Source organism: Lysobacter sp. yr284 (genome assembly GCF_900107375.1).
Taxonomy (GTDB): Bacteria; Pseudomonadota; Gammaproteobacteria; order Xanthomonadales; family Xanthomonadaceae; genus Lysobacter.
In genome coordinates this window covers 1-112354 of sequence record NZ_FNPT01000002.1, presented here as the reverse complement: position 1 = coordinate 112354, position 112354 = coordinate 1, and the positions used below count along the sequence as shown (strand labels likewise).

Sequence of the window (112354 nt, the reverse complement as noted above, 5' to 3'; positions counted from 1 at the left end):
GGCTCGCCAGCGCCTCGCCCTCGAAGCGCAACGCCAACACCCGCCGCGACTGCGGCGCGCGCCGCAGCACCGCGCGCCGGCGCGGACGCGATTGCCTCGCCCGCGGGTCGGCGCCGTGTTCGGCGAGACGGATGTTTTCCGGGTCGAACACCACCAGGCAGCGGCGCTCGTCGACCCGCAGCAGGTGGATCAGCGCGTCGCTCTCGCCGTCGCGCACGTGGGCGGCTTCGAGGAATTCGTAATGTTCCTCCTCGACCACGCCGGCTTCGGCGTCGCGCCAGCACGGTCCGAACACGCGCCCGCGCCAGTCGCGCTGGGCGCGCGCGCCCTGCCCGGCGCGCGCGCTGGCCCAGGCGATGCCGAGCACGGGAGCGGCCAGCAAGATCCACGCCAGTTCCGGCCCGGCCTGGCCGCTGCGGCCGGTCGCGTGCAGCCACGCCGCGACGCCGACGGCCAAGGCGCACAGGTACAGCAACGTCGCCAGCGACGCCGTGCCGAGCCAGTCGAGGACGCCGGCCAGCCGCGAGGGCGCCACCTCGCTGGCCCTGCCGACGGCGCGCAGCAGGTCGCGCTCGCGCGCCTGCATCGCGACCCGTTCGATCCGCACCGGCACGTCAGTGCCCGGCGAGCGGCCGCAGCCGGTCTCGCATCCGCGCGGGGTTCGTCTTCGGCCTGCGCCGTGCCAGGGTTGCGTGCATGCGCGGCATTATGCCGGCGCGCGCGCGAGGCGTCGCGCGAATGGCGCGCCCGCACGCAGCGAGCCGGCCGCGGACTGCGCAGGCGGCGGGCGCGCGGCGCTAGGCCTTGCCTTCTTCTTCCAGACCCACGTTGCTCGACGCCGCTTCGTAGACCTCGCGGTCGAGCATCCCGGTTTCCTTCGCCACCAGCACCGGCACCAGCATCTGCCCGGTCACGTTGGTCATCGTCCGCATCATGTCGAGCACGCGGTCGATGGCGTAGAGATAACCGATGGTCTCCAGCGGCAGGCCGGCGGCGCTGAGCACCACGGTGGCCATGATCACCGCCGTGCCGGGGACGCCGGCGGTGCCGAAGCTGCCCAGCACCGAGGCGATCAGGACGATGAAATACTGGTCGGCGGTCAGCGGCGTGCCGGTGTACTGCGCGATGAACACCGCGCACAGCGCCGGGTAGATCGCGCCGCAGCCGTCCATCTTGATGCTCGCGCCCAGCGGCGAGGCGAACGCCGCGTAGTCCTTGTTGACGCCCAGGTTGTGCACGATCGAGCGCATCGCCACCGGCATCGCGGCGAAGCTGGACGAACTCACGAACGCCACCTGCATGCCCGGCGCCGCGCCGCGGAAGAACTTCAGCGGGTTGAGCCCGTGCGCCAGCAGCAACGCGCTGTAGACCACCACGATGTGCAACGCGCAGGCCAGGTACAGCGCCAGCACGAAGTTGCCCAGCGGCAGCAGCTTCTCGAAGCCGTAGGCGCCGACCAGCGCGGCGATGAGGCCGAAGGTGCCGATCGGGGTCACTTCCAGGACGAAGCGGGTGACCTGGATCATCAGCTCGCTGGCCTCGCCGACCAGCTTGCGCACCCCGGCGACCTTCTCGCCGAGCTTGACCATGGCGAAGCCGAGCAGGCCGGCGAAGAAGATCACCGGCAGGATCGAACCCTTGCCCGCGGCCAGCACGGTCTCGCCGGCGGCGTTCTTGGTCGCGCCGATGCCGGTCAGGGCGTAGAACGGATTGCTCGGCACCACGTCCAGCAGCACCTTGGTCACGCTGGGCACGTCGCGCGGCTTGTAGGCCGAGTCCGTCGCCAGCCCGATCACGCCGCTGCCGGGCTGCAGGATCGTGCCCACCGCCAGGCCCACCGCCACCGCCAGCACCGCGGTGATCGCGAACCACAAGAACGTGCGGCCGCCGAGCGCGGCGATCGACTTCTGCCCGTGCAGCGAGGCCACCGCGTTGATCACCGCGAAGAACACCAGCGGCACCGCGATCATCTTGATCAGGGTGACGTAGAGATCGCCCAGCGGCCCGAACCAGGTCTCCGCCGCCGGGCCCATCGCCCAGCCGGCCAGCGCGCCGAGCGCGAAGCCGGCGACCACGCGTTGCCAGAACGGGATGCGGAACCAGGCGGAGAACAAAGCGGTCATCGCGGGCTATCCGGGGCTGAGGGCGGGCAAGGACGGAACGGCGAACGCCCGGGCGGACCCGGGGGACGACACGATAAACAGCTTGGCCGCCGCGGCGCCGAATCCAAGTGCATAAGCGCGCAACCAAACGTCATGACTGTGAGCCGCATCGGCAAATCGGCCCCGCCGCGCGCGCTTCGCGGCGCTCACGGGCGCGTGCGGCCCGCGCGCGGCGCCGCGGCCGCGCGCTTGGTCGCGGCGGGCCTGGGCGTGCCCGGGGATGCGGCCCGCGCCGCGCCGGCGGCCGTGCGCGGCGCGGCCCCGGCGGCGGCGGCCGGGTCGGTTTCGGCGAACAGGATCGCGCGCAGCAGGCCCGGGAAGCGCTGCTCCAGGTCGTCGCAGCGCAGGGTGTTGAGATACTGCGTTCCGGATTTGACCGTGTGCACCAGCCCGGCCGAACGCAGCACGTCGAAGTGGCGCGACAGCGTCGCCCGCGGCAGGCCCAGCGCCTTTTCCTCGCTGACCCGGATGCACGACACCGGCTTGTCGCGGCTCAGGCCGCGCACCAGGCTCAGCCGCATCGGGTCGGCCAGCGCGTACAGCACGGCGGTGAGTTCGATGTCGGCGACGGCGGGGTGATGCAGGGGTCTCATGCTCTCAGCTTGCTACAAGCCCGCGGCGGTCGCCACGGCTTCGGTAGTTCCAAATATTGGAACTAGCCTAGCACGCGGCGGCCGTCCGGCCCGTCCACCCGGCCGCGGTGGCCGCCGCGCCGCGCAGCGCCCGCCCGCCGCGCACGCGGTGCCGGCGAGGGTCGCGCCATCGCGCGCGCCGCTTTGCCGATCGCGTCGCCGCGCTCAACCGGTGAGAAGCCGGTTTCCTACACTGATCGCGGTCCTCGCCCCGCGCCCTGCCCGGCCCGCCGTTCGCGGCTCGCCCCTGCGGCCCCGGCCGACGACCCCATACCGACAGCGGCCAGCGGACCGGCCCGCGTTGCGGATATTCCGAAACGTTTTCCATGAGGGAAGCACGATGAAATCACTGTGTATCGCAGGCTTGCTCCTGCTGACGGCGATGCCTGCCTGGGCCACGGCCGCGACCGCGGCGGTGAGCTTCACCGGCGGGCTGGACGGATCGCGCGCGCCGGCCAGCGCGCTCGCCGGCCACGCCAGCCGCACCGGCCGGGTCGAGACCCGGCTGCAGGCGCTGCGCGATTCGCGCCAGTCCGACGCCGCCCCGCTGGAACTGGCGCTGTTCGCCGACGCCAGGTTCGACGCGTCCTTCGTTCGCTGGATCGACCACGGCGGCGGCCGCGCGACCTGGGTCGGCCGCATCGCCGACAGCCAAGGCGGCGGGCAGGCGTTGCTGACCCTGAGCGCGGACGGCGTCTACGGCCGCATCGACGCCGGCGGCGCGCAATACGTGCTGGAAGGCGCGCTGTCGGGCAGCGCGGTGGTCCGCCAAATCGACCCCGCCTCGTTCGCCTCGCGCAACCTCGCCGAAGGCCTCCACCAGCCGCACCCGGGCCTGGTGCCGGCGAAGCTGGCGGCGCCGGCGCAGGCGCCGGTGCGCAGCGGCGGCAGCGCCAGCGCTAAGAGCGACGCCGAGGACGTGCTGTATCCGGTCGACGTGCTGGTGCTCTACACCGGCCGCGTCAACCAACTCCATGGCGGCGTCGCCGGCGGCCCGCCGGCCTCGGCGCTGGACAGCTACGTGCAGAACCTGTTCGCCGACGCCAACCTGTCGTTCGCCAACAGCGCCGTGCACCTGGGCGGGCTCAAGCGGGTCGCGCTGCTGCCTTCGAGCTTCAACGAACCCGCCGACGCCGGCTTCGACATCTGGAACACCACCCACGACCAGATGCGCGACAGCCTCGCCAGCTTCAGCAACCTCGACGCCTTGCGCATCCAGTACAACGCCGACGTGGTGGTGCTGCTGGTCGACGGCCGCCGCATGACCGCCACCTGCGGCCGCGCCAGCGTGCCCGCGCACCAGAGCGCCTTCAGCCAGTGGCGCGAATCGGTGGCCGTGGTCAGCGCCGGCTGCGCCGCCGGCGATCGCACCTTCACCCATGAGATCGGCCACATCCTCGGCGGCCTGCACGAGGGCGAAGGCGGCCCGCATCCGCCGTCCAAGTACGCCCAGGGCTTCGTCAGCGCCGCCGGCGGCTTCCGCACCATCATGGCGATCGGCGCCGGCCTGCCCGGCGGCTGCACCACCGCCGGCTGCGCCCGCATCAACCGCTGGTCCTCGCCGTACCAGAGCTACAACGGCCATCCGCTGGGCAACGCCACCGCCGACATGGTCGAGGCGCTGCACTGGATGCTTCCGACCGTGTCGTACTACAGCAAGCGCGGCAACATCGCCGCGCCCGGCGTGCCGCAGTCGGCGACCATCCAGACCTGCGAGAACATCGGCCACGGCCCCGGCGGCGAGGTGGTGATCACCTCCACCACCTACGCCAACTGGTCGCCGGCGCCGGGCTTGAACGAGTTCTACTGGCTGCAGAGCTCCGACGATCCGAACTTCAGCCAGGTGATCGGCCAGCCGCCGGTGTACGAGCTGTATCGCGGCGCGCGCACCGCCACCCGCATCGCCAACCCGAGCCTGATCAAGACCTACACCCGCCTGCGCGCCTGCAACAACGGCGTGGGTTGCACGGCCAAGACGGTGACGCGGCTGCCGACCTCGAACAGCTGCGATTGAGGCCCGCACCGGTGCGCTCGGCGCGGGCGCGCCGGCCGCACCGGTTTCGCGACGAACGAGGCGGCCGCGGCCGCCCCGTTCGACCGGCGCCGCGCGCGCCGCCGCCAGCCACGATCCGCAAAGCCCGCGCCGGGCGCGGTCCTTTCGCCGTCACGCACCCAGGGCATAATCGCCGGCTTGTCCGTTCATCGCCCGGCCCGCCCATGTCCAAGCTGCGTTCCGCCTCCGTCCTCCTCGTTCCCGCGCTGCTGACCGCCTGCGCGGCCGCCGCGCCGGCCACCCGCGCCGACGCGCCTTCGGCCGGCGTCGTCATCGACGTGCCGACGATCAAGCATCCGCAGGAAGAGACCCCGGCCTGGTGGTACCGCGACGGCGCCGCCCAGGCCGCGCAGCGCGGCGCGCCGGCGGCCAAGGCCCGCAACGTGATCCTGTTCGTCGGCGACGGCATGAGCCTGACCACGGTCGCCGCCGCACGCATCCTCGCCGGCCAGCTCAAGGGCGCGCCGGGCGAAGAGAACCGCCTGAGCTGGGAGCGCTTCCCCTCGACCGCGCTGAGCAAGACCTACAACACCGATTCGCAGACCCCCGACTCGGCCGGCACCATGAGCGCCATGGCCACCGGCGTCAAAACCCGCGCCGGCGTGCTCAGCATCGGCCAGAAGGGCGCGCGCGGCGACTGCGCCGAAGCGCTCAAGGCGCCGATGCTGACCTTGTGGGAACTCGCCGCCGGCAGCGGCCTGGCCACCGGCGTGGTCACCACCACCCGCGTCACCCACGCCACCCCCGGCGCGACCTTCAGCCATTCGGCCGACCGCAACTGGGAAAACGACATGGACCTGCCGGAGAAGGCCAAGGCCGACGGCTGCCTCGACATCGCCCGGCAGATGATCGAAAGCCCGTACGGCGCCGGCCCCGACGTGCTGATGGGCGGCGGCCGCGCCAACTTCATGACCGTCGAGCAGCGCGACCCCGAGTACGACGACAAGGTCGGCCAGCGCCTGGACGGCCACGACCTGATCGCGACCTGGAAGCAGCGCCACCCCGGCGGCAGCTACGTGTGGAACGCCAAGCAGCTCGCCGCGGCGCCGAAGGACCAGCCGCTGTTCGGCCTGTTCGAGCCCGACCACATGCAGTTCGAGCACGACCGCCCGCGCGACGGCGCCGGCGAGCCTTCGCTGAAAGAAATGACCCTGGCGGCGATCGAGCGGCTCAAGCGCAACCCCAACGGCTACGTGCTGCTGGTCGAGGGCGGCCGCATCGACCACGCCCACCACATGGGCAACGCCTACCGCGCGCTGACCGACACCATCGCCCTGAGCGAAGCGGTCGACGCCGCCAACCAGGCGACCTCGGCCGACGACACCCTGATCCTGGTCACCGCCGACCACTCCCACACCCTGAGCTTCGTCGGCTACCCGACCCGCGGCAACCCGATGCTGGGCAAGGTGCGCGGCACCAGCGGCGAAGACGGCGACCCCAACGACTACGCCCGCGACGCGCTCGGCAAGCCCTACACCACGCTCAACTACAGCAACGGCCCGGGCTACACCGGCGCCAGCGCGCAGCAGCCCGAAGGCCCGCACACCTTCCCGCACACCGTCAGCGGCACGCTGGAGATCGAGAAGGGCCGCCCGGACCTGACCCGGGTCGACACCGAAGCCCCGGACTACATGCAGGAAGCGCTGGTGCCGACCAGCAGCGAGACCCACGGCGGCGACGACGTCGGCATCTGGGCGCGCGGCCCCGGCAGCGCGGCGGTGCGCGGCAGCGTCGAGCAGAACACCATCTACCACTTCCTGCTGCAGTCCATGCCCAAGCTGCGCGCCTCGCTGTGCGCCAAGGGCGATTGCGACGCCCGGCAGATTCCGGTGACCCTGCCCAAGCCCGACGACTTCAAGAGCGCGCGCTGAGGCGCGCAGGCGCCGGCCGGTCGGTCGGCGCCGACGCAGAACCGACGGCGGCCCGTGCGCGGGCCGCCGTTTTTTTTGCGCCGATGGCCGGCCCGCCCTGGCGGCGATGCGCCCGCATCCATCGCCGGCGCGAACGAGGGCGCCCCGGACGGGGCGCTGCGATCATGCGCAGACCGATCAGAAATAGAGCCGGACCAACCTGATCGCCACGCCGATCGACTGCAGCACCGTGGGCAGCAGGAACGCCAGTACGAACACCAGCGGCCCCAGGCGCTTGGCGATGTTGCGATAGCCGGCTTGGTAGGTGAAGACCATCGACACCGCCAACATCCACCCCGCCTCGAAATCCCCGCTCCGGCCCGAAGGCTCGAACAGCGAGCGCCACGCCGCGATGTACAGGGCGAGGGCCACCAATACGAGCACCACCCCCAACAGCGCTTTCTCTTGCTTGGGATCGAAGGTGAACATCCTGTGTCCCATGGGCCTTTCTCCTGCTTGCCTTGGTTGCGTACGCCTGGACCCGGCGCGAACGGCGAAGCGGCATTGTAAGGGCGGCCGGCGCCTCGCCGAGGGCGGCCGACGGGCGTGCGCGAGCGCGGCCGGGGCCAGGGCGCGTGGCGTTCGCGCCACCCGGCGGCGACGCCACGCGAAGGGTTTGGACAAGCCAGTGCCGATCCCGCGCAGGCCTCGCCGCAGCGGGCGTGGAACCCGACCTGCTCGCGCGGGTCCGCAGCCTGCGTGGGTAGCCGCGTGCCCGCGGCCGCGCGGGCGCCGGCAGATTCCGGCCGGCGGCGGGCCAAGGTCGCGCCTCGCGCGCATGGCCAAAATTTGACCAATCCTTGCGAACCCTTGCGGCACAAGGCGTGGAACCCGATTCACGGCAAGTGTCCGCAAGCTTGTCCACAGCCTGTGTGGACAGCCGCGCGGCTCATGCGCCGCGCGCGGCGCGTCGGCTAGGCGATGCGCGAGGATCCGTCAAGCCGCCGCGATTTTCGCCGCTTCCGGCCGCTGGACAAAATTTAGCCAAACTTGCGCAGGCCTTGTCGCATAAGGCGTGAAACCCGATTCCACGGACAGTGTCCGCAAGTTTGTCCACAGGCAATGTGGATAGCGTCGCGCGGGAAATCCCCGCGCGCCGCGCGCATCCGGCCGACGGCGCCGCGGTTCGTGCCGGATTTCCAGGCATTTCCCCACCTGGACAAAAACTGTCCAAAGTCGCGAAAGCCCCGTCGCACAAGGCGTGAAACCCGATTCCAAGGCAACTGTCCGCAAGTTTGTCCACAGCGTGTGTGGATAGCGCAGCGGCGTCGCTCAGGCTGCGAAACGCAGGAACGCGCCGGCGTGGAACCCGTGAAACTGCCGTGCAAAGCCAAGTCGGCGTGCGTGGGCACGCGCTGGCCAAAAAATGGTCAATCTTGCGCAGGCCTTGCGGCGTAAGGCGTGGAACCCGATTCCACGGCGTCTGTCCGCATGCTTGTCCACAGGCGCTGTGGAAATCGCGGGCGCGGGCGAAGCGACCGCAAACGCAAAATCGCGGCGGTGGCGCGGCGCGGCGGCGGTGGGAGCCGCGCGAGTCGCGATCGCGGCCTCGCGGTTGCGTCGCAGGCGCGGTGGCGCGGTCGCGGCTTGCGCCGCTCCTGCAGGGGGCTTGGGGCTGAAAGCAAAACCCGGCGGGGAGGGCCGGGTTTCGGGGATGTGGCGGCGGGGCTGCGTGGCGTCGGTTGCTCAGAACGGCTTGGCCAGCACCAGCCACACGATCGCGATCAAGGCCAGCAACGGCAGCTCGTTGAACAGCCGTAGCGTGCGCGAGGACGGCAGCGCGCGGCCCCGGTCCACGCCCTTGATCCAGCGGCCGGTGAAGCTGTAGTAGACCAGCAGCGCCACGACCAGGGTCAGCTTGGCGTGCAGCCAGCCGCCGACGGCGAACATCTGCGGCAGGCCGTCGCCGAACACGCGGTAGCCCTGCCACATCAGCAGGCCGCACACGAACGCCAGGCCGAACATGATGTGGCCGAAGCGGTAGAGCTTGCGGCCCATCAGCGCCAGCCGCGCGCGCACCGCCGGCTCGCCCGGGCTCTCGGCGATGTTGACCAGGATCCGCGGCAGGTAGAAGACCGCGGCCATCCACGCGATCACGAACACGATATGGAAGGTCTTGGTCCACAGATAGGCGTTCATCGCTGGCTTCCCGATACAAGGCAGGTGGCGGTGCTGAGGGGCGGGCCGGATCGCTGCGGGCGGCGGCGGCGGCGCGATACGCAAGCCCGGACGCTGCGCGCGGGCTCGCGGATTGCCGACGCTGCAAGCCCGCGCCGCGGCCTGGGCGCGTCCTGGCGCGTTAGGATGCCACGTTCCACGCAGCCCCCGCGCCCGGCCGCCGTCTGCGCAGGCGCCTCAACCAACGCCCGACACCGCATGAGCAAACAATACGACCGCGACTACTTCCAGCGCTGGTACCGCGATCCCGCGCTCAAACAGGAGGCCATCGGCGGCGCCGCGCGGCTGGCGCGCAAGGTCGCCCTGGCCGTGGCCGCCGCCGAATACCACCTCGAACGCCCGATCCGCAGCGTGCTCGACATCGGCTGCGGCGAAGGCCCGTGGCGCGCGCCGCTGCTGAAGCTGCGTCCGCGCGTGCAGTATCTGGGATTCGACTCCAGCCAGTACGCGGTTGCGCGCTTCGGTCGCACCCGCAACCTGCACCTGGCCCGCTTCGGCGACTTCGAGTTCCTGCGCCCCTGCGCGCCGGCCGACCTGCTGATCTGCAGCGACGTCATGCACTACCTGGACACGCGCGAACTCGAGCGCGGCCTGGCCGGCGTGGCCGAACTGTGCGGCGGGGTGGCGTTCCTGGAGACCTTCGCCCGCGAGGACGGCATCGAAGGCGACACCGACGGCTTCAAGCGCCGGCCGGCGAAGTTCTATCGCGAGCGTTTCGCGGCGCAGGGGTTCGCGGCGCTGGGTTCGCACCTGTGGCTGGGCCCGGCCCTGGCCGGCGGCACGGCGGCGTTGGAGACCTCGTCCTGAGCCGGCGACGCGTCGCCGGCGGGTTGGTGGCGTCGTAAGCGCGGTAGCGCGGTCGCGGCTCGCGCCGCTCCTACAGCGGGCGGCCGTAGCCCCGTTTGCGACGGTAGGAGCTGCGCAAGCTGCGACCGCGGGACGGCAGGTCTCGTCGTAAGCGCGGTGGCGCGGTCGCGGCTCTCGCCGCTCCTACAGCGGGCAGCCGTAGCCCCGTTTGCGACGGTAGGAGCTGCGCTAGCTGCGACCGCGGGACAGCAGGTTGCGTCGTAAGCGCGGAAGCGCGGTCGCGGCTCGCGCAGCTCCTACAGGGGGGCGGCCGTAGCCTCGTTTGCGACGGTAGGAGCTGCGCAAGCTGCAACCGCGGGGCAGCCGGTCGCGCCGAAACCGTGCCGAAACCGCCTCATCTCAACCCTGCCAGCGACAGCAACCGCGCTTTCACGCGACGGCCATCCCAATCCGTTATGCTGCGCCGCAGCAAATCGTTGGCGCCGGTTGCGTTTACCCTCTCCCGCCAGCCCTGCCCGCCACTGAGAGTCCGACCCGAATGCTGCTCTATCAGATGCACGAACTCGGCCGCGCCTGGATGGCCCCGATGACCTACTGGGCCGATGCCGGCTCCAAGATGTTCGCCGCGCCCGGCAGTTGGCTGTCCACCCTGCCCGGCGCTTCGCGCGTGGCGGCCGGGTGCGAACTGCTCTACCGCATCGGCAAGGATTACGAGAAGCCCGAGTTCGGCATCCACTCGATCCAGATCGACGGCGACACCTATCCGGTGATCGAGCGCGAGATGGCGCGCAAGCCGTTCTGCCGGCTGCTGCGCTTCAAGCGCTACGCCGACGACGCCGGCAACATCGCCGAGCTCAAGGACGATCCGCCGGTGCTGGTGGTCGCGCCGCTGTCGGGCCACCACGCCACCTTGCTGCGCGACACCGTGCGTACCCTGCTGCGCGACCACAAGGTCTACATCACCGACTGGATCGACGCGCGCATGGTCCCGACCGAGGACGGCGCCTTCACCCTCGACGACTACGTCGGCTACATCCAGGACTTCATCCGCCAGATCGGCGCCGACACCCTGCACGTGATCAGCGTCTGCCAGCCGACCGTGCCGGTGCTGGCGGCGGTGTCGCTGATGGCCGCGCGCGGCGAGCCGACCCCGCGTTCGCTGGTGATGATGGGCGGCCCGATCGACACCCGCGAAAGCCCGACCAAGGTCAACGACCTGGCCGAGCACAAGCCGCTGTGGTGGTTCGAGAGCAACCTGATCCACCACGTCCCGGCCAACTTCCCCGGCCGCGGCCGCCGCGTGTACCCGGGCTTCCTGCAGCACAGCGGTTTCGTGGCGATGAACCCGGAGCGGCATTTCCAGTCGCATTGGGATTTCTACCAGGACCTGCTCAAGGGCGACCTGGAAGACGCCGAATCGCACCGCCGCTTCTACGACGAATACAACGCCGTGCTCGACATGCCGGCCGAGTATTACCTGGACACCATCGAAGTCGTGTTCCAGCAGCACCTGCTGCCGCGCGGCCTGTGGGACGTGGCCGGCGAGCGGGTCGACCCCGGCGCGATCAAGAACACCGCGCTGCTGACCATCGAAGGCGAGCTCGACGACATCTCCGGACAGGGCCAGACCCGCGCCGCGCACACCCTGTGCACCGGCGTGGCCGAATCCCAGCGCCAGCACATCACCGTCGACGGCGCCGGCCACTACGGCATCTTCAGCGGCCGCCGCTGGCGCGAGCAGGTGTATCCGCAGGTGCGCGAGTTCATCGCCCGCTACGCGGCGTAAGCCGAACGCGAACGCAACGAAAAAGCCCGGCTGCGCGCCGGGCTTTTTCGTTGCGGCTTCCAGTTCCGCGAACTCGCACCCACTGCCTGCAGGAGCGGCGCGAGCCGCGACCGCGATACCTCGCTTGCGTCGCAGGTGCGGTATCGCGCCCGCGGCTCGCGCCGCTCCTACAGGCAGGCGATCGCTACGTCGCGATCAGCCCCAGCGCACCAGCAGCGCCTTGGCCAACTGCGCGTGCAGGTAGCCGATGCCGCGCGCCAGGTGCATGGTCGCGAACAGCAACACGATCCCGGTCAGCAGGCACAGCGGCCACAGCATCGCCTCGGGCACCGCGCCCCACGGGCCGGCGTTGGTGCAGGCGTAGTCCAGGCAGATGTTGCCGTGGAACAGGCCCGTCCACTGCGCGATCGGGGCGAAGATCAGCGACAGCGACAAGGCCAGCGCGGTCACCGCGACGCTGAAATAGGCGGTGCCCAGCGGCATCATCAGCAGCAGGTACAGCAGCGTGCCCCAGGTGCGCGGATCGGTGAACATCTCCTTGATCCGCTCCAGCCACGGCCGCTCGCGGTCGCTGTACAGCGGCCGCCGCGGCATGCGCTCGCCGAGCATGGTCTCCACCAGCCGGCCCTCGACCAGCGCCAGCACCCGCACCGAGCCCAGGAACAGGATCAGCAGCGGCACGCCGATGATCAGGATCAGCAGGCCGGCCGAGAGCGAGGCGCCGGTGACGACCCAGGTGAAGTAGAACGTGCCGGTGGCCAGCGACAGCAGCATGTAGAACAGCGCGCCGTAGGTGCGCGGTTCCAGCGCCACGCCGAAGAAGCGGCCGAACCAGGAACGGCGCGGCGCCGGCTTCGGCGGGCGCAGCGCGGTCTGCACTTTGACTTCGGTGTCGCGGTAGATCTCCGCGACTTCGTCCGGTGCGCCGTAACTGCCGGCGACGCTGGCGATCACCTCGGCCTCGCTGCGGCCCGGGTTCTCGGCCATTTCCGCGCGCAGGTACTCCTCGGCGTCGTAGAGCGCGTCCTGGATCAGCGCCGGGTCGGCGCCGCGCAGGGCGGCGCGCAGGCGTTGCAGGTAGTCGGGGATCGAGCGCGGCAGGCCGGCGGCGGCGCTGGCGGCCGCGGCCGGGTCGGAAGGTTGCGCGCCGGCCGGCGCGGAGTCGGCTTCGGGCGGGTAATGGGCGGTGCCGGCTATGGCGGTCATGGTTCGAGCCCCTGCAGGACGGAATCGACGGAATCGCGGGTCGCGCGCCAGGCCTGCGTCCATTCGCGCAGAACCTCCCGGCCGCTGTCGGTGATGCGGTAGTAGCGCCGCGGCGGCCCGGTCACCGACGGCTCGACGTGGCTGTCGAGCAGGCCGGCCGCACCGAGGTTGCGCAGCACCGGGTACAGCGCGCTCTGCTTGCCGCTGAGCACGCCCTCGCCTTCGCGCTCCAGGCGCTTGGCGATCTGGTAGCCGTACATCGGCTCGCGCGCCGCGCCCAGCACCGCCAGCAGCGCCAGCGACACCGTGCCGGTGCTGAGCTCCTTCTGGAACTTGCGCAAATGGCTGTCGAGATCGGTCACGGGCGGGGCCCCTGGGCTAGTCTGGTGTCCAGGCTATTACGAAGTTCGCTATAGCGAATGTGCCGGTAGTCATCGGCCGCTCCGGCACGGGGGAAGGCCGCGCCGCCGCCCTCCCCGGCCGGCCCGCCCCCGGCTACGCTTCGCCGACCGCCCAACCGACCGCCGGAGCCGCCATGCAATTGCCCCGCCCCGATCCCGCCCAGCTCGCGCGCCTGCACCGCCTCGCCGGCGACTGGGCCGGGGCCGAGCTGGCGCAGCCCTCGCCCTGGGGCACCGGCGGCCCGGCCCACGGGCGCAGCCGCTTCCGGGTCGGGCTGGACGGCATCGCCCTGCTGCAGGACTACGAGCAGGACAAGGACGGCCAGGTGGTGTTCCGCGGCCACGGCGTGTTCCTGGTCGAGCCCGACAGCGGCGACGTGCTGTGGTGGTGGTTCGACTCGCTGGGCTTCCCGCCCGAGCCCGCGCGCGGACGCTGGGACGGCGAGGTCCTGCGTTTCGAAAAGCGCACGCCGCGCGGCGAGGCGCGCTATCGCTACGAACTGGACGGCGACAACTACCGCTTCGTGATCGAGAATCGGTTTCCCGGACAGGACGACTTCGCCGAATTCATCCGCGGCGACTACGCGCGCCAGGCCTGAGCCACGCCCTTACACACACGGACACGACCACGCCCATGACTTTCATTCCGCGCACCGCCCTGCTCGCCGCATCGCTGCTCGCCGCCGCCGCGGCGTCGGCCGCGACCCCGCCCAAGGGCCGCACCCTGCAGCAGATCCTCGACGCCAGCCAGCCCTCCGACTGGCGCGCGCTCGACCCGCGCAACACGATCTACCTGGAACTCGAACGCGGCCGCGCGGTGATCGAGTTGGCGCCGCAGTTCGCGCCCGAGCACGTCGCCAACATCCGCGCGCTGGCCCACAACGGCTATTGGAACGGGCTGAGCGTCAACCGCTCGCAAGACAACTACGTGGTCCAGTGGGGCGATCCGCAAGAAGACGCGGCCAAGCGCAAGCCGCTCGGCCCCGGCGCCAAGGACAAGCTGCCGGCCGAGTTCGCGCGCAAGAGCGCCGGGCTGAAGATGACCGTGCTGCCCGACAACGACGGCTGGGCGAAACAGGCCGGTTTCGTCGACGGCTTCCCGGCCGCGCGCGATTCCGCCACCGGTTCGAGCTGGCTGGCGCACTGCTACGGCACCGTCGGCGCCGGCCGCGACATGGCCGCCGATTCCAGCAACGGCAGCGAGCTGTACGTGGTGATCGGCCAGTCGCCGCGTCATCTCGACCGCAACATCACCACCGTCGGCCGGGTCGTGCAGGGCATGGAGCTGCTGTCGGTACTGCCGCGCGGCACCGGCGCGCTGGGCTTCTACGAGAAACCCGCCGAGCGCGCGCCGATCGTCTCGATCGCGCTCGCCGCCGACGTGCCCGAGGCGCAGCGCGCCAGGCTCGAAGTGCTGCGCACCGATACGCCGCTGTTCGCCGAGCTGGTCGAATCGCGGCGCAACCGCCGCGACGACTGGTACCTGCAGCCGGCCGGGCACATCAACATCTGCAACATGCCGCTGCCGGTACGCGAACAGAAGGGCTGAGCGCATGGTGGGAGGGTCTTGCCGGCCAAGGCTTTCGCTTTTGTGGCAAGGCCCTTAAGACCAAGGCTTTCGCTTTTGCGGGAAAGCCCCTCAGAGCGAAGCTTTCGCTGTTGTGGGAGGGCCTTCAGGCCCGATGCTTTTGTTTCAGATCGTCGCGATCGGAGCGGAAAGCCTCGGGCCTGAAGGCCCTCCCACACAAGCACAGGCGTCGGGCCGCAAGGCTCTTGCACAGAAGCACGCGCATCCCAGGCCCGAAGGCCCGCCCACCGCCGCCGGCTACTTGCCTACGCGCCCCAGCACCTGATGCTGGAACAGGCACATGCGCACCACGTCGTGGTAGCGCCCGTCGCTGAAGAACTCGTCGACCAGCAGGCCTTCGCGCTGGAACCCGGCGTCCTCGTAGATGCGGATCGCGCGGGTGTTGTCCACGTCGACCAGCAGGTACAGCTTGTACAGGTTCAACACCCGGAACGCGTAGTTGATCGCCAGCCGCGTCGCCAGCCGCGCATGGCCGCGGCGCTGGTGCTCGGGCGAGATCATGATGAGGAACTCGGCGCGGCGATGCAGGTGGTCGATCTCCACCAGCTCGACCAGCCCGATCCGCTCCGTCGCGCTGTCCTGGATGATGAAGCGGCGCTCGGACTGGTCGTGGATGTGCTTGCGGTAGAGCTCTTCGAGTTCGACGAAGGACTCGTACGGCTCCTCGAACCAATAGCCCATCACGCTGCGGTTGTTGTTGAGCACGTGGATGAAGTGCAGGTCGCCGCGTTCGAGCGGGCGCAGGGCGAGGCCGCCGGGGGCGGTCGCGGTGCCGGTGGCGGAGGCGTCGTCGATCGGCATGCTGGTCATGCCCGCTACCCTACTCCGTCCCGATGCAGCCGGTGTGACTTCGCGTGCGGCTTCGCGCGACGCGCCGTGACGCGGCGCGACGCGCTGCGCGAGGCCGGGCAACGGCCGCCGGGCACGCCGCCATCGCGCTGCATTCACGCGGATTTAGCCGCCCGCTGCCTAGCCTCCAGACATCCCCGCGACCCAGGTGTCCGCCATGCCTCTGCTTCGATTGCGTATCACCGGCAACGACGACGACGCGCGCGCGATCGGCAACCTGCTCGGCAGCCTCGACGGCATCGAGCACGTCGAGGAAGTCGCCGACTTGATGCCGCACATGGACGATGCCGATTCCAGTTCCGCCGGCCTGCCCGACGACACCGGCCCCGGCGTGCACGAGTTGGAGATCGACGCGCCCAACGCCTCCACCGCGAACAAGGTGCGCGAGGCGGTGGAAGCGCTGGCCTTCGACCTGGACGTGCTGGTCGAGTTCGAGACCGACGAAGAACGCTGAGCGCGCGCCGCGGCCGGACGCACCCGGCGCCCGGCCCGCGCGCGGCCGCGCTCAGCCGCCGGCCGCCTTGCGCCGCGCCCGCCGCGCGCGCAGGAACTTCAGCAGCAGCCACACGAACGCGCCGCCGACGATGCCCAGCGGCAGCAGCACCGCCAGCGCGCGGATCAGGAACGCGATCACCGCCGCGACGATGCCGCCGAAGTCGCGCACCGCCTCGCCGATCTCGCTGCTGCTCTCCTGGCCCAGGGTGGTGCCGAACTCGAAGTTGATCAGCTGGGTCGAGATCCGCCGCTGTTGCTGCGCGGCTTCCTGCTCGGCCGCCTGCAACTGCGATTCGATCTCGGCGATGCGCTCGGACAGGGTCAGCACATCGGCCATCTTCAGGTCGCGCCGCTCCTGGAATTCGAGCAGGCGCGCGTGCTCGCGGCGCAGACGGTCGCGGCGCATCGCGTTGTCGCGCACGGCCACCGCCAGGTCTTCGGCCTGGATGCCGCGCTCGGCGATCTGCTCGCCCTGCCCGGCCAGCGCGATCAGCGGCTCCACGGCCTGCGGCACCAACCGCACCTGCAACCGGGCCGAGGGCGAATCGCCGCCGCTCTGATCCATGCCCAGCACCGCGCACGGGCCGAACTTGCCGCCGGTGCAGGCGTCCTGCACCGCCTTGGCGCGGGCGGCGATCTTGTCGCCGGGCAGGCGCACGCGCACGCGGTGCTCGTAGGCCAGCATCACGCCCAGGTCGGCCTTGGCCTGCTCGCCCGCATCGGCGCTGCGCGGCGCCGATCCGCCGGCCGGCGCCTCGCTGGCCGCCGCGGACTCGTTCGCGGCGCCGGTGGCGGGGCCGTGTTGCGCGCAGCCCAGCGCCGCGGCGGCCAGCGTCGCCAGCAGCAGCCAGCGCATCGTCGCGGCGCGTTGGGGCGAGGCGGGCTTGTTGGTGTGCTCCATGTTCGATCTCCGTTGCCGTCTTGGCTGGCGGCACTATGCCATCGCGACGCGGTCGGACGCATCCGCCGGTCGTCGTGCCGGCAACGCGGCGCGCGCGTCCGCCATGCGGCGGCAACGCCGCGCCGCAGCCCGACGCGCGCGACCGCGGCGCACCAAGAAAAACGGGCGGGAGCCGCAGCCCCCGCCCGTGCGTCCATCGCCGCCGCGGCGCGGCTCAGAACGTGTACTTCACCCCGACGGTGACGAAGCGGCCGAGCGCGTCGTACTGGGTGATGTCGTAGGGCAGCGCGCCGCCGGCGGGATCGAACGGCGGCGCCTTGTCGCCGAGGTTCTGCACCGAGGCGTACAGCGTGGTGTCGCGCAGGCCCTCGTAACCGACGTACAGATCGAACTGGTGGTAATCCTCGACCTTGCCGCGCAGGCCCGGATTGCTGCGCGCATCGACCACCTTCTGGCCGTAGCCGCCGATGTAGCGCCACGACAGCTGCGTCTTCCAGTCGCCGCGGTTCCAGGCCAGCGAGGTGATGCCGCGCCACTTCGGCAGCGCGCCGAACAGGTTGTTGCCGGCGCCGTCGCGCTTGGCCTGCCCGGCCACCAGCGGCTGCTCGAAGCTCAACAAGCGGGTCCAGGTGCCGTCCAGGGTCCAGGTGTCGTCGCCGGCATGCCAAACCTTGCGCCCTTCCACGTCGAAACCGGTCGTCGTCAAGGTGCCCTGGTTGGCGTAGCGGTTCTCGACCAGTTGCAGGCGGCCCTGCGCGTCGCGGGTGATCCGGCCCGGATTGGCGGCCGGGTTGGAGACCACGAACTGCACGTTGTCCGGCGCGATCAGGTCGTCCTGGCGGATGCGGTACAGGTCGACGCCCAGGCTGGTGTCGGCGTCCGGCGCCCACAGCAGGCCGAGGTTGACGTTGCTGGAACGCTCGGCCTTCAGGTCCGGATTGCCGGCGCGCAGCACGGTCACGCCGCGCGAGGCGCCCGGCTGCACCGGGTCGAACGGATCGATCACCGAGCCGTAGCTGATCGTGGTGCTCTGCGCGATCTCCGGCAGCGACGGCGCGCGGAAGCCGCGCGAGGCGTTGAAGCGCAGCAGGAAATCGTCGTTGAGCTGCCAGCGCACGCCCAATTTCGGCGAGAACGCGCTGCCGAAATCGCTGTAATGGTCGCCGCGGCCGGCCAACTGTACTTCCACCGCGTCCCATGGCTTGAGGCTGAGCTCGAAGAACGCGGCGGCGACGCGGCGGTCGCCGTCGATCAGGTTGATCGCCGGGCGCAGTTCGGTGCCCGACAGCACCTGCGGGCTGGTGCGCGCGTCCTGGGCCTCGTCGCGGAACTCCACGCCCGCGGCCACGCCGACGTCGCCGGCGCGCCACTGGAACGGAAAGCCGGAGATCTTGCCGCTGAGCGTGCTCAGGCGGTACGTGCCCGGCCGGCGCGTGGACAGGCGCAGCGCGTCGAGCGCGCCGGGCGTGCGCGAGGGGTTCACGAAGTCGTAGCTGCCGTCGGCCAGCACCTGCTCGAACGCGTAGCGGTCGAGGAAGTTGCGCACGTACTCGCGCTGGCGGCTTTCCGAGTGGCTGGCGGCGACTTCCCAGTCCCACACCTGGCCCTGCCCGCGCAGGCCGAACAAGGTGCGGTAGAACTGCGACTTGTTGATCTTGTAGCGCGCGCCCAGGTCGAGGAAGGAATACTCGAACGGGGTCGGCACCGCGTTGGGATTGTTCGGATGGCCGACCGGCAGCACCGCCGGGATGTCGACCAGGCGGCCGGTGCCGCGGTCGTAGGCGCGCAGGCCGGCGCCGACCGTCATCGGCGCGCTGAAGTAGGCGCCGTTGTGGCTGGTGCTGTAGAGGATCTCGCCGAAGCCCTGCAGCGTGTCGCTGAAGCGCACGTCGCCGGCGACCAGCGCCTGGTAGCGCTCCACGTCCGGGATCAGGGTGCGGAACGGCTGGGTGTTGAACGCGCAGGCGTTGCCCGGCAGCGGGCTGCCGAAGTCGCTGTAGGGACGCGACTGCGTGCCCGGCTGGCAGGCGAAGGCGACCGGCGCGCGCGGGTTGCCCAGGTACGCGCCGCCCTGGGTGGACCAACCGGCCAGGCGGCCGCCGGGCTGGTCGCGGTAATCGCCGTCGCGGGTCAGGTCGCGCTCGTCGGCGTTGAGCTGGCCGCGCTGGAACACGTCCAGGCTGAAACGCAGGCTGTAGCCGTCCTTGGCCGGGTCGCCGCGGCCGGCGCGCAAGCCGAGGCTGCGCTGGTCGATGCCGCCCTCGGTGGCCGCACCAAACGACGCGTCGAGTTCCACGCCCTCGATCTTCCTGCGCAGGATCAGGTTGACCACGCCGGCGATCGCATCGGAGCCGTACAGCGCCGAGGCGCCGTCCTTGAGGATCTCCACGCGCTCGATCGCGCCCAGCGGCAGCGCGTTGAGGTCGACGAAATTGTCCTGGGTGCCCTGGGCGAAACCGTAGGACGCCACGCGGTAGCCGTTGACCAGCACCAGGGTGTTCTTCTGGCTCAGCCCGCGCAGCGAGACGCCGGCCGAACCGTTGGCGAAGCTGCCGGTGTACTGCTCGTTGAAGCTGTTGCCGCTGTTGACGGTGAGGCTGCGCAGCAGGTCCGACACGGTGACCTTGCCGCTCTTCTCGATCTGCGCGCGATCGAGCACCAGCACCGGGTTGACCCCGGCTTCGTCGCTGCGCTTGAGGTTGCTGCCGGTGACCTGCACCGCATCGAGGGTGACGCCGGGGCCGGCCGCGGCGTCGGCCGGGTCGGCGGCCTGCGCCAACGGCGCGGCCAACGCCAGGGCCAGCGCCAGCGGCAGGCGTCGGTAACGCGCCTGGGGATTGCGGAGGTACGGGAAGGACATGGGGGTTTCCTGCAAGACGTGGGAGAGGGAGGCGAAACGAAGGCGAAAACGCGAAGAAAAATCCGGCCCGCGACGGCGCGCGGCCGCCGGCGCTGCGTTTGGCGCAGCGCGGTCGTTGGGAGGGGAGAGAGACGAATGCGGCGCAAGCCGCAGGTCGCCCGCCGCGCGGGTCGGTAAAAAGAGTCGGCAGGCTCGGCCGGCGGTCGCTCGTCTAGAGCGTCGGCGTCGCCCGCCCGCTACAGGCCGCGCGCATTCGTGCGGGCGGTGCGCGGAAGCGGCGATGGCGTGCGGGCGTGCGGGAATGCATGAGCGGCAACCTGGACGATCTGCGGAGCGAACGGAACGAAGGAGCGGCGTGCGCGGGGCGCGGCGGTCTCAGCGCCGACACATCGCCATGCGACACCCGCCGCGAACGCGGCAGCTGGCGGATGGCAGGAAGGTCGGGCGGTATGCGTTCACGGCGGCGGAGTCGGTTGCGGAGGAAGGTCGCGGCCGGGGCCGGCGACGGGGCTTATGTTGCATCGCGATAAAGCGATGTCAATCGAAGCGGCGGCGGGAATTGGCGAAAAAATCGCCAGCGCCGCGGCCGCGCACAGACAGCGCCGGCCGCCCTGTTCAGCCGCGAAGCCCGCCGCGCAAGGCGATCGCGGCCGCAGCGCCGGCCGGCACCGCATCCAGCGCGCACCGAGCGCGCATGAAGGCATTACCGATGGTTATGAAACCCACCCCCGCGACGCCCCCGAAATCAGACCCCCGGCACGACAAATGCGCAAAACCCCACCCTGGCCTCCTGTAGGAGCGGCGCAAGCCGCGACCGCGCCAACCCAAAGCCCGCGCCCCCCGCAAAACCGACAATCGCCCCACCCGAACGCCCCCGCGCTCAGACAACGCCCCGGGAGCGCTCACACGCGCAACCCCACGCCCGCCTCCGCCCCCGCCCCCACCCGGCGCCGGCGCATCGTCGCCGCAACCGCGGCCCGCACCGCCCCGGCACCGCCCAGGCGGCTTTGCCCGGCCTGCCGGTTGCCTTGACCGCGAAAACGCCGTCCCGGCAAACCCACCCCGGCGCGCCCGCGCCAGCGCGAACGCCGCCGCGATCGGCCGCCGCGACGCCGCCGGTCCGCCCCGACCAATGACCCATGCAGCCGGTCACGGCCATGCCCTATCCTGCGCGCCAACCGGCCCCGCGCCGTCCTACTGCCCCGAGATGCCCATGCGTCCGCTGCGCCCTTCGCCGCTCGTCCTCGCCCTCTCCGCCGCCCTGCTCGCCCTGGCCATGACCGCCTGCAAGCCGCACGACACCGCCGCCCCGGCCGCGCCGGCCGCCGCCGCGCCCGCGGCCGCGTCAGCCGCCGACCCGGCCGTGGACGCCGCCTTCGCCGCGCTGTCCAAGCGCTGGCTCGACGGCTTCCTGAAGCTCAACCCGGTCGGCGCGACCCAGATCGGCGACCACCGCTTCGATGGCGAGATCGACGACCTCAGCGCCGCCGGCCGCCAGGCCCAGCTCGACTTCAACCAGAAGCTGCTCGGCGAACTCGACGCCATCGACGCGGCCAAGCTCTCGCGCGAGAACCAGGTCGACGCGCTGATCCTGCGCAACCGCCTGCAGGCCGACGTGTGGAACCTGCAGACCCTGCAGAGCTGGGCCTGGGACCCGCAGGTCTACAGCGGCCTGGCCGGCGATGCGATCTACAACCTGATGGCGCGCGATTTCGCGCCGATGCCGCAACGGCTGGTCTCGGCGACCGCGCGCATGGAGAAGATCCCGCAGGTGTTCGCCCAGGCCCGCGCCAACCTGGACCCGGCGCGGGTGCCGAAGATCCACGCCGAGACCGTGGCCAAGCAGAACGCCGGCGTGCTGAGCCTGATCGACACCTTCATCGCGCCCAACGCCGGCCAGCTCAGCGGCGAGCAGCGCAAGCGCCTGGACGCCGCCGTCGCCGGCCTGCGCAAGGCCGTGGCCGAGCAGCAGGCCTGGCTGGACAAGACCCTGGTGCCCAACGCCCGCGGCAACTTCCGCATCGGCCAGACCCTGTACGACGAGAAGCTCAAGTTCTCGCTGAACTCCTCGCTGTCGCGCGCGCAGATCATGCAGCGCGCGCAGGCCGAGCTGGCGCGCGTGCGCGGCGAGATGTACGCCATCGCGGTCAAGCAGCTCAAGGACAAGCCCGGCGCGCCGGCGCTGCCGGACAAGCCCACGCCCGAGCAGCAGCAGGCGGCGATCGAGGCGGCGCTGGAGCTGGCCTACGCCGACAAGGCGCCGCGCGACAAGGTCGTCGACTTCGCCAAGCAGACCCTCGCCCAGGCCACCGAATTCACCCGCGCCAAGAACCTGGTGACCGTGCCCGACGCGCCGGTCAAGGTGATCTTGATGCCGGAATTCCAGCGCGGCGTGGCGCTGGCCTACTGCGACTCGCCCGGCCCGCTCGACAAGGGCCTGGACACCTACTACGCGATCTCGCCGATCCCGGGCGACTGGAACGACCAGCAGGTGGACTCGTTCCTGCGCGAGTACAACACCCGCATGATCCACCTGCTGTCGATCCACGAAGCCATGCCCGGCCATTACCTGGAAGGCGCGCACTCGGCCAAGGCGCCCTCGACCCTGCGCGCGGTGCTGCGCTCGGGCGTGTTCGCCGAAGGCTGGGCGGTGGACACCGAAGACCTGATGGCCGACTCGGGCTATCTCGACAACGACCCGCTGTTCCGCCTGGTCCAGCTCAAGTTCTACCTGCGCAGCATCGGCAACGCGATCCTCGACCAGGGCGTGCAGGTCGAGGACTGGAGCCGCGAGCAGGCGATGGACTTCATGGTCAAGCAGACCTTCCAGCAGGAGCGCGAAGCCGCCGGCAAGTGGGTGCGCGCGCAGCTGACCTCGGCGCAGCTGCCGACCTACTTCGTCGGCGCGCAAGAGCATTTCGACATGCGCCGCGCGGTCGAGGAAAAGCTCGGCCCGAAGTTCGAGATCAAGGCCTACCACGACCAGGTGCTGTCTTACGGCGCGCCGCCGGTGCGGTTCGTGCGCGAGCTGATGCTGGACGAACCGATCCGCTGAGGCGGCGGCGCGGGTCGGACGCACGCACAAGGCGCGGGGTTTCCCGCGCCTTGTGCGTTTCGGGCCGTGGTTGCGGTCGATGCGACGACAGCGACGGTTGGGTTCGCGGATGTTGCGTTGTCGCGGTCGCGACTTGCGTCGCTCCTACAGGGGGTTCGGGCGGGAACGAAAGCCCTGTAGGAGCGACGCAAGTCGCGACCACGCAAAAAAAGCTTCCGCGAACCCCGTGAGCCTCCATCGATCCGGACTCAGGCATCCGCAGGAACCACCGGCGCCGCAGCGTCGATATGCGCTCACGCAAACACCTGCCGCGCCGAAGCGAAGGCGTCGGGCAGGGTCTGCACTTCGCCGCAGCGCCCGGCGTCGTAGCCGGGCAGCTTGCCCAGCTCGGCGCGAAAACGCTCGCTGCGCAGGATCGCCAGCACCTCGGCCAGCGCCGGCGATTCCAGCGTGCTGGCGCGGGCCAGAAAGAAGTAGTGCTCGCTCGCCACCGGCACGAATTCCAGGCCGTAGCGCCGCGCCGGGGTCTCCAGGCCGAAGCCGGCGTCGGCCATGCCGCTGGCGACGTAGGCCGCGACCGCGGCGTGGGTCAGTTCGTCGATGCCGCAGCCGCGCACCTCGCGGATCGACAGGCCCTGCCGCGCCAGCATCCGTTCCAGCAGCAGGCGCGCGCCGGAGCCGGGCTGGCGGTGGATGAAGCGCACGTCGCTGCGCAGCAGGTCGGCCAGCGCGCCGATGCGCTTGGGGTTGCCCGGCGCCAGGATCAGGCCGATGCGGCGCGTGGCCAGGTGCAGCACGCGGTCGCCGTGCGGGTCGATGCGCTCGGCGTAGTGGGCGAGGATGTCGCGCTCGAATTCGCCGATCGGCAGGTGCACGCCGGCCAGGTCGCAGGCGCCGGCGCGCAGCGCGTCCAGCGCTTCGCCGGGGCTGCGGTACTTCAGGTCGACCGCGGCGTCGGCCTCGTCGAGAAAGCGGCGCAGCGTCTCCACCGCGAAGCCGTGCGCGGCGTGCACGCGCGGCGGCGCGGCCTGCGCGCTGAGCGCGCGGCCGAGTTCGACTTCCACCTCCGAGGCCAGGCTGTCCAGGGTCGGCGCCAGCCGCGCGGCGATGCGCTGCTCGGCCCACACCAGCCGTTCGCCGAGCGCGGTCAGGCGCGCGCCGCGGCCGCGCGCCATGCGCAGCAGCGGCGCGCCGAACAGCGCCTGCGACTGCTGCAACAGGCCCCAGGCGTAGCGATACGACAGGCCGGCGCGGCGACAGGCCGCGGCCAGCGAGCCGGTTTCGTGCACGCCCTGCAGCAGCTCGATCAGCTTGGCCGGCAGCGGCTGCCCGTCGGCGGCGTGCAGCGTCCATCGGGGTTGGATCTGGACCTTGAACATGAGCGGCCTCGCACAGCTTCGATGCTGGGGCGCACGCCCGTTCCATTCAGGCGCGACCCGGGCGACATCAATCGGCTTTTTACAGCCGATTATTAGACTACTCAGCGATATACGGCCATGTCCGGGCTGGGTTAGCCTGCGTCCGCGTCCTGGGCCTTACCCCCACTTTATGCCCTGGACAGCCTATTTGCAGTGGCCATCCCAGAGGGGTCCGCATGTCCAGCCAAAGCGCGGCGATCGCCGCATCGCAACCGGCCAGGGAAGGCTTGCTGTCCAAAGAACGCATCGTCGCCCGACCCGGATTCAACCGCTGGCTGGTCCCGCCGGCGGCGCTGGCGATCCACCTGTGCATCGGCATGGCCTACGGCTTCAGCGTGTTCTGGCTGCCGCTGTCGAAAGCCGTCGGCATCGAACAACCGCTGGACTGCCCGGCCGACATGGGCTTCTTCGCGCGCATGGTCGCCACCGGCTGCGACTGGAAAGTCAGCGCACTGGGCTGGATGTACACCCTGTTCTTCGTCCTGCTGGGCTGCTCGGCGGCGCTGTGGGGCGGCTGGCTGGAGCGCGCCGGGCCGCGCAAAGCCGGCGTGGTCTCGGCGCTGTGCTGGTGCGGCGGGCTGGTGATCTCGGCCGTCGGCATCAAGACCCACCAGATCTGGCTGCTGTGGCTGGGCTCGGGCGTGATCGGCGGCATCGGCCTGGGCCTGGGCTACATCTCGCCGGTGTCGACGTTGATCAAATGGTTCCCCGACCGCCGCGGCATGGCCACCGGCATGGCGATCATGGGCTTCGGCGGCGGCGCGATGATCGGCAGCCCGCTCGCCGACGCGCTGATGAAGCACTTCGCCAGCGCCGATTCGGTCGGCGTGTTCGAGACCTTCCTGGTCATGGCCGCGGGCTATTTCGTGTTCATGATGGCCGGCGCGTTCGGCTACCGGGTGCCGCCCAGCGGCTGGCAGCCGGCCGGCTGGACGCCGCCGCCGGCCAAGGACAACGCGATGATCACCCGCCAGCACGTGCACGCCGGCAAGGTCTGGGGCATTCCCCAGTTCTGGCTGCTGTGGGGCGTGCTGTGCCTCAACGTCTCCGCCGGCATCGGCGTGATCGGCATGGCCTCGCCGATGCTGCAGGAAGTGTTCGGCGGCAAGCTGATCGGCGTGGACGGCGGGATCAAGTCGCTCGGCGAGGACCAGCTCAAGGCGATCGCGGCGATCGCCGCCGGTTTCACCGGCCTGCTGAGCCTGTTCAACATCGGCGGGCGGTTCTTCTGGGCCTCGGCCTCGGACTACCTCGGCCGCAAGCTGACCTACGTGGTGTTCTTCGTGCTCGGCTTCGTGCTGTACGCATCGGCGCCGTCGGCCGGCAGCGCCGGCAGCATCGCCGCGTTCGTGGCGATCTGCTGCGTGATCGTGTCGATGTACGGCGGCGGCTTCGCCACCGTGCCGGCCTACCTGGCCGACCTGTTCGGCACCCAGATGGTCGGCGCCATCCACGGCCGCCTGCTGACCGCCTGGGCCACCGCCGGCATCCTCGGGCCGGTGGTGGTGAACTACATGCGCGACTACCAGCTCGGCCTGGGCCTGCCGCCTTCGCAGGTGTACAACACCACGATGTATATCCTGGCGGCGATGCTGGTGCTGGGGCTGCTGTGCAACCTGGCGGTGCGCCCGATCGCGCAGAAGCACTTCATGACGCCGGAGGAACTGGCGCGCGAAAAGGCCCTCGCCCACGAGAAGACCGGCCGCAACGGCGAGGCCGCCTACAGCGCCGAGCAGATGGCGCTGATCGGCCGCGGCGGCAACCCGGCGCTGGTGCTGGCGGCCTGGGCCGCGGTCGGCGTCCCGCTGGCCTGGGGCATGTGGGTGACCTTGCAAAAAGCGTTCGTGCTGTTCCACTGACGGGCCGAACCAGTGAGCGATCGATGAGCGCGAAACCGTCGTTGCCCGACCTCCCCGCCGCGCCCGGCGACGGCGCGGTGCGCCGGCGCGTGCGCCGCCTGCGCGACGGCGAGCTGCGCGAGGGCATGGACGCGGTCGCCGCCGAAGTGCCCGTGGCGCTGGCCTACAACGGCGAGCCGTTCGCGGTGATGATGGCCACGCCGCAGGACATCGCCGACTTCGCCCTGGGGTTCTCGCTCAGCGAAGGCATCGTCGCCGCGCCCGGCGAACTCGCCATCGAGGACATCGCGACCTCGCTGGAAGGCATCAGCGTGAGCCTGCGGGTGCCGCCCGCGCGCGCCGCCGCGCTGCAGTCGCGCCGGCGCAACCTGCAGGGCCGCAGCGGCTGCGGCGTGTGCGGCACCGAAAGCATCGAAGCGGTGCTGCGGCCGCCGCCGCGGGTCGGCGACGGCGAACGCATCGCCGCCGCCGCGCTGCAGCGCGCGCTGCAGCAACTGCGCCGCAGCCAGCCGCTCAACGCGCTGACCGGCGCCACCCACGCCGCCGGCTGGGCCGACCCCGACGGCGCCTTGCGCCTGGTGCGCGAAGACGTCGGCCGCCACAACGCGCTGGACAAGCTGATCGGCGCGATGGCCGCCGCCGGCCTGGACCCGCAACGCGGCGTGTGCGTGGTCACCAGCCGCGCCAGCTACGAGATGGCGATGAAGGCCGCGCAGGCCGGCATCGCCGCGCTCGCCGCGATCTCGGCGCCGACCGCGCTGGCGATCGCCCTGGCCGACAGCGCCGGCCTGACCCTGATCGGCTTCGCCCGCGACGACGGCCACGCCGTCTACACCCACCCGCAGCGGTTGCTGGAGGACGGCGACGACGCCGTCGCCGCGCCGCGCGCCACGGACCTTTCCCGATGAGCGAGAAGAACCCGATCCGCCGCTACGACGGCCCCGCCGGCGGCTGGGGCGCGCTGCGCAGCGTCGCCACCCACCTGCTGGAGCAGGACGTGCCGGTCAGCGGCGCGCGCACCCTGCTCTCGGCCAACCAGCCCGACGGCTTCGACTGCCCCGGCTGCGCCTGGCCCGACCGCGACCACACCTCGACCTTCGAGTTCTGCGAGAACGGCGCCAAGGCCGTCGCCGCCGAAGCGACCAAGCACCGCGCCACCCCGGAACTGTTCGCCGAGCACACCGTCGCCGAGCTGGCGCGCTACAGCGACTACTGGCTGGAGAACCAGGGCCGGCTGACCCACCCGATGCGCTGGGACGCGGCCAGCGACAAATACCTGCCGATCGCCTGGGACGAGGCCTTCGCCCGCATCGGCGAACACCTGCGCGCGCTGGCCTCGCCCGACGAGGCGCTGTTCTACACCTCCGGCCGCTGCAGCAACGAGGCCGCGTTCCTGTACCAGCTGTTCGTGCGCGAGTTCGGCACCAACAACTTCCCCGACTGCTCGAACATGTGCCACGAACCTTCCGGCACGGCGATGAAGGCGCAGATCGGCGTCGGCAAGGGCACGGTGCTGCTGCAAGATTTCGAAGTCGCCAAGGCGATCTTCATTTTCGGACAGAACCCCGGCACCAACCACCCGCGCATGCTCGGCGAGCTGCGCCAGGCGGCCAAGCGCGGCGCCGCCATCGTCTCGTTCAATCCGCTGCGCGAGCGCGGGCTGGAGCGCTTCGCCGACCCGCAGGACAAGCTGGAGATGCTGCACAACGGCTCCACCCGCATCTCCTCTGATTATTTCCAGCTGCGCATCGGCGGCGACCTGGCCGCGGTCAAGGGCATCATCAAGCGGGTGCTGGAACTGGACGCGCAAGCGCAGCGCGACGGCGCCGCGCGGGCGATCGACACCGCCTTCATCGCCGAGCACACGCAGGGGTTCGACGCGTTCGCCGCCGACGTCGCGGCCGAATCCTGGGACACCATCGTCGCCGAATCGGGCCTGAGCCGCGCCGAGATCGAACGCGCCGGCGACATCTACGCGCAGTCCGACAGCACGATCTGCTGCTGGGGCATGGGCATCACCCAGCACAAGCACTCGGTGGCGACGATCCACATGATCGTCAACCTGTTGCTGCTGCGCGGCAACCTCGGCCGTCCCGGCGCCGGCGCCTGCCCGGTGCGCGGCCACAGCAACGTGCAGGGCGACCGCACCATGGGCATCTACGAGAAGCCCTCGCCGGACTTCCTCGACCGCCTGCGCGACGTGTTCGGCTTCGAGCCGCCGCGCCACCACGGCCACGACACCGTCGGCGCGATCCAGGCCATGCTCGACGGGCGCTGCAAGACCTTCTTCGGCCTCGGCGGCAACTTCGCCACCGCCACGCCCGACACCGAGGCCACCCACCGCGCGCTGCGCCGTTGCGAGCTCACCGTGCACGTCGCCACCAAGCTCAACCGCAGCCACTTGGTGCACGGGCGCGACGCCTACATCCTGCCGTGCCTGGGCCGCACCGAGATCGACATCCAGGCGGCCGGGCCGCAAGGGGTGACGGTCGAGGATTCGATGAGCATGGTGCACCTGTCGGCCGGCATCAACGCGCCGGCCTCGCCGGAGCTGCTGTCGGAGCCTGCGATCGTCGCGCGCCTGGCCCACGCCACGCTCGGCGAACGCAGCCGGATCGATTGGCTCGATCTGATCGGCGACTACGACCGCATCCGCGACGCGATCGCCGCGGTGTTCGACGATTTCCACGACTTCAACGCGCGCGTGCGCGTGCCCGGCGGGTTCCACCTGCCCAACGCCGCGGCCGAACGGCGTTGGATCAACCCTGAGGGCAAGGCCCAGTTCAAGGCCCACGCGGTGCCGACCGACCTGCCCGTGCACCGCGCCCGCGCCAGCCGCGAGCAGCCGGTGTTCACCCTCGCCACCACCCGGTCGCACGACCAGTACAACACCACCATCTACGGCATGAACGACCGCTACCGCGGCGTGTTCGGCGAGCGCCGGGTGCTCTTCATCAACGTCGCAGACATCGCCGAACTGGGCATGAAGGCCGGCGACTGGGTCGACCTGGAAAGCCTGTGCGACGACGGCGTCAAACGCACCGCCCAGCGTTTCCTGCTGGTCGAGTACAACATCCCGCGCGGCTGCCTGGCCGCGTACTACCCCGAGACCAATTCGCTGGTGCCGCTGTCGAGCTTCGCCGACGAAGCGCGCACGCCGACCTCCAAGTCGATCCCGGTGGTCGTGCACGCGCACGCGCCGGCGCCCGCGAACGAACTGCGCTCGGCCAAAGACATCGGCCTTGTCCGGGTTGACTGAGCCGCTGCTGGCGCTGCTCGCCGACGCGCCGCAGGGCTTGTCGCTGCCGCGCGTGTGCAAGCGCTTGGGCGTGCGCATGAGCGTGCTGCTGCGCGAGCTGGCGTGGATCGGCGAGGACGCCATCGGCGACGCGCCCGGGCCGGGCTGGGTGCGGGTGGAGGCGCGCGGCGAGACCCAGGTGGCGGTCCTCACCGAACCGGGACGGGCGCGGTTGGCCTCGCACTCGACCTCGCCGTGAACGACACGCGCCCGCGCATCCTCATCTCATCGCAACGGGTCCGCTGAAAAAGCGAAACCCCGGCGTCGCCACCGGGGTTTCGCGAGCCTGTCGCCGGCTCGGGTCCGCTTACAGCGCCTTGGCGGCATTCACCGCCGCGTTGGCGTCGACGATGCCCGCGCCGATCGGCTTGGCGCCCGGCGAGACCGGGAACGCGCGCGCGGTGTTCTTCAACAGCGTGCGCATCTGCGCCTGGGTCAGCGGGGTCTTGGCCACCGACTGCACCAGCGCGGCGACGCCGGCGACGTGCGGGGCCGCCATCGAGGTGCCGTCGTAAGCCTTGTAGCCCTCGCCCGCGGGCGTGCGGCTGCCGGTGTTGATCGTCGAGACGATGCCGCTGCCCGGCGCGGCCACGTCGACCGATGCGCCGAAGTTGGAGAAGCCCGAACGCGCGCCTCGGCTGTCGGTCGCGCCGACCACGATCAGGTTGCCGCAGTTGGCCAGGTTGTAGCCGACCACGACGCCCTTGGCGTCCTTGGCGGTATCGACGTCGGCGTTGCTGTTGCCGGCGGCCGCGACCACGACGGTGCCGCGCGCCACCGCTCCGGCGATCGCGTCCTTGTAGGCCTGCGGACACGCCACCGGCGCCGCCGAGCCCAGGCTCAGGTTGATGACGTCCGCCACGTTGGGATTGGCCGGCACGCCCGAGACGGCGCCGCCGGAGGCCCAGGTGATCGCATCGGCGATGTCGGAGGCGAAACCGCCGCAACGGCCGAGCACGCGCACCGGCACGACCTTCGCCGACGGCGCGGTGCCCGCCACGCCCTTGCCGTTGTTGGTCGCCGCCGCCACCGTGCCGGTGACGTGGGTGCCGTGCCAGGTGGAGTTGCCGTAGATCGGGCAACCGAAATCGATGTACGCGTTGAAGTTGTCGTTCCAGTCGCCCGTGTCGGCCGGGTTGGCGTCGCGTCCGTCGCCGTCGACCGCGACCAGGTTGGCGCCGTAACGCTGCGCATCGGTCCCGGTGAGCAGGCTGATGAAATCGTAGCCGCCGACGATGTTGGCGTTGAGATCGCTGTGCGCGGTGATGCCGGTGTCGATCACCGCCACGACCGCGCCCGCGCCCTGGGTCGCATCCCAGGCCGAGGTGGCGCGAATGCCGCCCGCGCCGCTGCCGTAGCCGAACTGTTCGCCGAAGCGGGTGTCGTTGGGCGTCATCAGCGGCACCATGCGCACGTCGTTGTCCACCGACAGCACGTTCGGATCGGCGGCGAGCTTGCGCATCAGCGCCGCGGCCTCGGCGTAGTTCAGCGCGCGGCTGCTGACGACTACGTCGGCGCCGGAGGCGGTACGGCGCAGGCGGCCGAGTTCGGCCTGGCCGAGCACCGTCGCGGCCTTGTCGAGCGAGCGCGCCAGCGCGGCGGCGTCCGTGCGCGGCGCGGTGCCGGGACGGTAGGTGACGACGAAGCGGCCGAACGCGCGGCTGCCGTCGTCGAGGGAACTCAGGTTGGCCTTGCCGCCGGCGTAGGCCGGCGCGAAGGCGCAGGCGCCGAAGGCCAGGAGGGTGGCGAAGGAAAGCGCGTTGAGGCGATTGGAGCGGTTACCCATGAGCGATCGACCCTTGTGGATGACGAACCGGATGGAAGCGGGCGCCGCCGCCAGCCCCGTATCGGGAGGATCGCGATCGATCCGTCCGACCGGAGCGCTGCAGCCGCCCCCGCCATTGGCGCGGCGCCGATGCGAGCGGGGCGATCCCGGTCGCGTCTTGCGCCTGCGTCCAATCTCCAAACGCGCTCGTCGCGAGCCCTCCCCACTAGGACTCGTCCCAAATCGCCTTCACACCGCATCGTCTTCCCGAAGCCGCACCCGCGCGGTCGCGCGCGGCCTCGATTCGCTCAGAACGAACGCCCGTCGATCGCGACGATCTTCACTTCGTTCAAATCCAGGTCCTGCAAACAGCGCGCATTGATCGCCACCATCGGCGAGCCGTCGGGCATCTTGCCCTCGCTGAACGGCGCGATGCCGCACTGGGTGCAGAAGTGGTGATCGATGGCGTGCTTGTTGAAGCGGTAGGTGGCGACGTCGGCGCGGTCGGTCTTCAACTCGAACGCGTCGCTGGGCACGAACCACAGCAGGCCGCCGCGGCGGCTGCACATCGAGCAATTGCAGTCGTAGGCTTCCTTGAGCTCGCCCTGGACTTCGTAGGCGATCGCGCCGCAATGGCAACTGCCGGAATAACTGGCCATCCGATTCCCTCCCGCCGCGCCGCGGCACCGTGAAGATGCCAGGATAGTCGCCCCGCGCTATGCTCGTCGCCTGCGTTTTGTCACGTCCCCGGCGCCTTCCGCGCGCCCCGCCGCACAGGAGTTGCGATGAACGCTTTGGCCGGCAGCACCATCATCCCCTGCTTGCGCTACCGCGATGCGCATGCCGCGATCGACTGGCTGTGCCGCGCGTTCGGGTTCGAGAAGCACGCGGTCTACGCCGACGGCGAGGTGGTCCACCACGCCCAGCTGACCTACGGCCCGGGCATGATCATGCTCGGCTCGGTCGACCCGAACGACGAAAGCGAGTGGTCGCGGCGCATCGTCCAACCCGATGAGATCGGCGGGCGCGAAACTCAGGCCTGTTGCGTGCTGGTCGGCGACGCCGACGAACACGCCGCGCGCGCCCGCGCCGCCGGCGCGCAGGTCGTGGTCGAGGTCGCCGACCAGGACTACGGCGGCCGCGCCTACACCTGCCGCGACCTGGAAGGCCGGCTGTGGTGGTTCGGCACCTACAACCCCTGGAACGTATGAACAAGCGCAAAGACGAGACTCCCGCCGGCGGCGACCTGTTCGGCGCGCCCGCGCCCGCACCGGCGAAGCGGCCGCCGGCCAAGGCCGCCGCGCCCGCCGCCGACGATCCGCTGGCCGGCGCGACCGGCGTCGGGGCGATCGACGGCATCCGCTGCGGCATCGGCGGCTGGACCTACGCGCCGTGGCGCGACAATTTCTACCCGCCCAAGCTGGTGCAGCGGCGCGAGCTGGAATACGCCAGCCGCCAGCTCAGCAGCATCGAGATCAACGGCACCTTCTACAGCGCGCAGAAGCCGGCCACCTACGCCAAGTGGGCGGCGCAGACGCCGGACACGTTCGTGTTCTCGCTCAAGGCGCCGGGCCGGGTCACCCAGGCCGGCGCCCTGGCCAAGGCGACCGCGCAGGCGCGCGCCTTCATCGACGGCGGCCTGGCCGAATTCGGCGAACGGCTCGGGCCGATCCTGTGGCAACTGGCGCCGGGCCGCCGCTTCGATGCCGACGACCTCGCGCCGTTCCTCGACGCGCTGCCGCGCACGCTCGACGGCCGCGCGCTCAAGCACGTGCTGGAAGTGCGCCATCCCAGCTTCCTCGCGCCGCAGTACCTGCAGTTCGCGCGCGAGCGGCGCATCGCCACGGTGTTCACCGACTCCGACGAATACCCGTCGCTGGCCGACATCACCGGCGATTTCGTCTACGCGCGGCTGATGCGCTCGCGCGCGCAGGTCGCCACGGGCTATCCCGACGACGAACTCGACGCCTGGGCGCGGCGCGCGCAGGCGTGGGCGCGCGGCGAGGACAACCCCGACCTGCCGCACGTCGCCGAACCGACGTCGGCGGGCGCGGCGCGCGAGGTGTTCGTGTACTTCATCAGCGCCGCCAAGCACCGCAACCCGGCCGCGGCGACGCGGCTGATCGGGAAGCTGCGCGGCGACTGAAACGGGGGCGCAGGGACGGGCATGCCGCGACCCGAGCGAACAACGTCGGGGCTGAAGCCCTCCCACGGTTCCCGCCCGCTGCAGTTGTGGGAGGGCCTTCAGGCCCGACGCTTCCCGGTCCGCTGCGACGAACCCGCCGCATCGGCGCCGAAAGCCCTCCCGACCCGCCGGCTCAGTACGCCAGCGTGAACCGCTTGCGCGAATGCGCCGGCTGCTCGAGTTCGTCGATCAGCGCCACCGCGTAGTCCTGCACCGAGATCGTGCTCTCGCCCGCGGCATCGACCAGCAGTTGGTCGCCGCCGAGGCGGAAGCGGCCGGTGCGTTCGCCCGGCACCAGGTGCGCGGCCGGCGACAGGAAGGTCCAGTCCAGTTCGCGCTCCTCGCGCAGGGTCTTGAGCACGCTGCGCATGGCCTCGGCGCCGGCGCGGTATTCGTCGGGGAAGCCGGGCTGGTCGAGCACCTGCTGGCCCGGCGCCACCTCCAGGCTGCCGGCGCCGCCGACCACCAGCAGGCGCGGCACGCCGGCCTGCTTGGCCGCAGCGACGATCTGCGCGTAGCCAGCGACGGTGTCGGCGCCGAGGTTCGGGTTCTGCCAGCCGCCGGCGTTGAACGAGGCGATCGCCGCGTCGGCGCCGCGCAGCGTCGCGGCCAGCGCGGCCAGCGCGGCCGGGTCGTCGCCGCCGATGGTCGCGGCGCGGGCGGTCAGGCCGGCGTGGGCCGGCAGCGAGTCGGTATTGCGGGCCACGGCGGTGACCCGGTGGCCGCGGTTCAGGGCTTCTTCGAGGACGGCGCGGCCAACGTAGCCGGTGGCGCCGATAAGGACGATGTTCATGGGGAACTCCCGTTGGTTTGAGGACGGGATATAGTCTGTGCGCTAACAGGTCCGGCGATAATCCGGCCTTGGAGACTAGGACCATGAAGCTGGACTTCACGATAGACCGGCTCAAGCGCATGGCCGTGTTCGCCCGCGTGGTCGAGCTGGGCTCGATGAGCGCGGCCGCGCGCGAGCTGGACATGACCCCCTCGGCGGTCAGCCAGCAGTTGCGCCAGCTCGAGGCCGAGACCGGCGCCGCCCTGCTCCACCGCTCGACCCGCAAGCTCAGCACCACCGAGATCGGGCAGGCCTACTACGAGGACTGCGCGGCCATGCTGCACGCCGCGCGCGCGGCCGAACGGCACCTGGGCGACCTGCGCGAGGCGCCGCGCGGCGAGTTGCGCATCGCCGTGCCGGTCGGCTTCGCCCAGCACCTGGCGCCGGCGCTGGCGCCGCTGCTGCGCGCGCACCCGGCGCTGGCGCTGCGGATCTTCGCCGACGACCGCCAGATCGACCTGATCGGCGAGCGCATCGACCTGGCGATCCGGGTCGGCCGGCTGCTGGATTCGAACCTGGTCGCGCGGCGCCTGGCCGAATGGCGGCACCTGCTGGTGGCCTCGGCCGAGTACGCGCGCGCGCACGGCCTGCCGCGCGCGCCGGAGGAACTGGCCGAACATCCGATGCTGATCCTGAGCGTGATCAACCAGCCCGAGTACGTCGAGCTGTTCCGCGACGGCGAACCGTCGCGGCGGGTGCGGGTGAGCGGGCGCATCGTCGCCAACAACTCGCGCGTGGTCGGGCAGATGATGCTGCAGGGGCTCGGCATCGTGCGCCTGCCCGAGCCCGACGCGATGCCGCTGGTGGCGGACGGCCGCGCGGTGCTGGTGCTGCCGCAGTGGCGGATGCCGGCGCTGGGCGTGTTCGCGGTGACCGCGCAGCGCGAGCCGCAACCGGCGAAGGTGCGGCTGGCGATCGCGGCGTTGCAGGAGTATCTGCAGCAGTAAGGGGCGGCCTGTTCTGAGAGGAAAGCATCGGGCCTGAAGGCCCTCCCACAACAGCGGGCTTGTCGCGATCGCTGTTGTGGGAGGGCCTTCGGGCCCGATGCTTTCCTGTCAGCCGCGACTCACTAACCCCGCAGCTTCGCCAACGCCCGCACCGGGAAGGTCCCCATCCCCTTCACCTTCGGCGGCACCGCGCTGAAGCTGAAACCGCTGTCGGGCAACGCCGCCAGGTTGCGCAGGTGCTCGACAATCAGGATGCCCGCGCCGAGCAGGGTCGAATGCACCGGCCGCGATTTGCCCGAGGTGTCGTCGATGTTGACCGAGTCGATCCCGACCAGACGCACGCCGCAATCGCGCAGCCACTGCGCCGCGGCTTCGGTCAGGAACGGATGGCCGACGCCGTAGGCCTGCGTTGCGAAATGCCGGTCCCAGCCGGTGTGCACCAGCACCGCGCGGCCGCGCAGTTCCAGGCCGCGGAAATGCGAGTCGTCGATCGCCCGCAGCGACTCGGGCACGCGCACCACCAGCGCGTCGAGATCGGCGCAATCCTCCGCGCCGATCTGCGACAGGTCCTTGCCGTCGGCATAACGGTGCGACGGGCAATCGATGTAGGTGCCGGTGTTGGCGACCATGTCGATCCGGCCGATCTGGAACTGCGTGCCTTCGGCATAGACCCCGCGCGAATCCTCGCGGCTGAGGTAGTCGCAGATGTGCGCCGGCGGCATGCCCGGATAGGTGACCAGGCCGTCTTCGATGGTGTGGCTCAGGTCGACGTAGCGCACCGCGCCGCTTTCCAGCGCGCCGGCGGCGCGCTTGTGCGGTTCGACCAGGATGGTCTTGTTGAGGATGCGGATCGGCCCGGCCATCAGCAGGCGCAGGTCTTGCACGATGTAGGCCGCCAGTTCGGCATCGGCGATGTCCTCGCCGTCGATGTCGAGGCGGAAGCCCTGGCCTTGCAGGCCGCCGCCGTTGGTGAATTCCACTTCGAAGTCGAACTGCACGCGGTGCTGGATCGGGGTCACGCGGGGCTCCGTTGGGAATCGGGTGGGAGGGTGTGGCGAGTTCGCTGGCGCTTCCGCTTTCGCCCGTCAATCCCGCGAACGCGGGAATCCAGGGCTTCATCGATGCATGCCCCCGACGTCCGTGGATTTCCCCGTTCGCGAGAGCGAAGCCGCGCTGCGGCCGAACCTGCGCCTTTACTTCCCCGCGCGCTGGCTCATCGCCACGCTGCCCAGGATCAGCGCGCCGGCGACCAGCATCGTCAGGGTCAGCGGTTCGTCCAGCAGCATCCAGCCCCAGGCCACGCCGAACAGCGGCACCAGGTAGGTCACCGCGACCGCGCGGCCGGCGCCGATGCGCTGGATCAACCGGTAGTACATGACGAAGGCCACGCCGGTGCACAGCACGCCGAGCATCGTCGCCGACAGCCACGACTTGGCCGGGATCGCGTGCGCGGGCCAGCTGGCGATCGCGAACGGCAGGGTCAGCAGGGCCGAGGTGCCCAGCGTCGCCGCCGCCACCGCCGCGGCCGGCAGGCCGGTGAGCTGGCGCCGCACCAGGTTGGCGCCGATGCCGTACAGGAACGCGGCCGCGCAGCCGGCCGCCACCGCCCAGCCGATGCTGGCGCCGGCGGTCTTGCCGCTGGCCAGCACCACCACGCCGGCGAAACCGGCCAGCAGCGCGATCGCGCGCTGCGCGCCGATCTTCTCGCCGAAGAACAGGAAGCCGACCAACGCGGTGAACAGCACCGCCATCGAATTGGTGATCGCGCCGACGCCGGCCGGCGCGCGCTGCGCGGCCCAGGCGAACAGCGCGAACGGCACCGCCGAGTTGATCACGCCGATCAGCGCCAGCTTGGCCCAGATCCTGGCGCCGCGGAACGACTCGCGCGCCTTCCACAGGAACGGCAGCAGGATCAGCGCGCCCAGACCCAGGCGCATCTCCACCAGCGGCAGCGCGCCGAAGTCCTTGGCGGCCACGCGCATGAACAGGAACGAGCCGCCCCAGATCGCGCCGAGCACGGTCAGCTCCAGCGGCGTGCGCCAGCCGGCGCGGGCGGAGGCTTCGACGGCGGCGGCGGGCGCGGGCGTGGAGCCGGTGGGCGTCACGGTGGCGGCGAGTTCGGGGGAACGCATGCGCAATATCCTCGGAAACGGCGGCCGCGCGATGCGGACGCTTGCGGGGGAACACGGCCGCGCCGGCCTCGCGGCGACGCGGCTGGCGCAACGGCGGCGGACGCCGTTGCGCGCGATGGGGCGACCGGATCGGCGACGCGCCGCGCCGCGCCCGTCGCTACGGTCGTAGCGCGGCGCGCCTGCGGCTATCCGGATTCGCACCGATCCGCGCCGGCGTCGCGCGCCGGCCCGGCGGCGCATCCGCCGGCGCCGCGCTCAGGCGTCCAGGATCGCCAAGGTGCCGCGGCTGCCCGACGCGACCGCGTGGGCCACCCCGGCGGGCACCACGTACAACTGCCCCGCGCCGACCTCGACCACTACGCCGCCGACGCTCAGGCGCATGTTTCCGTCGAGCACCAGCAGGCCCTCGGCGAAATCGTGCGTCTCTTCCTCGTAGGCGCCGGCGTCCATGCGCAGCAGCTTGAAGTTGGCGCCGCCGAAGCGGCCGACCACGCGCGAACGCCAGGCCTCGGGCAGTTCGGCGGCGGTCGCGAGCAGGTCGATGAGGCTCATGTGCGGGCGTCGGAAGGCGGGGGCGCGACGGGCTGCGGGCAGCTGCGACGATAATCTGGCTTTTCCCTGGCGCTTATTCTGACTGGCCGCTAATCCAACGCAAGCGCATACTTTCGCACCCAGGCACAAATTTGACTTGAGGCTCCGATGGCCCTGCGAGCGGACTGGCTTCCGGCCCTGGCGGCGTTCGAGGCGGCGGCGCGCCACCAGAACTTCGCCCACGCCGCCGAGGAACTGCACCTCACCGCCAGCGCGGTCAGCCACCACGTGCGCAAGCTGGAAAGCCGGCTCGGGGTGAGCCTGTTCCAGCGCCATGCGCGCGGGGTCGCGCTGACCCCGCAGGGCCGGCAACTGGCCGATGCCGCCGGCACCGCGCTGGCCGACGTCGACGGCGTGCTGCGCAGCCTGCGCCTGGCGCGCGAGGAGCGCGACCGGGTCCGCATCACCACCCTGCACTCGCTGGCCTACACCTGGCTGCTGCCGCGCCTGCCCGAGTTCGCCCGCGCCCACCCGCACATCCAGCTCAGCGTGGATACCGAGATCGCCCTGGCCCGTTTCGACGACAGCGGCCCGGACCTGGGCATCCGCCACGGCGCCGGCCACTGGCCGGGGCTGACCTCGCATTTCCTGATGGCCGACGCGCTGTTCCCGGTGACCTCGCCGCGTACGCCCGGGGTCGAGGCGATCGACGAGCCGGCGCAGATCGCCGAGCTGCCGTTGATCGCCGACCACGCCCGCCAGGGCTGGCACGACTGGTTCCGCGCCGCCGGCGTGCACGGGCGCAAGCTCGAGGAGCGCTACACCTTCAGCGACACCACCGACGCGCTGATGGCCGCCGCGCACGGCCTGGGCGCGGCGTTGGCGCGCGAGCAGATCGTGGTGCCCTACCTGCGTTCGGGCCAGTTGATCCAGCTGCCGGGGCCGAAGATGACCGCACGCTGGTCGTACTACGCGATCTATCCCGCGCACCGGCGGCTGCGGCCGGCGGCGCGGGCGTTCCTGGATTGGTTGCTGGCGGTGGAAAAGGATTGAGCCGCCGCGCTGCTTCGGCTCGCTACCTGTAGGAGCGGCGCAAGCCGCGACCGCGACAACACAACTACGGCGAAGGTTGCGGCGTAGTTGTGTTGTCGCGGTCGCGGCTTGCGCCGCTCCTACAGTCGGGTACCCGCATCCGGATCAAGGCCGCGGTTTTTTCTTCGCCGCGCGCTTCTTGGCCGGACGCTTCTTCGCCGCCTTGCGCACCGCCGCCTCCCACGCCAGCGCCAGCCACGGCCGCATCTGCTGCGGCGACTCCATCGCCTCGTCCGGCACCGTCCAGTAGCTGGTCGGCACGGTCTCGCCGCGCCGGGCGTACAGGAAAGGCGAACACCCCGCCGCCTGGAAGCGCGGCAGGGTCTGTTCGTCGGTCTTCAGATACACGGTCTCGTCCGACAGCAATCCGATCATGGTGCCGTCGCGGTACACGCCGTGCCCGCCGAACATCCGCCGCGCATCGAGCGCGCCGAAGCCGGCGGACAGGTCGTGCAGGTGGGCGATCAGGTCCTCGTGCATGACCCGATCCTACCCGCAGCCGCGATCAGAACTTATGCCAAAGACGGGCGAAATACGCGGTGCCGTTCAGGCCGAACTGGACGCTGTCGAAGATATGGCCGTTGTCGGTCTCGTTCGGGTCCTGCCGGGTCGGCTTGACGTTGAACAGGTTGGTGCCGCCGACGGTCAGCTTGGTGTTGTCGCTGAAGGCGTAGGTGACGCTGAGGTCGGCCGAGGCCTTGGCCTTGTAGCGCGCGTTGGGCACGCCGCCGGCGGTGCCGGTGAAGGTGCCCAGCGTCTGCGGGCCGAAGTAGATCGCCTTGAGGTTGCCCTCCCACGCGCCGCGGCTGAGGTCGAAGCCGAGCACCGCCTTGGACTTGGGCGCGCCCTGCTCGATGAACAGGCGCTCGCGTTCGGACAGCAGCACGTCCTCGCGCCCGACCAGCGCCGGCGGCGCGTGGATCGCGCGCACCTTGGTGCGGTTGAGGTTAACGGCGAAGAAGGTGCCGAGCTTGAAGTCGTTGCCGAGTTCGCGCTCGTTGTTGAAGGTGAAGTCCACGCCCTCGGTGCGGGTATCGACCGAGTTGACGAAGAACTGCGCCTGGCCGACCTGCAGCGCGCGCAACGCGTCGCCGATGACCGGATCGTCGTCGCCGAAGCGGCCGCTGAGCACGATGCGGTCGTCGATGTCGATGCGGTAGGCGTCCAGCGTCAGCGAGGTGTCGGCGCTCGGCGACCAGGTCAGGCCGAGGGTGTAGTTGCGCGACTTTTCCTTGGTCAGCGCCGGCAGCCCGGCCTGGTTGGCCAGGGCGCCGCCGTTGGGCGCGATCACCACGTCCACCGGCTGGCCGTTGACGAAGTCGGTGATGGTCGAGGAGAAGTACTTCTGCTGCAGCGACGGCGCGCGGAAGCCGGTGCTGGCCGAGGCGCGGAACATCAGCGTGTCGGTGGCGCGAAAGCCCGCGGCGAGCTTGCCGGTGGTGGTGTTGCCGAAGTCGCTGTAGTCCTCGTAGCGCACCGCCACGCCGGCGGTGAAGCGCTCGGTGAAATCGGCTTCGACGTCGGCGTAGGCGGCCCAGCTGTCGCGGCTGTGGCCGCCGGCATCGCCGGGACGGAAGCCTGGGAAGCCCTGGCTGCCGGCGTTGCCGCCGTCGGAGTCGCCGTCGTAGTCGAGGTAGGAACCCGGCTCGCCGGCGAAGATCTTGTAGCGCTCGTCGCGGCGCTCCAGGCCGAAGGCGACGTTGAGGCCGCGGAAGATGTGGTCGTAGAACCGGTTGACGTCGAAGTTGATCGTGTTCTGTTCGAACGAGAACCCGCCGGCGTCGAAGCTGCGCGGGCTGACGCCCTTGCCGCCGTTGAGGAGGTCGAGGTTCGCCAGCGAGGCGTTGAGGGTGTTGTTGATGGTGTAGCGCAGCTTGCTGTAGCCGTAGGTGTAGGACAGGTCGGCGTTCCACTCGCCCATCGCCCAGCGCGCGCCGAGGATGCCGAAGCGGTCGTCGATGTCGCCGTCGATGAACGGCACGAAGCCGTCGGGGTACATCGCCGCGGAGTTGCGCGAGGGGATGTCTTCCGAGCCGATGCCGTCGCGCGCGAACGCCGCCGAGGACGCGTCGCGCCGCTGCACGCCGAGGGTGAAGTACAGATCGACGTTCTCGTTCAGCGGCTTGTCGCCGTTGAGGAACAGCGTTTGGTTCTCGACCTTGGAGTCGCCGATGATGCGCGGGCTGCCGGCCGGCTCGGAGCGGTCGGAACGGCCGCGGTCCTGCCATTCGCCGGTGATGCCGATGGTGCCGTCGCTGCCCAGGCCGAAGCCGCAGTACGCGGTGGCCAGCCAGTTCTCGCCGTCGCCCTTGGAATACTGGCCGTAGCCGGCCACGGCCTCGCAGCCCTTGCGCTTCTTCAGCGAGATGTTCATGACCCCGGCGATGGCGTCGGAGCCGTACTGCGCGGCGGCGCCGTCGCGCAGGATCTCGACGCTGTCGATCGCCATCAGCGGGATGGTGTTGAGGTCGGTGCCGGTGTTGCCGCGGTTGCGCGCGCCGAACAGGTTCAGCAGCGCGGTGGTGTGGTGGCGCTTGCCGTTGACCAGCACCAGGGTCTGGTCCGAGCCCAGGCCGCGCAGCGCGGCCGAGTCGACCAGGTCGGCGCCGTCGGCGCCGCTCTGGCGGGTCGAGTTGAACGAGGGCGCGGCGTACTGCAGCGATTGGGCGAGGTCGAACTGCGCGCCCTCCTCGGTGTTCTTGGCCATCGGCAGCACGTCGACCGGCGAGATCGAGGTGGTGTCGGACGAACGCTGGGCGCGGCGCGAGCCGAGCACCGACACGGTTCCCAGGGTCCGCGTTTCGCTGGCCTCCTGCGCCGCGGGCTGCTCCGCCTGCTGGGCGAACGCGCTGCCGGCGAACAGGCTGCCGCCGAGCCACAGGGCGCAGCCGAGCGCACGGTACAGCGGTGCGCGGCGCGGACGGGCGTGGCGGGGAGCGAAGCGGGGCTGGGTCATGGCGGGGTCCTTGCGGTGGCGGGGCGGGGCGATCCCCTAGCCTAAAGCCAAGACGACCGTTCGCGCACAGCGTGAGGACCGGAAATGTGAAGCCGGAAGCGTGACGGATGGCGGGTTGACGCAGGGCGGCCGGCAGTGCGCGCAGACACAGCCGGAAGGGCCGGCCGCGGCGGCTGCATCGCCGGGAACGCAGCGACGGCGCGACCGGACGATTCGCGGTCTCGGCGTGCGCCGATCCTGCCAGGGGCTTCGGCTTACTTCGCGGCGTCGGGCTTGGATGGCATCGCCGGCGCGGGTTCGGCGCCATCGACCCAGCGGGCGAAGAACGCCGACAGGTCGCGGCCGCTGGCGCGCTCCATGACCTGGCGCAGGTCGGCGCTGGTCACCGAGTGGCCGTAGTAGGCGCGGGTGTAAGTGCGCACGCCGCGCCAGAACGCGCGTTCGCCGAGTTCCTCGCGCAGCAGGTGCAGGACGTAGGCGCCCTTCTGGTAGACCACGGCGCGGTCGTCGGCGCTGGGCTTGTTCCAATTGGCGTAGACCAGCGGGTGGTCCTTGCCGGTCTCGCGCAGCTTGTCCAGGCGCCGCTTCCAGCCGTCCACGCGCTCGCGGTAGGCGGCCTCGCCGAAGCGGTGCTCCAGGTAGGCCGCGGCCATGAAGTTGGCGAAGCCTTCGTTGAGCCAGAACTGGCCCCAGTCGCGGTTGGTGACCATGTTGCCCCACCACTGGTGGGCCAGCTCGTGCGCGATCAGGCCCTGCGCCTCGGGTTTCTCCAGCACCTCGCGGCCGTAGGCTTCCGACAGCAGGGCGAAACCGTCGAGCTCCTGGCCGACGGTCTTGGCCACCAGCACCTGACTGTAGGTGCCGCGGTAGCGGATGCCGGCGCGGCGGCCGAAGAAGCGCAGCATGTCGGCGCTGTCGGCGAACAGCTTGCGCAGCTGCGGGCCTTGCAGTTCCGCCGACAGGAACCGCAGCTCGCCGTTCTCGCCGGTGCCGCCGGCCTCGAAGTAGCGGCCGGCGGCGAAGCCGTACACATAGCTCGGCATCGGCTGGTCCTGGCGCCAGCGGTAGGAATCGCGGCGGCCGCCGAGCGCGGACTTCGACACCAGCCGGCCGTTGCCGACCGCCTTGAGGCCGCTGGGCACGGTCAGGGTCAGGTCCAGGCTGGCGCGCTCGGACGGCGCGTCGATGCACACCAGCCACTGGCTGGTCGAGAAGATGGTGTAGACCTCGGCGCGCTCGGGGTGGAATTCCAGGCCGTAGCGCGGCGCGCCGCGGTAGACCACGTCGATCTCGTGGCGCTCGCCGGCCCGGCCGGGCTGCGGCAGGCGCACGCGCAGGCGCTGCTCGTCCTTCTCGAAGCCCAGCGCGCGGCCGCGTTCGGAGACCTTCTCGATCTCCAGCTCGCCGGCGTCGAACTCCAGCTGTTGGGCGCCTTCGCTGCGCAGGGCCAGGCGGATCGAGACCTGCCCGCGCAGGGTCTTGCCGGCGATGTCCGGCTCGATCCGCGCGGTGTAGTGCAGCACGTCGAGGTTGGCGCCGGCGCGCGCGGGCGCCGCGCCCTGCGCCGCGGCCGCGAGCGGCGCGGCCAGCGCCGCCGCCGCGAGCGCGGCGGCCAGGCGCGCGCGCAGGCGCGAGGGGCGGTGGGGAATCGTGGCGGCTGGCATATCGGCGGTTCGTCCTGCGCTGCGCGGCCGGGGGAAGCCGCGATCCTGAAGTGCTGGTGCTGTCCTGCCCGGGCCGGCGCGGACAAGGCGACGGCCACAGGGTCGCCGATGATCGCGCAACCGCGCGCCGCGCTGAACCCTCTTTTGGCGGAGGCCGCGCCGCGCGCCGGCCAAGCCGGCAGATGCGGTAAACCCGGCGGCGCGCATTCAGCTTCGACGGTAATCGCTTTCTTCCGCATCCGCGCCGGCGCGCGCGGCCCGGCATGGGCGATCTGCGGCGCCGATCACTGACAGCGCTGTCAACCACAGGACAAGGTGCGGCCCGTGGGCGCGCTTCCCGCGCCCGCGTCCGTCCACGCAAGCCACCGGCTTGGTCGTGCGCCGCGCTCCGCCGGCGCCTGCTCGCGCCGCCGCGCTTGCCCAGCCCAGGAGCCGCACCCGATGGTCACCCGCCGCACCTTCCTCGGCGCCAGCGCCGCCGCGCTCGCCGTCCCGCTGTTGCCGCGCGGCGCGCTCGCCGCCACCCCGGCGCGCTTCAACCTCGCCTTGCTCAACGCCTCCGGCCAGAACACGGCCTATGCCTACGTCACCGGCTTCGACAACGGCCGGCCGGTGTTCGTGCGCGCCGACGGCAGCGCCTACTACCCGCCCTCGCCGTCCGCGCCGGTGACGCCGCTGGGCGCCGACTGCGCGATCCCGCTCGGCGCCAACGGCAGCACCGTGCGCGTGGCGGTGCCGCGCATGTACGGCGCGCGCATCTACCTGGTCACCGGCAGCAAGCTGAACTTCTACGTCAACCCGGGCCCGGCGGTGGTGCATCCCAGCTTCCTCAACACCAGCGACACCAACTTCAACAAGAACTGGACCTTCGCCGAGTTCACCTTCAACGAGTACGAGCTGTTCTCCAACATCAGCTATGTCGACTTCGTCGCAGCGCCGTTGGGGCTGTCGCTGCGCTCGCTGTCGGGCCGGGTCGAAACCATTCCGGGCCTGCCGGCGGCCTCGCTGGACCCGATCTGCTATTCGCTGCAGCAGCAGGCCACGCAGGAAGGTTCGGCCTGGAACTCGCTGATCCAGCGCGGGCCGGACGGGCGCAACCTGCGCGCGATGAGCGCGCACTACCAGGCCGCACGCTTCCAGAACTACCTGACCGGCTATATCGACGCCTGCTGGAACAAGTACCGCGGCACCACCCTCACCGTCGACACCCAGTCCGGCTTCGGCGTGCTGACCGCACGCGTGGGCGGCGACAACCTGCTGCGCTTCAACAACGGCGAAGCCTTCGCCAAGCCCAGCACCGCCGACGTGCTCAGCTGCGACAGCGGCCCCTTCAGCCTCGGTGGCGCCAGCGAGGTGCGCAAGGCGATCATCCCGCGCCTGGCCGCGGCGTTGAACCGCACCACCCTGCTCGACAACCCCAACCAGCCCAACGGCGAAGTCGCCAGCCGCTTCTACCGCAACGCCCAGACCAACCACTACGCGCGGCTGGTGCACGAACGCCTGCCCGACAACCGCGGCTACGCCTTCCCCTACGACGACGTGACCGCCAGCGGCGGCCCCGACTTCAGCGGCGCGGCGCGCTCGGGCGATCCGGACACGCTGACGGTGACGCTGCGGGCGCTGCGCTGAGGCGGGATGGCCGCCGATTCGCGGCGGCCTGATGCAAAAGCCTCGGGGCTGAAAGCCTCTCCCACAACGGCGCCGGCAAGGCCCGGTTTTTGTGGGAGGGACTTCAGTCCCGTCGCTTTCCGCCCGGGTCGCCGCGATCTGGAACGAACGCGGCGGGACTGAAGTCCCTCCCACGGTCAAACGCCCGGCACGGGGCCGGGGCCCGAACTCGTTCGCGGCTTCACGGCGCCTGCGCCCGCCCGGCGCGATCCTGGCGGCCTCTTCCGCCGATGCGAGCCGCCATGGCCACCGAACGCTGGTCCGACCTGGGCAAACTGATCCTGCGCCTGAGCCTGGGCGCGCTGATCCTGCTGCACGGCATCGCCAAGCTGCGCGGCGGCACCGAGGGCATCGTCGGCATGGTCGAATCGCACGGCCTGCCCGGTTTCCTCGGCTACGGCGTGCTGCTGGGCGAAGTGCTCGGCCCGGCGCTGCTGATCCTGGGCTGGCACGCGCGCATCGGCGCGGTGCTGGTGGCCGGCAACATGCTGGTCGCGATCGCCCTGGTCCACCTGGGCCAGCTCGGCCAGCTCAACGAGCAAGGCGGCTGGGCGATCGAACTGCAGGCGATGTTCCTGGCCACGGCGGCCGCGGTGGCGTTGCTGGGACCGGGGAAATACTCGCTCAACGGCAAGTGACGCAACTTGTGGACTTCCAGCGACGACGCGCCCCGGGCTCGCCCTGTAGGAACGACGCGAGCCGCGACCGCACCACCGCAGGTCGCGCCGCAAGCGCAATGTCGCGGTCGCAGCTTGCGCAGCTCCTACAGCCGGACTTCCAGCCACAACGCGGTCTTGGGCTCGCCCTGTAGGAGCGACGCGAGTCGCGACCGCACCGCCGCAGGTCGCGCCGCAAGCGCAATGTCGCGGTCGCAGCTTGCGCAGCTCCTACAGTCGGACTTCCAGCCACAACGCGGTCTTGGGCTCGCCCTGCAGGAGCGACGCGAGTCGCGACCGCGCCAACCCGACTACGGCGCACGCCTCTGCGCGCCGGCGACGCCGCAGCAACCGGCCTACAACCGATTGACCCGGAACTTGCGCCCCTTGATCTTGCCCTCGCGCAGCCGCGCCAGCGCCGCGGCGGCCTGGCCGCGGGCGACGGCGACGTAGGAGCGCGTGGCGAATACGTTGATCTTGCCCACCGCCTCGGCCTTGAGCCCGGCTTCGCCGGTCAACGCGCCGAGGATGTCGCCGGGCCGCAGCTTGTCGGTCTTGCCGGCGTCGATGCGCAGCGTCGCCATCGGCGCGGTCGGGGCATTGCGGGCCTTGCCGCCCAGCGGCTGGGCGCTGCGCCATTGCAGCGGCGCGCCCATGCGCTGCGCGATCTGCTCGGCGCGGGCGGTTTCGCGCGGCCCGCACAGGCTCAGCGCGACGCCGCCGCGGCCGGCGCGGCCGGTGCGGCCGATGCGGTGCACGTAGACGTCCGGATCGGTCGGCAGGTCGTAGTTGACCACCGCGCCGAGGTCCTCCACGTCCAGCCCGCGCGCGGCGACGTCGCTGGCCACCAGCACGTTGCAGCTGCGGTTGGCGAAACGCACCAGCACCTCGTCGCGGTCGCGCTGTTCCATCTCGCCGTGCAGGGCCAGCGCGGTGAAGCCGTAGTGTTCGAGCGAGCCGACCACTTCCTCGGTGTCCTTGCGCATGTTGCAGAACACCACGCACGACTCGGGCCGGTACTCCAGCAGCAAGGCGCCCAGCAGCGGGGTCTTGCGCCCGGCCTCGGCCTCGTAGAAGTACTGGTCGATGCGCGGCGCCGAGGTCTCGCCCTCGACCGTGACCTCGACCGGATCGCGCAGCGCGTTGCGGCTCAGTTCGCGGATCGCATCGGGGAAGGTGGCCGAGAACAGCAGGCCCTGGCGGGTCTTGGGCGTCTTGCGCACGATCTCGCGCACCGCCTCTTCGAAGCCCATGTCGAACATGCGGTCGGCCTCGTCGAACACCAGCGTGCGCAGGCCGTCGAGCTTGAGCGCGCCGTGGCGCAGCAGTTCCTGCAGGCGTCCGGGCGTGCCCACGGCGATGTGCGGCGCGTGCTCCAGCGACGCCAGCTGCGGGCCCAGCGGCATGCCGCCGCACAGCACCGAGACCTTGAGGTTGGCGATGGCGAAGGCGAGCTTGCGCAGTTGTTGGCCGACCTGGTCGGCCAGTTCGCGGGTCGGGCACAGCACCAGCGCCTGGGTGCGGATCTGCGCCGGATCCAGCCGCTGCAGCAGGCCCAGGCCGAACGCGGCGGTCTTGCCGCTGCCGGTCGGGGCCTGGGCGATCACGTCGCGGCCGTCGAGGATCGGCGGCAGCGCGCGCGCCTGCACCGGGGTCATGGCGCTGTAGCCGAGCGCGGCCACGCCCTGCAGCAGGGCCGCAGCGAGCGGAAGGGTGTCGAACGCGGCCGGCGCGGCGGCGGCCGTAGGGGTTTGCGTTTCCATGCGACATGATCGCAGGTTCGGTGCGGATCGGGGCGGCGGGCGGGCCCGCTGCGGCCACGGGCCGGCTCGTGCCGGCGAGGTCAGGCCGGCAGTTTCGCGGCGCTCTTGCCGGGATCGTCCGACGCGCAAACGGCTGGCGGCTGCCCCGGCGGCGACCGCTCCGCGCGCGCGATCTCGCCGGCCCGCGCCTGCTCGCAACGCTCCGCGGCCGGGATCGCCAGGGCCTCGGCCAGCGGCATGTGCGCGCGGTTGGCATACGGGTCCGGGGACGCGTTGGCGCCGTGCCGCGACAGATGCAGCAAGGTGCCCGCGGCGAAATCGTCGCTGCGCCGGTTGAAGGCCAGGCGCAGTTCGTCCTGGGCAACGAATCCGCACCCCTTCGCCATGACCAGGGCGCTGGCGCTCAAACGCTCGCTTCGCTCGTCCCAGCCCTTGCCGGCCGCGCGGTCGAGCTCGCGCACCTGCGCGCGCAGGCGCTCGAGCAAGACGGCGTCCTGCGCGCCGAGAGGCGTGGCGTCGGTATCGCGGGGCGGCGGCGGCGGTTTCAGCGTCGGCTCGACGTACTGGACGTAGTCGCGCAAGTAAGCGTCGCGGTGGCTGATCGCGCCATTGCGATCCATGTCCTGCGGCGGCCTGGCCAAGGTGTAGGGCGCATCGGCGACCTTCGCCGCGATCCGCTCGACCGCCTCGGCGTCGCGCAATCGGCCGGCCTTCCACTCGCCGTACAGCGAACCCAGCTCGACCTCGTTCAAATAGCCGATGGAGCCGAACGGCTTGCCGCCCACGAATTCCGGCTGGCCTTCCAGTTCCTTGAAGATGGGAAACGCGTTGAAGATCGCCCGCGCCTCCAGGCCGGCGCGGTACTGCACGTATTCCTCGGCGCTGCGGCCATTAAACGGGACCGAGCCGGTGTTGTAGCGGTGGTGGCCGATCTCGTGGGCGAGGGTTGCGAACAGGTGGCGCTGGGGCCAGACGGGGGCGTCCTCCGCCCTCAACGGACCCCATTGCGACTCTTCAATGAAGATCGTCGGAGGCTCCTTCGCGGAGTAGTACGGAAGCCCTACGTTCGGCCGGTCCTCCACGATGCCGCCGTGCTTGAAGAATCCGGCAAAACCGGCGGCTGCGGTCGGCGATTCCAGTATCCACGCCTGGATACGTGCCGGCATTTCGACGAACTCGGGATGCGTCCGCAGATATACGGTATCGGCGGTCGCAGTAGTCACGGATTCGCCGTATCCGACGGCCGAATGTGGATACTGGTCAGGCACTGATATGTATCAGGCGTAGTGTTGAAATACACCCGGAACCCATTGCGTTCGGTGGCGTAGTTCTTGCCGTGATCGATCATGTGCGCATCGAGTTCGATGCTCTCGATTGCCCCCGGGAGCAAGGACGCCGCACGACTCGGCGGATAACACGGCCGCTCCTCGACACCGATATGGATCGCGCCGGTCAGGCCCCGGATGCTTGAAAAGTTGAGCGCGAACCCATCGACCAGCCTCACCGGTCCTTTACCGTAAAGCCCCTTCGTGCCGGACGGCTCCAACTCGAATGTCTGCGCGAGCCCGCTGCGGATCTTGGCGATCCCGGTCGGCCCCTGGACGGACCAACGCAGCAAATTCTCGACCGTGACCGCGCTTGCCGGGGCCGCTTCGCGACCGTCGCGACGGGGTCCGCTCGGCCCCGCTGTGCTGCAGGACGCAGCGATGCAGGCGGCGACCGCCAGCGCCGCGGATGCAAGCGTCCGTACAACCGTCGGCGCACAGCGGCCTCGATTCATCGGGTTCACCCTCCAACCTCCTGTTGTACGCGATGCAGCCTCGGCCAAGGTTAGGCACCCTGTTCGGGAATAGGAAATAACCAAAATCCGCAGTCACGGATGCGGCGCAAGAAAGCTGTCTTCGCAGTCACCGGACGACTCAAACCGGCGCGCAATGCCTGCCACGCGGGTCGTTGAATTCGGCCCAAAGGCTTCTGGCCGACGAACCGACAATCCCGGCAAACCCCTAATCACATCACACTCACCTTGAGACAACGTTCGCCGATCTAAAGTCGAGCAATGTCTGTCTTGCACGCCCCTTTCACATGAGCCGCGCCTTCGTCAGGGAAGGCGACGGCGAATCCGATCCCGGCGCGCTGCCGGAATTGCCGATCAGCGAACACCCCAACTACGTGACCCCGCGCGGGATGATGCTGCTGCGTTCGCGCCTGAACGACGCGATCAAACGCGTGCAGGCACTGGACGCGGCGGTCGCGGCCGAAGCGGTCGGCGCGCGCCTGGAACGCGCGCATATCCAGCGCGAAATGCGCTGGCTGCAGGCGCGCATCCTCGGCGCGATCACCATCGCGCCCGAACGCCAGCCGTCCGACCGGGTCGCCTTCGGCGCGCGCGTCGAGGTGGCCGACGACGCCGGCCACGAACATCGCTACCGCATCGTCGGCGAGGACGAGGCCGATCCCGAGCGTGGGTTGATCAGCTGGGTCTCGCCGCTGGCGCGCGCCCTGCACGGCGCGCGCGTGGGCGACAGCGTGGTGTGGAAACGGCCGGCCGGCGACGCCAACGTGGAAGTGCTGGCGATCGACTACGGCTGAGCGCGCGATGCGCGCGGCGTAGGTGCGGCGGCCACGAAGGCGCGTCCGCCTCGCGGCTGCCCCGGCGGCGACGCGAGTTCGCCAGTGCCGGCAGCAGTCGTTCGCCGAGCGGCGCCCGGGTCGGTTTCGGCGTTGCGCGACGCGGCAGCCTGCGGCCGCGATCGCCGCCGGCGCGCAGCCCCGCCGCCGCCCGCACGGTATTGCCGCCGGTGGCGCTCATCGCATACGAACGCCGTTCGCGACCGCCCGCGCGCAGTGGGCGCCGCCGCCTAGGGATGGCCGCATTCGGTATGCGTCGTCGAGTCGATACGCACCTGCGCGCTCATCGAGGCGCGCCGCCAGTCGCGCAGCGGCTGCGCGCAGTTGTTCGCGCCGGCGCCCCGGCCAGCCATGACCCGAGCCTACCCAGGCCGACCGCCCGTCGGCACGGGCTTGACGCCAGCGCCGGCCGCAACCAATCTTTTAGCAAATTAGTTAAATGCTGATACATTGACTCCCACCGGCATGCGCCGGCGCGGAGGCCGCGACGGCCCTGCAACGTGCGAAGGAGACGCCTGTGAATGCCCTGCCTGTGAACGCCCGCCCCGTCGTCGCGCCCGCCAACCGCGCATCCGCGCAGGCGATGCCAGCGACGCCCGCCCTGCCCGACGCGCTCCCGGCCAGCCTGGGCGCGCACCGCGTGCGCTCGCGGGCCAGGCCGGCCGACTCGGTGCGCAGCGTCAGCGACGGCCTGGTGGCGTGGGAGCCGGTGCGCTCGCTGTGGTTCACCGCCATGGCCGCCGGCGCCGTGGTCGGCGGCGCGCTGACCTTCAGCTGGGGCGCGTTCGCGCTGTTCGTCGTCTCCACCGCCGCGGTACTGCTGCTCGGCCATTCGCTGGGCATGCACCGCAAGCTGATCCACGACAGCTTCGAATGCCCGAAGTGGCTGGAATACCTGCTGGTCTATTGCGGCGTGCAGGTCGGCCTGGCCGGGCCGCTGGCGCTGGTGCGCACCCACGACCTGCGCGACTACGCCCAGCGCCTGCCGCACTGCCACGACTACCTCGCCCACCGCCGCGGCTTCCTGCGCGACGCCTGGTGGCAGTTGCACTGCGAACTGCGCCTGCGCGCGCCGCCGAAGATCGAGATCGAATCGCGCATCGCCGACGACCGCGTCTACCGCTTCCTGCAGCGCACCTGGATGTGGCAGCACCTGCCGTGGGCGCTGGGTTTCTACGCCCTCGGCGGCTGGGGCTGGGTCTTCTGGGGCGTGTGCGCACGGGTGACCGCGGGCGTGTTCGGCCACTGGCTGGTCGGCTACTTCGCCCACAACCACGGCGGCATGCACCACGAAGTGCGCGGCGCCGCGGTGCAGGGCCGCAACGTGCGCTTCGCCTCGCTGCTGACCATGGGCGAGTGCTGGCACAACAACCACCATGCCTTCCCGGGTTCGGCGCGGCTGGGGCTGTATCCGGGCGAATGGGACCCGGGCTGGTGGCTGCTGCGCGCGCTGGAACGCGTCGGGCTGGTGCGCGGGCTGCGCCTGCCCGAAGATCTGCCGCCGCGCGAGGAACTACAGTGTCTCGACGCCGCACCGCCGACCCGCGCCGAACATACGCGCGCCCCTGCGCAGACCTGGGTAAGCCAATGAACGAACACGATCCGCAGCGACCCGATCCTGACACCGCCGCGCCGGCCTCGCCCGAGCCGCCGCCGCTGCCGCCGCACGTCCCGGACCGCCCCGCCGACGCCAGCGCGAAGCGATGGTTGCGTGCTGTGCTGCTCGCACTGCTGCCGTTCCTCGGCGGCGCGCTGATCGGCATGGTCCTGCGCCTGATCTTCAACGGCGAAGCCGGCAGCACCTGGGCGCCGATGCTCACCGTCTTCATTCTGCTCGCGCCGGTCGCGATCGGCGCGGTCACCGTCTACCTCGCCGAGCGCCAGCGCGCGCGCCGTCTGCGCTACCACTTCTTCGCGCCGTGGCTCAGCGTCACCCTGTGCATGGCCGGGTCGATGTTGTTCATGCTCGAAGGCGCGATCTGCGTGGTGTTGATCTGGCCGCTGTTCGTCGTGTTCGGCTCGATCGGCGGCATGCTCATGGGCGCGCTGTGCCGCTGGGCCGGCTGGTCGAAGACGCCGACGGTCTACAGCCTGGCGTTCCTGCCGGTGCTGCTGACCTTGCTCGGCGTCGGCCACGACGAGCCGTGGCGGATCGAGCGGGTCGAGCGCAGCGTGCTGGTCCAGGCCGCGCCCGCGGCGGTATGGCGGCAACTGCTCGACGCCGACCATATCCGCGCCGCCGAGGTCGACCGCGCCTGGATGTACCGCATCGGCGTGCCCACGCCGCTGGCCGGGCTGACCCACGAGGACGCCGCCGGCCTCACCCGCGAGGTGCGCATGGGCAAGGGCATCCATTTCCGCCAGCGCTCGGCCGACTGGCAGCCGGGCCGTTACGTGCAGTGGCAGTACCAGTTCGCGCCGGATTCGATCCCGCGCGGCGCGCTGGACGACCACGTCGAGATCGGCGGCCGTTACTTCGACCTCACCGGCACCCGCTACACCCTGGTCCCGCGCGGCGCCGCCACCGAACTGCGCATCCGCATGGACTACCGGGTCAGCACCGGCTTCAACTGGTACGCCGCACCGCTGGCGCGCTGGCTGATCGGCGACTTCAGCGACACCATCCTGGCGTTCTACCGCCACCGCGCCGAGGCCGCCGCGGCGAGCTGAGCCGGCCCGGAGTCGTGCGTCCGTCGCCGCCGGTGTGATGATTCGCCCCGGGGCGCGAATCACCCGGGCATGGACATCCAACGGACCCAGGCGATGGCAGGAGCGGACGGCATGCGCGGGGAAGCCACGGCGGCGCGGCAGCGCCGCTTCGAGGCGCTGCTGGCCGCGCACCGCGGCATCGTCTACAAGGTCGCCGCCGGCTACGCCCGCGGCGAGGACGAGCGCGCCGACCTCGCCCAGGAGATCGCCGCCCAACTGTGGCGCGCGTTCCCCGGCTACGACCCGCAGCGCAGCTTTTCCACCTGGATGTACCGCATCGCCCTCAACGTGGCGATCTCGCACCTGCGCGAGCGCAGCCGCCGCCACGACACCCTGGCGCTGGACGAAGACCTGCACGCGCTGCCCGCCGACGACGGCGACACGCCGGAAACCGCGCAGCGCCTGCGCCTGCTGCAGCGCCTGATCGCGCAGCAGCCGCCGCTGGACCGCGCCTTGCTGCTGCTCTACCTGGAAGACCGCGGCCATCGCGAGATCGCCGAAGTCCTGGGCCTGAGCGAAAGCAACGTCGCCACCAAGATCGGCCGGCTCAAGCAGCGCCTGCGCGCCGCGCTGGCCGACTGACGCCCCTACCCACCGCGGAACCGAACCATGAGCGCAGCGACGATGGAACTCGACGAACTCAAGCAAGCCTGGCAGGCGCTGGGCGACAAGCTCGACCGCCAGCACCGGATGGAACGGCTGCGCCTGCGCGAAGAGCGCGGCCGGCGCCTGCGCAGCGGGCTGCGTCCGCTGGTGTGGGGACAGGCGCTGCAGATGGCCGCCGGCGTGCTGCTGACGATCTGGGGCGCGGCGTTCTGGAGCGCGCACGCGCACAGCGCGCACCTGCTCGCGTTCGGCCTGGCGCTGCATCTGTACGGCATCGCCCTGGTGGTGTGCGGCGCGTGGGTGCAGTCCTGCGTCGCCGGCATCGACTACGCCGCGCCGGTGTTGGCCCTGCAGCGGCGGCTGGCGGCGCTGCGCCGGGCCTACGTGCGCGGCGGCCTCGCGGTCGGGCTGGCCTGGTGGCTGCTGTGGATGCCGGCGTTGGCGGCGATCCTGATGAGCCTGTTCGGCGTCGACCTGTACCGCAACGCGCCGTCGATGTTCGTCTACGGCGGCGCGGTCGGGGTGGCCGGGCTGCTGGCCAGCGCGTGGTTCCTGCGCTGGTCGCGCAACCCGGCCCGGCCGCGCCTGCGCCGGGCGGTGGACGACAGCGTCGCCGGCGCCAGCGTGCGCCGCGCCGAGGCGGTGCTGGAGGAGATCGAGCGCTTCGAGCGGGAGTGAAGTCGGGCGCGGCCTGGGCCGATGCGGGCGCGCATGCGCCGCACGCCGCGGCTCAAGCCGCCGGCTTGCCGCCCGCGGTCTTGCGCGCCGCGCGCCGGCTTTCGCGCTTGAGCGGGCCGCCGACCGGGCAGATCTCGAACGCGAACTGGGTCAGCGTATTGACCAGGTGGTCCGGCACCAGCTTGTAGACCACGAACTGGCCGCGCCGCTCGCTGCTGATCAGGCCGGCGTTGACCAACACCGACAGATGCCGCGACACCGCCGGCGCGCTCATGTCGAAACGCGCGGCGATGTCGCCGGCGCTGAGCTCGCGTTCGGACAGGAACGCCAGGATCTGCCGGCGCGGCGCCGAGGCCAGGGCTTCGAAGATCTTGTCCTGCGACATGGCGGCGGCACCGGGCGCGCCGGGCGGCGCGGAGAGGCCAGTATAGCCTTGATTACTTAACTAAATCCCTAAATGGGCGCGGACGCGCCGCACCGGGCAGCTGGAGAAAGCGGCTTTCGCCCGCCGCTCGCCTTACCCTATGCCGATGCCCTGGTACGTCTACCTCATCGAATGCACCGACGGCAGCCTCTACACCGGCATCGCCATCGACGTGGAGCGCCGCTACGCCCAGCACGCCGCCGGCAAGGGCGCGCGCTATACCCGCGCGCATCCGCCGGCGCGGCTGCTGGCGCGCTTCGAGCATCCCGACCGCGGCGCCGCGCTGCGCGCCGAGTACGCGATCAAGCAGCTCACCCCGACGGCCAAGCGCGCGTTGTGCGCGCAGGCGCAGCCTGCGGCCGAGGCCGCCACGGGCTGAGCGACTACAGCAGCGCCCACAGCAACTGCAGGATTCCCCACAGCGACACCGCCCACACCGCCGAGCGCAGGTAGGCGATGCCGGCGGCGTAGACCGGCACGTAGACCAGCCGCGACCAGAAATACAGCTGCGCGGCCAGCGCGGTGTGCTCGTCGCCGCGGCCGGCGACGACCACGGCCAGCGCCAGCGCCGCGAACATCGGGAAGGTCTCCAGGTAGTTGCGCCAGGCGCGCTCCATGCGCGCGGCCACGCCGGTCAGCGGCGGCGGGGTGCCGTCGCGCGCGCCGGCGTTCCAGCGCACGCCGCGCTGCGCGGTCATCAACGCGGCGGCCGCCAGCAGATGGACGATGCCCAGTGCGACCGACCAGGCCAGCATCTGCAGTTCGGTGTTCATGCGCGGCTCCCGGGATGCGCGGATTCGTCGCCGATGCTCGCACGAACGCGCGGCCCGCGCGCGCCGGCGCGCGTTCGCCTGGCGCGCGCGGGCCGCGTGCGCGAGGCCGCGCGCCTCAGACCTCGCCGTTGGGCAGGATCAGGATCTTGCCGTCGCGTTCGCCCGCGGCGGCCGCGGCCACCGCGTCCTTGATCCGCTCCAGCGGGTAGGTCGCCTGCACCCGCGCGTGCAGTTCGCCCGCGGCCACCCGCCGGGCGATCTCGCCGAACACCTCCGCGCGCCGCGCCGGCGTCGCCTGCTGGAACCAGCGCGACAGCCAGAACCCACGCAGCGACACGTCGCGGAACACGAACGAGGCCGGCGAGATCTGGCAGGCCTCGCCGCTCATCGCGCCGTAGTTCACCACCACCCCGCCCTCGCTTAGGGCCTGGGCGATGTGCTGGGTCGCCAGCCCGCCGACCGCGTCGATGCCGAGCTTGATCGGCGCCTTCTGCGCCGCCTCGCGCGCGCGCTTGCCCAGGTCCTCGCCGTCGACCAGGACCACGTCGGCGCCGGCCGCGCGCACCGCCTCCACCGCCGACTCGCGCCGCACCACGTTGATCGTGCGCAGGCCGCGCGCCTTGGCCAGCTGGATCAGATACGTGCCGACGGCCGAATTGGCCGCGTTCTGGATCACCCAGTCGCCCGGCTCCAGCGCGACGATGTCGCTGAGCATCAGCAGCGCGGTCGGCGGGTTGATGGTGATCATCGCCAGTTGCTTGGGATCGGCGCCGTCGGGCAGCGGCACCAGATGCTTGGCCGTGCCGACCATGTGCGAGGCCCAGCTGCCGCCCTGGATCGGCAGCAGCACGGTCTGGCCGAGCTTGAGCTGGGTCACCTGCGGGCCGAGTTCGGCCACCCGGCCGACGCCCTCGTTGCCGCCCACCGCCGGCAGCGGCGGCAGCAGGCCGTAGTCGCCGGTCAGGGTCAGCACGTCGGACGGGTTGATCGGCGCGGCCAGCACCTCGATCAGCACCTGGCCCTCCGCCAGCGGCGGGGTCTGGAACTCGACCGCGTCGATCACGTCCTGCGGCACCGGGCCGCGCTGTTCGTATTGGGCTCGCTTCATCGTCGACCTCTGCAGAGATGGGCTGGCGGCGCCCGCGCGGGCGCCCCAGGCCCGAGAGTACGCCGCCGCGCGCGCAAACGTCTTGCGTCCAGGTCTCAGCGCTGCGACCCTGCCTGCCCGTCACCGCCCCAAAGCAACGCCGCCATGCAACCGATCCGTTTCGCCCTCGACGCCGGCCACGACTTCGTCGAACTCAACCAATTGCTCAAGCTGGCCGGCCTCGCCCACAGCGGCGGCAGCGGCAAGGCCATCGTCGCCAGCGGCGCGGTGCGGGTCGACGGGCAGGTGGAACTGCGCAAGACCTGCAAGATCCGCGCGGGGCAGGTGGTGGAGTGCGAGGGGGTGCGGATCGAGGTGGCGGCGGACTGAACCGCGTCGCGGCACGTATCTTCGGAGCGCAAGGATGCTGATCGATTTTCCCAGCCCGGCGCGCCTGCCGGCGGCCTGGAACTGCTGCCTGACCGCGGGCCTGCACGCGCTGCGCGGCCGGCACGACTACGTCTTCGGCGAGAGCGAACTGGAAAGCGCCGCCGGCGAGCTGCAAGCGCTGCCGGCGCGCGCGCTGCTGCGCCTGGAGGAGGCGATCCGCAAGAGCCCCCGGCATTACGATTTTCTGCGACGCCTTGCCGCTCATGGCGGGCGGCCGTTCCGGCCGGTTCCGGTCTGGCCCGACGAGCGCATGCCCTTGCAGGTGTTGCAGTCCGCAAGCCGCGAACGCGCCCAGGCCTGCCTGTTCGTGGCCAGCTGCGATTACGACGGCTATCTGCGCGAGTACGCGCTGCGCGCGTTCGCCGACTGGCCCGGCCGCGTGGCGATGGCGGCGGCGCTGATCCGTTGCGGCGACTGGGCCGATCCGGTCCGGCGGGTCGCCGAAAACCTGCTGGATTCGTTGCTCCAACGCGAGCCGGAGCGGCTGTTCGACCTGATCGAGCTGGCGTTGTCGATGCGCGGGCGCGAACGTTACGCCCACGCCTGGAGCGCACTGGTCGAGCCGCAGCTGCATGCGCCGCGCCACGCCGAGCGGCTGTGGCGCGCCACCGCGTCGGCTTCGCCGCAAGTGCGCGAATACGCCTATGCCGCCGCGGTCGCGACCGGCGCCCGCAGCGCGGCGGACGCCTGTATCGCCGCGCTCGACGATCCGCACCCGCGCATCGCCGGCGCCGCACTGGCGCAGGCGCAAACCTGGTTGGCGCCGGCGCAGCTCGACCGCGAGTTGCGCCTGACCCGCCGGCGCCGCGTCCCCGCCCTGCGCCGCGATGCGCTGCGGCTGGCCGCCCGCGTCGATGCGCCCTCGCTGCGCGAGAGCCTGGACGATGCGATGTTCGACCGTTCCACCGGGCCCCGGCGCGTGGCGGCCTATCTGCTGCGCGAACGGTTCGGCGAAGAACCCCGGCGGATGTGGCGCGACGCGCTGGAGGCGGGCGACTCGGCGCGGGCGCGCATCGCGCTGACGGCCTTGAGCGAATGCGCCCTGCCCGAGGACGAGGCAAGGTTGATGCCGTGGTTGTCGCAGGCCTCGTCGCGGCTGCGGCTGCTGGCGCTGCGCGGACTCATCCGCGGCGCAGCCGTCGGCCTGCCCGAGGTATTGGCGCGGGCGCTGCACGACAGCGATCACCGGGTCGCGTCCGAAGCCCTGCGGGCCTACGCGCGCGGCCACGCCAAGTTGACGGCGCCGGCGCTGCGGCAAGCCTGGGAATTGCGCCCGCACTACCGCGCCCGGCTGACCGTCGCCGCCACCTTGCTGGACAAATGGCAGGCGCTGGACTTCCTGTTGGATGCGCTGTCCGAACCGCAGGCCTCGCAGGCGGAAGACAGGCTGTTGTCCGAACTGCGCACATGGACCATCTTCGGACGCTATCGCTTCGGTTCGCTCGAACAGGCATCGCCGCAAACGCTGCGCGTACGCCTGCAACGGGCCCGCACCCGACTGCCGGACGAGCTGTATCGCGAACTCGAAGCGCTGATACCGCGCTGATCCAGGCAGCCGGCGTCGGCCCCGCGTCGATGAACCGGCGCCACAACGCCGGTCGCAGCGAACGACCGGGTCCGCTACCGCCCGCTCAGGCCATCGGCAGGTCGCGCGTCGCGCTGCACAGATCGTCGTGCAAGCGCTGCACCGACTGCGTCGCCGATACGTAATCGCGGCCGCCCAGCCTTTCGACGAAGCGGCAGGCGGCGAAGCCTTCGGCCTTGCGCTCATACTCGGCCACCCAGCGCTCGCGCTCGGGGCGGTGTTCGTCGGCGATCGGCCAGGCGCTGCGCCGGTACGGCATGTGTTCGCGCAGGCCCATGCGCCACGGCTTGCCGCTGACGCGCGCGCGGAAGCAGTGTTGGTGCCTGCACGACAGCGCGTAGTACGAATCCGCGCCGATCGCTTCGAAGAATGCGTTCACCTGCGGGTCGAGCGGATCGAAGGTGCGGTGCATCGCCAGCAGGCGAAAACCGTTGGGCGTGCGGTAGACGCGCAGGTGCCAGTCCGGATTGGCCGCGACGAAGGCCTTGACCGGCGCCAGCGCGCGCGCCTCCGGCCCGCCGCCTTCGATGCGGTCACGGCGCCGCGCATGCTTCGCGCGGACCATGCCGATCGCCAGCAGCGTCGCGATCGCGGCGACGATGCCGGCGACCGGGTGGACCAGCACGCCGCAGGCCACGCCGGCGGCGAGCGAGAGCGCGGCCATCGGCCCGCCCAGGCGCACCGGCGGAAGCGGCTTGAAGTCGACGTCGGCGAACAACACGTCGGGTGAGTTGAGGCAACGCGCGCCGTAGCTGTTGCGGGTGATCACTTCGTTGCCGTAACGGGCGACGATTTCCTCGCGGATCGGCAGGCCTTCGGCGTCGTAAGGCACGCGCGGCTCGTTGCGCGGCAGTTTCTCGCCGGCGAGGATGCGCTCGAACGCATCGCGCACGCGCGCCTCGGCCATGGCCTGGGCCTCGGACTGGCTGGCATCGGACCAACCGAAGCGACGCACCGTCAGCGAAACCCGTCCGGAGACATGCCCGCGCCCGAATTTCTCCTGCACCCGCGCCTCGGCCCAGTACTGCGGAACCTGCATCGCCATCGTCGCCCTCCCTTGCTTTTCGCGATTGTAGCGATCTCCACGACACCGGCCGCGCCGGCCGCAGCGAAGCGGCCGCCTCGAGCCGGCCGTTGGCGGAATTCTCCGGCGTCCGCCGCGGCGACGCGCGGCACTTGACGGCGCTTCGCATCGGCGTAGCATTCGCCATACGCCAGCGGACAGACCGCCGGCCACTTCAACTCCGTGAGGGATTCTCATGGCACTGCAGCAATACGATTACCTCGTCTTCATCGGCCGCTTCGAGCCCTTCCACAACGGCCACGCCGCCGTCGCCCGCCACGCGCTGGGCAAGGCCGCCAAGGTCGTCTTCCTGGTCGGTTCCGCCGACACTCCCCGCACCGTCAAGAACCCGTTCACCGTCGCCGAGCGCGCGGTGATGATCCAGGCCGCGCTCGCCGACAGCGCCGACCGCCTGATCGTGCGCCCGCTGCGCGACCACCTCTACAACGAGAGCCAGTGGATCGCCAACGTCCAGCGCAGCGTCGCCGAGGCGGTGCGCGCCGACGGCGGCGCGGCGGATGCGCGCATCGGCCTGATCGGCATGGACAAGGACGCCTCCAGCTATTACCTGCGCGAATTCCCGCAGTGGCCGCTGGTCGACGTCAACCACACCGCCACGCTGTCGGCCACCGAGCTGCGCAAGTACCTGTTCGAGGCCAACCAGCTCGACAGCCACGGCGGGCTGATGCTGATCCGCGCCAACGTGCCGGCGCCGGTGTTCGACATGCTCGAGGCGTTCCGCAAGAGCTCGCCGGCGTTCAAGCAGCTGGTCGCCGAGTACCAGTTCATCGAGCAGTACCGCGCGGCCTGGGCCGATGCGCCGTACGCGCCGACCTTCGTCACCACCGATGCCGTGGTGGTGCATTCCGGCCACGTGCTGCTGGTGCGCCGCCGCGCCGAGCCGGGCCGCGGCCTGTGGGCGCTGCCGGGCGGTTTCGTCGGCCAGCACGAAAGCCTGCTCGAGGCCTGCCTGCGCGAACTGCGCGAGGAAACCCGGCTGAAAGTGCCGCTGGCGGTGCTCAAGGGCTCGATCAAGGGCGAACGCGTGTTCGACCATCCCGAACGCAGCGCGCGCGGCCGCACCATCACCCACGCCTTCCACTTCGACTTCCCGGCCGGCGAACTGCCGCAGGTGCGCGGCGGCGACGACGCCGACAAGGCGCGCTGGTTCCCGGTCAGCGAGGCGCTGGAGATGAGCCCGCAGCTGTTCGAAGACCACCTGCACATCCTCGAATACTTCCTGGGCCGCGGCTGAGCGCATCGCGCACCGCCCGGCCCTCCCGCCGGCGGACAGACCGCCGGCCACACCCGACGCGAAGGAGCTTCCCGTCATGCAATGCCTCGACAACCTGCTGCTCAACACCGACAGCTACAAGGCCAGCCACTGGCTGCAGTACCCGCCCGGCACCGATGCGACGTTCTTCTACATCGAATCGCGCGGCGGCGTGTACGACCGCACGGTGTTCTTCGGCCTGCAGGCGATCCTCAAGGAATACCTGGCCAAGCCGGTCACCCATGCCGACATCGACGAAGCGCGCGACCTGTACGCCGCGCACGGCGAACCGTTCAACGAGGCCGGCTGGCGCTACATCGTCGACCACCACCAGGGGCTGATGCCGATCCGGGTCCGCGCCGTGCCCGAAGGCACGGTGGTGCCGACGCACCAGGCGCTGGTGACGATCGAATCGACCGACCCGCAGGCCTATTGGGTGCCGTCGTACCTGGAAACCCTGCTGCTGCGCCTGTGGTACCCGGTGACGGTGGCCACGATCAGCTGGCACGCCAAGCAGACCATCCGCCAGTTCCTGGAACGCACCAGCGACGATCCGGAAGGCCAGCTGCCGTTCAAGCTGCACGACTTCGGCGCGCGCGGCGTATCCAGCACCGAATCGGCCGCGCTCGGCGGCGCCGCGCACCTGGTCAACTTCCTCGGCACCGACACCGTCTCCGGCCTGCTGCTGGCCAAGCGCTATTACCACGAGCCGATGGCCGGCTATTCGATTCCGGCGGCCGAGCACAGCACCATCACCAGCTGGGGCCGCGAACGCGAGGTCGACGCCTACCGCAACATGCTCGACCAGTTCGCCAAGCCCGGCGCGATCGTCGCGGTGGTGTCGGACAGCTACGACATCTTCCACGCGATCCGCGAGCATTGGGGCAAGACCCTGCGCGAGCAGGTGATCGCCTCGGGCGCGACCTTGGTGGTGCGCCCGGACTCGGGCGACCCGGTCGATGTCGTGCACCAGTGCCTGACCCTGCTCGACGAAGCCTTCGGCCACACCGTCAACGGCAAGGGCTACAAGGTGCTCAACCACGTGCGGGTGATCCAGGGCGACGGCATCAACCCGACCAGCATCCGCGCAATCCTGGAACGCGCGACCAGCTACGGCTACGCCACCGACAACCTCGCCTTCGGCATGGGCGGCGCGCTGCTGCAGCGGCTCGACCGCGACACCCAGAAGTTCGCGCTGAAGTGCTCGGCGGCGCGCGTGGACGGCGAATGGATCGACGTCTACAAGGACCCGGTCACCGACAAGGGCAAGTCGAGCAAGCGCGGCCGCATGACCTTGCTGCGCCATCGCGAATACGGCCACTTCAAGACCGTGCCGGTGCCTGCGGATGCGCCGTCGCTGGAAGCCGCGGCCAAGCCGGTGGGCTACGAGGACGCGATGGTGACGGTGTGGGAGGACGGCCGGCTGGTCGAGGATTGGACGTTCGCGCAGGTGCGGGAACGGGCGAACGCGGCTCGGCTTTGAAGCGGCGCTCGCGCTGCCCCTCTCCCGCGAGCGGTAGAGGGGCTCAAGAGCCGCAACGCTTTGCGGCCGCCGCGTACAGTCCCCTCTCTCGCTTGCGGGAGAGGGCTAGGGTGAGGGCAACCCACCCGCCACGGATTCCAGGACGAACCCGATGCCAGCCCCTGTCGAAGGGCTAGCGACCGCCGACCCGGGCACGCTCCCGCTCAGCGCGGCCTCTTCCCTGTTCCAGCGCCTGCGCGCGACCACGCCGCAGCTGGCCCGGCGCGCGCCGGGCGAACACGATGCCGCGCGTTGGCGCGAGCACCGCATCGGCGAACGCCGCTACCGCGTCGCCCAACCCGTCACCTTCACCCCTTACGCCGCCGCGCGGCCGTGCTCGGCGCGGTGCCTGTTCTGTTCGGAAAACCTGCGCCTGCTCGACGCCGGCGCGATGGCGCAGACCCTGCGCCCCGGCCCCGATCATTTCGAGCGCCTGAGCGCGGCGCTGACGCAACTGCGCGGGCTGCCGCTGTCGTGGTCGCTGTCGGGGCTGGAATCCAGCGACGACGAAGACTGGTTCCTGCGCCTGCTGGCGACGCTGGCCGCGGCCGAACGCGACGGGGTGCAAGTGGAGGAGCGCGTGCTCTACAGCAACGGCGCCGGCTTCGCCCGCGGCCGCGGCGAGGAGTTGATCGCCGCCCTGCGCGCATTCGGTTTGTCGTGGCTGGAGTTGTCGCGGCATCACCACGACGCCGCGCGCAACCAGGCCATCATGCGTTTCCGTGACGGCGAGGCCATCGCCGACGGCGCCGCGTTCGCGCGCGTGGCGCGCCGGCTGTCCGAAGCGCTGCCGCTGCGCCAGGTCTGCATCGTCCAGCGCGGCGGCATCGACGACGCCGACGGTGTGCGCGCCTACCTCGACTGGGCCCGCGCCTGCGGCGCCGGCACGGTGATCTTCCGCGAGTTCTCGCGCCTGGGCCCGGGCTATCGCGACAACGCCACCGCGCGCTATCTCGAAGCCGGGCGGGTGCCGATCGAACAGGTGCTGTCGGCGTGCATGGACGCGCCGTGGTGGCCGCAGTTGACGCCGCAGCGCATCACCGAAGGCTATTACTTCTGGAACCTGCGCCTGCGCGAGCCGCGCAGCGGCCTGGAGGTGGTGTTCGAAGCCTCCGACTATGCCGCGATGCACCGCCGCCACGCCTCCGGCGACATCTACAAGCTGGTGTTCCACGGCAACGGCCGGCTCTGCGCCGGCTGGCAACCCGACCGCGACGTGCTGTGGCCGCCCGGCGCGGACACGCCCGCGCGCGGCGACGCCGGCGGCGGGGCGGACGCAAACGCCGGCCTCGCGGAGCGCGCCGATGGATAGCCGCAGCTGGCTGGTGCTGGAGCCGGACCCGCCGCACCTGCAGCTGCCCGACGACCTGCGCGCGCGCGATGCGTTCGGCGGCCGCGACTGCGGCTGGGTCGCGCAGATGCGCCCGTTCGTGCGCCACTACGCCGCGCCCGGCGCGCGCGTGTTCGACCCGTTCTGCGGCTTCGCCACCACCTTGCTCGCCGCCGCGCTCGAAGGCCGCCGCGGCTGCGGGCTGGAGATCGACCCGGCGCGCGCGCAACTGGCGCGCGAGCGGCTGCAACGCCACGGCATCGACGCGCCGGTCGCCGTGGGCGGCCTGCCGGTTGCGCCGGCGCCGCTGCCGTTCGGGCTGTGCCTGACCAACGTGCCCTACTTCGGCTGCCGCTGGCCGGACCGCGCCGGCGCGCCCGCCGCCGACGCCGGCCAGCTCTATCTCGAGCGCGACTACGAGGCCTACCTGCAGCGCCTGCGCGACATCTTCCACGCCGTGTGCGCGGCCCTGCCCGAGGGCGGCTACTGCATCGCCATGGCCGAGAACCCGAACCTCGGCGGCCGCACGCTGCCGCTGGCCTGGGACCTGGCGCGGATCCTCGGCGCGTTGTTCGTGGCGCGCGAAGAGCGCCTGCTGTGCTACGCCCGCGAGCCGCGGCCGCTGGCGCCCGGCGACGCATCCACCGACCGCAGCCACGAATACGCGCTGGTGTTCCAGAAGCAGCGCGAACGCGTCTGCCTCGACAGCACCGCCGATGAGCTGCAAGCGCTGCGCGAGGCCGGATTCGCGTTCGCGCTGTACGGCAGCTACCCGCGCTGGCTGGCCGAGCCCGGCGCGCCGGAACCCGCCGACGCCGACCTGCTGCTGCCCGACGACCAGGCCGAGTTCGACCGCCTGCTGTGGTGGCTGCACGAACGCCGCTACGAACTGACCCTGTGGGGCGAACCCGTGCACCCGCCGCTGCGCCTGCCGCGCCTGCGCGAGCACTGGTACCTGCGCGCGCAACGCCGCGACCGGCTGGGCCGGCTGGTGCGCCTGGACCTGTCGCTGGCCGATCAGGCCGCGCACCAAGTCCCGCGTTGAATCGAGGCCCGGTTGCGGGCGCGGCGCAGGTGGCGGCCGGGTGCGCTCAGGGCGTTGTGCGAGGCGGCGCGACGTCGTCGCCGGCGCGTGGGCCGCAAGCGCGACTCGGCTACTGCGGGCCTGCCTCGCAAGTGCGGTGGCGCGGTCGCGGCTTGCGCCGCTCCTGCAGTCGGGCTTCGCGGAACGCGGCAGACGGTGTGCCGGTTGAGCCGCGGCCATCCAGCGAACGAGCGAGGTGCGCAATCCCCCTGTAGGAGCGGCGCAAGCCGCGACCGCGGTGCAACAAGCTCACCGCGCAGGACGAAGAAATGCGGCCCGATTGCCGCGACCTGCGCCGCACGCGCAGTGGCGCAGTCGCGGCTTGCGCCGCTCCTACCGTGGAATTCGCAACGCGTCTATTCCTCCGGCGGCGAAGCCGGAAGCCCCGCCAGCGAGTCGGCCATCTTCGCCAGCCGCGACGTCCCGCCGAGCGGGCGCAGCAATTGCTCGCAGCGCGCGCGCAGGGTCGAATTGCGCAGCGGCCAGGCCGGTTCGCGCCGCGAGCCGGGAAACACCACGCACAGCAGCGGCCCCTGCGGCGCGCCGCGGCCGCTGCGCGCGTGCGCGCGCATCCCGGACAGGTCGCTGGCCATGCGCTCGGACATCTCGCCCAGCGCCCGCCCGCCGCCGGCGTCGCCGATCAGGCCGAAGCTGCTGCGCGCGGTGGCGCATTCGTGGACGACGACGAAGTCGCCGACGCCGCCCGCGCCGGGCTGCGCCAGCCAGGCCGCGGGCATGGCCAGATACGGCACCCGCCCCGCGTCGAGATAGGCCTGCGGATTGCTGCGCGGAAAGCGCGGGTCGGCCAGCGCGGTGGTCGAGACGAAACAGCCGGCGCAGGCGCCCTCGGACTGGCGCAACGGCTGCTGCGGCCGGTGCGGGTCGGGCACCAGCCGCTCGCGCCAGGCGCCGTCCGGCCAGCCGCTGTCGCGCAGGCTGCCGCTGCCGGTGTCGTCGGGGTGGTAGGCATCGGGCGCGCCCTGGGCGGTGACCGGCGGCCGCGCGCAGCGGAAGGCATAGGCGCGGTTGCCATCGGCATCGATGCGGTGCAGCACCGCGCCGGCGAACTCGGTCCAACGTTCGATCAGCACCACGCCCATGCGCGTTCCATCCCTGGCCCGGACGGCGCGAGGGTTTCGCGCCCGGCTCCGAATGGCGCGATTGCGACGCGGCCGATGTCAATTCGCCGTGACGTACGCGACGCGACTGCATCGGATGAACACGCCCGCAGCCAGGATGCGCGCAAACCCGCATGCCGCGCGTGCCGGCATGAATCAAAAATGCAGTCTCAATCCAGCATCGAATAGAAAACTACGTATTTTGCTGGCCAAATTCTCACAACATCCGATACCAGAACAACGCGGTCTCATGCGCGATGTCCGGCTCGTTGGCGTAGTGATAGCGATCGCAGCCGCCGAGCACGAAGCCGTGGCGCAGGTACATGCGGCAGGCGTTGACGTTGGTGTCCTGGGTTTCCAGCATGATCCCGGGATAGCCGCGCTCGCGCGCCCATTCCAGCGCCGCGCGCATCAGCGCCGTGCCGGCGCCGCGGCGGCGCGCGAGGCGGTCGATGGCGATGTCGTCGATGTAGGCGAAGCCGTTCCAGGTGCGCGACATCATCAGCCGCCCGACCACGCGCCCGTCCAGGCGCACGACGAACGCGGCCGCATCCGGCGCGGTGTTGCCGCGGGCGCGCTGCAGGTAATCGCGCAGCCCTTCGGCGTCGGCGTCGTCGCCGTAGTTCTTGCGGTACGGCTCGTCGAGTTGCCGGGTATCGAACGACTCCAGGTCGCACCACAGCGCGCCGTCGCGCAGTTGCAGCTGCAGGCGCTGGAACGCGATGAAGCTGCCGTCGAAGGCCACCGCGGCGTCCACGTCCTGCTCGCACAGCGCGTGCACCGTCGGCGCGCGCGGATCGTCCTGCGCGCCGGCGTCGGCGTCGCCGCCCGCGTTCATGCCGCCAGCTCCAGCGCCAGGATCGCGTCGTGGTAGGTGTGGGCGCCGACCTGGAACTCGCGCTCGCCGACCTGCACGTAACCGCAGCGCGCATAGAACGCCAGCGCGCGTTCGTTGCCGGCGTACACGCCCAGCAGCAGCCGGCCGGCGCCGCGCGCGCGCGCCTCGTCGATGGCGTGCTGCATCAACCGCCGCCCGGTGCCGCCGCCGTGGAAGCGCGACAGCAGGTAGATTCGCTTGAGTTCGAGGTCGTCCGCGCGCAGGTCGGCCAGCGGCAGGTTCGGCGGCGTCAGCATGGCGAAACCGACCGGCGCGGCGCCGGCCGCGCTTTCGGCCAGCCACAGCGCCGTCGCCGGATCGGCCAGGGCCTGCGCATACGCATCGGCGGCGTGCTGCTTGCGGCAGTGGGCGACGATGTCGGCGCCGTCGAGGATGCCGGCGAAGGTGTCGAGGAAGGTCGCCGCGCCGGCCAGGGCGAGCGCATCGGCATCGCCGGCGTGGGCGCGGCGGATCAGGGGGACGGCGTCGGAATCGTGCATGGCGGCGAGACGGGCAGGCCCGGAGGCGATGCGCCCAAGATCGCATGCGCGGGGCGTGCTGCGGTATCCGCGGATAGTCATGCGCGGGGGCGGCGCGGCCGCTGTGTCGGAGCGGCGCGGGCCGCGGGCCGCGGCGCCTCGTTTACGGCCGGACGCCGGCTTTCGCGACTGGCGCGTGCCGGAACGCGGGGAGTGGAGTTTCGTCGTGGACGCCTTGGCGCGGTCGCGGCTTGCGCCGCTCCTACAGGGTGAGCCCCGAGCCGCGCCGTCGCTGCAGGCCCGACTGCAGGAGCGACGCAAGCCGCGACCGCGGCACCGCAGCTACGGCGCCGCCTGCGCCAACGCGATCGCGCCTGGCGCCGCTCCTGCAACCGGTTCCTGCGTCAGCGAGCGACCTGGATCGCGACCTTGCCGAAGTGCGAGCCGCTTTCCAGGTAGCGATAGGCCTCTTGCGCCTGCGCGAACGCGAACGTGCGGTCCACCACCGGTACGATCTTGTTGACGTCGACGAAGCGCGCCAGGTCCTCGCCCATGCCGCGGCTGCCGACGAAGATGCCGGACAGGCGCTTGGCGCCCATGATCAGCGCGAACGGGTCGAACTCGCCGGCGAAGCCGCTGACCCCGCCGATGATCGCGATCGTGCCGTTCATCGCCGCCGCGCGCAGCGAACGCGCCAGGGTGCCGGCGCCGCCGACTTCCAGCACCGCGTCGACGCCGTTGCCGCCGGTCAGGCGCAGCGCTTGCTCCTGCCATTCCGGATGGGTGCGGTAGTTGATGGTCGCATCGGCGCCGAGCGCGCGGGCGCGTTCGAGCTTGGCGTCGCTGGAGGAGGTGACGATCGCGCGCAGCCCCGCCGCCTTGGCCAGTTGCAGGCCCCAGATCGAGACCCCGCCGGTGCCCAGCAGCAGCACGTTCTGGCCCGGACGCAGGCGCGCTTCGACGAACAGCGCGTTCCAGGCGGTGACGCCGGCGCAGGTCAGGGTCGCGGCCTGGGCGTCGTCGAGGTGCGCGGGCACGGCAAACACCGAGTCTTCCGAGACCACGATCTGTTCGGCCAGCACGCCGTCGGCGTCGGCGCCGAACGGCGCGCGGGTGGCGTGGGCGCTGGCGGCGCCGGCGTGCCAGTGCGGGAAGAAGCTGGTGGCGACGCGGTCGCCGAGCGCCCAGCGGGTCGCGCCGGGGCCGAGCTCGATCACCTCGGCGACGGCGTCCGACGCCGGGATCACCGGGCGCTCGCCGCCGGCCGGATAACGGCCGTCGGCGACCATCAGGTCGCGGAAGTTCAGCGACACCGCGCGCACGCGCAGGCGCACCTGTCCGGCGCCCAGCGGCGCGGGCGCTTCCTCGGCCAGGGCGAGCGAGTCGATGCCGCGGCCGGCGCGGATGCGGTAAGCCTTCATGGGGGACACTCCTGGAACAGTGGGGATGACGGGCCGGAACGATGCCGCGGCCGGGGAGCGCTACGATAGCGTCGCCACGCGCGCTCTAGTGGCTAGCTTCATTCCACTCTCCGTAGCCCCGTAGGAACCAATCCCATGGCCGTCAACGACCGCCTGCTCGGCATCGTCGCCTTCGTCCAGTCCGCCGAGGCCGGCAGCTTCGCCGTCGCCGCCGAGCGCCTGGGGGTGACCCGCTCGGCCATCGGCAAGCGCATCGCCCGGCTCGAACAGCAGCTCGGCGTGCGCCTGTTCCACCGCAGCACCCGCCGCCAGAGCCTGAGCGAAGACGGCCAGGCCTACTACGAGCGTTGCGTCAAGGCGCTGGCCGAACTCGACGCCGCCGAGGCCGCGCTCGACAGCGGCCGGCGCGAACCCAGCGGGCGGCTGCGAATCAGCGCGCCGGTGATGTTCGGCCGCCACTGCGTGGCGCCGGTGGTGCTGGAACTGTCGCGGCGCCATCCCAAGCTCGAGATCGACCTGTCGTTCAACGACCGCATGGTCGACCTGGTCGAGGAAGGCTACGACCTGGGCATCCGCGTCGGCCGCCTGCGCGACAGCGCCACCCTCGCCGCGCGCCTGTTGACCCAGGAGCACCTGGGCATCTGCGCCGCGCCGGCGTACCTGGCCAAGCGCGGGCTGCCGCGCGAGATCGACGACTTCGCCGGCCACGACGCGGTGATCTACGGCCGCCACGGCCAGCTCGTTCCCTGGCGCCTGCGCGACGGCGACGACGAAGTGCGCGAGCCGCAGGTCAACGCACGCCTGCGCTTCGACGACCTGCAGGCCATCGCCGACGCCGCCATCGCCGGCGCCGGCCTGGCGCAGCTGCCGTGCTGGCTGCTGAGCCGCTACCTGCGCAGCGGCGAGCTGCAAATGGTGATGCACGCCGACCGCGTGGTCGGCAGCCGGATCAGCGCGGTGTGGCCGCACACCCACTACCTGCCGCTGCGCACGCGCGCGGCGATCGACCTGCTGGTGGAACGCATCCCGGCGATGGTCGGGACGAATTTCGGCAAGCCGTTGGCGGCGGTGGCGTGAGTCGTCGCGATTGCGCGGCCGTTGTCTGGCGGTGAGTTGCGTCGCAGGCGCGGTGTCGCGGTCGCAGCTTGCGCAGCGCCTACCGCCGGACTTCCAGCAACGACATGGCGACGGGCTTGCCCTGTAGGAGCGGCGCGAGCCGCGACCGCGTTGCGGCGGCTTGCGTCGCAGGCGCGGTGTCGAGGTCGCAGCTTGCGCAGCGCCTACCGCCGGACTTCCAGCAACGACATGGCTACGGGCTTGCCCTGTAGGAGCGGCGCGAGCCGCGACCGCGTTGCGGCAGCTTGCGTCGCAGCTGCAGTGTCGCGGTCGCAGCTTGCGCAGCTCCTACAGTCGGACTTCCAACAGCGACGCGGCTGCAGAGCCGCGACGGCGCCTTCGCGATGGCGACGCCCCCAACTCCCCCTCACCGCTCCGGCCAATACCACGCCGGCGCGTCGAGCAGGCCCTGCCCTTCCACCTCGGTCTGCCCGAAGGGTTTGTGCAGGCGGATCGCGTTGCAGCCGTCCTCGTCCTCCAGCGCCGCGACCAGCCGGGTCGCGTGCGAGACCACCCACACCTGGCTGCGCCGGGAGGCGCGCGCGATCAACCGGCCCAGCGCCGGCAGCAGGTCCGGATGCAGGCTGGTCTCGGGTTCGTTGAGCACCATCAGCGGCGGCGGCCGCGGGGTGTGCAGGGCGGCGATCCACAGCAGGTAGCGCAAGGTGCCGTCGGACAGCTCCGCCGCCGACAGCGGCCGCAGCAGGCCGGGTTGCTCGAGTTCGAGCACGAAACGCCCGCCGTCGCCGGCCACGCGCACGCGCGCGCCGGGGAAGGCGTCGTCGACCGCCTCGGCCAGCGCGCGCGCATCGCCGATCTCGACGATGGTCTGCCACGCCGCGGCCAGGTCGCGGCCGTCGTGGCTGAGCACCGGGGTCATCGTGCCCAGCTGCGGCTGCCGCGCCGGCGCCTGCGCGTCGCTGCGGAAATGGTCGTAGAAGCGCCAGCCGCGGATGGCCTCGCGCAGGCTCAGCACCTCCGGCGCCGCGCGCGGGTCGGACAACTGCGCGAACAGGCTCTCGAACGGGCTCAGGTGCTCGGCGGCGACGCGCCAGCCGCGGCCCTCGCGCACCCGCGCCAGGCCGCCGCGGCGGTCGACCAGCAAGTTGGAGCTGCGCAAGAACGGACCGCTCCAGATCGCCTCGCGCTTGATCTGCGGGTCCATCCCGAACAGGGTCCTGGACGGGATCGGCAGGCCCAGGTCGATGGCGTAGCCGTAGTCCTCGCCGGCGAACCCCAGCCGCAGCGCCACCGGCGCCTGGCGCTGGGTGCCCTGCACCGGCGCCTCGCCGCGCTTCATCCGCGCCGAGACCGTCTCCGGCCCGGCCCACAGCGCCGACGGCAGGCCGCCCTCGCGCGCCAGCGCCGGCACCACCCCGCCCTGCGCGGTTTCCGCCAGCAGCCGCAGGGCGCGGTAGAGGTTGGACTTGCCACAGCCGTTGGCGCCGGTGACCACGTTGAGCCGGCCCAGGCCCAGCTCGAGTTTGTGCAGCGAGCGGTAGTGGGCGATCGCCAGGGTCTGCAGCATGCGCGTGCTCGGGGAAGTCGAAAACGCCGGACAGGATGCCGCCCGCGCGTCGCAACGGCTGCGCCGACGGCCGGCCGGCGTCCGCTCCAGACACAGAACGGACGTCCTTTTTATGCAATAGATCACGTTATCATGCACTGGTGAGTCGTCGTGCAGGCCGGGGTTCGCCCGGCCTGCCTGCGTCTGGGGACCCTCTGCCGACCTCCCGCTGCCCCTGCAGCGTGGCCGGGGGAACGACGCCCGGGCTCCGTCAGTCGCCGCGCCCGCAACGGTCGCGGCGGGTCAAACAGGATGCAGTTTTAAGGAACGAAACGATGAAGACCGCTAATCGGGGAATCCAGGCCATGGCCTGCGTGGTGGGCCTGGGCGTGGCGCTGGTCGCCGCGCCGGGTTGGGCGCAGCGCAAGAGCGCGCAGGACCAGCGCGCCGAAAAGATGAACGAGATTCCGACCTGCTCGAAGAACCTCGGCGCGATCTCGGTGATCGAGCCGGAAGACGCGACCAACTGGTGGACCGGCCAGCAGCTGCCTGCGCCGAGCAAGCTGATCAAGGTGTTCGTGCAGAAGTCGCGCTGCTTCACCCTGGTCGACCGCGGCGCCGGCATGGACATGGCGATGCGCGAACGCGACCTCGCCGCCAGCGGCCAGCTGCGCAACAAGTCCAACGTCGGCAAGGGCCAGATCCGCGCCGCCGACTACGTGCTGGTGCCGGACCTGATCTCGAAGAACTCCAACGCCGGCGGCAACGCCGTGGGCGGGCTGATCGGCGGGCTGATCGGCGGCCGCGCCGGCGCGGTGGCCGGCAACCTCAACTTCAACAAGAAGACCGCCGACGTGGTGCTGACCGTCACCGACGTGCGCTCCTCCGAGCAGGTCGCCATGTCCGAGGGCAGCGCCAAGAAGACCGACATCGGCTTCGGCGCCAGCGGCTCGCTGTTCGGCAGCAGCGGCCTGGGCGGGGCCGGCGTGTCGGGCTACGCCAACACCGAGATCGGCCAGGTCATCACCATGGCCTACCTGCAGGCCTACACCAACCTGGTCGCCGAACTCGGCGGCCTGTCCGGCAACGCCTCGGCGTCGAACGCGCAGCAGGCGGTCACCGTGATCAAGTCCGCGCGCCTGTTCGCCAACGCCAACGGCAGCGGCAAGGTGGTGCGCCCGCTCGATCCGGGCATGATGCTCTACCCCACCGGCAACAAGCAGGGCGCGATGTGGGAAGTCGAGGACGAACTCGGCAACAAGGGCTGGGTGACCTCGCTGGCGCTGGAACTGTCGAAGTAAGCGCCGCGGCGTCCGCTCAGCGCGCGAAGGCCGCCGGGCGACCGGCGGCCTTTTTCGTGGGCGAAGGTTGTCCGCGCGGCGCGGCCGCATCCGGTTAGCGCATGCGCGGCCCGCGCGCTTGCCGCGGGCGGGGCTTTCCAGCACGCTGCGGCTGCGCGCTGCGATCGCGACCGCGAGCGGATGCCGACTCGCCGCCGCAACGCCAGCCAAGCCGGCAAGCCGCGCCCCCATTCCCCAACCCCGATGCCCGCCCCCATGACCACGACCGACCGCAACCTGCGCCTGGACTACCTCGAATTCAACGTCGCCGACATCGCCGCGTCCAAGGCCTTCTACGGCGCCGCGTTCGGCTGGCGCTTCACCGACTACGGCCCGGATTACTGCGAGTTCGACGACGGCCGCATGAAGGGCGGCTTCAGCACCCACGCCGCGCCGCGCCCCGGCGGCGCGCTGGTGGTGATCTACGCCGACGACCTCGCCGACGCGCGCGGCAAGGTCGAAGCCGCCGGCGGCGCGATCGTCGCCGAACACGAGTTTCCCGGCGGCCGTCGCTTCCACTTCACCGATCCGGACGGCTACGAACTGGCGGTGTGGACCGAGGCCTGAGGCTGCAGCCGGCCTGGCCCGGCCGCCGCGCGCCGCCGCAGCCGGGCTGCAACGCCTACGGAGCGAAACGCATGGCCCTGGACGCATTGGCCGAAGTCGCCGGCGCCGCGCTGCGGCTGTTCGGCCGCATCGTATTCGAAGTGGTGGTGGAGTGGCTGATCTATGGCATCGGCCGGCTGGTGTTGTGGCCGTTCTACCGGCGCAAGCCGCCCGGCGACAGCGCCTGCCTGCTCGCGGGCGTCGGTTTCTGGCTGCTGGTACTGTTCCTTGTCGCCCTGAGCAAGACCGGGCTCAGCGCCTGAATCTTCGGAGCCGCGCATGGCCTACGAACCGATCCACATGACCTGGGACTACTGGGACGGCCCGCGCACCGGCATCGCCGATTGCGAGGGGCGCCCGCATTACTTCTCCTGCCTGTTCGATCCGCAACAGGAGGAATACCGCGACCTGTTCGCGGTCACCCCGATCGATGCCGAAACCTGGGACTGGGCGCAGCAGCACTGGGCGATCTGGCAACGCTGGGAGGCCGAGGTCAACGCCGGGCGGCTGACGCCGCAGAGCCATCCCAAGTACGGCCAGTTCGACCCGCGCTACACCGAACTGGAAGCGCTGATCGACGGCGGCCTCGACCGCCTGCGCGGCCGGACGGTGCGCCGGCGCGGCGCGCTGCGCAAGCGCGCGGTCGAGGGCGAGCTGTTTCCGGGGCAGTGGAACCGCTACGAAATCGAATGGTCGCAGCCGCTGGCCGGCGACGGGCTCGACGGGGGCGCGAAATGAATTGCCGCTGCGATGCTGCGACTGCTGCGACTGCTGCGACCTGAGCGAAAAGCGTCGGGCCTGAAGGCCCTCCCACCAGGCGGTTGCCCGGCAGTGGTGGGAGGGCCTTCAGCCCCGACGCTTTCGTTTCCGGTCACCGCGATCGCAACCAAAGGCATCGGGACCGAAGCCCCCGGCACGCTCACACCTTCGCCAGCTTCCACTTGCCGCGGGTGAACAGCCACAGGGTGAAGGCGCCGACGGAGGTCTCCGACACGAACACCGCCCAGAACACGCCCAGTTCCTTCCAGCCCAGGTGGATCGCCAGCCAGTACGACAGCGGGATCTGGATCAGCCAGAAGAACACCACGTTGATCTTGGTCGGGGTGATCGTGTCGCCGGCGCCGTTGAAGGCCTGCACCGTGACCATCCACCAGCCGTAGATGAAGAACGAGTACGACAGGATCCGCAGCCATTCGGCGCCGACCTTGACCACCTCGGCATCGGCGCTGAAGATCCCGACCAGCTGCTGCGGGAAGGCGAAGAACAGCACCGACACCAGCACCAGGTAGCCCATGTTGTACCAGCCGATCTGCCACACCGCGGCCTCGGCGCGGTCGGCGTGGCCGGCGCCGAGGTTCTGCCCGACCAGGGTCGCGGCGGCGTTGGACATGCCCCAGGCCGGCATCATCGTGAACATCATCACCCGGATGGCGATGGTCGCGCCGGCCACCGCCTCGCTGCCGATGGTGGCCAGGATGCGCATCAGGAAGATCCACGCGGTCATCGCCACGATCATCTGGCCGATGCCGCCGAGCGAGGTGCGCACGATGCTCCACAGCATCGTGCCGTGCCAGACCAGTTGCGCCGCGGTCACCCGGATGTGCTTGCCGCCGCGGAACAGCACCCACAGCTGGTACGCCACGCCGCAGCCGCGGCCGATGCAGGTGGCGATCGCCGCGCCCTCGATGCCCCACGCCGGGAACGGCCCCGGGCCGAAGATCAGCAGCGGGCACAGCACGATGTTGAGGCCGTTGGACAGCCACAGCACCCTCATCGAAATCGCCGCGTCGCCGGCGCCGCGGAAGATCGCGTTGATCACGAACAACAGCACGATCACCACGTTGGCGCCGAGCATCCACTGGGTGTAGCGGTAGCCGTGCTCGATGCTCCAGGCATCGGCGCCCATCAGCCGCAACAGGTCCTGGGCGTAGAAGATGCCGGCCAGCGCCGGCGGCACCGACACCAGCAGCGCGATCAGGATCGCCTGCACCGCGGTCGCCGCGGCTTCTTCGCGCTTGCCTTCGCCGATGCGCCGCGCCACCACCGCGGTGACCGCCATCGCCAGCCCCATCGCCACCGCATACAGCAGGAACAGGTAGCTCTCGGTCAGCCCGACCGTGGCCACCGCCGAGGGGCCGAGCTTGGAGACGAAGAAGATGTCGACCACGGCGAAGGTCGATTCCAGCACCAGCTCCAGCACCATCGGCACGGCCAGCAGGAACACCGCGCGGCGCAGCGGGATCTTGGTGTAGTCGGCGTCGGTGCCGCGGACCGCGTCGCGCAGTTCGCGCCACAGCGATTGCGGCGGATGGGCGTCGGCGGCGTGGGGCGGATCGGCCGCCGGGGAGTCGTGGGTCATCGCAAGCTCCGTGCTGGATCGCACCGACGGATGATAGGGCCCGATGCCCGGCCCGCCAGTGACAACAGTACGACGATGCGCGGGCGGCGCGATCGACACGGCCGTGCGGATCGCGACGCAGGCGCTGGCGCCGCCCGCCCCGGCCGGGCTACAAGGGCGGGGCTACGAACGTGCGTACCGAACCCGGCCGCCCCGCCCGCACGCCCCGCCTCGGCCGCGCGGCGAAAAAGCCGCGGCGGCCGTGTCGATCCGCGCCGCGCCCGTTCGTCGCATCAGTGAGGACCCCGCCTCGCCACATCATTTCGGAGAACCACCATGCCCGGCACCGTTCGCCTGCTCCGCGTCTTCACCTGCCCGCCCGAGCGCGTCTACCGCGCCTTCCTCGACCCCGCCGCCCTGTGCAAGTGGCTGCCGCCGGACGGCTTCACCTGCACCGTGCACGAACTCGAAGCGCGCGTCGGCGGCCGCTACCGGATGAGCTTCACCAACTTCAGCACCGGCAACGGCCACAGCTTCGGCGGCACCTACCTGGAGCTGGTCCCGAACCAGCGCATCGTCCACGACGACCGCTTCGACGACCCCAACCTGCCCGGCACCATGGTCACCACCATCACCTTCCGCGCCGTCTCGTGCGGGACCGAGGTGGAAGTGGTGCAGGAAGGGATTCCCGAGGTGATTCCGGTCGAGCAGTGCCACCTGGGCTGGCAGGAGTCGCTGACCCTGCTGGAACGGTTGGTGGAGCCGACGATTCCGGGGTGAGCGGGATTCGCCGCAGGCGAAAGCGAAGCGCCGCCCCATGACGAGGCCGCCGTCCCGATTGCGACTGTAGGAGCTGCGCAAGCTGCGACCGCGACAACGCAGCTACGACGAAAGCTCCGCCGCGACCGGTCACCCCGCGGTCGCGGCTCGCGCCGCTCCTACAGGAAGCGCCCGAACCTCGTCGTGCCCGGAAACAAAACGGCGGCCCCATGACGAGGCCGCCGTCCGAAGTCCGACTGTAGGAGCTGCGCAAGCTGCGACCGCGACACCGCGACTACGCCGCGACCGGTCACCCCGCGGTCGCGGCTCGCGCCGCTCCTACAGGAAGGGTCCGAACCTTGTTTTTGCCTGGAAACAAACGGGCGGCCCCATGACGAGGCCGCCGTCCGAAGTCCGACTGTAGGAGCTGCGCAAGCTGCGACCGCGACACCGCGACTACGGCGCAAGTCCCGCCGCAAGCGGACGCCCCGCGGTCGCGACTCGCGTCGCTCCTACAGGGAGCTACCGACGCCTCACAGCATCGGCAGCTTCAACCCCTGCTCCTTCGCGCACTGCTGCGCGATCTCATAACCCGCATCGGCATGCCGCATCACGCCGGTGCCGGGATCGTTCCACAGCACCCGGGCGATGCGCTTGTCGGCTTCCTCGCTGCCGTCGCAGACGATTACCACGCCGGAGTGCTGCGAATAGCCCATGCCGACGCCGCCGCCGTGGTGCAACGACACCCAGGTCGCGCCGCCGGCGACGTTGAGCATGGCGTTGAGCAACGGCCAGTCGCTGACCGCGTCGCTGCCGTCCTTCATCGCCTCGGTCTCGCGGTTGGGCGAGGCCACCGAGCCGCTGTCGAGGTGGTCGCGGCCGATCACCACCGGCGCCTTCAGCTCGCCGTTGCGCACCATCTCGTTGAACGCCAGGCCGAGCTTGTGGCGCAGGCCCAGGCCGACCCAGCAGATCCGCGCCGGCAGGCCCTGGAAGCTGATGCGTTCGCGCGCCATGTCCAGCCAGCGGTGCAGGTGCGCGTCGTCGGCGATCAGTTCCTTGACCTTGGCGTCGGTCTTGTAGATGTCTTCCGGATCGCCGCTGAGCGCGACCCAGCGGAACGGGCCGACCCCGCGACAGAACAGCGGGCGCACGTAGGCCGGGACGAAGCCGGGGAAATCGAACGCGTTCTTGAGGCCTTCGTCGAACGCCATCTGGCGGATGTTGTTGCCGTAGTCGACGGTCGGGATGCCCTGCGCGTGGAACGCCAGCATCGCCTCGACGTGCACGCGCATCGACTTCTTGGCCGCGTCGCGCACGCCGTCCGGGTTGGTCTTCTGCTCGTCCAGCCAGCGCTCCACGCTCCAGCCGATCGGCAGGTAGCCGTGCACCGGATCGTGCGCCGAGGTCTGGTCGGTCACGCAGTCCGGACGCACGCCGCGCTTGACCAATTCCGGCAGGATCTCGCCCGCGTTGCCCAACAGCGCCACCGACTTGGCTTCGCCGGCCGCCGTGTACTTGGCGATGCGCGCCAGCGCGTCGTCGAGGTCGCTGGCCTGTTCGTCGACGTAGCGCGTGCGCAAACGCATGTCGATGCTGCTCTGCTTGCATTCGATGTTCAGCGAACACGCACCGGCCAGCGACGCCGCCAGCGGCTGCGCGCCGCCCATGCCGCCCAGGCCGGCGGTCAGGATCCACTTGCCGGCGAGGTCGCCGCCGTAATGCTGGCGCCCCATCTCGACGAAGGTTTCGTAGGTGCCCTGGACGATGCCCTGCGAGCCGATGTAGATCCAGCTGCCGGCGGTCATCTGCCCGTACATCATCAAGCCCTTCTTATCGAGCTCGTTGAAGTGCTCCCAGGTGGCCCAGTGCGGCACCAGGTTGGAATTGGCCAGCAACACCCGCGGCGCGTCGGCGTGGGTCGGGAACACGCCGACCGGCTTGCCCGACTGGATCAGCAGGGTTTCGTCGTCGCCGAGTTCGCGCAGCGATTTCAGGATCGCGTCATAGCAGTCCCAGTCGCGCGCGGCGCGGCCGATGCCGCCGTAGACCACCAGCTCGGCCGGGTTCTCGGCCACGTCCGGGTCCAGGTTGTTCTGGATCATCCGGTAGGCGGCTTCGCTGAGCCAGGACTTGCAGGTCTTGTCGCTGCCGCGCGGGGCGCGGACGACGCGGGAGGGGTCTTTGCGGTTCGCTGCGGACATGGCGTTTTCCGTGGTGCGAGTGAGACGGAAATTATCGCGCCGGGGTTCCGCCGGCCACCAGCGCCGGCGGCCCGCGCGCAGCGCCGACAGGGCGTCGCGGCGCACGAAACTGTCTTGCCGGGGCCGAAATGTTTACGCTGTACACATGAATCCGCCCGCCACCGCCGAGCGCATCGTCCAGGCCGCGCGCGCCCTGCTCGCCCGCGGCGGCGCGCAGGCGGTCAGCATGCGCCGGATCGGCGAGGCGATCGGGCTGACCCCGATGGCGATCTACCGCCACTTCCCCAACCGCGAAGCGCTGCTGCAGCGGGTCGCCGACGACAGCTTCGACGAGATCGCCCACCACTGGACCGCGCGCAAGCACGGCGGCGACGTGATCGCGCGGCTGCGCGCGACCCAGCGCATCTACCTCGACTACGCCTTGGCCTGGCCGCACCTGTTCGACCACGCCTTCTCGCTGCGGCGCGAACGCGCGCGGCGTTATCCCGAAGACTTCCGCGCGCGCCGCTCGCCGACCTTGAACGTGGTCGCCGACGTGGTGCTTGAAGCGCAGCAGGCCGGCCGGCTCAAGCCCGGCGACGCCTGGGACATCGCCATGACCCTGTGGGCGCACACCCACGGCCTGATCGCGCTGTACCGCGCCGGCCGCTTCAGCTACGACGAACGCCAGTTCCGCGAGTTCTACGAAGCCTCGCTCGGCCGCCTGCTCGACGGCCTGGTCGCCTGAGCGCGGCCGCGCGAGGCGCTTCGATCGCCATGCTCCGCGCGCCTGCCCCTGCGATTTTGTGGGAGGGACTTCAGTCCCGACGCTGTGCGCTCCGATCGCCCGTCCCCACAAAAAAGCGCCCGGCATCAAGCCGGGCGCGAGGACGGCGCGAGCATCGGCCCGCGCCGGAAGCGATGAACCGGCTGCGCGCTCAGCGCAGCCGCGGGTCCAGACTGCGCAGCGCCTGGCCGACATCGGCCTGGCCGGTGCGCTCCAGTTCCTTGCGGTCGTAGCTGCGGCCATGACCCGCGCAGTCGCGCTTGCCGCGCACGGGCACGCGCGAGCCGGGGTGCTTGAGGCAGGTGGGATTCGCGGCGCTCGCCGCAGCGTCGGCATCCGCCTTCGCCCCGGCGTCCGCCTGCACGGCATCGGCGCGAACCTGCGCCCCGGTCGGGGCCGGCGTCTGCGCCGCGGCGCCGCCGGCGCCGAGCGACGCCGCGAGCACGGCGATCCAAAGGACATTGCGCATGGAACACCTCCAGGGGAAGCGACGACGGGCGCAGCCACGATACGCCCGCGCCGCCGTCATGGCCGCCATCGCGGACGCGGCGTTTAGGCCCACGTCAGCGTCGCGGGCAGTCCTCGCGGCGGCCGCGTTCGAACGCCATCGCCTCGGCCTCGGTGGCCGGCCGCGGGGCGATGCCGTCGTCGAACAGGACCCGCCACACGCCGTCGGCGTCGCGGTGCCAGACCGATTGGTATTGGCCGATCAGATAGCGCGGCTGCGCGCCCGGATCGATGCGCTGGTACAGCGCCGGCCCGCTCGACCAGGCCACGTCGCCGACGCCGCCGACGGTGACCCGCTGCGGGTACCAGCGCAGGCGCAGTTCCTTGCCGGCGATCAGCTCGGCCCACTGCGCGAGGATGGCCTCGCGCCCGCGCGTGGGCTGCGCCCGGCCGGCGCCGAACGCGGCCTGCGGATGCACGAACGCGGCGAACGCGGCGGCATCGTGCTCGGCCAGCGAACGGGCGAAGCCGAGTTCGCGCGCCCACACCGCGCATTCGTCCGCGCTCAGCTGCGGCTGCGGCGCGGCGGCAGGCGGCGGCTCCTGCGCGAGCGCGGGCAGGCAGGACACCGCCAGGCAGGCGGCAACGACGGCAACGGCACGGCGCATGGCGGAGCTCCCGCGGGACGTGCGGCCACTATCGGCGCGGCCGCGCCCGACCGCCAGCGACTGAAGTCATGTCCGCCCGCGCCGCGCCGGTTTTCTTCGCATCGACGGCCGCCGTGCCGACCTTGGCGGCCCGCCGCGCGGCGGTCGCCGGCGACCGCCGACACCGGGCCGACACGCACCGCCGCTATCATCCCGCGATGCCTTCGATCGCCCCCGCGGCTCGCGCCGCCCTGCTCGCCGTCTTCGTTTCCCTCGCCGCCTGCGCCGCGCCCGCGCCGCGCGATCCGGCGCCGGCCGACACCCCGCTGCTGCTGATCTCCATCGACAGCTTCCGCGCCAGTTACCTCGACCTCGGCCTGACCCCGAACCTGCAGCGCATCGCCGACCAGGGCGTGCGCGCGCAATGGATCAATCCCTCGTACCCGACCCAGACCTTCCCCAACCACTACACCCTGGTCACCGGCCTGCGCCCGGACCACCACGGCGTGATCCACAACATGATGCGCGACCCGGACCTGGGCCGGTTCCGGGTGAACGACCCCAACGCGATCGGCGAGGCGCGCTGGTGGAACGGCGGCGAGCCGATCTGGATCGGCGCGCAGAACGCAGGCCTGCGCGGCGCCACCATGCTCTGGCCCGGCGGCGAAGCGCCGAACCACGGCCAGCGCGCGAGCCGTTGGCATGCGTACGACCCCAAGGTCACCGAGATGGCGCGCATCGAGCAGGTGCTGGACTGGCTCGGCGAGCCGGCCTCCACCCGCCCGCACGTCACCGCGCTGTACTTCGATTCGCTCGACAAGCAAAGCCACGACTACGGCCCGAACTCGGCGCAGGCGCGCGCGGCGATGCAGCGCATCGACGCCGCGCTCGGCCGTCTCATCGACACCCTGGCGGCGCGCGGCGAACTCGACCGGGTCAACCTGATCGTGGTCTCCGACCATGGCATGGCCGAAGTCGCGCCGGAGCACCGCATCGCGGTCGAAGACATGGTCAGCGTGCAAGAGGCGGTGGTGACCTCGACCGGGCAATCCATCGGCATCGCGCCGAACAAGGGTTTCGAGGCGCAAGTGGAGCGGCGCCTGCTCGGCAAGCACGATCACTACCAATGCTGGCGCAAGGGCGAGCTGCCGGCGCGCTGGCACTACGGCACCCATCCGCGCATCCCGCCGATCGTCTGCCAGATGCAGGAAGGCTGGGACGCGATCGAACGCGACGTGCTGGCCAAGGCCCGTCCCGGCCAGACCCGCGGCTCGCACGGCTACGACCCGGCGCTGCCGTCGATGCGCGCGATCTTCATCGCCCGCGGCCCGGCGTTCCGCGAAGGCGCGACGATTCCCGCGTTCGACAACGTCGATGTGTATCCGTTGCTGGCGCGCTTGCTCGGCATCGCGCCGGCGAAGAACGACGGCGACATCGCGCCGCTGCTGCCGGCGCTGAAGGCCGACGCGGCGCAGGAAAAGTAACAACTGCAACTGTTGCCGCAGCGATGCGGCGCCATGTGCGGCGCTTGCAGGCCGCGGCATGTGCCGGGCTTGCGATTTTCCCGATTGGCTTGGCGCTTTGGGCGCTGACGTTTGTCATCGGATTCGGATTCAGTGACGTCGTCGCTGCTTTTTTCGCGCGCATCGGCGCTAGTTTGGCCGCGGGCAACCCAGGGACCTCCCCGCCCCGCAGCAAGACCCGGCCCGGCATGTCCCCCGACTGCCGGGCCGCTTGTTTTTCGCGGCTTGGCGGCTGGGGTGGCCGGCGACGGATCTTCGTGATTCCGATGAAAGCCCGAACCCACAAGGGTTTACTGTTGGTTCTGCGGTTATCGCTGCGACGAGTGACGACGAGCCACGATCAAGGGCTTCCGTCCGCAAGCGGCCGGGTCACTTTCTTTGTCCAAAGCCACAAAGAAAGTAACCAAAGAAAAGGCATTGCTGTTTCGAATCAAGAGCCACTATGGCTCACAGCGGCGCGGGGCCGCGCCATAAGGGGCATCCTGCCCCATGGCGCGCGTGCGCATCCATGCGCACGCCCTCCGGGGCTGCGGAACGTGTCCTTCGCATGGGGTTACGTCCGAGCGAACAGCCACGGCAACGGCAATAGCTTGTGGATTCCGGCTTTCGCCGTAATGACGGCGATGGAGCTGCGTATCCGACTGTAGGAGCGGCGCAAGCCGCGACCGCGCCAGGGCAACTACGCCGAAAACAACGATCCGCAGCAAACCGCCCACTGCGCGCCGCAGGCGTATCGCCGCCCCTGAATCGGCCTCTCCCCGCCGCCAACGTCCATGTCCGAATCCGGCCAGTTCCGGCCCTTGCCCGGTGCTAGTCTGCGCGCATGGACGCCCCCGTCATCCCCGCGCCGGCCGCCTCGCTGCCGCCCGCGCATGTCTGCGAACAAGCCCGCACCAGCCGCGATCCGCGCTTCGACGGCCTGTTCTTCGTCGCCGTCACCAGCACCGGCATCTATTGCCGGCCGGTGTGTCCGGCGCCGACGGCCAAGAGCGCCAACGTCAAGTACTTCGGCCACGCCGCCGCGTGCGAGGCCGCCGGCTTCCGCCCGTGCCTGCGTTGCCGGCCGGAACTGTCGCCGGCCGAGGGCGCGTGGCGGCGCGGCGATGCGGTGGTCGCGCGCGCGCTCAAGCTCATCGACGAAGGCGCGCTCGCCGAACAGCCGCTGTCGGCGCTGGCCGAACGCGTCGGCCTCGGCGAGCGGCAACTGCGCCGCTTGTTCGTCGAGCGCCTGGGCGCGCCGCCGATCGGCGTGCACGGCACCCGCCGGCTGCTGTTCGCCAAGCAGTTGCTGACCGAAACCCACCTGCCGATCACCGAAGTCGCGCACGCCGCCGGTTTCGGCAGCCTGCGCCGCTTCAACGCCGCGTTCCTCGAGGCCTACCGGATGGCGCCGCGCGACCTGCGCCGGCATCCGAACGAACCGCCCGCAGGCCAGGCCGACGGCGACGCGCTGGTGCTGCGGCTGGGCTACCGCCCGCCCTACGACCTGGGCGCGATGCTCGATTTCCTGCGCGGGCGCGCCTTGCCCGGGGTCGAGCACGTCGACGAACACCGCTACACCCGCGCGATCGGCCCGGCCGACGCGCCCGGCTGGCTGCGGGTCAGCGCGTGGCCGGCGGACAAGCGCGAGCGCCAGCACGCGCTGAAGCTGGAATTGCACGGCGCCGCGCCGTCGCGATTGCTGGAGATCACCAACCGCCTGCGCCGCATGTTCGACCTCGACGCCGATCCCAACGCGATCGGCGCGGCGCTGTCGGTGGACCCGCGCCTGCGCGCGCTGGTGCAAAAACGCCCCGGCCTGCGCCTGCCCAGCGGTTGGGACGGCTTCGAGATCGCGGTGCGCGCGATCCTCGGCCAGCAGGTCAGCGTCGCCGCCGCGCGCACGCTGGCCGCGCGCGTGGCCCAGCGCTTCGGCCACGCCCTGCCGCAGCCGTTCGGACCTGGCCTGACCCACCTGTTCCCGACCCCGACCGACCTGGCCGATGCCGATCTCGCCCCGCTCGGCCTGACCCGCGCCCGCGCCGACACCGTGCGCACCGTCGCCCGCGCCCTGCTCGACGGCCGCGTCGATTTCCGCGCCGAACGCACCCTCGACGATTTCGTCGCGCGCTGGGTCGCCCTGCCCGGCATCGGCCCGTGGACCGCGCACTACATCGCCATGCGCGCGCTCGGCCACCCCGATGCGTTCCCCGCCGACGACCTGGTGCTGCAGAAAGCCCTGCCCGAGGACGGCGTGCGCCTGAGCGCGAAAGCGCTCGGCGCGCGCGCCGAAGCGTGGCGGCCGTGGCGCGCCTACGGGGTGATCCACACCTGGCGCGACAGCATGCCGGCGCCGGTGCCGCTGAAGCCGGCCGCCCGCGCCGCGTCCGCGCCCCCGCTCAAGAAAGCCAGGCGCGCCGCATGAGTTCGCCGATCCGCCTCAAGCGCGGCGAGGTGCGCTACCAGCACATCGACAGCCCGGTCGGCCGCTTGCTGCTGGCCAGCGGCGAAGACGGCCTGCGCCTGATCGAATTCGAAGAACCCTGGCATCCGGCGGCGATGGACGAAAGCTGGTGCGAGGGCGACGACGCCGTGCTGGCCGCGGCCCGCCGCCAGCTCGCCGAATACTTCGCCGGCGCGCGCCGCGATTTCGAACTGCCGCTGGCCCCGCACGGCACTGCGTTCCAGATGCAGTGCTGGCGTGCGCTGGCGCTGATTCCGTACGGCGCGACCTGGAGCTACGGGCAGATGGCGCGGCATCTCGGCCAACCCACCGCGACGCGCGCGGTCGGCGCGGCCAACGGTCGCAACCCGCTGCCGATCGTGCTGCCCTGTCACCGGGTGATCGGCTCGGACGGCAGCCTGACCGGCTTCGGCGGCGGGCTGCCGGTGAAGAAGCACCTGCTGATGCTGGAAGGCGCATTGCAGGAAGCGCCGCACTCCGCCGACCTGTTCGGCGGTTGAGAACCCCCCTGTAGGAGCGGCGCAAGCCGCGACCGCGACAACACGATTACCGCGAAAGTTACGACGCAGCTGCATTGTCCCGGTCGCGGCCCGCGCCGCCCCTACAGGTAGACCGCCGGCTTCAATCGGCCAACAGCGCGCGCAAGGTCTCGCCATAGCGCCGCGCGATCGCATCGCGGTCGCGATGCCGCCCGTCGGCCACGACCCGCTCGCCGCCGACGAACACATCGCGCACCAGATTGCGGTTGCCGCTGAACAACCAGCGGTCCACGTAGTCGGCATCGGTCGCGCCGGCGAACGCGGGGGCGTCGCGGTCCAGCCGCAAGGTGTCGCCGGCCAGCGCCGCGGCGTCGAAGCCGGTGGAACGCTGCGCGCTCGCGGCCACGCCGCGCAACAAGGTCTCGCCGACGCTGTCGGACGCATCGGCGCCGACGCTCACCGCGATGTTGCGTCGCCGGGCGATCAGGCGCTGCCCGTATTCGAGCCAGCGCAGCTCCTCCACCGGCGACACCGAGATGTGCGAATCCGACCCCACGCCCCAGTAACCGCCGGCCTCCAGGTAATCGCGCAGCGGGAACAGGCCGTCGCCGAGGTTGGCCTCGGTGGTGGTGCAAATGGCCACGGTGGCGCCGCTGCGCGCGGTGTCGCGCACTTCGTTCTGGTCCAGATGGGTGGCGTGCACCAGCGTCCAGCGCTCGTCCACCGAGGCGTTGTCGAGCAGCCAGCGCACCGGCCGCGCGCCGCGCACGGCCACGCAGTCCTCGACCTCGGCGACCTGCTCGGCGATGTGCACGTGCACGCGGCTGTCGGCCGGCAGCGCCGCCAACACCTCGCGCATCGGCGCCGGCGGCACCGCGCGCAGGCTGTGCAGGCAGCAGCCCACGCGCAGCCGTGCGTTCTGCTGCGCGCGCAGGGTGTCGAGCAGCCGCAGGTAGCCATCAACCTGATGACCGAAGCGGCGCTGGCGCTCGCCCAGCGGGCGCTCGTCGAAGCCGCCGGTCATGTACAGCACCGGCAGCAGGGTCATGCGGATGCCGGTATCGCGCGCCGCGGCGATCAGCGCGCGCGACATCGCCGCCGGGTCGGCGTACGGCCGGCCGTCGGGCGCGTGGTGCAGATAATGGAATTCGCAGACGCTGGTGTAGCCGGCTTCGAGCATCTCGGCGTAAAGCTGCGCGGCCACGGCATACAACGCCTCGGGGGTGAAGCGGGCGGCGAAGCGGTACATGGTTTCGCGCCAGGTCCAGAAGCTGTCGGCCGGGTCGGTCTGGCGCTCGGCCATGCCCGCCATCGCGCGCTGGAACGCGTGCGAATGCAGATTGGCGATGCCCGGCACGATGCGTTCGGCGGACGCGTCGCCGCGCCAGCCTTGCGGGGTCCACACGGAATTCGGAGTGTCGGCGTTCATGCCGGCCATTCTCGCCCGCGCGGCGGCCGAGGAAAACCGCCGCCGCGCGGTTTTGCCGAAGCCGGCGGCCCGCGGCGCCCGCAGCGGCACGATGCGCCGGCGTACACAACCGTACGCGGCCGCAGCCTCTAGAATCGCCGGCATGACGTCCTCATCGCCTTCCCCCGACCGCCCGCCCTACGACGGCCTGATCCTGGGCGCCTCGCTCGCCGCCCTCGACGGCGCCGCCGGCTACGGCGAGATCGCCGACGCCGCCCTGGCCTGGCGCGACGGCCGCATCGCCTGGCTCGGCCCGCGCGCGCAGCTGCCCGCGGCGCCGCAGGCCCTGGCCGCCGAGGTGATCCAGGCCCAGGGCTGGATCACGCCCGGGCTGATCGATTGCCACACCCACCTGGTCTTCGCCGGCGACCGCGCGCGCGAATTCGAACTGCGCCTGCAGGGCGCCAGCTACGAGGAGATCGCCCGCGCCGGCGGCGGCATCGTCTCCAGCGTGCGCGCGGTGCGCGAGGCCGACGAGGACGAACTGCTGCGCCAGTCGCTGCCGCGCGCGCGCGCGCTGATCGCCGACGGCGCCACCACGTTGGAGATCAAGTCCGGCTATGGCCTGGACTTCGACAACGAACGCAAGATGCTGCGGGTCGCGCGGCGCCTGGGCGAGCAGCTCGGGGTGCGCGTGCGCACCACGTATCTCGCCGCGCACGCGTTGCCGCCGGAGTACCAGGGCCGCGCCGATGAATACATCGACGCCGCCTGCGCCTGGTTGCCGCGGCTGCACGCCGAAGGCCTGGTCGACGCGGTCGACGCCTTCTGCGAGGGCATCGGCTTCAGCCCGGCCCAGACCACGCGCATGTTCCAAGCCGCGCGCGCGCTCGGCCTGCCGGTCAAGCTGCACGCCGACCAGCTCAGCGACCTCGGCGGCGGCGCGCTGGCCGCGGCCTTCGACGGGCTCTCGGCCGACCACGTCGAGCACACCTCGCTGGAGAGCGTGCGCGCGATGGCCGCGCACGGCACGGTCGCGGTCCTGCTGCCGGGCGCGTTCCACGTCCTGCGCGAAACCAAGCTGCCGCCGCTGGACGCGTTCCGCGAGCACGGTGTGGCGATGGCGGTGGCCACCGACTGCAATCCCGGGACCTCGCCGCTGCTGTCGCTGCGCCAGGCGATGCAGCTGTCGTGCACGCATTTCCGGCTGACTCCGGAAGAGGCGCTGCGCGGGGCGACGGTGCACGCGGCCAAGGCGCTCGGCCTGGACGAGACCGGCGCGCTCAAGCTCGGCGCCAGCGCGGACTTCGTGCTGTGGGACATCCGTCATCCGGCCGAGCTGTGCTACTGGCTCGGCGGACGCCTGGCGCAGCGCGTGTTCTGCGAAGGTCGCCAGATCGCCTGAAGGTCCGTATCCCCCTTGTGGGAGCGGCGCGAGCCGCGACCGCGACAACGCAACCGCGCCGCAACCTTCGTCGTAATAGCGTTGTCGCGGTCGCGGCTCGCGCCGCTCCTACATAAAGCGGGCTGCCCTTCGCTGCACCGCCACAAACGGCACCGCGCCGCTGTTGTACGCTGGCCCTCCCGCGCGCCCCGATGCGCGCCGCGCCTACCCGGAGGACCCGTGCGGATCGCCGCTCTCGCTCTAGCCCTTGCTCTCGCGCCGCTCGCGGCGCACGCCGACCAGCCCCTCAGCGCCGGCCAGCGCTTCGCCCAGGACGCAATCATCGTCGACACCCACATCGACGCGCCGACCGGGCTGCTGCGCCACTGGGCCGATCTCGGGCTGGACACGCCCAAGGTCGAGTTCGACTACCCACGCGCGCGCCAGGGCGGGCTCGATATCGCCTTCATGTCGATCTACACCTCGCCCGGCGAGGACGCCGCCGGCACCGCCGCCCAGACCGCGCACACCCAGATCGACGCGGTCGAGGCGATGGTCGGGCGCCGCCCGGAGCAGTTCGCGGTGCTGCGCTCGCCCAAGGACTTCGAACGCTTGAACGCGCACAACCAGCGCGTGCTGCTGGCGCTGGGCATGGAGAACGGCGCGCCGATCGGCGACGACCTGTCCCGGCTCAAGCTGTTCTTCGACCGCGGCGTGCGCTACATCACCCTCGCCCACAGCGAGGACAACCGCATCAGCGATTCCTCCTACAGCCGCAAGCGCACCTGGAAAGGCCTGAGCCCGTTCGGCGAGAAAGTCGTCGACGAGATGAACCGGCTCGGCATCATGGTCGACGTCTCGCACCTGTCCGACGACGCGGTGCGCGACGTGCTCGCGCGCAGCAAGGCGCCGGTGATCGCCAGCCACTCGGGCCTGCGCCACTTCACCCCCGGCTTCGAGCGCAACCTCAGCGACGAGCTGGCCAAGGCGGTCGCGGCCAAGGGCGGCGTGGTCCAGGTGGTGTTCGGCAACGCCTTCGTCGACCCGGCCTCGGCCGCCGACACCCAGGCCTATTTCGTCGCCAGCGCCAAGTTCGAGGAAGCGCAGGCCGCGGCGCGCAAGCGCGGCGAAACGCCGAAGTCGAGCGAGGCCTTCGACAAGCAATGGGAGGCCGCGCATCCGCCGCGCACGGTCAAGATCGACGCGGTGCTCGACCAGATCGACTACGCGGTGAAGCTGCTCGGCGCCGATCACGTCGGCATCGGCTCGGACTTCGACGGCGTCAGCGGCGCGTTGCCCGAAGGGCTCAAGTCGGTCGCCGACTATCCCAACCTGATCGAAGGCATGAAGGCGCGCGGGCATTCCGAGGAGACCATCCGCAAGGTGCTCGGCGGCAACCTGCTGCGGGTGTGGGGCGAGGTCGAGGCCAAGGCGGTGCGTTCGTGAGCGCATCCGCGGCCGGTCCCGAGTTCGGCTTGCTCGAAGCCAACCCCGGCGGCTCGCCGGCCGGCCACCTGCGTTTCGAGGACGAACGCGGCGAGACCTACCTGGAGCCGTTCGACCTGGTCGAAACCCTCGCCGCGGTCCTCGGCGAGCACGGCCAGCACGCGCACGCCTACGACAACGGCTGGATCGAGATCGGCGACGACGGCCTGTTCGCGTTCCCGCAACTGGTGGACTTCACCGAACTCGACGGCGGCACCATCCGCACCGCCAGCACCGTCCAGTGCAACCACCCGCGGCTGTTCCCGCAGGGCCTGTTCGAATACCAGCACGCCACCGGCGAAACCTTCGACGACTCGGTCAAGCGCGGCTTCGAACAATGGGCGCGTACCGATCTGCTCGCGCTGCTCGACGCGGCGCGCGCCGAGCCGGAGGCGTGCATGACCATGCGCATGGAGTTCGGCGGCGAAGACGGCGCGCCGCGGCGCGCGCGGCGGATCGTGTTCGGCCCGGTCGCGAGTTTCGGCCGCGCGCAGCAGGCCGCGGCGGACGCGGCGCGCGACGGCGGCGGCGCGGCCGCGCGCAACGCCGACGGCGAGGAAACCGACGCCTGCGCGGCGGGCGAAGACGGCCAGGCCCACGGCTTCTGCCCGTGCTGCCTGTTGACCAACTCGCTGGACGCGTTCCGCCCGCTGCTCGAAGACCAGGGCCTGTTCGCCCTGCGCCTGTTCGCCTCGCGCGACCACCAGGACGGCGAATGCCAGGCCGATTGCCGGGTCAACGGCGAGGACTGGCCGCAAGGCCTGGACGGCCTGCGCGACTACGCCGCGCGCTGGCCGAGCGCGCCGGGGCAGACGATCGAATTCCGCAAGCAGTACGTGATCGTGCAGGACGCGCCGGAGTGAGCTGCCGGCGCCGATGCGGGAGGGACTTCAGTCCCGACGCGTTCGGCTCAGGCCGCCTTGAAACTTCATCGCGGCCGATCGAAAGGCGTCGGGCCTGCTGATGGCCCTCCCACAAGGGCGTCCCGCCATCGCGCAGGTTCCAGAAAAAACGAAGCCCGGCGCGAGCCGGGCTTCGTCGTTGCTGCGCTGCCGACAGCGCGCTGCGCGGATCAGAAGCTCCAGCGCACGCCCAGGCGGTACTGCTTCTGGTCGCTGCCCATCTCGGCTTCGCCGACGATGCCCCAGCTGTCGTTGAACTTGATCAGGCCGCCAAGCGTGCCGCTGAACTCCTTGTCGTACATATCGCCGTCGGTGACGTTGGCCTTGATCCAGCCTTCGAAGTTGCGCGCCAGGTTGCCGCGCAGGCCGAGCGAGGCGCGGTAGTCGTCGCCGCGGGCGGTGTCCTGGGTGATGTCGTCGCCCTTGGCCTTGAAGCGGGTGCGCAGGAAGCTGACTTCGCCGGTCCACTGGACCCGGTCGCTGAGCTGGTGGCCGTAGCCGACGCCGGCGTGGGCCTGCTGCGCGTCGATCTCGAATTCGCCGATCTTGCCGAAACCTTCGAAGTTGACCGCGATGCTGTCGTCCTTGCCCTTCTGGTAGCCGCCGAACACGTAGAACTTCTCGCCGACCGCGACCGAGCCGTTGATGAAGCCGCCGTTGGCCTTCATGTCGTCGACGGTGACCCCGGCCGGGGCCAGCACCGGCACTTCGGCCTGCTGATGGGCGAAGCCGGCTTCGACGTAGGTGTGGCTCAGCTTCTCGTAGGCGGCAGCGGAGGTGGAGGCGGCGGCCAGCACGAGGGCCAGCGCGAGTTGCTTCTTCATTAAAGTCCCCTTGGTCCTTGATTCGGTAAGCGTCCCGTTCCTCGGGATCGGCGCGAATCTTAATGAAAAAATCACAGACCGTCTCGAAATATTGAAGCCGGGCACGCAGCCTCTGCGATGCAAGTGACTTTTGTATGCAGCCGTCCGGCCCCTCAACGCGCGCGAACGCCGCCGGCCGCGCCAAAACAAAAGCCCCGCCGGAGCGGGGCTTCGTCGTCGCAGCGGCGGCCGTACGGCCGCGGCGCGGCTTACTCCTTGGTGGCTTTCTTGGCCACGACCTTCTTCGCCGGCGCCTTGGCGACGGCGGTCTTGGCGGTCTTCTTGGCGGCCGGCGCGGCGGCGCTGCCGGTGGCCTTGGTCACGGCCTTGCGGGCGTTGCCGTAGCTGGAGTTGTAGCGCTTGCCCTTGGCGGTCTTGCGGTCGCCCTTACCCATGGTCGTGCTCCTGTAATCGAGATGTACGGTGTTTCGAAATGATGGCTCGCGCAAGCCGCGAACGCCGCGGCCGGGGTCGCGATGCCCGGGATCCGCGCGAAAGGCTCGCGCGCGAGGCTGCGAAGCCTAGCACAAGCGCCTGGGACACGGGTTCGGCGGGCCTGCGGCGGCGCGCTGGGGAGGGTCGGCGAGGCTCGAAGCCGGGGTGCGGACGGCCCGGCGCTCAGTGGGCGCAGTGGGCGTCGTGGACGTGGCCGTGGTTGAGGCGCAGGTTGGCCAGATGGGCCAGGCCGACCAAGCCGCCGCCGATGGTCATGGCGATGGCGTGCGGCACCAGGGAATGGTGCAGCGGGGCGTACAGCACGCCGACCCACAGCAGGCCCAGGCCCGGCAGCAGCAGGCCCAGCGCGCGCAGCGCATGGTGGCGGCGATAGCCGGAGATGACACTGAAACAGCCCAGCGCGGTGGCGAAGATCACGAACGCCAGTTCGAAGCTGTCGCCGAACCACGCCGCCAGCCCCAGCGAGGGCAGCACCGCGATCAGCACCGGCAGGGCGGCGCAATGCACCGCGCAGGCCAGCGAGCCGAAGGCGCCGATCCGGTCGAGCAGGCCGCGAAGGAATGCCGTCATGAGCAGGGATGACTTATGGGATGGTTGTCAATCAAGTAGCGTTACTTTATAACATTTCAACCTCCCCCGCCAGTTCAGAATCGGCTCTTTCGATATGTCCAACCCCATCGTGGTCTCCCCGCTCGCCCGCCGCAGTGCGCTCGCACTGGCCTTGTCCCTTGTTTTGCCGTTCGGCCAGGCCGCGGCCCAGGACGCCGCCGGCTCCAGTCCCAGCGACACCCGCCACGACAAGGCTACCAGCCTGGACGCGGTGGTCGTGACCGCCAACCCGCTCAAGAGCAGCGCCGAGGACCTGGCCCAGCCGGTCGAGGTGCTGTCCGGCGAAAAGCTCGACGAGGCGCGCGGCAACACCCTCGGCGAAACCGTCGGCAAGCTGCCCGGCGTGCAGAGCTCCAACTTCGGCGCCGGCGTCGGCCGGCCGATCATCCGCGGCCTGGAAGGCGCGCGCGTGGCGGTCATGAGCGGCGGCCTGGCGACCCAGGACGTGTCCACCGTCAGCCAGGACCACAACGTCGCGATCGAGCCGTTCCTGGCCGACCAGATCGAAGTGCTCAAGGGCCCGGCCACCCTGCTCTACGGCAGCGGCGCGATCGGCGGCGTGGTCAACGTGGTCGACGGCCGCATCGCCGAGAAGCCGCTCGACGAAACCGTGTCCGGCCGCGCAGAGATCCGCCGCAGCAGCGTCGACGACGGCGTCACCGGCATGGCCCGCGTCGATGCCTCCGGCGCCGACGGCGCGCTGGTGCTGCACGCCGACGGCGTCTACCGCAACAAGGACGACTACGACACGCCGCTGGGCCGCCAGCGCAACAGCTTCGTCGACACCAAGACCGGCGCGCTCGGCGCGTCGCTGGTCGGCGACCTGGGCTTCCTGGGTTTCTCCGCCGCGCGCTACGAGGACAAGTACGGCAATCCGGGCGAACCGGGCGACGCCGAGGAAGGCGAATCGCCGGTGCACATCGACATGAAGCAGAACCGCTTCGAGCTCAAGGGCGGCATCAACCAGGAGTTCGGCATCTTCAGCGGCCTGCGCGCCAGCGTCGCCAACACCGAGTACGAGCACACCGAGTTCGAAGGCGCCGAAGTCGGCACGCGCTTCCTCAACGACGCCACCGAGGGCCGCTTCGAACTGACCCACAAGCCGCTGGCCGGCTGGACCGGCGCGATCGGCCTGCAGGGCTTCGACCGCAAGTTCCAGGCGATCGGCGAAGAGGCCTTCGTGCCGCGCACCAAGACCCGCGCCGGCGGCCTGTTCGTGACCGAACAGCGCGACTGGGATGCGCTCAAGCTCGAACTCGGCGCGCGCGTGGACAAGGTCAAGGTGACTCCGGACGGCGGCGACAAGCGCGATTTCACCCCGGTCAGCCTGTCGGCAGGCCTGCTGTGGAAGTTCAACGAAGCCTGGCGCCTGAGCGTCAACCTCGACCGCGCCGAGCGCGCGCCGGCCGAGGAAGAACTGTTCGCCCACGGCCTGCACGCGGCCACCGCCTCGTTCGAGATCGGCGACGCCAACCTGCGCAAGGAGCGCGCCGACCAGTTCGAAATCGGGCTGCATTACCACGGCTCGCTGTTCGAAGCGAAGGTCGCGGCGTACCAGACCCGCTTCGACGGCTTCATCTATCTGGTCGACACCGGCGAGGTCGAGGAAGACAACCCGGTGCGCCAGTGGAGCCAGGCCGACGCCAAGTTCACCGGCTTCGAGGGCGAGGCCATCGCCCACGTGTTCGACGGCGCCGCCGGCAAGTTCGACGTGCGCGTGTTCGGCGACACCGTGCGCGCCAAGCTCGACAGCGGCGGCAACCTGCCGCGCATCGCGCCGGGCCGCTTCGGCGGCGAACTGCGCTGGAACGCCGACAGCTGGCGCGCCTCGCTCGGCGCGACCCGCTACATGAAGCAGGACAAGGTGGCGGCGAACGAAACCCCGACCGACGGCTACACCCTGGTCGACGCGCACCTGGCCTACCACTGGGATGCCGGCAACCTCGGCTACGAGGTGTTCCTGGACGGCAACAACCTCACCGACCAGGTCGCGCGCGTGCACACCTCGTTCCTCAAGGACACCGTGGTGCTGCCCGGCCGCGGCGTCGACTTCGGCGTGCGGGTGTTCTTCTGAGCCCTGCCCTGCGTACGCGCGTCGCCGCGGCGCGCATCGCCCTGGCGCCGGTCGTCCGCGACCGCGCGCCACGCTCGCGCGCGCACAACCGGGGCGGCCCTGCGCGCTGACGCCGGGCCTCGCCCGGCTTCGGCGATCCCGCCTCCCGCGCCCCAGACGCCGGCCCCATGGCCGGCGTTTGCGGTCATGGCGGAATTAGGTGTATATACACTCAATGAATCGCCCGACCGCCCCCGCTTCGCCTCCAACCACCGCCCCTGCCGCGGTCCAGAGCGTCTGCACCTGTTTTCGCATGCGCAAGCTCTCGCGGCTGATGAGCCAGCGCTACGACCAGGCGCTGGCGCCGGCCGGGCTCAACCTCAACCAGTACTCGATCCTGCGCCGCACCGGCGGCCGCGGCCGGCCGCTGGGCGAGATCGCCCACGAGCTGGGCATGGACCGCAGCACGCTGAGCCGCGACCTCGAGCCGCTGGCGGCGGCGGGCTGGATCGAATCGGCGCCGGGCGAAGACGCGCGCCAGCGGCTGCTGCGGATCACCGCGGCCGGACGCGCGGCGGTCGAGCGGGCGATGCCGCTGTGGCGGCGGGCGCAGGACGAGATCGACCAGGGGCTCGGCGCGGACGGCATCGCCGCGCTGCATGCGCAACTGGATCGGGCGATCGCGCAGTTGCAGGGCGAAGCGCCATGAGCTTCGGTCCGCTGTTGTGGGAGGGCCTTGAGACCCGACGCTTTTCGATCAGAGCGGAGCCGAAAGCATCGGGCCTGAAGCCCTTCCCACAAAACCTGGATCGCTGCGCGCTGACCGAAAAACCTTGGGCCCGAAGGCCTTTCCTCAAAAGCTGGATCGCCGCGAACTGATCGAAAGGCATCGGGCCTGAAGGCCCCAGCACCGGCCACCGGACGGCGTCGCGATACCGCCTCTTCCGCGGCAACGCCCGACCGAACGCCAGGCCGGAAGCCTCCACCCACTGCGCAGAGCTCCCATGAGCCCCACCTCGCCCACGGCGCCACCCAAGCCCGCGTCCTACTGGCCGCTGCTGCTCGCCGCCACCGCCATGCTGCTGATCACCATGGGCATCCGCCAGTCGCAAGGGCTGCTGGTCAAGCCGATCGGCCGCAGCACCGGCCTGGGCATCGCCGAGATCAGCTTCGCCCTGGCCATCGGCCAGTTCATATGGGGCGCGGTGCAGCCGCTGTTCGGCGCGCTCGCCGACCAGCGCGGTCCGGGCCGGGTGCTGGTGTTCGGCGGGCTGCTGCTGGTGGCCGGCATGGCGCTGACGCCGTTCGTGTCCTCGCAATGGGGCCTGACGGTGACCCTCGGCGTGCTCGGCGCGGCCGGCGCGGGCGCGGGCAGTTTCTCGGTCCTGATCGGCGCGACCGCGCAGCGCATCCCGGCGGAAAAGCGCTCGATGGCCGCGGGCGTGATCAACGCCGGCGGCTCGATGGGCCAGTTCTTGTTCGCGCCGCTGGTGCAGGCGGTGATCGCCGCGGCCGGCTGGATGGCGGCGATGTGGACGCTGGCCGTGGCCGCGCTGGCGACGCTGCCGCTGGCCTGGCCGCTGCGGCGCCGGCGCGAACGCGCGACGGCGGTGGCGGCGAACGCCGCGGCCGATGGCATCGGCCTGCGCGAACAGGTGCGCATCGCCTTACACAACCCGAGCTACTGGATGCTGCACGTCGGCTTCTTCACCTGCGGCTTCCACATCGCGTTCCTGGTCACCCACCTGCCCGGCGAGATCGCGCTGTGCGGGCTGTCGGACAACGTCTCGGCGATGGCGCTGGGGCTGATCGGCCTGTTCAACGTCGCCGGCAGCCTCGCCGCGGGCTGGCTCGGCCAGCGCTGGCGGATGAAGTACCTGCTCGCCGGCATGTACGCCAGCCGCGCCGCGCTGATCGCGATCTACCTGCTCTCGCCGCCGACGCCGCTGACCTTCTACCTGTTCGCCGCCGGCCTGGGCGTGACCTGGCTGGCGACGGTGCCGCCGACCGCGGGCCTGGTCGGCAAGCTGTTCGGCCCGCGCTACCTGGGCACCCTGTTCGGGCTGACCCTGCTCTCGCACCAGATCGGCGGCTTCTTCGGCGCCTGGCTCGGCGGCCTGGCGATGGCGAAGTTCGGCGACTACACCTGGATGTGGTACGCCGACATCGTGCTGGCGCTGCTGGCGGCGGCGGCGAACCTGCCGATCCGCGAAGCCAGGCCGGTCGCGCCCGGGTTGGCGGCGGCCAAGGCCTGAGCGAACCCGCATGGCCTGCCTGTAGGAACGGCGCGAGCCGCGACCGCGAATCCGCAACGACGACGTCTCCATCTGCAAGCCTTTCGCTGGCGGGAAGGTTCCGTCGTCGTTGCGGATTCGCAGTCGCGGCTCGCGCCGCTCCTACAGGGGGTTTGGGGGCGATAGCGGCGTTTTTGCGAGGTCGCGGCGATAGCGCCCGCACCCGCCGGCTCTGCGCCAGCGGGTAGTCTCGTCGTATGCGTGGTTCCGCGGTCGCGGCTTGCGCCGCTCCTACAGGGGGGCCGTCGGCGCCGTTGGCGATCAGGCCTTGGCGGCCTTGGCCTCGACGCAGCCGGCGCACATGCCGTGCACTTCCAGGGTCTGCGCCTGCGGCACGAAGCCCAGCGCGCGGGCGCGGGCTTCGAGCAGGTCGACGATGCGCTCGTCTTCCAGTTCGGTCGCCGACTGGCAGGTGTCGCAGATCAGGAAAGGCACCGCGTGCTGGGCGCCGCCGGGGTGGTGGCAGCCGACGAAGGCGTTGATCGACGCCAGCTTGTGGATGAAGCCGTGTTCGAGCAGGAAGTCCAGCGCGCGGTAGATCGTCGGCGGCGCCGCGGCGTCGTGGGTCGCCTTCATCTGGTCGAGCAGGTCGTAGGCCTTCATCGGCCGGCCGGCATCGGCGATCAGGCGCAGCGCGTGCGCGCGGATCGGCGTGAGCCGCAGCCCGCGCTGCTCGCAGGCCCGCTCGACCTCGTGCACGAAGGCGTCGCCGTCGTGGACGTGGTGCTGGGGATCGGTGCAGGCGGTGCTGGTGCTCATGGCGGGCTCCGGTGGCGGCGTGGCGGCCTTCGCGACGGGTTACGCGGGAATCTTAGTGAGGGCGGCGTCGATGCGTTGCAAGGCCTGGGCCTGGCCGGCCAGGTAGACCGTGTGCGAGATGTCCGGGCTGACCTGGGTGCCGGTGATGGCCACGCGCAGCGGCTGGGCGACCTTGCCCATGCCGATGCCCAGGGCCTCGGCGGCCTCGTGCAGGGCCGCGCCGACCGCGTCCGCGGTCCACGCCGGCAGCGCCGCCAGGCGCGCGCGCGCCTCGCTCAGCGGCGCCTGCGCGGCGGCGCCCAGGTGCTTGGCCACGGCCGCGTCGTCGTACTGCTGCAGCGGGCGATACCAGACCGCGGCGCGCTCGGCCATGTCCTTGAGCGTCTGCACGCGGTCGCGCAGCGCGATCACCACGTCGGCCGGCGCCGGGCCGGCGGCGAGATCGAAACCCTGCTGGCGCAGGTGCCATTCCAGGTGCTTGCCGACTTCGGCCGGATCGTCGTTCTTGAGGTACTGCTGGTTCATCCAGCCCAGCTTGGCCGCGTCCAGGCGCGAAGCGCTGGAATTGACGTCGGCGAGCTGGAACAGCCGGGTCATCTCCTCGATCGAGAAGATCTCCTGGTCGCCGTGCGACCAGCCCAGCCGCACCAGGTAGTTCAGCAGCGCGTGCGGCAGGTAGCCGGCGTCGCGATACTGCATCACATCGGCCGCGCCGGTGCGCTTGGACAGTTTGGCGCCGCTTTCGTCCAGGATCATCGGCAAATGCGAGAAATGCGGCACCGGCGCGCCCAGCGCGCGGTAGATGTTGATCTGGCGCGGAGTGTTGTTGACGTGGTCGTCGCCGCGCACGACATCGGTGATGCGCATGTCGAGGTCGTCGACCACCACCGCGAAGTTGTAGGTCGGGTAGCCGTCGGCGCGGAAGATCACCAGGTCGTCGAGCTCGCTGTTGGCGATCTCGATCCGGCCCTTGACCTTGTCCTCGAACACCACCGTGCCCTCGAGCGGGTTCTTGAAGCGGATCACCCGGTTGGGATCGTCGCGGAACGGCTCGTTGCGCTCGCGATAGGCGCCGTTGTAGCGCGGCTTCTCCTTGGCGGCGAGCGCGGCGTTGCGCGCGGCTTCGAGCTCGTCGCGGGTTTCGTAGGCGTAGTACGCGGTGCCGGCGGCGACCATCTGCTCGGCCACCTCGCGATAACGCTGCAGGCGCTGGGTCTGGTAGATCGGGCCTTCGTCGTAGCCCAGCCCGAGCCAGTCCATCGCCTCCAGGATCGCGTCGATCGCCGCCTGGGTGCTGCGCTCGCGGTCGGTGTCCTCGATGCGCAGGACGAACTGCCCGCCCGCGCGGCGCGCTTCCAGCCAGCAGTACAGGGCGGTGCGGGCACCGCCGATGTGCAGGTAGCCGGTGGGACTGGGGGCGAAGCGGGTGCGGGTCATGCGCGGGCTCGGGTGGATCGGAGGGAGACCGGGGATTTTAACGGATGCGGGCGCGGCGGGCGCCCTGGCGGCCAAACCGCCTCGCGCCGGCCTTTCGCGGCCCCGGTGCGCCCTGCCCCGGCCCGGCCCGGGCAAACGCCCTAAACTAGCGCCATGACCACGCTCTTCATTTCCGACCTGCACCTGGACGCCGAACGCCCGCAGATCACCGAGCTGTTCGGCCGTTTCGTCCGCGACGAGGCCCGCGGCGCCGACGCGCTGTACATCCTCGGCGACCTGTTCGAAGCCTGGGTCGGCGACGACGACCCGGCCGAGACCGGCGCCTTCGTCGCCGCCGAGCTCAAGGCGCTGGCCGACTCGGGCGTGCCGGTATTCTTCATCCGCGGCAACCGCGATTTCCTGCTCGGCCGCGACTACGCGCAGCGCGCCGGCATGCGCATCCTGCCGGACCCGGCGGTGATCGTGCTGTACGGCCGGCCGGTGCTGATCGGCCACGGCGACCTGCTGTGCACCGACGATATCGCCTACCAGCAGTTCCGCGCCCAGACCCGCCATCCGCTGTGGCAGGCGCAGTTCCTGGCCCAGCCGCTGGCCGCGCGCCTGGCCTTCGCCCAGCAGGCGCGCGCGGCGAGCAAGGCGCACCAGGCCGGGCTCAAGGACGCCGGGCGCATGGAGACCATCACCGACGTCGCCGCGGCCACCGTCGCCGAGACCTTCGTGCGCTATGGCGTGGACACGATGATCCACGGCCACACCCACCGCCCGGCGATCCACGACCTCGACGCCGGCGGCCGCGCCTGCAAGCGCGTGGTGCTCGGCGACTGGTACGAACAAGGTTCGGTGCTGCGGGTGGATCGCGACGGCCTGCAACTGCAAGCGCTGAACTGAACCCGCATGGCCTGCCTGTAGGAGCGGCGCGAGCCGCGACTGCGGGGTAGCAAGTTGCGCCGCATGCGCCCACAAGCGCCGACTCGCCCGCATGGGCCTCCTGTAGGAGCGGCGCGAGCCGCGACCGCGGAATAGCAGGTCGCGTCGTAAGCGCGGTGTCGCGGTCGCGGCTTGCGCCGCTCCTACAGTCGCTGCGCCGTCACCGCAAAAACGAACGCCCGCGACGACGCGGGCGTTCGCTTGTCCGACGCCCTAGCGGGCGCGAACGGCTCCGATCAGAACCGCACTTCCGCCGTCACGAACACCTGCCGCGGCGCGCCCGACTGCAGCGTGTAGTTCAGGCCCTTCGGGTCCGACGCCACGAAGCCGTTGGTGCCGATGCTGCCGAAGTATTCCTTGTCGAACAGGTTGGTCGCGTTCAACTGCAGCTTGAACGCGTCCGCCCACGACAGTTGCTTCCATTCGTACGACGCGGCCGCGTCGACCACCCAGAACCCGTCGACCTTGGAGTCGTTGAGGTAGGTCAGGTAGCGCTTGTCGGTGTACTTGGCGCCCAGTTGCAGGGCCAGGCCGTCGCGTTCCCAGCGCAGCTCGGTCGCGTACAGGCGCTTGGGCGCGTCGACCGCCTGCTTGCCCTTGGTCCGCACCAGGGTGACGCCGTCGAGGTAATCCGACTCGTACTGCGAATCGTTGAACGCCAGCGAGTGGTACCAGCTCAGCCCGGCGATCGGCTTCCACAGCACGGTGACCTCGGCGCCGCGGCTGTCCACGTCGCCGACGTTGGCGAAGCTGGACGCGCAGCCGACGATGCCGGCGCAACGCGCGATCGCCAGCAGGCGGTTCTCGAAGTTGACCCGGTACACCGCCACCGAGGCCTCGATCTGCTCGCGGCTGGTGCGCAGGCCGGCTTCGAAGGTCTTGGAGCTTTCCGGCTCGAGCGAGCCGACCGCCGCATCGAACGCCGCCTGCGAGGTCGAATGCGGGCCGTTGACGCCGGTGCGGAACGCCGACAGGTTTTCGCTATACGAACCGAAGATTTCCTCGTGCTCGCCGAGCTGCCAGCGCGCGCCGAGCTGCGGCAGGAAGTTGTCCTCCGACACCAGCTTGCCGCTGGCGCGGCTGGCGCCGCCGATCAGGGTCTTGCCGTCGGTCTCCACGCGCAGGCCCTTGAAGCCCGCGTCCACGGCCAGGCGGCCGTCGGCGAACTCCATGTGGTCGAGCACGTAGTACATGCGCGTGTCGGTGTCGAAGCGCTGGCGGAACACGCGCTCGGACGGGTTGCGGTAGAAGAAGATGTCGTTCGGCGGCTCGTTGCGCTGGAGGTCGTAGAAGTTGCGCTGCACGCCGTGGTCGTTCTTCTCCAGCCACAGGCCGGCCTGCAGGCGGTGGTTGCCGAGCTGCCAGCTCAGGCTCGGCATGAAGCCGGTGCGCTCGATGTCGTACTCGGTGGTGCGCATGCGCAGCGGCACCGTCGGCGAGGTCGAATACGGCGTGGCCCAATGGCCCTGGCCTTCGTTGGTGTGGTAGTAGGCGGTGGCCGCCAGGGTCAGGTCGGGCGAGGCGTTCCACTCGGCGCTGAGGTAGACCAAGTCGTCGTCGCGCACGCCGCGGGCGATGTAGTAGGCGTCGTCGACGCTGGTCACGCCGCCGCGGAAAACGCCGCCGGCCGCGTCGATCGCGCGCTGCCAGTCCTTGGCGTAGTTGTCCCAGTCCATGCCCAGGCGCTTGGCCGATTCCAGCGACAGGTCGGCGTAGTCGGTCTCGCGACGGCGCGAGGAATCGGCGAAGCCGGTGATCTTGAAGTCCTCGCCGGCGTAGACGAACTTGCCGTTGAACTGCGAACCGCGCTGCGGGCCGTCGCCCTTCCACTTGTCGGTGGTGTGGTAGACGCCGCTGAGGTAGGCGCTGAAGCCGTTGTGGTCGCCGGTGTCCATGCGCACGAAGCTGCGGCTGGTCGAATCGCTGCCCAGGGTCTGGGCCAGGCGCACGCCGAACTCGGAGGCGGGATCGGAACTGAAGAAGCGCAAGGTGCCGCCGAGGTTGCCCGAGGACGCGGTGTCGATCGCGCCCGAGCCCTGCGAGAGTTCGGCGCCGGACAGGTTCTCCGAGGAGATCGCGCGGCCGATGTGCAGGCCGTTGTGGTTGCCGTAGCTCATATCGCCCAGCGGCACGCCGTCGAGGGTGAAGCCGAGCTGCTGCTGCGAGAAGCCGCGGATGCTGAGCTTGCTCGACCACTCGTAGTTGCCCCACGGATCGGAGCTCTGGAAGTGCACGCCCGGCAGCTTGGCCATCACCTTGAGCGGATTGGTGCCGGCGGCTTCGCGCTGCAGTTCGGCGCGGCCCAAGACCTGCACCTGGCGGGTCTGGCCGGTGCCGACCACCGACACCTTGTCGAGCGTGGTGGCGTCGCGGCCGGCGTCGGCGGTAGCGTCGGCGGGCGCGGCATCGGCGGCGGGCGCTTCGGCGGCGAAGCTGGAACCTGCGTGCAGGCACAGCAGGATCGAGGCGGCGAGGAGCGTCGTCTTCGTCGTCATGGGACTTCCGATTTGTATGGGGGACCGCCACTGGCGCGATCCCTCGCGTCATTCGCTCCGGGCGGCGGGGAGCGAAGGCCGGAAGTCTGTTCGGGACGTGTGAAAGGGGTATTTCAGATCGGCGTCATTTGATCGAATCGGCGCAGAGGGTGTGCGCGGGTTGCCAGCGCAGACACGAGCGCGATCGCAAACTTCGGCGTTTATGACGCCGTCTATCGCCGTTGCCGCCGCCGATGGCGGCGCACAAGCGTATACGTTCGATGGTTTCGCGGCGGCGCGCGCTTACTCGGTGATCGCGACCGACAACCCCACCACCCGTCCTTCTTGCAGGAAGTAGCGATAAATCAGGCCGGTGTCCGGCCCGCGCGCAAGGAATTCGATTTCCTCGACCCGTCGCCCCAGCAGCCGGGTCGGGCCGCGCCGCAGGAAATGGCGGCGTTTGGCGGCGTTCACCGCTTCGGCGGCGGGGCTGCCCAGCGTCACGCCGAACAACTCCACCGCGGCCAGCGATTCGGTCCGCCCGCTCACCGCGCGCGGCGGGCCGAACGAGGACACCAGCATCTCGTCGATGGTGCGATAGAACGGCGCCGGATCCATGTCGCTGGCCAGGCGCAACCAGCGATCCGATACGGCATCGCGATACCAGCGGTACTGGACGCCTCTGTCCACCGTCACCCAGCCCGGGCCATAAGCGCGGACGACTTCGCTTTGGTCGTACACGTGGGGAACGAAATCGCGCTTGGCGAAGCTCTGGGCCACGTATTGGCGCGGCCGCGCCGCGGCGGCGCCGGCCAAGCAAGCCATCAAGGTCAGCGCCAGGCCGGCATCGCGCGCGAACCCGCGCCAGGCGCGTTCGCGCAGGCGGAAAAATCCGTGAGCCGATCCGCTGGGTTGCGCGTCCATTCGCCGCTCCTGTTTTCGTCCGTGCTTCGGCCGCCGCCGACGCGACGAGGCCAGTATCGCGCAAGTGCGCCGACGCGGCGATGGCGCACCGGCACCGCGCCCGGACGTCTGCCCGGACACGGCGCCGACGCGCGCGGGTCAGAACACCTGGCCCGTCGGCTTGCCCGGCGGCGGCGCCAGCTTGTACCCGGCCGGCGGCTTGGTCCCGCCCAGGTGCTCGACGAAGTAATCCCACATCCGCCGCGTGTAGTACGCGTCGTTGCGGAACAGTTCGTGGTTCTGGTTCGGCAGGTACAGCAGGTCGAAGTCCTTGTTGGCGCGGATCAGCGCCGAAGAGAACTGCAGCGTCACCGCCGGCAGCGCGTTCTCGTCGAGGTCGCCCAGCACCAGCATCAGCTTGCCTTGCAGCTTGTCGGCCAGGGCGGCGTTGTCGAGCTTGCGGTAGTTCTCCGGTATCGCGCCCGGCGAGGGCCGGACGTGGCGGCCGTCGCCGTAGTCCGGCGGGCCGCCGAGCAGGCGTTCCAGGCCGTTGACGCCGCCGCCGTACATGCCCTGGTAGTTGTGCGGCCCGGCCGAGGACACCGCGACCTTGTAGAAATCCGGCCGGTACAGCATCGCGCGGGTGGAGGTGTAGCCGCCGAAGGAATGGCCGTAGACGCCGACCCGGCCGGCGTCGATGCCGGGAAAACGCTGCGCCAGTTGCTGGATCGCGGCGACGTGGTCGTCGATCTGCGGGTCGGCGAAATCGCCGAAGCTGACATCGTGGAAGGCCTGCGAACGCCCCGGCGTGCCGCGCGCGTCGATGGTGATCGTCACGAAGCCCAGCCGCGCCAGCGCCGAGCGCGAGATCGGATTGGTGGTGGCGGTGGCGTCGACGAAGCCGACCGGGGCGTTGTTGATCTGCGGGCCGCCGTAGTACGCGTCGATCACCGGGTACTGGCCCGGCCGGGCTTTTTGCTTCGCGTAGTCCGGCGGGAAATAGGCCGTGGCCCAGATCTCGCTGCGGCCGTCGGCGGCGGTGAACTTGAGCCGCTGCGGCGGCACCCAGCCGGCGGCGCGCACCGCGCTGTCGTCGGCGCGTTCGAGTTCCAGCGCGACCGCGCCGTCGCGGGTGGAGCGCAGCACGGTGCGCGGGGCCGCGTCGAGGGTCGAGTAACTGTCGATGACGTACGCGCGGTCCGGCGAGAGTTGGTCGTTCGGCGGGCCGCCGAGGATCGCGCTGGCGCCGGCTTCGATCGCGTGATCGGCCGCCTCCGGGGTCAGCAAGGTCGGTTCGCCGCCGTCCAGCGAAACCCGATACAGCCGGCGCTGGTAGGGATCGCCGGGCTCGCGCCCGCCGGCGGTGAAGAACAGTTCGCCGCGCGCCTCGTCGACGCCGATGACGTCGCGTACCAGCCACTTCCCTGAGGTGATCCGCCGGATCAATCGGCCGTCGCGCAGGTCGTAGAGGTAGAGATGGCCCCAGCCGTCGCGCTCGGAGAACCACACGATCTGGTTGCGCGCGCCCAGCACCGCCACTGCCGGGCGGCTGTAGAGGAAATCGTTGAGCTGGATGCGGGTGTCGGAGCGCTCTTCCAGCAACGCGCGAATCTTGCCGCTGTCCAGCTCGACCTCGGTCAGCTGCATGCGCGCCGGGCGGTCGTAGCGGGCGATCGGCGCATAGACGCGGCGGCCGTCGGCCGACCAGCCCAGCAGGTCGGATTCGATCGCGTGGTTCCAGCCTTCGGGGATGGCGATGCGCCGGACCTTGCCGGCATCCACATCGATCGAATACCACTCGTCGCGCGCGGTCTCGGCCTCGCCGAGCAGGCCCAGGCGGATGTCGTAGACCTTGGGCTTCCAGCCGTTCTCCGGCGCCATCGCCACCATCGGATACGGTTCGACCTTGCGCTCGTCGTAGCGGGTGCCGAACACGCGCTTGCCGTCGGGCGACCAGCTCACCGTCATCGGCGGCGACGTCCATTTTCCCTGCTGTCGCGGCACCGCGTGCAGGGCGAAGTCGGGCAGCACGCCGTAGCCGTAGTGCGCCTCGCCGTCGCGGGTGAGCTGGCGTTCGGCGCCGCTGCGCAGGTCGCGCAGCCACAGGTTGTGTTCGCGCACCAGCAGCGCGCGGGTGCCGTCGGGCGAGGCCAGCCACAGCGGATCGGGCACGGCCAACGCGGAGGCCTCGCAGCGGTAGGCCGACAGGTCGCACGACAGCGCGACCGCGCCGGCGGCGAAGCGGCCGCGCAGCGCGCCGTCCTCGAGTCGCACCGACCGCGGCGCCGGGTCGGCGTCCGCCGCCACCGCGGCCAGCGCCTGGCGCAGGCGCGCCGGATCGAACAGCGGCGCGCGCGTGCGCCGGGCCGGATCGACCAGCACGTACTCGGCGCCGGCGGCGCCGTCGCGGCGATACCAGAAGCGGCCGTCGGCCAGCCAATGCGGATCGACCTTGGCGTTGCGGACCTTGCCCTTGAGGTTGTAGTCCAGCACCTTCTCGGCGCGGGCGTAGTCGTCCGCGCCGGGGCCGGCGGCGTGCGCGTGCGACGGCGCGCAGGCCAGCAGCGATGCGGCGAACAATGCGATCGTCGGTCTCACAGTCTCCCCCTTCCCTGTCTGTGGAACGGCGACCATGGCATATCCGCCGCGGCGGCGCTTTGCGCGCGAAGGTGGCGGAATGACGCGGCGCAGCGAGCGCGCACGGATGTGTTTTTTTGCGGGAGGGACTTCAGTCCCGATGCCTTTCGCTCAGCGCACGGCGAACTGACCCGAAAGCGTCGGGACTGAAGTCCCTCCCACAAAAGCTTTCAGCGCCGATCGGCTCAGTCGCGTGTGTTGGCGAAGGCTTCCAGCATGCGCAGCTCTTCGTCGTCGAAACCGGCGGCGCTGCGCGCGTCGAAATTGAACGGGCCGTACAGCACGGCGCGCGCGTATTCGGCCAGCAGCTCGCGAAAGCGCGGGTTCGGATCGACGCCGGCGCGCGCGCAGTACCAGCGGAACCAGTGCGAGCCGGCGGCGACGTGGCCGACCTCTTCGCGCAGGATGGTTTCGAGGATCGCGACGGTGGCGGTGTCGCCGATCGAACGCAGCTTGACGATCATGCCCGGGGTCACGTCCAGGCCGCGCGCCTCCAGCACCCGCGGCACCAGGGCCATGCGCGCCAGGCCGTCGTGCGCGGTCTTCTCGGCCATTTCCCACAGCCCGTTGTGGGCGTCGAAATCGCCGTAGTCGTAGCCCAGCTCGCGCAGGCGCTCGCGCAGCAACTGGAAGTGGCGCGCCTCGTCGTTGGCCACGCCGACCCAGTCGGCATAGAACTGCGCCGGCAGGCCGCGAAAGCGGTAGACCGCGTCCCAGCCCAGGTCGATGGCGTTGAATTCGATGTGGGCGATGGCGTGGACGAAGGCGGCGCGGCCTTCGGCGGTGCCGAAGCCGCGCTTGGGCAGTTCGCGCGGATGCACCAGCGCCGGCTTCGACGGCCGGCCGGGCATGCGGATCGGCTCGGGCGGCGGCGCATCGTCGGGCGTCGCCAGCTCGCCGCGCGCGAACGCGCTGGCATAGGCGAAGGTCAGCTCGACCTTGGCCTGCGGCGTGGCCGCATCGAGGCAGGCGCGCGCGGCATCGAACAGGCTCGACGCCGGCGCCTCAGGCGCCGCCGCGCTCACGAAGCGCGGCGGGTCTTCTTGGCGTCGTCCGAGCGCATCTGCTGGATGCGCTCGAAATACCCCGGCTCCACGCCGGTCACGTACTCGCCGTTGAAGCAGGACGAATCGAAGTGGTCGATGCGGTGCTTGGGCCCGGACACCGCCTGTTCCAGCGCGTCGAGGTCCTGGTAGATCAGCCAGTCGCAGCCCAGCAGTTCCTGCACCTGCTCGTCGCTGCGGCCGTGCGCGACCAGTTCCTCGGCCGAGGGCATGTCGATGCCGTAGATGTTCGGGTGGCGCACCGCCGGCGCGGCGGACGCCAGGTAGACCTTGCGCGCGCCGGCGTCGCGCGCCATCTGCACGATCTGGCGCGAGGTGGTGCCGCGCACGATCGAGTCGTCGACCAGCAGCACCACGCGGTTGCGGAACTCCAGCGGGATCGGATTGAGCTTGCGCCTGACCGACTTCGCCCGCTCGCCCTGCCCCGGCATGATGAAGGTGCGGCCGACGTAGCGGTTCTTGATGAAGCCTTCGCGGTACTTCACGCCCAGGGTGTTGGCGATTTCCAGGGCCGAGTCGCGCGAGGTGTCGGGAATCGGGATCACCACGTCGATGTCGTGGTCCGGGCGCAGGCGCAGGATCTTCTCGCCGAGCGTCTGGCCCATGCGCATGCGCGCCTTGTGCACCGAGACGTCGTCCATCATCGAGTCGGGACGGGCGAAGTAGACGTATTCGAAGATGCACGGCGTGTGCTTGCGCACCTCGGCGCACTGGTGCGAGAACAGCTCGCCGCGCGCGGTGACCACGATGCCCTCGCCCGGGCGCACGTCGCGCACGCGCTCGAAGCCGAGCAGGTCCAGCGCCACCGATTCGGAGGCGACGGCGTATTCGTCCTGGTTGCCGATGCGGCGCTTGCCCAGCACCAGCGGGCGGATGCCGTGCGGGTCGCGGAACGCGACCAGGCCCAGGCCGAGCACGGTGGCGACCACGGCATAGCCGCCGACGCAGCGGCGGTGCACGCCCTCGATCGCGGCGAACGCGGCCTCCGGGGTCAGCGCGCGCTGGCGGTCGAGCTCGTGCGCGAACACGTTGAGCAGCACTTCCGAATCCGATTCGGTGTTGATGTTGCGGCGGTCCTGCTCGAACACTTCGCGGCGCAGCGTGTCGGTGTTGATCAGGTTGCCGTTGTGCGCCAGCGCGATGCCGAACGGCGAGTTGACGTAGAACGGCTGGGCCTCGTCGGAGCCTTCGCTGCCGGCGGTCGGGTAGCGGCAGTGGCCGATGCCGACGCGGCCTTCGAGCAGGCGCATCGACGCCTCGTCGAACACGTCGCTGACCAGGCCGTTGCCCTTGTGCACGCGCAGGCGCGCGCCGTCGGCGGTGGCGATGCCGGCCGCGTCCTGGCCGCGGTGCTGCAGCACGGTGAGTCCGTCGTAGAGCTGGGCGGCGACATCCGTGTTGCCGACGATTCCGAGAATGCCGCACATAGCGCTGGTCCTGCCTGTGGTGTCGCGTGGGGACGCGGTGAGTCGTGGGGCCGCCTGCCGCGGCGGCGCGGATTATCGCCCGTGGCGGCCGCAATTGCAGTGCCGCGGCGCCGGCGGCGGCCGCGGCGGAAGCGAAACGGCCGGATACGCATGGCGCAGATGGCGCCGCCGCCGGCGTTCGTCAGCGGCGCGGCGCGCGATGCTGCGTTGCGCGCCGGCGCCTACTGCACGTGCTTGTCGTCGTTGCGCGCGTCGATCGGGCGGCCATCGTCCTGGATCGGGCCGTCTTCGCCCGCGCGCGGGCGGTTGCCCGCGCCCTGCCCGGACGGCAGCTTCGGCATCAGGTCGCGCAAGGCGCCGGGCAGCATGTCGGTGAGCGGGTTGCCGCTGCCGCCGCCGCGCCGCTGGGCCTGCGGTTCAGGCAGCGGCTGCGGCAGCGCCTGGGCCGGGTCGGTATGCGCCGGGCCCTGGCCGCCGAACGCGCCCGGCAGCGCGCCGCCGAGCCCGTCGAGCCCGCCGGTCGGCAACTGCATCTTGCCCTTGATGTTCTTTTCCAGCTGGCCGGCCTGGGTCTGCACGGTTTCCTGCAGCGAGCCGCCGCGGCCTTCCAGGTCGACCTTGGCCGCCATCGGGTCCGGCAGCGCGCTGCGCATCAGCTGGGCGCCCGGCATCAGCAGCTTGGCCAGGCTCGAATCGCGCCAGCTGCGCTCGCGCGGCAATGTGGTCATGGCCAGCACCACCAGCAGCGCGCAGGCGAAGATCAGCCCGCGCAGGGTGCCCAGGCCCAGGCCCATCAGCCGGTCCATCTCCGACAGGCCGTAGGAATGGGCGACGGTGCGGATCACGTAGCCGAGGATGCCCACGCCGATCCAGATCGCGGCGAAGCACAGGGTGTAGCCGGCGGCGTAGGAGCCCCAGCTCAGGCCGCTGTCGCCGAGCACGTGGGCGACGTCGCCGCCGAACAGGAACGCGCCCAGCCCGGCCAGCAGCCAGGCCGCCAGCGACATGGCCACGCCGATCAGCCCGCGCGCCATGCCCAGCAGCGCCGACAAGGCCACGATCAGCAGCAAGCCCCAGTCCAGAGCCGTCATTGCGCCTTACTCCCTAGCGTGTTGCGGCCGCCGCTCACTGGCAGCCGGTTGCGGTCGCGCCGGGCGCGTCCTTACGGATGCGGCTTGACCAGCGCGTCGCCGATGCCGAGCTTGGCCGCGACCTGGCCCTTGAGCTTGTCGGCGTCGGCGCGATTGACCACCGGACCGATGCGCACGCGGTTGAGCGTGCCCTTGTCGGTGCGGACCTGTTCGACGAACGCGCTGAAACCGGCCGCGCGGGCGCGGTCGCGCAGTTTGTTGGCTTCCTCGGCATTGCCGAAGGCGCCGAGCTGGACGGCGAAGCCGGTGCCGGCGGCGGCCGGCTTGGCCGGCGCGGCGGGTTCGGGCTTGGCGGCGGGCTTGGCCGGCTCCAGCGGCTTGGTCTCCACCGGCTTGGCGCTGGCGACCGGCTTGGTGTCCGCGGGCTTGGCCGGCTTGGCTTCGGCGGGCTTGGCCGCGACCGGCTTGGCCGGCTCCGGCGGCAGCGCCGCGGGCTTGGCCGGCTTGTTCTCGTTGAGCGGCGCCGGGGTGCTCGCCGGCTTGGCCGGGGCAGGCGCCGGGCCGGAGGCCAGGTCGGCGGCATCGGCGTTGAGCACGACGACCTTGGCGTTGATGTCGTTGCGCACCTTGGTCGAATTCAGGCGCGCGGCCTCGGCGTCGGCCTGGGTCGCGAACGGCCCGATGCGCACGCGGTAGACGGTGCGGCCGTTGGCGCCGGCCGCGGTTTCCTGATAGCCCGGCAGGCGCGCGGCCTGCAGCGCGGCGATGACCCGGTCGGCGTCGCCGGCGCTGGCGTAGCTGCCGAAGCTGACGGCGTAGTCGCCGCCGGCGGCGGCGGCCGGCTGCATGCCCTGGCGGCCGGCGGCGGTGTCCACCGTCGGCAGGGTCTGGCCGTTGCCGGCCGGCGCGGCGGCGCCCGGCTCCGGCTGCGGGCGTTCCATCCCGACCATGCCGTCGTGCGGTGCGTCGCCCGGGGTCACCAGGGGCAGCTCGCGGGTTTCGCCCTGGCCGCCCTGCGGCTGGTCGGGCAAGGTCAACGGAACATCGGAGGCGCCGCTTTCGGGCGCCGGGCCCTTGATCAGCATGGGCAGGAAGATCACCGCCAGTGCGATCAACACCAACGCACCGATCAATCGCTGTTTCAGGGCAGGTTCCATCGCTACTCAGTCGCTCGCTGGCCGGGGTGCCGCGCGAATTATACCCCCGGTCGGCGAAAGGGCCGGGCGCGGGCGGCGGGGTTCGGTGACGCGTTCAGAAAAACACGCTGCGCACAGGCGTTGTTCGCAGGATCGAAAGAGGCCTTTCTTGTGGGAGGGCCTTCAGGCCCGACGCTTTCCTGTCAGGCCACCGTGATCGGGTACGAAAGCGCCGGGCCTGAAGGCCCTCCCACAAAGGCAGACGCTGCGCGACGGCTTACTCGCCGGCGAGCGCCTGCAAGGCTTCGGCGGCGGTGTGGAACGAGCCGAACACCAGGATGCGTTCGCCCTCGCCCGCCGCCGCGCGCGCGGCGGCCAGCGCCTGGGCGACGCTGGCGTGACGCAGTCCGCGTTCGGCGACGCTGCCTTGCAGGCGCTCGGCGAAGGCGTCCACCGTGGTGCCGCGCGGGCCGCCGAGGCCGGCCAGGTGCCAGGCCGCGATGCGTTCGCCCAGCGCCGCGACCACGCCCACCGCGTCCTTGTCGCCGAGCGCGGCGAACACCGCCCGGGTCGGCCGCGGCGGCTGCGCGTCGAGCCACGCGGCCAGTTCGCGCGCGGCCTGCGGGTTGTGGCCGACGTCGACCAGGATCTGCGCGCCGTCGCGCTCGAACCGCTGCAGGCGGCCGGCCACGCGCGCCTGCGCCACGCCCTGCGCCAAGGCCTCGTCGCTCGGCGCGGCGTCCAGCGCGCGCAGCGCGGCGATCGCGACCGCGGCGTTGCGCATCTGCACCGGCGCGCTCAGCGCCGGGCGCGGCAATCGCGCCTCGTAGCCGACCTCGCGCCAGTTCCAATGCGCCGCGTCGTCGTCGGCCGGCGCGAAGAAGAAATCGCAGCCGGCGCGCACCGCCGAGGCGCCGATCAGGTAGGCATGGCGCAGCACGCTCGACGGCGGATCGTCGTCGCCGAGCACCAGCGGCTTGAAGCCGCGGGCGATGCCGGCCTTCTCGAAACCGATGCTCTCGCGGTCGTCGCCGAGGTAGTCCTGGTGGTCCAGGTCGACCGTGGTGATCACCGCCACGTCGGCATCGACGAGGTTGGTCGCATCCAGGCGCCCGCCGAGACCGACTTCCAGGATCGCCAGATCCAGCCCCGCGCGTTCGAACAGCCACAGCGCGGCCAGGGTGCCGTATTCGAAATAGGTCAGCGCCACCTCGCCGCGCGCGGCCTCGATGGCCTCGAACGCCGCGACGATATCGGCATCGGCCGCATCGGCGCCGTCAATGCGGATGCGCTCGTTGTAGGCCAGCAGGTGCGGCGAGGTGTAGGCCCCGACCCGGCGCCCATCGGCGCGGGCGATAGCCTCGATGAAGGCCACCGTGGAGCCCTTGCCGTTGGTGCCGCCGACGGTGATGACCTCGCGGCCGGGGCGGCTCAGGCCGAGGCGCTGGGAGACTTCGCGGATGCGCTCCAGGCCCATGTCGATGGACTTGGGGTGGATGCGTTCGATGTAGGAGAGCCAGTCGGCGAGGGAACGGGTTTGCATGCGGCTATTGTCGCCGATCCCGCCGCCGGCTGGAGCGGTCGTCGCCCAGGTGTGGGCGCTGCGGCACCGCCGGGACGGGGCGTCGGTGCCTCTCGGGGCGGCATGGCGGTGTCGAGGCCGTCGCTACCGGGCAGTGGGGGCCGTCCAGCGCTTCAGTAGGCGCCCGGAGACAGCGGCTGTGGCTGTGGCTATGGCTGTTGCCCTTGCTGTGGCTGTTGCTGTTCGCTCGGACGCAACTCCACGCGAAGAACATGCCGGCAGCCCCGGAGGGCGCGCGCATGGATGCGCGCGTGCGCCATGGGACAGGATGTCCCTTATGGCGCAGCCCCGCGCCGGGTGCTGGACTTGGTGGCTGGTGACTTTAGACCAGCGTTTTTCTTTGGTTACTTTCTTTTGGCGCGCTGCCAAAAGAAAGTAACTCGGCCGCTTGCGGACGAAAGCTCTTGATTGCAGCTTGTCGTCACTCGTCAACGACGGCAGTGAAGTTGCGTATCCGACTGTAGGAGCGGCGCGAGCCGCGACCGCGACAACACAACTTACGACGAAACTTACGCAATCGCCGCGCTGG

98 protein-coding genes and 1 pseudogene (1 of these 99 cut by a window edge) are annotated in these 112354 nt (G+C 71.0%); 49 read left to right on the top strand and 50 right to left on the bottom strand.

What is annotated here, in order from left to right:
- The 3 genes from BLV01_RS05550 to BLV01_RS05540 form a co-directional block, all read right to left on the bottom strand.
- Window positions 1-607: the 5' portion of a hypothetical protein gene (locus tag BLV01_RS05550; protein WP_139178520.1), read on the bottom strand. 110 nt of this gene lie to the left of the window's left edge; 607 of the gene's 717 nt are visible here — the first part of the coding sequence; the start codon lies at window positions 605-607; its stop codon lies beyond the left edge, outside the window.
- 190 nt (window positions 608-797) lie between these two features.
- On the bottom strand, window positions 798-2123 hold the full coding sequence (locus tag BLV01_RS05545) for a dicarboxylate/amino acid:cation symporter (protein ID WP_091795054.1): 1326 nt from the start codon (window positions 2121-2123) through the stop codon (window positions 798-800).
- Between the two features lie 185 nt (window positions 2124-2308).
- A complete protein-coding gene (locus BLV01_RS05540) occupies window positions 2309-2755 on the bottom strand; it encodes an ArsR/SmtB family transcription factor (RefSeq protein WP_091795051.1) in 447 nt (148 codons plus the stop codon).
- Between the two features lie 379 nt (window positions 2756-3134).
- On the opposite strand from BLV01_RS05540, the gene BLV01_RS05535 reads away from it, so the two are divergent.
- Together BLV01_RS05535 and BLV01_RS05530 are read left to right on the top strand one after the other, a co-directional pair.
- Window positions 3135-4808 carry a M12 family metallo-peptidase gene (locus BLV01_RS05535; protein WP_139178519.1) on the top strand — a complete coding sequence of 558 codons (1674 nt, stop codon included), beginning with the start codon at window positions 3135-3137 and terminating at the stop codon, window positions 4806-4808.
- A 203-nt stretch (window positions 4809-5011) separates the two neighbouring features.
- A complete protein-coding gene (locus BLV01_RS05530) occupies window positions 5012-6718 on the top strand; it encodes an alkaline phosphatase (RefSeq protein ID WP_091795045.1) in 1707 nt (568 codons plus the stop codon).
- A gap of 177 nt (window positions 6719-6895) precedes the next feature.
- Here BLV01_RS05530 and BLV01_RS05525 read toward each other — a convergent pair whose 3' ends face one another.
- Window positions 6896-7198 (bottom strand): hypothetical protein, encoded by a 303-nt coding sequence (locus tag BLV01_RS05525; protein WP_139178517.1) that lies wholly within the window; start codon window positions 7196-7198, stop codon window positions 6896-6898.
- 1245 nt (window positions 7199-8443) lie between these two features.
- A complete protein-coding gene (locus BLV01_RS05520) occupies window positions 8444-8896 on the bottom strand; it encodes a CopD family protein (RefSeq protein WP_091795037.1) in 453 nt (150 codons plus the stop codon).
- A gap of 237 nt (window positions 8897-9133) precedes the next feature.
- Here BLV01_RS05520 and BLV01_RS05515 point away from each other — a divergent pair, with 237 nt between their 5' ends.
- The gene (locus BLV01_RS05515) at window positions 9134-9742 is read left to right on the top strand and encodes a class I SAM-dependent DNA methyltransferase (protein WP_091795034.1); all 609 of its coding nucleotides are present in this window, start codon (window positions 9134-9136) and stop codon (window positions 9740-9742) included.
- Between the two features lie 541 nt (window positions 9743-10283).
- On the top strand, window positions 10284-11528 hold the full coding sequence (phaZ, locus tag BLV01_RS05510; protein ID WP_091795871.1) for a polyhydroxyalkanoate depolymerase: 1245 nt from the start codon (window positions 10284-10286) through the stop codon (window positions 11526-11528).
- Window positions 11529-11723: 195 nt separating this feature from the next.
- On the opposite strand, the gene BLV01_RS05505 is transcribed toward phaZ, so the two are convergent.
- Window positions 11724-12734: a sensor domain-containing protein gene (locus tag BLV01_RS05505; protein WP_254782523.1), complete on the bottom strand. Its 1011-nt coding sequence runs from the start codon at window positions 12732-12734 to the stop codon at window positions 11724-11726.
- A complete protein-coding gene (locus BLV01_RS05500; protein WP_091795027.1) occupies window positions 12731-13096 on the bottom strand; it encodes a PadR family transcriptional regulator in 366 nt (121 codons plus the stop codon). Before BLV01_RS05500 ends, BLV01_RS05505 begins: the two co-directional genes overlap by 4 nt.
- A 173-nt stretch (window positions 13097-13269) precedes the next feature.
- Here BLV01_RS05500 and BLV01_RS05495 point away from each other — a divergent pair, with 173 nt between their 5' ends.
- Both BLV01_RS05495 and BLV01_RS05490 read left to right on the top strand, forming a co-directional pair.
- A complete protein-coding gene (locus BLV01_RS05495) occupies window positions 13270-13734 on the top strand; it encodes a DUF1579 family protein (RefSeq protein WP_091795024.1) in 465 nt (154 codons plus the stop codon).
- Window positions 13735-13769: 35 nt separating this feature from the next.
- Window positions 13770-14684 (top strand): peptidylprolyl isomerase, encoded by a 915-nt coding sequence (locus tag BLV01_RS05490; RefSeq protein WP_175485786.1) that lies wholly within the window; start codon window positions 13770-13772, stop codon window positions 14682-14684.
- Between the two features lie 276 nt (window positions 14685-14960).
- Here BLV01_RS05490 and speG read toward each other — a convergent pair whose 3' ends face one another.
- Entirely contained in the window at window positions 14961-15533 is a 573-nt protein-coding gene (gene speG, locus BLV01_RS05485) for a spermidine N1-acetyltransferase (protein ID WP_217633453.1), read from the bottom strand.
- A 196-nt stretch (window positions 15534-15729) separates the two neighbouring features.
- Here speG and BLV01_RS05480 point away from each other — a divergent pair, with 196 nt between their 5' ends.
- A complete protein-coding gene (locus BLV01_RS05480) occupies window positions 15730-16026 on the top strand; it encodes a hypothetical protein (RefSeq protein WP_091795021.1) in 297 nt (98 codons plus the stop codon).
- Between the two features lie 51 nt (window positions 16027-16077).
- Here the strand turns inward: BLV01_RS05480 and BLV01_RS05475 are convergent, their stop codons facing one another.
- The gene (locus BLV01_RS05475) at window positions 16078-16968 is read right to left on the bottom strand and encodes a DUF4349 domain-containing protein (RefSeq protein WP_091795019.1); all 891 of its coding nucleotides are present in this window, start codon (window positions 16966-16968) and stop codon (window positions 16078-16080) included.
- Between the two features lie 214 nt (window positions 16969-17182).
- Entirely contained in the window at window positions 17183-19828 is a 2646-nt protein-coding gene (locus BLV01_RS05470; RefSeq protein WP_091795016.1) for a TonB-dependent receptor, read from the bottom strand.
- A 1276-nt stretch (window positions 19829-21104) separates the two neighbouring features.
- Here BLV01_RS05470 and BLV01_RS05465 point away from each other — a divergent pair.
- The gene (locus BLV01_RS05465; protein ID WP_254782536.1) at window positions 21105-22883 is read left to right on the top strand and encodes a DUF885 domain-containing protein; all 1779 of its coding nucleotides are present in this window, start codon (window positions 21105-21107) and stop codon (window positions 22881-22883) included.
- 293 nt (window positions 22884-23176) lie between these two features.
- Here the strand turns inward: BLV01_RS05465 and BLV01_RS05460 are convergent, their stop codons facing one another.
- Complete coding sequence (locus BLV01_RS05460; RefSeq protein ID WP_091795010.1) at window positions 23177-24262, bottom strand: substrate-binding domain-containing protein; 1086 nt, start codon at window positions 24260-24262, stop codon at window positions 23177-23179.
- 215 nt (window positions 24263-24477) lie between these two features.
- Here BLV01_RS05460 and BLV01_RS05455 point away from each other — a divergent pair, with 215 nt between their 5' ends.
- The 4 genes from BLV01_RS05455 to BLV01_RS05440 all read left to right on the top strand — a co-directional run bounded on the left by BLV01_RS05455 (window position 24478) and on the right by BLV01_RS05440 (window position 29657).
- Window positions 24478-26160 (top strand): OFA family MFS transporter, encoded by a 1683-nt coding sequence (locus BLV01_RS05455; protein WP_091795007.1) that lies wholly within the window; start codon window positions 24478-24480, stop codon window positions 26158-26160.
- Between the two features lie 125 nt (window positions 26161-26285).
- Complete coding sequence (gene fdhD / locus BLV01_RS05450; protein ID WP_254782535.1) at window positions 26286-27068, top strand: formate dehydrogenase accessory sulfurtransferase FdhD; 783 nt, start codon at window positions 26286-26288, stop codon at window positions 27066-27068.
- Window positions 27065-29419 carry an FdhF/YdeP family oxidoreductase gene (locus BLV01_RS05445; protein WP_091795001.1) on the top strand — a complete coding sequence of 785 codons (2355 nt, stop codon included), beginning with the start codon at window positions 27065-27067 and terminating at the stop codon, window positions 29417-29419. The genes fdhD and BLV01_RS05445 overlap by 4 nt, the downstream gene beginning before the upstream one ends.
- Window positions 29403-29657, top strand: coding sequence for a hypothetical protein (locus BLV01_RS05440; RefSeq protein WP_091794998.1), 255 nt, complete (start codon window positions 29403-29405; stop codon window positions 29655-29657). The genes BLV01_RS05445 and BLV01_RS05440 overlap by 17 nt, the downstream gene beginning before the upstream one ends.
- Window positions 29658-29765: 108 nt before the next feature.
- On the opposite strand, the gene BLV01_RS05435 is transcribed toward BLV01_RS05440, so the two are convergent.
- Together BLV01_RS05435 and BLV01_RS05430 are read right to left on the bottom strand one after the other, a co-directional pair.
- On the bottom strand, window positions 29766-31244 hold the full coding sequence (locus tag BLV01_RS05435; protein ID WP_091794995.1) for a S8 family peptidase: 1479 nt from the start codon (window positions 31242-31244) through the stop codon (window positions 29766-29768).
- A gap of 287 nt (window positions 31245-31531) precedes the next feature.
- Entirely contained in the window at window positions 31532-31882 is a 351-nt protein-coding gene (locus BLV01_RS05430) for a GFA family protein (RefSeq protein WP_091794992.1), read from the bottom strand.
- A 126-nt stretch (window positions 31883-32008) separates the two neighbouring features.
- Here BLV01_RS05430 and BLV01_RS05425 point away from each other — a divergent pair, with 126 nt between their 5' ends.
- Both BLV01_RS05425 and BLV01_RS05420 read left to right on the top strand, forming a co-directional pair.
- On the top strand, window positions 32009-32434 hold the full coding sequence (locus BLV01_RS05425) for a VOC family protein (RefSeq protein WP_091794989.1): 426 nt from the start codon (window positions 32009-32011) through the stop codon (window positions 32432-32434).
- Window positions 32431-33369 carry a DUF72 domain-containing protein gene (locus BLV01_RS05420; RefSeq protein WP_091794986.1) on the top strand — a complete coding sequence of 313 codons (939 nt, stop codon included), beginning with the start codon at window positions 32431-32433 and terminating at the stop codon, window positions 33367-33369. Before BLV01_RS05425 ends, BLV01_RS05420 begins: the two co-directional genes overlap by 4 nt.
- 172 nt (window positions 33370-33541) lie before the next feature.
- Here BLV01_RS05420 and BLV01_RS05415 read toward each other — a convergent pair whose 3' ends face one another.
- Entirely contained in the window at window positions 33542-34201 is a 660-nt protein-coding gene (locus BLV01_RS05415) for an NAD(P)-dependent oxidoreductase (RefSeq protein ID WP_091794983.1), read from the bottom strand.
- 83 nt (window positions 34202-34284) lie between these two features.
- Here BLV01_RS05415 and BLV01_RS05410 point away from each other — a divergent pair, with 83 nt between their 5' ends.
- Window positions 34285-35187 (top strand): LysR family transcriptional regulator, encoded by a 903-nt coding sequence (locus tag BLV01_RS05410; RefSeq protein ID WP_217633452.1) that lies wholly within the window; start codon window positions 34285-34287, stop codon window positions 35185-35187.
- 122 nt (window positions 35188-35309) lie between these two features.
- Here the strand turns inward: BLV01_RS05410 and BLV01_RS05405 are convergent, their stop codons facing one another.
- The 3 genes from BLV01_RS05405 to BLV01_RS05395 all read right to left on the bottom strand — a co-directional run bounded on the left by BLV01_RS05405 (window position 35310) and on the right by BLV01_RS05395 (window position 37871).
- On the bottom strand, window positions 35310-36206 hold the full coding sequence (locus BLV01_RS05405) for a cyclase family protein (RefSeq protein WP_254782522.1): 897 nt from the start codon (window positions 36204-36206) through the stop codon (window positions 35310-35312).
- A 174-nt stretch (window positions 36207-36380) separates the two neighbouring features.
- Entirely contained in the window at window positions 36381-37319 is a 939-nt protein-coding gene (locus tag BLV01_RS05400) for a DMT family transporter (protein WP_091794980.1), read from the bottom strand.
- A 255-nt stretch (window positions 37320-37574) separates the two neighbouring features.
- Complete coding sequence (locus tag BLV01_RS05395) at window positions 37575-37871, bottom strand: cupin domain-containing protein (protein ID WP_091794978.1); 297 nt, start codon at window positions 37869-37871, stop codon at window positions 37575-37577.
- 147 nt (window positions 37872-38018) lie between these two features.
- Here BLV01_RS05395 and BLV01_RS05390 point away from each other — a divergent pair, with 147 nt between their 5' ends.
- The gene (locus BLV01_RS05390) at window positions 38019-38903 is read left to right on the top strand and encodes a LysR substrate-binding domain-containing protein (protein WP_091794975.1); all 885 of its coding nucleotides are present in this window, start codon (window positions 38019-38021) and stop codon (window positions 38901-38903) included.
- Window positions 38904-39047: 144 nt separating this feature from the next.
- On the opposite strand, the gene BLV01_RS05385 is transcribed toward BLV01_RS05390, so the two are convergent.
- The 3 genes from BLV01_RS05385 to BLV01_RS05375 form a co-directional block, all read right to left on the bottom strand.
- Entirely contained in the window at window positions 39048-39422 is a 375-nt protein-coding gene (locus tag BLV01_RS05385; protein WP_091794972.1) for a TfoX/Sxy family protein, read from the bottom strand.
- Between the two features lie 25 nt (window positions 39423-39447).
- Window positions 39448-41898: a TonB-dependent receptor plug domain-containing protein gene (locus BLV01_RS05380; protein WP_091794969.1), complete on the bottom strand. Its 2451-nt coding sequence runs from the start codon at window positions 41896-41898 to the stop codon at window positions 39448-39450.
- Window positions 41899-42152: 254 nt separating this feature from the next.
- Window positions 42153-43562, bottom strand: coding sequence for a M1 family metallopeptidase (locus tag BLV01_RS05375; protein ID WP_254782521.1), 1410 nt, complete (start codon window positions 43560-43562; stop codon window positions 42153-42155).
- A 108-nt stretch (window positions 43563-43670) separates the two neighbouring features.
- On the opposite strand from BLV01_RS05375, the gene BLV01_RS25205 reads away from it, so the two are divergent.
- The 3 genes from BLV01_RS25205 (at window position 43671) to BLV01_RS05365 (ending at window position 45868) form a co-directional block, all read left to right on the top strand.
- A complete protein-coding gene (locus BLV01_RS25205) occupies window positions 43671-43853 on the top strand; it encodes a hypothetical protein (RefSeq protein ID WP_139178515.1) in 183 nt (60 codons plus the stop codon).
- Window positions 43854-44003: 150 nt separating this feature from the next.
- Window positions 44004-45191 (top strand): glycoside hydrolase family 64 protein, encoded by a 1188-nt coding sequence (locus tag BLV01_RS05370; protein WP_091794966.1) that lies wholly within the window; start codon window positions 44004-44006, stop codon window positions 45189-45191.
- 281 nt (window positions 45192-45472) lie between these two features.
- Entirely contained in the window at window positions 45473-45868 is a 396-nt protein-coding gene (locus BLV01_RS05365) for a DoxX family protein (RefSeq protein WP_091794962.1), read from the top strand.
- A gap of 374 nt (window positions 45869-46242) precedes the next feature.
- On the opposite strand, the gene dbpA is transcribed toward BLV01_RS05365, so the two are convergent.
- The 3 genes from dbpA to BLV01_RS05350 form a co-directional block, all read right to left on the bottom strand.
- Complete coding sequence (gene dbpA / locus BLV01_RS05360; RefSeq protein WP_091794959.1) at window positions 46243-47649, bottom strand: ATP-dependent RNA helicase DbpA; 1407 nt, start codon at window positions 47647-47649, stop codon at window positions 46243-46245.
- 80 nt (window positions 47650-47729) lie between these two features.
- Window positions 47730-48872, bottom strand: coding sequence for an XVIPCD domain-containing protein (locus BLV01_RS05355; RefSeq protein WP_139178513.1), 1143 nt, complete (start codon window positions 48870-48872; stop codon window positions 47730-47732).
- Window positions 48869-49438 carry a hypothetical protein gene (locus BLV01_RS05350; RefSeq protein WP_139178511.1) on the bottom strand — a complete coding sequence of 190 codons (570 nt, stop codon included), beginning with the start codon at window positions 49436-49438 and terminating at the stop codon, window positions 48869-48871. The genes BLV01_RS05355 and BLV01_RS05350 overlap by 4 nt, the downstream gene beginning before the upstream one ends.
- A gap of 296 nt (window positions 49439-49734) precedes the next feature.
- Here BLV01_RS05350 and BLV01_RS05345 point away from each other — a divergent pair, with 296 nt between their 5' ends.
- From BLV01_RS05345 to BLV01_RS05325, 5 genes are all read left to right on the top strand, one after another.
- Window positions 49735-50241, top strand: a complete 507-nt coding sequence (locus BLV01_RS05345) for a GreA/GreB family elongation factor (protein WP_091794950.1) — start codon at window positions 49735-49737, stop codon at window positions 50239-50241.
- Between the two features lie 622 nt (window positions 50242-50863).
- The gene (locus tag BLV01_RS05340; RefSeq protein ID WP_139178509.1) at window positions 50864-51871 is read left to right on the top strand and encodes an acyl-CoA desaturase; all 1008 of its coding nucleotides are present in this window, start codon (window positions 50864-50866) and stop codon (window positions 51869-51871) included.
- Entirely contained in the window at window positions 51868-52950 is a 1083-nt protein-coding gene (locus BLV01_RS05335) for an SRPBCC family protein (RefSeq protein ID WP_091794947.1), read from the top strand. The genes BLV01_RS05340 and BLV01_RS05335 overlap by 4 nt, the downstream gene beginning before the upstream one ends.
- 111 nt (window positions 52951-53061) lie before the next feature.
- The gene (locus BLV01_RS05330) at window positions 53062-53571 is read left to right on the top strand and encodes an RNA polymerase sigma factor (protein WP_091795859.1); all 510 of its coding nucleotides are present in this window, start codon (window positions 53062-53064) and stop codon (window positions 53569-53571) included.
- 27 nt (window positions 53572-53598) lie between these two features.
- Window positions 53599-54273, top strand: coding sequence for a serine/threonine protein kinase (locus BLV01_RS05325; RefSeq protein ID WP_139178507.1), 675 nt, complete (start codon window positions 53599-53601; stop codon window positions 54271-54273).
- 52 nt (window positions 54274-54325) lie between these two features.
- On the opposite strand, the gene BLV01_RS05320 is transcribed toward BLV01_RS05325, so the two are convergent.
- Window positions 54326-54658 carry a metalloregulator ArsR/SmtB family transcription factor gene (locus tag BLV01_RS05320; RefSeq protein WP_091794941.1) on the bottom strand — a complete coding sequence of 111 codons (333 nt, stop codon included), beginning with the start codon at window positions 54656-54658 and terminating at the stop codon, window positions 54326-54328.
- A gap of 139 nt (window positions 54659-54797) precedes the next feature.
- Here BLV01_RS05320 and BLV01_RS05315 point away from each other — a divergent pair, with 139 nt between their 5' ends.
- The gene (locus BLV01_RS05315; protein WP_217633451.1) at window positions 54798-55076 is read left to right on the top strand and encodes a GIY-YIG nuclease family protein; all 279 of its coding nucleotides are present in this window, start codon (window positions 54798-54800) and stop codon (window positions 55074-55076) included.
- Window positions 55077-55080: 4 nt separating this feature from the next.
- Here the strand turns inward: BLV01_RS05315 and BLV01_RS05310 are convergent, their stop codons facing one another.
- Window positions 55081-55470, bottom strand: a complete 390-nt coding sequence (locus tag BLV01_RS05310) for an MAPEG family protein (protein ID WP_091794938.1) — start codon at window positions 55468-55470, stop codon at window positions 55081-55083.
- Window positions 55471-55585: 115 nt separating this feature from the next.
- Window positions 55586-56578, bottom strand: a complete 993-nt coding sequence (locus tag BLV01_RS05305) for a zinc-dependent alcohol dehydrogenase family protein (protein ID WP_091794935.1) — start codon at window positions 56576-56578, stop codon at window positions 55586-55588.
- Window positions 56579-56722: 144 nt separating this feature from the next.
- Between BLV01_RS05305 and BLV01_RS05300 the strand changes: the two genes are divergently transcribed.
- The gene (locus BLV01_RS05300) at window positions 56723-56947 is read left to right on the top strand and encodes an RNA-binding S4 domain-containing protein (RefSeq protein WP_091794932.1); all 225 of its coding nucleotides are present in this window, start codon (window positions 56723-56725) and stop codon (window positions 56945-56947) included.
- A 34-nt stretch (window positions 56948-56981) separates the two neighbouring features.
- A complete protein-coding gene (locus BLV01_RS05295) occupies window positions 56982-58553 on the top strand; it encodes a hypothetical protein (RefSeq protein ID WP_091794929.1) in 1572 nt (523 codons plus the stop codon).
- 85 nt (window positions 58554-58638) lie between these two features.
- Here BLV01_RS05295 and BLV01_RS05290 read toward each other — a convergent pair whose 3' ends face one another.
- The gene (locus BLV01_RS05290; protein ID WP_254782520.1) at window positions 58639-59829 is read right to left on the bottom strand and encodes a hypothetical protein; all 1191 of its coding nucleotides are present in this window, start codon (window positions 59827-59829) and stop codon (window positions 58639-58641) included.
- Between the two features lie 22 nt (window positions 59830-59851).
- Between BLV01_RS05290 and BLV01_RS05285 the strand changes: the two genes are divergently transcribed.
- The 4 genes and pseudogenes from BLV01_RS05285 (at window position 59852) to BLV01_RS05270 (ending at window position 64825) form a co-directional block, all read left to right on the top strand.
- Window positions 59852-60910 carry a bifunctional nicotinamide-nucleotide adenylyltransferase/Nudix hydroxylase gene (locus tag BLV01_RS05285; RefSeq protein ID WP_091794926.1) on the top strand — a complete coding sequence of 353 codons (1059 nt, stop codon included), beginning with the start codon at window positions 59852-59854 and terminating at the stop codon, window positions 60908-60910.
- 76 nt (window positions 60911-60986) lie between these two features.
- Window positions 60987-62411, top strand: coding sequence for a nicotinate phosphoribosyltransferase (locus BLV01_RS05280; protein ID WP_091794923.1), 1425 nt, complete (start codon window positions 60987-60989; stop codon window positions 62409-62411).
- A 151-nt stretch (window positions 62412-62562) separates the two neighbouring features.
- Window positions 62563-63681, top strand: a pseudogene (locus BLV01_RS05275) (hypothetical protein); the annotation flags it as partial.
- Between the two features lie 73 nt (window positions 63682-63754).
- A complete protein-coding gene (locus BLV01_RS05270; protein WP_091794920.1) occupies window positions 63755-64825 on the top strand; it encodes a DNA methyltransferase in 1071 nt (356 codons plus the stop codon).
- A 395-nt stretch (window positions 64826-65220) separates the two neighbouring features.
- On the opposite strand, the gene BLV01_RS05265 is transcribed toward BLV01_RS05270, so the two are convergent.
- The 4 genes from BLV01_RS05265 to BLV01_RS05250 all read right to left on the bottom strand — a co-directional run bounded on the left by BLV01_RS05265 (window position 65221) and on the right by BLV01_RS05250 (window position 68759).
- Window positions 65221-65964, bottom strand: a complete 744-nt coding sequence (locus BLV01_RS05265) for an acetate and sugar kinases/Hsc70/actin family protein (protein WP_091794917.1) — start codon at window positions 65962-65964, stop codon at window positions 65221-65223.
- A 235-nt stretch (window positions 65965-66199) separates the two neighbouring features.
- Window positions 66200-66820, bottom strand: a complete 621-nt coding sequence (locus tag BLV01_RS05260) for a GNAT family N-acetyltransferase (RefSeq protein WP_091794914.1) — start codon at window positions 66818-66820, stop codon at window positions 66200-66202.
- Entirely contained in the window at window positions 66817-67359 is a 543-nt protein-coding gene (locus tag BLV01_RS05255; protein ID WP_091794911.1) for a GNAT family N-acetyltransferase, read from the bottom strand. Before BLV01_RS05255 ends, BLV01_RS05260 begins: the two co-directional genes overlap by 4 nt.
- Window positions 67360-67742: 383 nt before the next feature.
- Entirely contained in the window at window positions 67743-68759 is a 1017-nt protein-coding gene (locus BLV01_RS05250; protein ID WP_091794907.1) for a zinc-dependent alcohol dehydrogenase family protein, read from the bottom strand.
- A 135-nt stretch (window positions 68760-68894) separates the two neighbouring features.
- Between BLV01_RS05250 and BLV01_RS05245 the strand changes: the two genes are divergently transcribed.
- On the top strand, window positions 68895-69836 hold the full coding sequence (locus BLV01_RS05245) for a LysR family transcriptional regulator (protein WP_091794904.1): 942 nt from the start codon (window positions 68895-68897) through the stop codon (window positions 69834-69836).
- A 406-nt stretch (window positions 69837-70242) separates the two neighbouring features.
- Here the strand turns inward: BLV01_RS05245 and BLV01_RS05240 are convergent, their stop codons facing one another.
- On the bottom strand, window positions 70243-71403 hold the full coding sequence (locus BLV01_RS05240; RefSeq protein ID WP_091794902.1) for an AAA family ATPase: 1161 nt from the start codon (window positions 71401-71403) through the stop codon (window positions 70243-70245).
- Window positions 71404-71717: 314 nt separating this feature from the next.
- Between BLV01_RS05240 and BLV01_RS05235 the strand changes: the two genes are divergently transcribed.
- The 4 genes from BLV01_RS05235 to BLV01_RS05220 all read left to right on the top strand — a co-directional run bounded on the left by BLV01_RS05235 (window position 71718) and on the right by BLV01_RS05220 (window position 74066).
- The gene (locus tag BLV01_RS05235) at window positions 71718-72683 is read left to right on the top strand and encodes a CsgG/HfaB family protein (RefSeq protein WP_091794899.1); all 966 of its coding nucleotides are present in this window, start codon (window positions 71718-71720) and stop codon (window positions 72681-72683) included.
- 255 nt (window positions 72684-72938) lie between these two features.
- Window positions 72939-73289, top strand: coding sequence for a VOC family protein (locus BLV01_RS05230; protein ID WP_091794896.1), 351 nt, complete (start codon window positions 72939-72941; stop codon window positions 73287-73289).
- 71 nt (window positions 73290-73360) lie between these two features.
- A complete protein-coding gene (locus tag BLV01_RS05225; RefSeq protein ID WP_139178505.1) occupies window positions 73361-73591 on the top strand; it encodes a hypothetical protein in 231 nt (76 codons plus the stop codon).
- Window positions 73592-73607: 16 nt separating this feature from the next.
- Entirely contained in the window at window positions 73608-74066 is a 459-nt protein-coding gene (locus BLV01_RS05220; RefSeq protein ID WP_091794890.1) for a hypothetical protein, read from the top strand.
- Between the two features lie 181 nt (window positions 74067-74247).
- Here BLV01_RS05220 and BLV01_RS05215 read toward each other — a convergent pair whose 3' ends face one another.
- On the bottom strand, window positions 74248-75687 hold the full coding sequence (locus tag BLV01_RS05215; RefSeq protein ID WP_091794888.1) for an MATE family efflux transporter: 1440 nt from the start codon (window positions 75685-75687) through the stop codon (window positions 74248-74250).
- 315 nt (window positions 75688-76002) lie between these two features.
- Between BLV01_RS05215 and BLV01_RS05210 the strand changes: the two genes are divergently transcribed.
- Window positions 76003-76446 (top strand): SRPBCC family protein, encoded by a 444-nt coding sequence (locus BLV01_RS05210; RefSeq protein ID WP_091794885.1) that lies wholly within the window; start codon window positions 76003-76005, stop codon window positions 76444-76446.
- Between the two features lie 512 nt (window positions 76447-76958).
- Here the strand turns inward: BLV01_RS05210 and hutU are convergent.
- Window positions 76959-78629: a urocanate hydratase gene (gene hutU / locus BLV01_RS05205; protein WP_091794882.1), complete on the bottom strand. Its 1671-nt coding sequence runs from the start codon at window positions 78627-78629 to the stop codon at window positions 76959-76961.
- Window positions 78630-78774: 145 nt separating this feature from the next.
- Here hutU and BLV01_RS05200 point away from each other — a divergent pair, with 145 nt between their 5' ends.
- Complete coding sequence (locus BLV01_RS05200) at window positions 78775-79356, top strand: TetR/AcrR family transcriptional regulator (protein WP_091794879.1); 582 nt, start codon at window positions 78775-78777, stop codon at window positions 79354-79356.
- Window positions 79357-79546: 190 nt separating this feature from the next.
- Here the strand turns inward: BLV01_RS05200 and BLV01_RS05195 are convergent, their stop codons facing one another.
- Window positions 79547-79864, bottom strand: a complete 318-nt coding sequence (locus tag BLV01_RS05195) for a hypothetical protein (protein ID WP_091794876.1) — start codon at window positions 79862-79864, stop codon at window positions 79547-79549.
- Window positions 79865-79958: 94 nt separating this feature from the next.
- Window positions 79959-80510, bottom strand: coding sequence for a YybH family protein (locus BLV01_RS05190; protein WP_091794873.1), 552 nt, complete (start codon window positions 80508-80510; stop codon window positions 79959-79961).
- 197 nt (window positions 80511-80707) lie between these two features.
- On the opposite strand from BLV01_RS05190, the gene BLV01_RS05185 reads away from it, so the two are divergent.
- The 3 genes from BLV01_RS05185 to BLV01_RS05175 all read left to right on the top strand — a co-directional run bounded on the left by BLV01_RS05185 (window position 80708) and on the right by BLV01_RS05175 (window position 84955).
- A complete protein-coding gene (locus BLV01_RS05185; protein ID WP_091795853.1) occupies window positions 80708-81973 on the top strand; it encodes an alkaline phosphatase family protein in 1266 nt (421 codons plus the stop codon).
- A gap of 862 nt (window positions 81974-82835) precedes the next feature.
- The gene (locus BLV01_RS05180) at window positions 82836-84416 is read left to right on the top strand and encodes a DNA-3-methyladenine glycosylase 2 (protein ID WP_091794870.1); all 1581 of its coding nucleotides are present in this window, start codon (window positions 82836-82838) and stop codon (window positions 84414-84416) included.
- A complete protein-coding gene (locus BLV01_RS05175) occupies window positions 84413-84955 on the top strand; it encodes a methylated-DNA--[protein]-cysteine S-methyltransferase (RefSeq protein WP_091794866.1) in 543 nt (180 codons plus the stop codon). Before BLV01_RS05180 ends, BLV01_RS05175 begins: the two co-directional genes overlap by 4 nt.
- A 121-nt stretch (window positions 84956-85076) precedes the next feature.
- Here BLV01_RS05175 and BLV01_RS05170 read toward each other — a convergent pair whose 3' ends face one another.
- The gene (locus BLV01_RS05170; RefSeq protein ID WP_254782519.1) at window positions 85077-86363 is read right to left on the bottom strand and encodes a formimidoylglutamate deiminase; all 1287 of its coding nucleotides are present in this window, start codon (window positions 86361-86363) and stop codon (window positions 85077-85079) included.
- A gap of 142 nt (window positions 86364-86505) precedes the next feature.
- Between BLV01_RS05170 and hutI the strand changes: the two genes are divergently transcribed.
- From hutI to BLV01_RS05155, 3 genes are all read left to right on the top strand, one after another.
- Window positions 86506-87747 carry an imidazolonepropionase gene (gene hutI, locus BLV01_RS05165; RefSeq protein WP_091794860.1) on the top strand — a complete coding sequence of 414 codons (1242 nt, stop codon included), beginning with the start codon at window positions 86506-86508 and terminating at the stop codon, window positions 87745-87747.
- Window positions 87748-87966: 219 nt separating this feature from the next.
- A complete protein-coding gene (locus tag BLV01_RS05160; RefSeq protein ID WP_091794858.1) occupies window positions 87967-89172 on the top strand; it encodes a dipeptidase in 1206 nt (401 codons plus the stop codon).
- Window positions 89169-90074, top strand: coding sequence for a DUF6348 family protein (locus BLV01_RS05155; RefSeq protein ID WP_139178503.1), 906 nt, complete (start codon window positions 89169-89171; stop codon window positions 90072-90074). The genes BLV01_RS05160 and BLV01_RS05155 overlap by 4 nt, the downstream gene beginning before the upstream one ends.
- A 209-nt stretch (window positions 90075-90283) precedes the next feature.
- On the opposite strand, the gene BLV01_RS05150 is transcribed toward BLV01_RS05155, so the two are convergent.
- The 3 genes from BLV01_RS05150 to BLV01_RS05140 all read right to left on the bottom strand — a co-directional run bounded on the left by BLV01_RS05150 (window position 90284) and on the right by BLV01_RS05140 (window position 92002).
- Complete coding sequence (locus BLV01_RS05150) at window positions 90284-90937, bottom strand: outer membrane beta-barrel protein (RefSeq protein ID WP_091794852.1); 654 nt, start codon at window positions 90935-90937, stop codon at window positions 90284-90286.
- A gap of 248 nt (window positions 90938-91185) precedes the next feature.
- Entirely contained in the window at window positions 91186-91371 is a 186-nt protein-coding gene (locus tag BLV01_RS05145; RefSeq protein ID WP_057946712.1) for a 30S ribosomal protein THX, read from the bottom strand.
- Between the two features lie 223 nt (window positions 91372-91594).
- Window positions 91595-92002, bottom strand: a complete 408-nt coding sequence (locus BLV01_RS05140) for a MerC domain-containing protein (RefSeq protein WP_168356422.1) — start codon at window positions 92000-92002, stop codon at window positions 91595-91597.
- Between the two features lie 94 nt (window positions 92003-92096).
- On the opposite strand from BLV01_RS05140, the gene BLV01_RS05135 reads away from it, so the two are divergent.
- The 4 genes from BLV01_RS05135 (at window position 92097) to BLV01_RS05125 (ending at window position 96349) form a co-directional block, all read left to right on the top strand.
- The gene (locus BLV01_RS05135; protein WP_091794846.1) at window positions 92097-94115 is read left to right on the top strand and encodes a TonB-dependent receptor; all 2019 of its coding nucleotides are present in this window, start codon (window positions 92097-92099) and stop codon (window positions 94113-94115) included.
- Window positions 94116-94407: 292 nt separating this feature from the next.
- Window positions 94408-94803 carry a MarR family winged helix-turn-helix transcriptional regulator gene (locus BLV01_RS05130; RefSeq protein WP_254782518.1) on the top strand — a complete coding sequence of 132 codons (396 nt, stop codon included), beginning with the start codon at window positions 94408-94410 and terminating at the stop codon, window positions 94801-94803.
- Window positions 94800-94973 carry a hypothetical protein gene (locus BLV01_RS26115; protein WP_175485785.1) on the top strand — a complete coding sequence of 58 codons (174 nt, stop codon included), beginning with the start codon at window positions 94800-94802 and terminating at the stop codon, window positions 94971-94973. The genes BLV01_RS05130 and BLV01_RS26115 overlap by 4 nt, the downstream gene beginning before the upstream one ends.
- A 125-nt stretch (window positions 94974-95098) precedes the next feature.
- Entirely contained in the window at window positions 95099-96349 is a 1251-nt protein-coding gene (locus tag BLV01_RS05125) for an MFS transporter (protein WP_091794840.1), read from the top strand.
- A 300-nt stretch (window positions 96350-96649) separates the two neighbouring features.
- On the opposite strand, the gene BLV01_RS05120 is transcribed toward BLV01_RS05125, so the two are convergent.
- Both BLV01_RS05120 and gltX read right to left on the bottom strand, forming a co-directional pair.
- Window positions 96650-97147, bottom strand: coding sequence for a transcriptional repressor (locus BLV01_RS05120; protein ID WP_091794837.1), 498 nt, complete (start codon window positions 97145-97147; stop codon window positions 96650-96652).
- Between the two features lie 39 nt (window positions 97148-97186).
- Window positions 97187-98584, bottom strand: coding sequence for a glutamate--tRNA ligase (gene gltX / locus BLV01_RS05115; RefSeq protein WP_091794835.1), 1398 nt, complete (start codon window positions 98582-98584; stop codon window positions 97187-97189).
- A gap of 153 nt (window positions 98585-98737) precedes the next feature.
- On the opposite strand from gltX, the gene lpxH reads away from it, so the two are divergent.
- Complete coding sequence (gene lpxH / locus BLV01_RS05110; protein ID WP_091794832.1) at window positions 98738-99472, top strand: UDP-2,3-diacylglucosamine diphosphatase; 735 nt, start codon at window positions 98738-98740, stop codon at window positions 99470-99472.
- Window positions 99473-99747: 275 nt separating this feature from the next.
- Here the strand turns inward: lpxH and BLV01_RS05105 are convergent, their stop codons facing one another.
- From BLV01_RS05105 to folC, 8 genes are all read right to left on the bottom strand, one after another.
- The gene (locus BLV01_RS05105) at window positions 99748-102006 is read right to left on the bottom strand and encodes a TonB-dependent receptor (RefSeq protein ID WP_091794829.1); all 2259 of its coding nucleotides are present in this window, start codon (window positions 102004-102006) and stop codon (window positions 99748-99750) included.
- Between the two features lie 282 nt (window positions 102007-102288).
- Entirely contained in the window at window positions 102289-102801 is a 513-nt protein-coding gene (locus BLV01_RS05100; RefSeq protein ID WP_139178501.1) for a hypothetical protein, read from the bottom strand.
- Between the two features lie 246 nt (window positions 102802-103047).
- The gene (locus tag BLV01_RS05095) at window positions 103048-105486 is read right to left on the bottom strand and encodes a S9 family peptidase (protein ID WP_254782517.1); all 2439 of its coding nucleotides are present in this window, start codon (window positions 105484-105486) and stop codon (window positions 103048-103050) included.
- A 224-nt stretch (window positions 105487-105710) separates the two neighbouring features.
- Complete coding sequence (locus BLV01_RS05090) at window positions 105711-106550, bottom strand: ferritin-like domain-containing protein (RefSeq protein ID WP_091794820.1); 840 nt, start codon at window positions 106548-106550, stop codon at window positions 105711-105713.
- A complete protein-coding gene (gene purF / locus BLV01_RS05085) occupies window positions 106547-108016 on the bottom strand; it encodes an amidophosphoribosyltransferase (RefSeq protein WP_091794817.1) in 1470 nt (489 codons plus the stop codon). Before purF ends, BLV01_RS05090 begins: the two co-directional genes overlap by 4 nt.
- A gap of 221 nt (window positions 108017-108237) precedes the next feature.
- Window positions 108238-109107 (bottom strand): CvpA family protein, encoded by an 870-nt coding sequence (locus BLV01_RS05080; RefSeq protein ID WP_091794814.1) that lies wholly within the window; start codon window positions 109105-109107, stop codon window positions 108238-108240.
- Between the two features lie 71 nt (window positions 109108-109178).
- Complete coding sequence (locus BLV01_RS05075) at window positions 109179-110264, bottom strand: SPOR domain-containing protein (RefSeq protein ID WP_091794811.1); 1086 nt, start codon at window positions 110262-110264, stop codon at window positions 109179-109181.
- A 256-nt stretch (window positions 110265-110520) separates the two neighbouring features.
- A complete protein-coding gene (folC, locus tag BLV01_RS05070; RefSeq protein ID WP_091794808.1) occupies window positions 110521-111786 on the bottom strand; it encodes a bifunctional tetrahydrofolate synthase/dihydrofolate synthase in 1266 nt (421 codons plus the stop codon).
- Between the last annotated feature and the right edge of the window lie 568 nt (window positions 111787-112354).

What these genes read in the sequence shown, in the direction of transcription:
- BLV01_RS05545 (WP_091795054.1), bottom strand. Translation starts at nt 2,123, where the DNA reads ATGACCGCTTTGTTCTCCGCCTGGTTCCGCATCCCGTTCTGGCAACGC.
- BLV01_RS05540 (WP_091795051.1), bottom strand. Translation starts at nt 2,755, where the DNA reads ATGAGACCCCTGCATCACCCCGCCGTCGCCGACATCGAACTCACCGCC.
- BLV01_RS05535 (WP_139178519.1), top strand. Translation starts at nt 3,135, where the DNA reads ATGAAATCACTGTGTATCGCAGGCTTGCTCCTGCTGACGGCGATGCCT.
- BLV01_RS05530 (WP_091795045.1), top strand. Translation starts at nt 5,012, where the DNA reads ATGTCCAAGCTGCGTTCCGCCTCCGTCCTCCTCGTTCCCGCGCTGCTG.
- BLV01_RS05525 (WP_139178517.1), bottom strand. Translation starts at nt 7,198, where the DNA reads ATGGGACACAGGATGTTCACCTTCGATCCCAAGCAAGAGAAAGCGCTG.
- BLV01_RS05520 (WP_091795037.1), bottom strand. Translation starts at nt 8,896, where the DNA reads ATGAACGCCTATCTGTGGACCAAGACCTTCCATATCGTGTTCGTGATC.
- BLV01_RS05515 (WP_091795034.1), top strand. Translation starts at nt 9,134, where the DNA reads ATGAGCAAACAATACGACCGCGACTACTTCCAGCGCTGGTACCGCGAT.
- BLV01_RS05505 (WP_254782523.1), bottom strand. Translation starts at nt 12,734, where the DNA reads ATGACCGCCATAGCCGGCACCGCCCATTACCCGCCCGAAGCCGACTCC.
- BLV01_RS05495 (WP_091795024.1), top strand. Translation starts at nt 13,270, where the DNA reads ATGCAATTGCCCCGCCCCGATCCCGCCCAGCTCGCGCGCCTGCACCGC.
- BLV01_RS05490 (WP_175485786.1), top strand. Translation starts at nt 13,770, where the DNA reads ATGACTTTCATTCCGCGCACCGCCCTGCTCGCCGCATCGCTGCTCGCC.
- speG (WP_217633453.1), bottom strand. Translation starts at nt 15,533, where the DNA reads ATGACCAGCATGCCGATCGACGACGCCTCCGCCACCGGCACCGCGACC.
- BLV01_RS05480 (WP_091795021.1), top strand. Translation starts at nt 15,730, where the DNA reads ATGCCTCTGCTTCGATTGCGTATCACCGGCAACGACGACGACGCGCGC.
- BLV01_RS05475 (WP_091795019.1), bottom strand. Translation starts at nt 16,968, where the DNA reads ATGGAGCACACCAACAAGCCCGCCTCGCCCCAACGCGCCGCGACGATG.
- BLV01_RS05470 (WP_091795016.1), bottom strand. Translation starts at nt 19,828, where the DNA reads ATGTCCTTCCCGTACCTCCGCAATCCCCAGGCGCGTTACCGACGCCTG.
- BLV01_RS05465 (WP_254782536.1), top strand. Translation starts at nt 21,105, where the DNA reads ATGACCGCCTGCAAGCCGCACGACACCGCCGCCCCGGCCGCGCCGGCC.
- BLV01_RS05460 (WP_091795010.1), bottom strand. Translation starts at nt 24,262, where the DNA reads ATGTTCAAGGTCCAGATCCAACCCCGATGGACGCTGCACGCCGCCGAC.
- BLV01_RS05455 (WP_091795007.1), top strand. Translation starts at nt 24,478, where the DNA reads ATGTCCAGCCAAAGCGCGGCGATCGCCGCATCGCAACCGGCCAGGGAA.
- fdhD (WP_254782535.1), top strand. Translation starts at nt 26,286, where the DNA reads ATGGACGCGGTCGCCGCCGAAGTGCCCGTGGCGCTGGCCTACAACGGC.
- BLV01_RS05445 (WP_091795001.1), top strand. Translation starts at nt 27,065, where the DNA reads ATGAGCGAGAAGAACCCGATCCGCCGCTACGACGGCCCCGCCGGCGGC.
- BLV01_RS05435 (WP_091794995.1), bottom strand. Translation starts at nt 31,244, where the DNA reads ATGGGTAACCGCTCCAATCGCCTCAACGCGCTTTCCTTCGCCACCCTC.
- BLV01_RS05430 (WP_091794992.1), bottom strand. Translation starts at nt 31,882, where the DNA reads ATGGCCAGTTATTCCGGCAGTTGCCATTGCGGCGCGATCGCCTACGAA.
- BLV01_RS05425 (WP_091794989.1), top strand. Translation starts at nt 32,009, where the DNA reads ATGAACGCTTTGGCCGGCAGCACCATCATCCCCTGCTTGCGCTACCGC.
- BLV01_RS05420 (WP_091794986.1), top strand. Translation starts at nt 32,431, where the DNA reads ATGAACAAGCGCAAAGACGAGACTCCCGCCGGCGGCGACCTGTTCGGC.
- BLV01_RS05415 (WP_091794983.1), bottom strand. Translation starts at nt 34,201, where the DNA reads ATGAACATCGTCCTTATCGGCGCCACCGGCTACGTTGGCCGCGCCGTC.
- BLV01_RS05410 (WP_217633452.1), top strand. Translation starts at nt 34,285, where the DNA reads ATGAAGCTGGACTTCACGATAGACCGGCTCAAGCGCATGGCCGTGTTC.
- BLV01_RS05400 (WP_091794980.1), bottom strand. Translation starts at nt 37,319, where the DNA reads ATGCGTTCCCCCGAACTCGCCGCCACCGTGACGCCCACCGGCTCCACG.
- BLV01_RS05395 (WP_091794978.1), bottom strand. Translation starts at nt 37,871, where the DNA reads ATGAGCCTCATCGACCTGCTCGCGACCGCCGCCGAACTGCCCGAGGCC.
- BLV01_RS05390 (WP_091794975.1), top strand. Translation starts at nt 38,019, where the DNA reads ATGGCCCTGCGAGCGGACTGGCTTCCGGCCCTGGCGGCGTTCGAGGCG.
- BLV01_RS05385 (WP_091794972.1), bottom strand. Translation starts at nt 39,422, where the DNA reads ATGCACGAGGACCTGATCGCCCACCTGCACGACCTGTCCGCCGGCTTC.
- BLV01_RS05380 (WP_091794969.1), bottom strand. Translation starts at nt 41,898, where the DNA reads ATGACCCAGCCCCGCTTCGCTCCCCGCCACGCCCGTCCGCGCCGCGCA.
- BLV01_RS05375 (WP_254782521.1), bottom strand. Translation starts at nt 43,562, where the DNA reads ATGCCAGCCGCCACGATTCCCCACCGCCCCTCGCGCCTGCGCGCGCGC.
- BLV01_RS25205 (WP_139178515.1), top strand. Translation starts at nt 43,671, where the DNA reads ATGATCGCGCAACCGCGCGCCGCGCTGAACCCTCTTTTGGCGGAGGCC.
- BLV01_RS05370 (WP_091794966.1), top strand. Translation starts at nt 44,004, where the DNA reads ATGGTCACCCGCCGCACCTTCCTCGGCGCCAGCGCCGCCGCGCTCGCC.
- BLV01_RS05365 (WP_091794962.1), top strand. Translation starts at nt 45,473, where the DNA reads ATGGCCACCGAACGCTGGTCCGACCTGGGCAAACTGATCCTGCGCCTG.
- dbpA (WP_091794959.1), bottom strand. Translation starts at nt 47,649, where the DNA reads ATGGAAACGCAAACCCCTACGGCCGCCGCCGCGCCGGCCGCGTTCGAC.
- BLV01_RS05345 (WP_091794950.1), top strand. Translation starts at nt 49,735, where the DNA reads ATGAGCCGCGCCTTCGTCAGGGAAGGCGACGGCGAATCCGATCCCGGC.
- BLV01_RS05340 (WP_139178509.1), top strand. Translation starts at nt 50,864, where the DNA reads ATGCCAGCGACGCCCGCCCTGCCCGACGCGCTCCCGGCCAGCCTGGGC.
- BLV01_RS05335 (WP_091794947.1), top strand. Translation starts at nt 51,868, where the DNA reads ATGAACGAACACGATCCGCAGCGACCCGATCCTGACACCGCCGCGCCG.
- BLV01_RS05330 (WP_091795859.1), top strand. Translation starts at nt 53,062, where the DNA reads ATGCGCGGGGAAGCCACGGCGGCGCGGCAGCGCCGCTTCGAGGCGCTG.
- BLV01_RS05325 (WP_139178507.1), top strand. Translation starts at nt 53,599, where the DNA reads ATGAGCGCAGCGACGATGGAACTCGACGAACTCAAGCAAGCCTGGCAG.
- BLV01_RS05320 (WP_091794941.1), bottom strand. Translation starts at nt 54,658, where the DNA reads ATGTCGCAGGACAAGATCTTCGAAGCCCTGGCCTCGGCGCCGCGCCGG.
- BLV01_RS05315 (WP_217633451.1), top strand. Translation starts at nt 54,798, where the DNA reads ATGCCGATGCCCTGGTACGTCTACCTCATCGAATGCACCGACGGCAGC.
- BLV01_RS05310 (WP_091794938.1), bottom strand. Translation starts at nt 55,470, where the DNA reads ATGAACACCGAACTGCAGATGCTGGCCTGGTCGGTCGCACTGGGCATC.
- BLV01_RS05305 (WP_091794935.1), bottom strand. Translation starts at nt 56,578, where the DNA reads ATGAAGCGAGCCCAATACGAACAGCGCGGCCCGGTGCCGCAGGACGTG.
- BLV01_RS05300 (WP_091794932.1), top strand. Translation starts at nt 56,723, where the DNA reads ATGCAACCGATCCGTTTCGCCCTCGACGCCGGCCACGACTTCGTCGAA.
- BLV01_RS05295 (WP_091794929.1), top strand. Translation starts at nt 56,982, where the DNA reads ATGCTGATCGATTTTCCCAGCCCGGCGCGCCTGCCGGCGGCCTGGAAC.
- BLV01_RS05285 (WP_091794926.1), top strand. Translation starts at nt 59,852, where the DNA reads ATGGCACTGCAGCAATACGATTACCTCGTCTTCATCGGCCGCTTCGAG.
- BLV01_RS05280 (WP_091794923.1), top strand. Translation starts at nt 60,987, where the DNA reads ATGCAATGCCTCGACAACCTGCTGCTCAACACCGACAGCTACAAGGCC.
- BLV01_RS05270 (WP_091794920.1), top strand. Translation starts at nt 63,755, where the DNA reads ATGGATAGCCGCAGCTGGCTGGTGCTGGAGCCGGACCCGCCGCACCTG.
- BLV01_RS05265 (WP_091794917.1), bottom strand. Translation starts at nt 65,964, where the DNA reads ATGGGCGTGGTGCTGATCGAACGTTGGACCGAGTTCGCCGGCGCGGTG.
- BLV01_RS05260 (WP_091794914.1), bottom strand. Translation starts at nt 66,820, where the DNA reads ATGAACGCGGGCGGCGACGCCGACGCCGGCGCGCAGGACGATCCGCGC.
- BLV01_RS05255 (WP_091794911.1), bottom strand. Translation starts at nt 67,359, where the DNA reads ATGCACGATTCCGACGCCGTCCCCCTGATCCGCCGCGCCCACGCCGGC.
- BLV01_RS05250 (WP_091794907.1), bottom strand. Translation starts at nt 68,759, where the DNA reads ATGAAGGCTTACCGCATCCGCGCCGGCCGCGGCATCGACTCGCTCGCC.
- BLV01_RS05245 (WP_091794904.1), top strand. Translation starts at nt 68,895, where the DNA reads ATGGCCGTCAACGACCGCCTGCTCGGCATCGTCGCCTTCGTCCAGTCC.
- BLV01_RS05240 (WP_091794902.1), bottom strand. Translation starts at nt 71,403, where the DNA reads ATGCTGCAGACCCTGGCGATCGCCCACTACCGCTCGCTGCACAAACTC.
- BLV01_RS05235 (WP_091794899.1), top strand. Translation starts at nt 71,718, where the DNA reads ATGAAGACCGCTAATCGGGGAATCCAGGCCATGGCCTGCGTGGTGGGC.
- BLV01_RS05230 (WP_091794896.1), top strand. Translation starts at nt 72,939, where the DNA reads ATGACCACGACCGACCGCAACCTGCGCCTGGACTACCTCGAATTCAAC.
- BLV01_RS05225 (WP_139178505.1), top strand. Translation starts at nt 73,361, where the DNA reads ATGGCCCTGGACGCATTGGCCGAAGTCGCCGGCGCCGCGCTGCGGCTG.
- BLV01_RS05220 (WP_091794890.1), top strand. Translation starts at nt 73,608, where the DNA reads ATGGCCTACGAACCGATCCACATGACCTGGGACTACTGGGACGGCCCG.
- BLV01_RS05215 (WP_091794888.1), bottom strand. Translation starts at nt 75,687, where the DNA reads ATGACCCACGACTCCCCGGCGGCCGATCCGCCCCACGCCGCCGACGCC.
- BLV01_RS05210 (WP_091794885.1), top strand. Translation starts at nt 76,003, where the DNA reads ATGCCCGGCACCGTTCGCCTGCTCCGCGTCTTCACCTGCCCGCCCGAG.
- hutU (WP_091794882.1), bottom strand. Translation starts at nt 78,629, where the DNA reads ATGTCCGCAGCGAACCGCAAAGACCCCTCCCGCGTCGTCCGCGCCCCG.
- BLV01_RS05200 (WP_091794879.1), top strand. Translation starts at nt 78,775, where the DNA reads ATGAATCCGCCCGCCACCGCCGAGCGCATCGTCCAGGCCGCGCGCGCC.
- BLV01_RS05195 (WP_091794876.1), bottom strand. Translation starts at nt 79,864, where the DNA reads ATGCGCAATGTCCTTTGGATCGCCGTGCTCGCGGCGTCGCTCGGCGCC.
- BLV01_RS05190 (WP_091794873.1), bottom strand. Translation starts at nt 80,510, where the DNA reads ATGCGCCGTGCCGTTGCCGTCGTTGCCGCCTGCCTGGCGGTGTCCTGC.
- BLV01_RS05185 (WP_091795853.1), top strand. Translation starts at nt 80,708, where the DNA reads ATGCCTTCGATCGCCCCCGCGGCTCGCGCCGCCCTGCTCGCCGTCTTC.
- BLV01_RS05180 (WP_091794870.1), top strand. Translation starts at nt 82,836, where the DNA reads ATGGACGCCCCCGTCATCCCCGCGCCGGCCGCCTCGCTGCCGCCCGCG.
- BLV01_RS05175 (WP_091794866.1), top strand. Translation starts at nt 84,413, where the DNA reads ATGAGTTCGCCGATCCGCCTCAAGCGCGGCGAGGTGCGCTACCAGCAC.
- BLV01_RS05170 (WP_254782519.1), bottom strand. Translation starts at nt 86,363, where the DNA reads ATGAACGCCGACACTCCGAATTCCGTGTGGACCCCGCAAGGCTGGCGC.
- hutI (WP_091794860.1), top strand. Translation starts at nt 86,506, where the DNA reads ATGACGTCCTCATCGCCTTCCCCCGACCGCCCGCCCTACGACGGCCTG.
- BLV01_RS05150 (WP_091794852.1), bottom strand. Translation starts at nt 90,937, where the DNA reads ATGAAGAAGCAACTCGCGCTGGCCCTCGTGCTGGCCGCCGCCTCCACC.
- BLV01_RS05145 (WP_057946712.1), bottom strand. Translation starts at nt 91,371, where the DNA reads ATGGGTAAGGGCGACCGCAAGACCGCCAAGGGCAAGCGCTACAACTCC.
- BLV01_RS05140 (WP_168356422.1), bottom strand. Translation starts at nt 92,002, where the DNA reads ATGACGGCATTCCTTCGCGGCCTGCTCGACCGGATCGGCGCCTTCGGC.
- BLV01_RS05135 (WP_091794846.1), top strand. Translation starts at nt 92,097, where the DNA reads ATGTCCAACCCCATCGTGGTCTCCCCGCTCGCCCGCCGCAGTGCGCTC.
- BLV01_RS05130 (WP_254782518.1), top strand. Translation starts at nt 94,408, where the DNA reads ATGCGCAAGCTCTCGCGGCTGATGAGCCAGCGCTACGACCAGGCGCTG.
- BLV01_RS26115 (WP_175485785.1), top strand. Translation starts at nt 94,800, where the DNA reads ATGAGCTTCGGTCCGCTGTTGTGGGAGGGCCTTGAGACCCGACGCTTT.
- BLV01_RS05125 (WP_091794840.1), top strand. Translation starts at nt 95,099, where the DNA reads ATGAGCCCCACCTCGCCCACGGCGCCACCCAAGCCCGCGTCCTACTGG.
- BLV01_RS05120 (WP_091794837.1), bottom strand. Translation starts at nt 97,147, where the DNA reads ATGAGCACCAGCACCGCCTGCACCGATCCCCAGCACCACGTCCACGAC.
- gltX (WP_091794835.1), bottom strand. Translation starts at nt 98,584, where the DNA reads ATGACCCGCACCCGCTTCGCCCCCAGTCCCACCGGCTACCTGCACATC.
- lpxH (WP_091794832.1), top strand. Translation starts at nt 98,738, where the DNA reads ATGACCACGCTCTTCATTTCCGACCTGCACCTGGACGCCGAACGCCCG.
- BLV01_RS05105 (WP_091794829.1), bottom strand. Translation starts at nt 102,006, where the DNA reads ATGACGACGAAGACGACGCTCCTCGCCGCCTCGATCCTGCTGTGCCTG.
- purF (WP_091794817.1), bottom strand. Translation starts at nt 108,016, where the DNA reads ATGTGCGGCATTCTCGGAATCGTCGGCAACACGGATGTCGCCGCCCAG.
- BLV01_RS05080 (WP_091794814.1), bottom strand. Translation starts at nt 109,107, where the DNA reads ATGACGGCTCTGGACTGGGGCTTGCTGCTGATCGTGGCCTTGTCGGCG.
- BLV01_RS05075 (WP_091794811.1), bottom strand. Translation starts at nt 110,264, where the DNA reads ATGGAACCTGCCCTGAAACAGCGATTGATCGGTGCGTTGGTGTTGATC.
- folC (WP_091794808.1), bottom strand. Translation starts at nt 111,786, where the DNA reads ATGCAAACCCGTTCCCTCGCCGACTGGCTCTCCTACATCGAACGCATC.